At 71.3% G+C, this 115,343-nt stretch carries 94 protein-coding genes, 1 pseudogene and 1 riboswitch (1 of these 96 only partly in view); of the genes and pseudogenes, 56 read left to right on the top strand and 39 right to left on the bottom strand.

Annotated elements, in window-relative coordinates:
• Positions 1-419: 419 nt before the first annotated feature.
• Together C6Y14_RS30175 and C6Y14_RS30170 are read left to right on the top strand one after the other, a co-directional pair.
• Positions 420-2,471: a phosphocholine-specific phospholipase C gene (locus C6Y14_RS30175; protein ID WP_107020017.1), complete on the top strand. Its 2,052-nt coding sequence runs from the start codon at positions 420-422 to the stop codon at positions 2,469-2,471.
• Positions 2,472-2,522: 51 nt separating this feature from the next.
• Positions 2,523-3,332 carry a phospholipid scramblase-related protein gene (locus tag C6Y14_RS30170; protein ID WP_107020016.1) on the top strand — a complete coding sequence of 270 codons (810 nt, stop codon included), beginning with the start codon at positions 2,523-2,525 and terminating at the stop codon, positions 3,330-3,332.
• 110 nt (positions 3,333-3,442) lie between these two features.
• Here the strand turns inward: C6Y14_RS30170 and C6Y14_RS30165 are convergent, their stop codons facing one another.
• Positions 3,443-4,387 carry a DMT family transporter gene (locus C6Y14_RS30165; RefSeq protein WP_107020015.1) on the bottom strand — a complete coding sequence of 315 codons (945 nt, stop codon included), beginning with the start codon at positions 4,385-4,387 and terminating at the stop codon, positions 3,443-3,445.
• The gene (locus tag C6Y14_RS30160) at positions 4,384-5,232 is read right to left on the bottom strand and encodes a phosphatase PAP2 family protein (protein WP_107020014.1); all 849 of its coding nucleotides are present in this window, start codon (positions 5,230-5,232) and stop codon (positions 4,384-4,386) included. The genes C6Y14_RS30165 and C6Y14_RS30160 overlap by 4 nt, the downstream gene beginning before the upstream one ends.
• Before the next feature lie 193 nt (positions 5,233-5,425).
• On the opposite strand from C6Y14_RS30160, the gene C6Y14_RS30155 reads away from it, so the two are divergent.
• Positions 5,426-6,049 carry a TetR/AcrR family transcriptional regulator gene (locus tag C6Y14_RS30155; protein WP_107020013.1) on the top strand — a complete coding sequence of 208 codons (624 nt, stop codon included), beginning with the start codon at positions 5,426-5,428 and terminating at the stop codon, positions 6,047-6,049.
• A 185-nt stretch (positions 6,050-6,234) separates the two neighbouring features.
• On the opposite strand, the gene C6Y14_RS30150 is transcribed toward C6Y14_RS30155, so the two are convergent.
• Genes C6Y14_RS30150 through C6Y14_RS30140 form a run of 3 tightly spaced genes read right to left on the bottom strand, consistent with a single transcriptional unit; the run spans position 6,235 to position 9,814 of the window.
• Positions 6,235-7,197, bottom strand: a complete 963-nt coding sequence (locus tag C6Y14_RS30150; protein WP_107020012.1) for a DUF2510 domain-containing protein — start codon at positions 7,195-7,197, stop codon at positions 6,235-6,237.
• Positions 7,198-7,251: 54 nt separating this feature from the next.
• A complete protein-coding gene (locus tag C6Y14_RS30145; protein ID WP_107020011.1) occupies positions 7,252-8,445 on the bottom strand; it encodes an anhydro-N-acetylmuramic acid kinase in 1,194 nt (397 codons plus the stop codon).
• A 4-nt stretch (positions 8,446-8,449) separates the two neighbouring features.
• On the bottom strand, positions 8,450-9,814 hold the full coding sequence (locus C6Y14_RS30140; RefSeq protein WP_107020010.1) for an MFS transporter: 1,365 nt from the start codon (positions 9,812-9,814) through the stop codon (positions 8,450-8,452).
• 253 nt (positions 9,815-10,067) lie between these two features.
• Between C6Y14_RS30140 and C6Y14_RS30135 the strand changes: the two genes are divergently transcribed.
• A complete protein-coding gene (locus C6Y14_RS30135; protein ID WP_107020009.1) occupies positions 10,068-12,734 on the top strand; it encodes an ATP-binding protein in 2,667 nt (888 codons plus the stop codon).
• Between the two features lie 283 nt (positions 12,735-13,017).
• Here the strand turns inward: C6Y14_RS30135 and pcaDC are convergent, their stop codons facing one another.
• The 7 genes from pcaDC to C6Y14_RS30100 form a co-directional block, all read right to left on the bottom strand.
• Positions 13,018-14,121, bottom strand: a complete 1,104-nt coding sequence (gene pcaDC / locus C6Y14_RS30130; protein ID WP_107020115.1) for a bifunctional 3-oxoadipate enol-lactonase/4-carboxymuconolactone decarboxylase PcaDC — start codon at positions 14,119-14,121, stop codon at positions 13,018-13,020.
• Between the two features lie 44 nt (positions 14,122-14,165).
• On the bottom strand, positions 14,166-15,470 hold the full coding sequence (gene pcaB, locus C6Y14_RS30125; RefSeq protein ID WP_225891363.1) for a 3-carboxy-cis,cis-muconate cycloisomerase: 1,305 nt from the start codon (positions 15,468-15,470) through the stop codon (positions 14,166-14,168).
• A 68-nt stretch (positions 15,471-15,538) separates the two neighbouring features.
• Entirely contained in the window at positions 15,539-16,120 is a 582-nt protein-coding gene (pcaG, locus tag C6Y14_RS30120) for a protocatechuate 3,4-dioxygenase subunit alpha (protein ID WP_107020007.1), read from the bottom strand.
• 2 nt (positions 16,121-16,122) lie between these two features.
• On the bottom strand, positions 16,123-16,893 hold the full coding sequence (gene pcaH / locus C6Y14_RS30115; RefSeq protein WP_107020006.1) for a protocatechuate 3,4-dioxygenase subunit beta: 771 nt from the start codon (positions 16,891-16,893) through the stop codon (positions 16,123-16,125).
• Positions 16,894-16,906: 13 nt separating this feature from the next.
• Complete coding sequence (locus tag C6Y14_RS30110) at positions 16,907-18,109, bottom strand: thiolase family protein (RefSeq protein ID WP_107020005.1); 1,203 nt, start codon at positions 18,107-18,109, stop codon at positions 16,907-16,909.
• Positions 18,106-18,777, bottom strand: a complete 672-nt coding sequence (locus C6Y14_RS30105; RefSeq protein WP_107020004.1) for a CoA transferase subunit B — start codon at positions 18,775-18,777, stop codon at positions 18,106-18,108. The genes C6Y14_RS30110 and C6Y14_RS30105 overlap by 4 nt, the downstream gene beginning before the upstream one ends.
• Positions 18,777-19,613, bottom strand: a complete 837-nt coding sequence (locus C6Y14_RS30100; RefSeq protein ID WP_225891353.1) for a CoA transferase subunit A — start codon at positions 19,611-19,613, stop codon at positions 18,777-18,779. The genes C6Y14_RS30105 and C6Y14_RS30100 overlap by 1 nt, the downstream gene beginning before the upstream one ends.
• Positions 19,614-19,836: 223 nt before the next feature.
• Between C6Y14_RS30100 and C6Y14_RS30095 the strand changes: the two genes are divergently transcribed.
• Positions 19,837-20,313 (top strand): MarR family winged helix-turn-helix transcriptional regulator, encoded by a 477-nt coding sequence (locus tag C6Y14_RS30095; RefSeq protein ID WP_107020003.1) that lies wholly within the window; start codon positions 19,837-19,839, stop codon positions 20,311-20,313.
• 314 nt (positions 20,314-20,627) lie between these two features.
• Here the strand turns inward: C6Y14_RS30095 and C6Y14_RS30090 are convergent, their stop codons facing one another.
• Complete coding sequence (locus tag C6Y14_RS30090) at positions 20,628-21,593, bottom strand: DUF3048 domain-containing protein (RefSeq protein WP_107020002.1); 966 nt, start codon at positions 21,591-21,593, stop codon at positions 20,628-20,630.
• 291 nt (positions 21,594-21,884) lie between these two features.
• Positions 21,885-22,955, bottom strand: a complete 1,071-nt coding sequence (locus tag C6Y14_RS30085) for an ATP-dependent DNA ligase (RefSeq protein WP_107020001.1) — start codon at positions 22,953-22,955, stop codon at positions 21,885-21,887.
• A 93-nt stretch (positions 22,956-23,048) separates the two neighbouring features.
• Between C6Y14_RS30085 and ligD the strand changes: the two genes are divergently transcribed.
• On the top strand, positions 23,049-24,062 hold the full coding sequence (gene ligD, locus C6Y14_RS30080) for a non-homologous end-joining DNA ligase (RefSeq protein WP_107020000.1): 1,014 nt from the start codon (positions 23,049-23,051) through the stop codon (positions 24,060-24,062).
• A 53-nt stretch (positions 24,063-24,115) separates the two neighbouring features.
• On the opposite strand, the gene C6Y14_RS30075 is transcribed toward ligD, so the two are convergent.
• Together C6Y14_RS30075 and C6Y14_RS30070 are read right to left on the bottom strand one after the other, a co-directional pair.
• The gene (locus tag C6Y14_RS30075; RefSeq protein ID WP_225891362.1) at positions 24,116-26,284 is read right to left on the bottom strand and encodes an OmpL47-type beta-barrel domain-containing protein; all 2,169 of its coding nucleotides are present in this window, start codon (positions 26,282-26,284) and stop codon (positions 24,116-24,118) included.
• A gap of 68 nt (positions 26,285-26,352) precedes the next feature.
• Positions 26,353-28,782, bottom strand: a complete 2,430-nt coding sequence (locus C6Y14_RS30070; protein ID WP_107020114.1) for a ThuA domain-containing protein — start codon at positions 28,780-28,782, stop codon at positions 26,353-26,355.
• Between the two features lie 347 nt (positions 28,783-29,129).
• Here C6Y14_RS30070 and C6Y14_RS30065 point away from each other — a divergent pair, with 347 nt between their 5' ends.
• The gene (locus tag C6Y14_RS30065; protein WP_107020113.1) at positions 29,130-30,107 is read left to right on the top strand and encodes a multicopper oxidase domain-containing protein; all 978 of its coding nucleotides are present in this window, start codon (positions 29,130-29,132) and stop codon (positions 30,105-30,107) included.
• A 318-nt stretch (positions 30,108-30,425) separates the two neighbouring features.
• Here C6Y14_RS30065 and C6Y14_RS30060 read toward each other — a convergent pair whose 3' ends face one another.
• Entirely contained in the window at positions 30,426-31,457 is a 1,032-nt protein-coding gene (locus tag C6Y14_RS30060; protein ID WP_107019998.1) for a LacI family DNA-binding transcriptional regulator, read from the bottom strand.
• 540 nt (positions 31,458-31,997) lie between these two features.
• Positions 31,998-32,789, bottom strand: a complete 792-nt coding sequence (locus C6Y14_RS30050) for a VOC family protein (RefSeq protein WP_107019996.1) — start codon at positions 32,787-32,789, stop codon at positions 31,998-32,000.
• A 522-nt stretch (positions 32,790-33,311) separates the two neighbouring features.
• On the opposite strand from C6Y14_RS30050, the gene C6Y14_RS30045 reads away from it, so the two are divergent.
• Entirely contained in the window at positions 33,312-33,560 is a 249-nt protein-coding gene (locus C6Y14_RS30045) for a WhiB family transcriptional regulator (RefSeq protein WP_107019995.1), read from the top strand.
• Positions 33,561-33,637: 77 nt separating this feature from the next.
• Entirely contained in the window at positions 33,638-37,189 is a 3,552-nt protein-coding gene (locus tag C6Y14_RS30040; protein ID WP_107019994.1) for a hypothetical protein, read from the top strand.
• A gap of 108 nt (positions 37,190-37,297) precedes the next feature.
• On the opposite strand, the gene C6Y14_RS30035 is transcribed toward C6Y14_RS30040, so the two are convergent.
• The 3 genes and pseudogenes from C6Y14_RS30035 to C6Y14_RS30025 all read right to left on the bottom strand — a co-directional run bounded on the left by C6Y14_RS30035 (position 37,298) and on the right by C6Y14_RS30025 (position 41,230).
• Complete coding sequence (locus tag C6Y14_RS30035) at positions 37,298-38,278, bottom strand: acyl-ACP desaturase (protein ID WP_107019993.1); 981 nt, start codon at positions 38,276-38,278, stop codon at positions 37,298-37,300.
• Positions 38,279-38,492: 214 nt separating this feature from the next.
• Positions 38,493-39,269, bottom strand: coding sequence for a dimethylargininase (ddaH, locus tag C6Y14_RS30030; protein ID WP_107019992.1), 777 nt, complete (start codon positions 39,267-39,269; stop codon positions 38,493-38,495).
• A 328-nt stretch (positions 39,270-39,597) separates the two neighbouring features.
• Positions 39,598-41,230: pseudogene (locus tag C6Y14_RS30025) on the bottom strand (ABC-F family ATP-binding cassette domain-containing protein).
• Between the two features lie 334 nt (positions 41,231-41,564).
• Here C6Y14_RS30025 and C6Y14_RS30020 point away from each other — a divergent pair.
• Positions 41,565-42,233 (top strand): GOLPH3/VPS74 family protein, encoded by a 669-nt coding sequence (locus C6Y14_RS30020; protein ID WP_107019991.1) that lies wholly within the window; start codon positions 41,565-41,567, stop codon positions 42,231-42,233.
• 93 nt (positions 42,234-42,326) lie between these two features.
• Here the strand turns inward: C6Y14_RS30020 and C6Y14_RS30015 are convergent, their stop codons facing one another.
• Positions 42,327-42,743, bottom strand: coding sequence for a spore wall synthesis regulator SsgD (locus C6Y14_RS30015; RefSeq protein WP_107019990.1), 417 nt, complete (start codon positions 42,741-42,743; stop codon positions 42,327-42,329).
• Between the two features lie 222 nt (positions 42,744-42,965).
• Between C6Y14_RS30015 and C6Y14_RS30010 the strand changes: the two genes are divergently transcribed.
• The 3 genes from C6Y14_RS30010 to mmpA all read left to right on the top strand — a co-directional run bounded on the left by C6Y14_RS30010 (position 42,966) and on the right by mmpA (position 45,109).
• Positions 42,966-44,126 carry a WD40/YVTN/BNR-like repeat-containing protein gene (locus tag C6Y14_RS30010; protein ID WP_107019989.1) on the top strand — a complete coding sequence of 387 codons (1,161 nt, stop codon included), beginning with the start codon at positions 42,966-42,968 and terminating at the stop codon, positions 44,124-44,126.
• Between the two features lie 40 nt (positions 44,127-44,166).
• Positions 44,167-44,862: an endonuclease V gene (locus tag C6Y14_RS30005; RefSeq protein ID WP_107019988.1), complete on the top strand. Its 696-nt coding sequence runs from the start codon at positions 44,167-44,169 to the stop codon at positions 44,860-44,862.
• Positions 44,863-44,962: 100 nt separating this feature from the next.
• Positions 44,963-45,109: a morphogenic membrane protein MmpA gene (gene mmpA / locus C6Y14_RS44655; RefSeq protein WP_199854919.1), complete on the top strand. Its 147-nt coding sequence runs from the start codon at positions 44,963-44,965 to the stop codon at positions 45,107-45,109.
• A 127-nt stretch (positions 45,110-45,236) separates the two neighbouring features.
• On the opposite strand, the gene C6Y14_RS29995 is transcribed toward mmpA, so the two are convergent.
• The gene (locus C6Y14_RS29995; protein ID WP_107019986.1) at positions 45,237-46,427 is read right to left on the bottom strand and encodes a saccharopine dehydrogenase family protein; all 1,191 of its coding nucleotides are present in this window, start codon (positions 46,425-46,427) and stop codon (positions 45,237-45,239) included.
• Positions 46,428-46,633: 206 nt separating this feature from the next.
• Between C6Y14_RS29995 and C6Y14_RS29990 the strand changes: the two genes are divergently transcribed.
• From C6Y14_RS29990 to C6Y14_RS29965, 6 genes are all read left to right on the top strand, one after another.
• On the top strand, positions 46,634-47,869 hold the full coding sequence (locus tag C6Y14_RS29990; RefSeq protein ID WP_107019985.1) for a CaiB/BaiF CoA transferase family protein: 1,236 nt from the start codon (positions 46,634-46,636) through the stop codon (positions 47,867-47,869).
• On the top strand, positions 47,866-49,008 hold the full coding sequence (locus tag C6Y14_RS29985; RefSeq protein WP_107019984.1) for an acyl-CoA dehydrogenase family protein: 1,143 nt from the start codon (positions 47,866-47,868) through the stop codon (positions 49,006-49,008). Before C6Y14_RS29990 ends, C6Y14_RS29985 begins: the two co-directional genes overlap by 4 nt.
• Positions 49,009-49,048: 40 nt before the next feature.
• Positions 49,049-50,263: an acetyl-CoA C-acetyltransferase gene (locus C6Y14_RS29980; protein ID WP_107019983.1), complete on the top strand. Its 1,215-nt coding sequence runs from the start codon at positions 49,049-49,051 to the stop codon at positions 50,261-50,263.
• Positions 50,264-50,382: 119 nt separating this feature from the next.
• Entirely contained in the window at positions 50,383-52,587 is a 2,205-nt protein-coding gene (locus tag C6Y14_RS29975; RefSeq protein WP_107019982.1) for a 3-hydroxyacyl-CoA dehydrogenase NAD-binding domain-containing protein, read from the top strand.
• A gap of 414 nt (positions 52,588-53,001) precedes the next feature.
• Complete coding sequence (locus C6Y14_RS29970; protein WP_107019981.1) at positions 53,002-54,627, top strand: thiamine pyrophosphate-binding protein; 1,626 nt, start codon at positions 53,002-53,004, stop codon at positions 54,625-54,627.
• 99 nt (positions 54,628-54,726) lie between these two features.
• A complete protein-coding gene (locus C6Y14_RS29965; RefSeq protein ID WP_107019980.1) occupies positions 54,727-55,461 on the top strand; it encodes an IclR family transcriptional regulator in 735 nt (244 codons plus the stop codon).
• Positions 55,462-55,487: 26 nt separating this feature from the next.
• Here C6Y14_RS29965 and C6Y14_RS29960 read toward each other — a convergent pair whose 3' ends face one another.
• From C6Y14_RS29960 to C6Y14_RS29950, 3 genes are read right to left on the bottom strand one after another with little or no spacing between them, the layout of a single operon-like run.
• A complete protein-coding gene (locus C6Y14_RS29960; RefSeq protein WP_107019979.1) occupies positions 55,488-56,990 on the bottom strand; it encodes a sugar ABC transporter ATP-binding protein in 1,503 nt (500 codons plus the stop codon).
• Position 56,991: 1 nt separating this feature from the next.
• On the bottom strand, positions 56,992-58,062 hold the full coding sequence (locus C6Y14_RS29955; RefSeq protein ID WP_107020112.1) for a sugar ABC transporter substrate-binding protein: 1,071 nt from the start codon (positions 58,060-58,062) through the stop codon (positions 56,992-56,994).
• 23 nt (positions 58,063-58,085) lie between these two features.
• Positions 58,086-59,159 (bottom strand): ABC transporter permease, encoded by a 1,074-nt coding sequence (locus C6Y14_RS29950; protein ID WP_107019978.1) that lies wholly within the window; start codon positions 59,157-59,159, stop codon positions 58,086-58,088.
• A 167-nt stretch (positions 59,160-59,326) separates the two neighbouring features.
• Here C6Y14_RS29950 and C6Y14_RS29945 point away from each other — a divergent pair, with 167 nt between their 5' ends.
• The gene (locus tag C6Y14_RS29945) at positions 59,327-60,052 is read left to right on the top strand and encodes an SDR family NAD(P)-dependent oxidoreductase (protein WP_107019977.1); all 726 of its coding nucleotides are present in this window, start codon (positions 59,327-59,329) and stop codon (positions 60,050-60,052) included.
• 4 nt (positions 60,053-60,056) lie between these two features.
• On the opposite strand, the gene C6Y14_RS29940 is transcribed toward C6Y14_RS29945, so the two are convergent.
• The gene (locus C6Y14_RS29940; protein WP_107019976.1) at positions 60,057-60,761 is read right to left on the bottom strand and encodes a MerR family transcriptional regulator; all 705 of its coding nucleotides are present in this window, start codon (positions 60,759-60,761) and stop codon (positions 60,057-60,059) included.
• A gap of 202 nt (positions 60,762-60,963) precedes the next feature.
• Between C6Y14_RS29940 and C6Y14_RS29935 the strand changes: the two genes are divergently transcribed.
• Positions 60,964-61,308 (top strand): hypothetical protein, encoded by a 345-nt coding sequence (locus C6Y14_RS29935; protein WP_107019975.1) that lies wholly within the window; start codon positions 60,964-60,966, stop codon positions 61,306-61,308.
• 230 nt (positions 61,309-61,538) lie between these two features.
• On the opposite strand, the gene C6Y14_RS29930 is transcribed toward C6Y14_RS29935, so the two are convergent.
• A complete protein-coding gene (locus C6Y14_RS29930; RefSeq protein ID WP_199854905.1) occupies positions 61,539-63,044 on the bottom strand; it encodes a M1 family metallopeptidase in 1,506 nt (501 codons plus the stop codon).
• A gap of 228 nt (positions 63,045-63,272) precedes the next feature.
• On the opposite strand from C6Y14_RS29930, the gene C6Y14_RS29925 reads away from it, so the two are divergent.
• The 3 genes from C6Y14_RS29925 (at position 63,273) to C6Y14_RS29915 (ending at position 68,372) form a co-directional block, all read left to right on the top strand.
• On the top strand, positions 63,273-65,237 hold the full coding sequence (locus C6Y14_RS29925; RefSeq protein ID WP_225891352.1) for a Xaa-Pro dipeptidyl-peptidase: 1,965 nt from the start codon (positions 63,273-63,275) through the stop codon (positions 65,235-65,237).
• Positions 65,234-66,550, top strand: coding sequence for a M14 family metallopeptidase (locus C6Y14_RS29920; RefSeq protein WP_107019973.1), 1,317 nt, complete (start codon positions 65,234-65,236; stop codon positions 66,548-66,550). Before C6Y14_RS29925 ends, C6Y14_RS29920 begins: the two co-directional genes overlap by 4 nt.
• Before the next feature lie 88 nt (positions 66,551-66,638).
• Entirely contained in the window at positions 66,639-68,372 is a 1,734-nt protein-coding gene (locus tag C6Y14_RS29915) for a BCCT family transporter (RefSeq protein WP_107019972.1), read from the top strand.
• Positions 68,373-68,455: 83 nt separating this feature from the next.
• On the opposite strand, the gene C6Y14_RS29910 is transcribed toward C6Y14_RS29915, so the two are convergent.
• Entirely contained in the window at positions 68,456-69,424 is a 969-nt protein-coding gene (locus C6Y14_RS29910; protein WP_107019971.1) for an FAD-dependent oxidoreductase, read from the bottom strand.
• Between the two features lie 66 nt (positions 69,425-69,490).
• Between C6Y14_RS29910 and C6Y14_RS29905 the strand changes: the two genes are divergently transcribed.
• Together C6Y14_RS29905 and C6Y14_RS29900 are read left to right on the top strand one after the other, a co-directional pair.
• Complete coding sequence (locus C6Y14_RS29905) at positions 69,491-70,516, top strand: oxidoreductase (protein ID WP_107019970.1); 1,026 nt, start codon at positions 69,491-69,493, stop codon at positions 70,514-70,516.
• A gap of 146 nt (positions 70,517-70,662) precedes the next feature.
• Positions 70,663-72,303, top strand: coding sequence for an ABC-F family ATP-binding cassette domain-containing protein (locus tag C6Y14_RS29900; RefSeq protein ID WP_107019969.1), 1,641 nt, complete (start codon positions 70,663-70,665; stop codon positions 72,301-72,303).
• 218 nt (positions 72,304-72,521) lie between these two features.
• On the opposite strand, the gene C6Y14_RS29895 is transcribed toward C6Y14_RS29900, so the two are convergent.
• The 3 genes from C6Y14_RS29895 to C6Y14_RS29890 all read right to left on the bottom strand — a co-directional run bounded on the left by C6Y14_RS29895 (position 72,522) and on the right by C6Y14_RS29890 (position 76,229).
• Complete coding sequence (locus C6Y14_RS29895) at positions 72,522-74,927, bottom strand: Tex family protein (RefSeq protein WP_107019968.1); 2,406 nt, start codon at positions 74,925-74,927, stop codon at positions 72,522-72,524.
• Between the two features lie 173 nt (positions 74,928-75,100).
• The gene (locus C6Y14_RS45585; protein WP_263973106.1) at positions 75,101-75,244 is read right to left on the bottom strand and encodes an LPFR motif small protein; all 144 of its coding nucleotides are present in this window, start codon (positions 75,242-75,244) and stop codon (positions 75,101-75,103) included.
• Positions 75,245-75,362: 118 nt separating this feature from the next.
• Complete coding sequence (locus tag C6Y14_RS29890) at positions 75,363-76,229, bottom strand: SCO6745 family protein (RefSeq protein ID WP_107019967.1); 867 nt, start codon at positions 76,227-76,229, stop codon at positions 75,363-75,365.
• 167 nt (positions 76,230-76,396) lie between these two features.
• Here C6Y14_RS29890 and C6Y14_RS29885 point away from each other — a divergent pair, with 167 nt between their 5' ends.
• Both C6Y14_RS29885 and C6Y14_RS29875 read left to right on the top strand, forming a co-directional pair.
• On the top strand, positions 76,397-77,365 hold the full coding sequence (locus C6Y14_RS29885; protein ID WP_107019966.1) for a GlxA family transcriptional regulator: 969 nt from the start codon (positions 76,397-76,399) through the stop codon (positions 77,363-77,365).
• Positions 77,366-77,651: 286 nt separating this feature from the next.
• Positions 77,652-78,287, top strand: a complete 636-nt coding sequence (locus C6Y14_RS29875) for a DJ-1/PfpI family protein (protein WP_107019965.1) — start codon at positions 77,652-77,654, stop codon at positions 78,285-78,287.
• Here the strand turns inward: C6Y14_RS29875 and C6Y14_RS29870 are convergent.
• Entirely contained in the window at positions 78,274-79,059 is a 786-nt protein-coding gene (locus C6Y14_RS29870) for an enoyl-CoA hydratase/isomerase family protein (RefSeq protein ID WP_107019964.1), read from the bottom strand. The two genes, C6Y14_RS29875 and C6Y14_RS29870, sit on opposite strands and share 14 nt — an antisense overlap.
• A gap of 244 nt (positions 79,060-79,303) precedes the next feature.
• Between C6Y14_RS29870 and C6Y14_RS29865 the strand changes: the two genes are divergently transcribed.
• Positions 79,304-79,813 carry an ATP-binding protein gene (locus C6Y14_RS29865; protein WP_107020110.1) on the top strand — a complete coding sequence of 170 codons (510 nt, stop codon included), beginning with the start codon at positions 79,304-79,306 and terminating at the stop codon, positions 79,811-79,813.
• Positions 79,814-79,816: 3 nt separating this feature from the next.
• Here C6Y14_RS29865 and idi read toward each other — a convergent pair whose 3' ends face one another.
• Positions 79,817-80,410 carry an isopentenyl-diphosphate Delta-isomerase gene (idi, locus tag C6Y14_RS29860; RefSeq protein ID WP_107019963.1) on the bottom strand — a complete coding sequence of 198 codons (594 nt, stop codon included), beginning with the start codon at positions 80,408-80,410 and terminating at the stop codon, positions 79,817-79,819.
• A gap of 366 nt (positions 80,411-80,776) precedes the next feature.
• Entirely contained in the window at positions 80,777-81,754 is a 978-nt protein-coding gene (gene galE / locus C6Y14_RS29855) for a UDP-glucose 4-epimerase GalE (RefSeq protein WP_107019962.1), read from the bottom strand.
• Positions 81,755-82,062: 308 nt separating this feature from the next.
• Between galE and C6Y14_RS29850 the strand changes: the two genes are divergently transcribed.
• From C6Y14_RS29850 to C6Y14_RS29760, 20 genes are all read left to right on the top strand, one after another.
• Entirely contained in the window at positions 82,063-83,859 is a 1,797-nt protein-coding gene (locus tag C6Y14_RS29850; protein WP_107020109.1) for a DUF5941 domain-containing protein, read from the top strand.
• Positions 83,856-84,608, top strand: a complete 753-nt coding sequence (locus C6Y14_RS29845; RefSeq protein ID WP_107019961.1) for a phosphocholine cytidylyltransferase family protein — start codon at positions 83,856-83,858, stop codon at positions 84,606-84,608. Before C6Y14_RS29850 ends, C6Y14_RS29845 begins: the two co-directional genes overlap by 4 nt.
• Complete coding sequence (locus C6Y14_RS29840; RefSeq protein WP_107019960.1) at positions 84,596-85,657, top strand: iron-containing alcohol dehydrogenase family protein; 1,062 nt, start codon at positions 84,596-84,598, stop codon at positions 85,655-85,657. Before C6Y14_RS29845 ends, C6Y14_RS29840 begins: the two co-directional genes overlap by 13 nt.
• Positions 85,635-86,414, top strand: coding sequence for a CDP-alcohol phosphatidyltransferase family protein (locus C6Y14_RS29835; RefSeq protein WP_107019959.1), 780 nt, complete (start codon positions 85,635-85,637; stop codon positions 86,412-86,414). Before C6Y14_RS29840 ends, C6Y14_RS29835 begins: the two co-directional genes overlap by 23 nt.
• A gap of 35 nt (positions 86,415-86,449) precedes the next feature.
• Positions 86,450-87,304, top strand: coding sequence for a glycosyltransferase family 2 protein (locus tag C6Y14_RS29830; protein ID WP_107020108.1), 855 nt, complete (start codon positions 86,450-86,452; stop codon positions 87,302-87,304).
• Positions 87,305-87,400: 96 nt separating this feature from the next.
• Positions 87,401-88,336 carry an ABC transporter permease gene (locus tag C6Y14_RS29825; RefSeq protein ID WP_107019958.1) on the top strand — a complete coding sequence of 312 codons (936 nt, stop codon included), beginning with the start codon at positions 87,401-87,403 and terminating at the stop codon, positions 88,334-88,336.
• Positions 88,329-89,111, top strand: a complete 783-nt coding sequence (locus C6Y14_RS29820) for an ABC transporter ATP-binding protein (protein WP_107019957.1) — start codon at positions 88,329-88,331, stop codon at positions 89,109-89,111. The genes C6Y14_RS29825 and C6Y14_RS29820 overlap by 8 nt, the downstream gene beginning before the upstream one ends.
• Positions 89,112-89,496: 385 nt before the next feature.
• Complete coding sequence (hpnC, locus tag C6Y14_RS29815; protein ID WP_107019956.1) at positions 89,497-90,399, top strand: squalene synthase HpnC; 903 nt, start codon at positions 89,497-89,499, stop codon at positions 90,397-90,399.
• Positions 90,396-91,346 (top strand): presqualene diphosphate synthase HpnD, encoded by a 951-nt coding sequence (hpnD, locus tag C6Y14_RS29810; RefSeq protein WP_199854904.1) that lies wholly within the window; start codon positions 90,396-90,398, stop codon positions 91,344-91,346. The genes hpnC and hpnD overlap by 4 nt, the downstream gene beginning before the upstream one ends.
• Positions 91,346-91,486, top strand: coding sequence for a DUF6380 family protein (locus C6Y14_RS45930; RefSeq protein ID WP_225891351.1), 141 nt, complete (start codon positions 91,346-91,348; stop codon positions 91,484-91,486). The genes hpnD and C6Y14_RS45930 overlap by 1 nt, the downstream gene beginning before the upstream one ends.
• Entirely contained in the window at positions 91,483-92,907 is a 1,425-nt protein-coding gene (gene hpnE / locus C6Y14_RS29805; RefSeq protein ID WP_107019955.1) for a hydroxysqualene dehydroxylase HpnE, read from the top strand. The genes C6Y14_RS45930 and hpnE overlap by 4 nt, the downstream gene beginning before the upstream one ends.
• Positions 92,904-94,058, top strand: a complete 1,155-nt coding sequence (locus C6Y14_RS29800) for a polyprenyl synthetase family protein (protein WP_107019954.1) — start codon at positions 92,904-92,906, stop codon at positions 94,056-94,058. Before hpnE ends, C6Y14_RS29800 begins: the two co-directional genes overlap by 4 nt.
• A 110-nt stretch (positions 94,059-94,168) precedes the next feature.
• Positions 94,169-96,199 (top strand): squalene--hopene cyclase, encoded by a 2,031-nt coding sequence (gene shc / locus C6Y14_RS29795; protein WP_107019953.1) that lies wholly within the window; start codon positions 94,169-94,171, stop codon positions 96,197-96,199.
• Positions 96,199-96,843 carry a phosphorylase family protein gene (locus tag C6Y14_RS29790; RefSeq protein WP_107019952.1) on the top strand — a complete coding sequence of 215 codons (645 nt, stop codon included), beginning with the start codon at positions 96,199-96,201 and terminating at the stop codon, positions 96,841-96,843. Before shc ends, C6Y14_RS29790 begins: the two co-directional genes overlap by 1 nt.
• A gap of 5 nt (positions 96,844-96,848) precedes the next feature.
• Positions 96,849-97,871 carry an adenosyl-hopene transferase HpnH gene (hpnH, locus tag C6Y14_RS29785; RefSeq protein WP_107019951.1) on the top strand — a complete coding sequence of 341 codons (1,023 nt, stop codon included), beginning with the start codon at positions 96,849-96,851 and terminating at the stop codon, positions 97,869-97,871.
• Positions 97,872-97,875: 4 nt separating this feature from the next.
• The gene (ispG, locus tag C6Y14_RS29780) at positions 97,876-99,057 is read left to right on the top strand and encodes a flavodoxin-dependent (E)-4-hydroxy-3-methylbut-2-enyl-diphosphate synthase (protein WP_107020106.1); all 1,182 of its coding nucleotides are present in this window, start codon (positions 97,876-97,878) and stop codon (positions 99,055-99,057) included.
• A 29-nt stretch (positions 99,058-99,086) separates the two neighbouring features.
• Positions 99,087-101,291 carry a 1-deoxy-D-xylulose-5-phosphate synthase gene (dxs, locus tag C6Y14_RS29775; RefSeq protein WP_225891350.1) on the top strand — a complete coding sequence of 735 codons (2,205 nt, stop codon included), beginning with the start codon at positions 99,087-99,089 and terminating at the stop codon, positions 101,289-101,291.
• Positions 101,288-102,685 carry an aspartate aminotransferase family protein gene (locus C6Y14_RS29770; RefSeq protein ID WP_107019950.1) on the top strand — a complete coding sequence of 466 codons (1,398 nt, stop codon included), beginning with the start codon at positions 101,288-101,290 and terminating at the stop codon, positions 102,683-102,685. Before dxs ends, C6Y14_RS29770 begins: the two co-directional genes overlap by 4 nt.
• Positions 102,686-102,925: 240 nt before the next feature.
• Positions 102,926-103,537 (top strand): helix-turn-helix domain-containing protein, encoded by a 612-nt coding sequence (locus C6Y14_RS29765; protein ID WP_107019949.1) that lies wholly within the window; start codon positions 102,926-102,928, stop codon positions 103,535-103,537.
• On the top strand, positions 103,537-103,662 hold the full coding sequence (locus C6Y14_RS29760) for a DUF6126 family protein (protein WP_107019948.1): 126 nt from the start codon (positions 103,537-103,539) through the stop codon (positions 103,660-103,662). Before C6Y14_RS29765 ends, C6Y14_RS29760 begins: the two co-directional genes overlap by 1 nt.
• A 21-nt stretch (positions 103,663-103,683) precedes the next feature.
• On the opposite strand, the gene C6Y14_RS29755 is transcribed toward C6Y14_RS29760, so the two are convergent.
• Entirely contained in the window at positions 103,684-104,481 is a 798-nt protein-coding gene (locus C6Y14_RS29755; protein WP_107019947.1) for a tyrosine-protein phosphatase, read from the bottom strand.
• 168 nt (positions 104,482-104,649) lie between these two features.
• On the opposite strand from C6Y14_RS29755, the gene C6Y14_RS29750 reads away from it, so the two are divergent.
• On the top strand, positions 104,650-106,788 hold the full coding sequence (locus tag C6Y14_RS29750) for an alpha-galactosidase (protein WP_107019946.1): 2,139 nt from the start codon (positions 104,650-104,652) through the stop codon (positions 106,786-106,788).
• 284 nt (positions 106,789-107,072) lie between these two features.
• A riboswitch (cyclic di-AMP (ydaO/yuaA leader) is annotated at positions 107,073-107,248 on the top strand.
• Between the two features lie 2 nt (positions 107,249-107,250).
• The gene (locus tag C6Y14_RS29745; protein ID WP_107019945.1) at positions 107,251-108,195 is read left to right on the top strand and encodes a M23 family metallopeptidase; all 945 of its coding nucleotides are present in this window, start codon (positions 107,251-107,253) and stop codon (positions 108,193-108,195) included.
• 163 nt (positions 108,196-108,358) lie between these two features.
• Here the strand turns inward: C6Y14_RS29745 and C6Y14_RS29740 are convergent, their stop codons facing one another.
• Positions 108,359-108,937 carry a TetR/AcrR family transcriptional regulator gene (locus C6Y14_RS29740; protein WP_107019944.1) on the bottom strand — a complete coding sequence of 193 codons (579 nt, stop codon included), beginning with the start codon at positions 108,935-108,937 and terminating at the stop codon, positions 108,359-108,361.
• A gap of 310 nt (positions 108,938-109,247) precedes the next feature.
• Here C6Y14_RS29740 and C6Y14_RS29735 point away from each other — a divergent pair, with 310 nt between their 5' ends.
• The 4 genes from C6Y14_RS29735 (at position 109,248) to C6Y14_RS29720 (ending at position 112,773) form a co-directional block, all read left to right on the top strand.
• The gene (locus tag C6Y14_RS29735) at positions 109,248-110,141 is read left to right on the top strand and encodes an SDR family oxidoreductase (protein ID WP_107019943.1); all 894 of its coding nucleotides are present in this window, start codon (positions 109,248-109,250) and stop codon (positions 110,139-110,141) included.
• A gap of 136 nt (positions 110,142-110,277) precedes the next feature.
• Complete coding sequence (locus C6Y14_RS29730; protein ID WP_107019942.1) at positions 110,278-110,943, top strand: O-methyltransferase; 666 nt, start codon at positions 110,278-110,280, stop codon at positions 110,941-110,943.
• Positions 110,944-111,121: 178 nt separating this feature from the next.
• Complete coding sequence (locus C6Y14_RS29725) at positions 111,122-111,841, top strand: DUF6250 domain-containing protein (protein WP_199854915.1); 720 nt, start codon at positions 111,122-111,124, stop codon at positions 111,839-111,841.
• A gap of 146 nt (positions 111,842-111,987) precedes the next feature.
• Positions 111,988-112,773: an SGNH/GDSL hydrolase family protein gene (locus C6Y14_RS29720; RefSeq protein ID WP_107019941.1), complete on the top strand. Its 786-nt coding sequence runs from the start codon at positions 111,988-111,990 to the stop codon at positions 112,771-112,773.
• A 44-nt stretch (positions 112,774-112,817) separates the two neighbouring features.
• Here the strand turns inward: C6Y14_RS29720 and C6Y14_RS29715 are convergent, their stop codons facing one another.
• On the bottom strand, positions 112,818-113,468 hold the full coding sequence (locus C6Y14_RS29715) for a TetR/AcrR family transcriptional regulator (protein WP_199854903.1): 651 nt from the start codon (positions 113,466-113,468) through the stop codon (positions 112,818-112,820).
• Between the two features lie 94 nt (positions 113,469-113,562).
• A complete protein-coding gene (locus C6Y14_RS29710) occupies positions 113,563-114,726 on the bottom strand; it encodes a glutamate dehydrogenase (protein ID WP_107020104.1) in 1,164 nt (387 codons plus the stop codon).
• 341 nt (positions 114,727-115,067) lie between these two features.
• On the opposite strand from C6Y14_RS29710, the gene C6Y14_RS29705 reads away from it, so the two are divergent.
• Positions 115,068-115,343: the start of an MBL fold metallo-hydrolase gene (locus C6Y14_RS29705; protein ID WP_225891349.1), read on the top strand. It continues 1,062 nt past the right edge of the window; 276 of the gene's 1,338 nt are visible here — the first part of the coding sequence; the start codon lies at positions 115,068-115,070; its stop codon lies beyond the right edge, outside the window.

The following is a 115,343-nucleotide window of genomic DNA, read 5'->3' as shown; positions in this document are numbered from 1 at the left end:
CCTTCGAAGAGATCTGCGCCGCACCTCTTGTCAGTTCGGCACCGTGGTCACATATTGATGAGCAACAGCGAAAGTTTGTCAATGCTGACTCATAAATAATCCGACGGCACGCCCCACCCGGTCACCACCCGACACCGGAGGTCGATCCCGTGCGCACCTTCGCGCGGCGATGCGGCAGCAATGTCATGGCCGCTCTCTGTTCCACCGCTCTGGCCCCAGGGCGTGTCCCGTCCCGCCGGTGCCGGCCGAAGCCGCGCTCTTCGGCCGGCACCTCACGTACTGCCGTCTTTCACACGGACGCCACGCGCCCCTTCCCTGACGTTTGTTGCTCTTGGAACACTCCGATAGCGCAGGTTCCGGCATGCGCAGTCCGTCCGTCAGCCGCACCCGTACACGTCAGGACGAGAGGTCACCCAGTCATGACCGAAGTGAATCGGCGCCGTTTCCTGCAGCTCGCGGGCGGTACCGCGGCGTTCACCGCGCTGTCGGAGAGCATCGCCAAGGCCGCCTCGATCCCCGCGGGCTACCACCGCGGCACCATCGAGGATGTCGAGCACGTCGTCGTCCTCATGCAGGAGAACCGTTCCTTCGATCACTACTTCGGTGCGCTCAGGGGTGTCCGCGGTTTCGGCGACCCGCACCCGGTCGCCCTCGACAACGGCAAGTCGGTCTGGCACCAGTCCGACGGCACGAAGGACCTCCTGCCCTTCCACCCGGAGGCCGACGACCTCGGCATGCAGTTCCTGGAGGGCCTGCCGCACAGCTGGCCCGACGGACACGCCGCCTACAACGGGGGCAAGTACGACAAGTGGGTCCCCGCGAAGGGCGCCACGACCATGGCGTACCTGACCCGTGAGGACATCCCGTTCCACTACGCGCTCGCCGACACCTTCACGGTCTGCGACGCGTACCACTGCTCGTTCATCGGCTCCACCGACCCGAACCGCTACTACATGTGGACGGGCTTCACCGGCAACGACGGCAAGGGCGGCGGCCCGGTCCTCGGCAACGACGAGCTGGGCTACGACTGGACGACCTACCCCGAGCGCCTGGAGGAGGCCGGAATCTCCTGGAAGGTCTACCAGGACATCGGCAACGGCCTGGACGCGGCCGGCTCCTGGGGGTGGATCTCGGACGCCTACCGCGGCAACTACGGCGACAACTCGCTCCTCTACTTCAACAAGTACCGCAACGCCAAGGCCGGCGACCCGCTCTTCGACAAGGCCCGCACCGGCACCGACGCCCGCAAGGGCGAGGGCTACTTCGACCGGCTGCGCGCCGACGTCGTGGGCGGCAAGCTGCCGCAGGTCTCCTGGATCGCGGCCCCCGAGGCGTTCTCCGAGCACTCCAACTGGCCCTCCAACTACGGCGCCTGGTACATCTCCCAGGTCCTGGAGGCGCTCACGGCCGACCCGGAGGTGTGGGCGAAGACGGCCCTGTTCATCACGTACGACGAGAACGACGGCTTCTTCGACCACCTCGTGCCGCCGCTGCCGCCGCGCTCCGCCGACCAGGGCAAGTCCACCGTCGACGTCGGCCCGGACCTCTTCCCGGGCAGCTCGAAGTACGTCGCGGGACCCTACGGTCTCGGCCCGCGCGTGCCCATGCTCGTCGTCTCGCCGTGGAGCAAGGGCGGTTACGTCTGCTCCGAGACCCTCGACCACACCTCGATCGTCCGCTTCCTGGAGCGGCGCTTCGGGGTCGAGGAGCCCAACATCTCGCCGTGGCGCCGGGCCATCTGCGGCGACCTGACCGCCGCGTTCGACTTCTCCCGCAAGGACAGCGAGCCGGCCCGCCTCCCGGACACCGACGCGTACGAGCCGCAGGACAAGGACCGGCATCCGGACTACAAGCCGACCCCGCCCGCCGACCCGAAGCTGCCCCGGCAGGAGCGCGGTCTGCGGCCCGCCCGCCCGCTGCGGTACGCGCCCTGGATCGACGGCTCGGCGGACGTGCGGGCCGGGAAGTTCACGCTGACCTTCGCCTCGGGCAAGAAGGCCGGCGCCTCCTTCCACGTGACCTCCGGCAGCCGCACCGACGGGCCCTGGACGTACACCACCGAGGCGGGCAAGAGCGTCTCGGACACCTGGAACTCCGCGTACTCGAACGGCTCGTACGACCTGACCGTGCACGGCCCGAACGGCTTCCTGCGTGTCTTCAAGGGGCCCGGCAAGGCCGCCGGACCCGAGGTCACCGCCCGCCACGACGGCGACGACATCGAGCTGACCCTCACCAACAAGGGCGCCCGCACGGTGACCCTGAAGCTCACCGACGGCTACGGCGGCAGGCCCAGGTCGTTCAAGGTGCGGCCCGGCGCCACCGTGAAGCACACCGTGGACCTGCGGGAGAGCAGGCGCTGGTACGACCTGACCGTCGTCTCCGACGCGGACGCCTCGTTCCTGCGCCGGTTCGCCGGACACGTCGAGAACGGCCGGGTGGGCGTCAGCGATCCGGCGATCGCGACGGCCTAGGAAGCGCACCGCAATGGTCATGTACCTGCGGGGTCGGGATAGTGTGCCCCGGTGACCACGCATTCGAACACAGTTGCAGGCTGGTATCCCGATCCGCAGGGTGCGCCCCGGACCCTGCGGTACTGGGACGGAACCCAGTGGACCGAGCACACCAACCAGGACCAGCAGCAGGTGCCGCCGCAGCCGGCGGGCGCCGCCGACCCGCGCGTGCAGCAGCAGGTGCAGCAGCGGGCCGGCGTCGCGCCGAACTCGGCCGGCGGCGGAACCCTCTTCACCGAGCCGGTCCTGGTGGTGAACCAGAAGGCCAAGCTGATCGAGCTGACCAACGAGTACAAGGTCATGGACCAGCAGGGCAACCAGCTCGGCTCGGTCGTCCAGGTCGGGCAGAGCGCGCTGAAGAAGATCCTGCGCTTCGTCGCCAGCATCGACCAGTTCATGACGCACAAGCTGGAGATCCGTGACGCGTACGGTCAGCCGCAGCTGCTGTTGACCCGGCCGCGCAAGTTCCTGAAGTCCCGGGTCCTCGTCGCGCGTCCGGACGGTTCGCCGGTCGGCGAGATCGCCCAGCAGAACATGTTCGGGAAGATCAACTTCGCGATCAAGGTCGACGGGCAGCAGGTCGGCGCGATCAAGGCGGAGAACTGGCGTGCGTGGAACTTCGCGATCGTCGACCACGCCGACACGGAGGTCGCCCGGATCACCAAGACCTGGGAGGGCCTCGCGAAGACGATGTTCACCACTGCGGACAACTACGTCCTGCAGATCCACTTCCAGCTGCCCGAGCCGCTGCTGAGCCTCGTGATCGCGACGGCGCTGACGGTCGACACGGCGCTCAAGCAGGACTCACGCGGGTTCGGATGACCGCCGGTCCATCCCGGTTACGGTCCACCCGTTTGACAGAAGGCCGGCAGGCGGACGAAGGGCGGTCGCGGACATTCGCGGCCGCCCTTCCCGTGTGCGCCGAGACGCTGTCACAGCGTGGTGAGATGCCGGCGCGCCTTCTGCCGCGGCCGGAGCGAGGGCTCGTACGCGGCGGAGTCGGGTTCCAGTGCGAGGACGGCCGCCACCGGATGCTCCTCCACCGCCGCAGGCACAGGCACCGGCGTGGAACGCGACAGTGTCACCACGCCCCAGGCCGCGACCGCGCCCCCGGCCCCCGCGAGGAGCAGCCCCGCCACCCCGCCCTGCAGCTGCTCACCGAGCAGCGTCAGGCCGATCACCACCGCGGCGATCGGATTGGCCAGTGTCACCACGGCCAGCGGCGCGCCGAGTCCGCCCTTGTAGGCGGTCTGCGACAGCAGCAGGCCGCCCGCGGCGAAGGCCGCGACCAGCAGGGCCACCACGATCACCTGCCCGCTGAGCAGCGGACCCGTGCGGTCCGTCGCGGCGACCGTGACGGTCTGGGTGAGCGCCGAGGCGACGCCCGAGGCGAAGCCGGACGCGGACGCGTGCCGGAGTCCGGGACGGGCGCCGGGCCGGGCCAGGACGCCGATGAGGGTGGCGGTGGCACCCGTCACGGCCAGCGCCTGCGGGAGGCTCAGCACGTCGTCGGGCGCGGGCCCGGACGCCGTCACGAGCACCGCCGAGAGCCCGATCAGCGTCAGCGCCGTACCGCGCCACTCGACCGACGTGACGCGTCGGCCCGCCAGCCGCGCGCCCAGCGGCACCGCGGCGACGAGCGTGAGCGCGCCCAGTGGCTGGACGAGGGTGAGGGTTCCGTACTTCAGGGCGGCCACGTGCAGCAGCGCGGCCCCGGCGTTGAGTCCGACCGACCACCACCAGGCACCGCGGCCCAGCAGTCGCAGTACTCCCGAGTCCGTGGTCCGGGAGGCCAGCCGCTCCTGTGCCACCGCGGCGCCCGCGTAGGCGACGGCGGAGAACAGCGACAGGACGACGGCGAGCAGGGTCGCGCTCATCGCCGCGCCCCCACGAGCGCGGGCGCATCCGGTACGCCCTGTACGCCGCCGGGGGCGTCCTGCCCACCGGACGCGTGCGGTACGGGGCGGCCGGCGCCCCCTGTGTCCTCGGCGGCCGGTGCCTTGCGGGGCGGGCGGACGACGGCGAGGACGATGCCGAGAAGGGCTGCCGCGACGACGGCGTCCAGCCAGTAGTGGTTCGCCGTTCCGACGATCACCAGCAGGGTCAGCAGCGGGTGCAGCAGCCACAGCCACCGCCACCGTGAGCGGGTCGCGGCGATCAGGCCGATCGCGATCATCAGGGCCCAGCCGAAGTGCAGCGACGGCATCGCCGCGAACTGGTTCGAGAGGGAGTCGGTGGCGGGGGAGGCGCCGTACACCGTGGGTCCGTACACCTGGCCGGTGTCCACGAGGCCCGTCGCGGCGAGCATCCGCGGGGGGGCGAGCGGGAATGTGAGATGCACCACCAGGGCCGCGGCGGTGACCGCGGCGAGGACCCGCCGGGCCCACACGTAGTGCCCCGGACGCCGTAGGTAGAGCCAGATGAGGAAGGCCGCCGTGGCGGGGAAGTGCACGGTCGCGTAATAGGTGTTGACGACGTGGACGAGGGTGTCGCCGTGCAGCACGGCGGTCTGCACGGAGCCCTCGCCGGGCAGGTGCAGGAACCGTTCGAGGTCCCATACGCGGTGGGCGTTGTCGAAGGCCTCGGCGGTGTGGCCGGTGGCCAGCTGCCGGCCGAGTTTGTAGACGAGGAAGAGTCCCGCGACGAGCAGGACCTCACGGACGAGGGGTGGCCGCGGTATCGCGGCGGATCCCTTCTGTGCAGGCTCGGTTGGGAGTTCCATCCCCCGGCCCCTTTGCTTGACGGTCTCAACGATGCTGATGCGTGGTGAGCCCAGGAGGGGATCCACTCGACACAGGGGTGGGTCCTGTCCAAGGCTCATCGATACGCCAGTGTACCGATACGAAGTCGTTCCGGTACACTGGCGTATCGATAGGCTGCCGGGACGGGCCCGGGGACGAGCGAGGAGACGAGCCATGACGTCGCAGGCAGCGGAGGGACCGGAGACGGTCGCCGCCTCGCGCCGCTCCAAGATCACGCCGGAGCGTGAGCAGGAGTTCTTCGACGCCGTGCTCGACCAGGTCCGCGAGTGCGGCTACGACGCGCTGACCATGGAGGGGGTGGCCGCCAGCACCCGGTGCAGCAAGTCCACGCTCTACCGCCAGTGGAAGACCAAGCCGCAGTTCGTGGCCGCCGCGCTGCGCGCCAACCACTGCCCCAAGTTCATCGGGATCGACACCGGGTCCCTCGCCGGTGACCTGCGCGCCGTCGCCCGTACGGCGGGCGAGCGGTCCGACGAGGACACCCGGCTCATGCAGGCGCTCGGCCAGTCCGTGATGCAGGACGAGGAACTGAAGCGCGCGCTGCGCGACGCCCTCGTGGAACCCGAACTCGACGCGCTGCGGGCGATGATCGGGCGCGCGGTCGAGCGGGGCGAGATCACCGCCGACCATCCGGTGCTGGAGTTCGTTCCCGCGCAGTTGCTCGGTGTGCTCCGGGTCAGGCCCATCCTCGAAGGGCGGCCCGCGGACGCGGAGTATCTGCTGCGCTATGTGGAAGTGGCCCTGCTGCCCGCACTGGGACTGGCCGACCCCCCTTAGAACTCAGGCCGCCGTCCAAGGGATGACTGGACGGTGACCTGATCGCGCCGCACCGTGGGGACGGGGGCGGCGCGCACCCCCCGGCCGGGTGGGGTTCCTCTTGAGCGGAGAGGCGCTCCACCCGGCCGACCGGTATCCGCGCCGGGTGTGTCCGGCTCACGTCCTGGTCGTCCCCGGGTTACGTCCTAGACGTCCTGGCCGTTGCCGCCGCCGCCCGCGGACTCCTTGATGCCCTTGGTGATGTCGTCGATCACGGACTGCTTGGGCGCGTCGGCGCCGACGTCGATGCCGAAGCGCACGACGACGAGCTGCTTGGCGTTGGCGGGCGCAGGGAAGACCAGCGACTCGACGTAGCCGTCGGCGCCCTTGCTCGTGACGACCTTCCAGCGGACCGCGTAGCCCTTCTGCCCCGCCACGGTGACGGCCTTCGAGGAGAGCTCCTCGTGCGAGGTGATCCTGCCGTAGCTCTTGCCGCCGTAGGACTCCTCGGCGTTCTTGGAGATGTCCTCCTTGGCCGCGGCCTCCACGGTGGTGGCCTTGAGTTCCAGGGCGAGCGCGGGGGCCGAGTAGGCGCCGCCGCGTGTGCAGGTCGCCGTGGCGTCGCCCGGGCACTTGTAGGAGTCCTTGGACGTCACCTGGGCGCCCACCTGGATGGTCGAGCCGCTCCAGTCGTCGGGCACGGGGAGGCTGATGCCGTTGACCGGGTCGGCGGCGAAGCCGTCCTCGGACTGCTGCGGCTGCGGGACCCCGCTCTCGCCGCCGTCCTGGCCGCCGGGACCGCCCTGGCCACCGCCGTCCTGGCCCTGCGGACCGCCCGGCAGCGACGGCGTCGGCTGGGCGCTGCTCTGCTCGGGGCTGTCGGAGTCGTTGTCCGCGGTGAGCGCGTACACACCGCCGCCGATGCCCGCGAGCACCGCTATGGCGGCGGCCACGGCTATCGCCGTACGCACTCCGCGCCGGGGCCCGCCCGGCTTCGCGCCCCCGTACGGGGTGCCCGGCGGGTACGCCGGAGGACCCCATGCGGCGGCCGACTCCGCGGGGCGGGTCTGGTCCGTCCATGTACTGCCGTCCCACCAGCGTTGCGTGGCGGGACCGTCACTTGTCTGCCCGGGGTCGGGATACCAGCCGGGGGGAGTCGCCTGCGTCATGTGCCCACCGTATGAGGTGTGGGTGAAAGCCGTATGAGAGGACCCCGTTTCAGGTCACTTCAGCACCAGGCGCACCGGCTGTTCCGCGCCTGCGCGGATCTGGGGGAAGCCGTTCCGTCCCGGTGTGAGTGAGCCGAGTACACCGGCGTGCCGGGCGCCGGTGCTCCTCGGATCGGTGCCCGGGAGCCCGTGCACCGTCAAAAACCCGAGCACGGCGAAGGCGTACGCCTCCTTGGCCGCCGCGGGCAGCCCGAGATCGTCGGAGAGGCGGAGCGGCGTCCCCGCCAGTTCCTCCTCCAACATCGACATGAGCACGGGATTGCGGGTCCCGCCGCCGGAGACGATCACTTCGGTGGCCCGGGAAGGCCCGGCGGTGCCCAGCGAACGGACGGCGTCCGCCACCGTGCGGGCGGTGAGCCGGGTGAGGGTCGCGATCACGTCCTCGTCGGTCAAGGTCAAGGTCACGTCCTCGTCGGGCGACGCGGCGTAGTCCGCGAGCACCGCGAGCAGGTAGCCCTCGTGGAACAGTTCCTTGCCGGTCGTCTTCGGCGCCGGCCGCGCGTAGTACGGCTCGTCGAGCAGGCGCCGCAGCAGTGGCTCGTGCACGGTGCCGCGCCCGGCCATCACCCCGTCGGCGTCGAAGGCCCGGCCGGTGAAACGGCGTACGGCCGCGTCGGTCAGCGCGCCCGCGGGGCCCGTGTCGAACGCGGTGCCGTCGGGCGCGGTGAGGTTGGCGATGCCGCCGAGGTTCAGCGCTACCGGCACGCCTGGCCTGCCGCGCAGCCACAGGAGGTCGACCAGGCTGACCAGGGGCGCGCCCTGACCGCCCGCGGCGATGTCACGTGGCCGGAAGTCGGCGACCACGGGCAGCCCGGTCGCCTCCGCGATCCAGGCGGGCTGCCCGATCTGAAGCGTGCCCCGGACCTGCCCCTCGTCGGTCCAGTGGAAGACGGTCTGGCCGTGCGAGGCGATCAACTCGGCCCGCCCGGCGCACAGTTCGCGCCGGGCGCGGACCGCCGCGGCGGCGAAGGCCTGCCCGACGAGGGTGTCCAGCCGGCACACCTCGGCGAGGGTGGTGGCCGCCGGGGGCAGCGCCGCCGCGAGAGCCTCGCGCAGACCGGGCCCGTACGCCTCGGACACCGTCCCCAGCGGCTTCAGCACCAGGTCCGGCCCGTCGAGGTGCAGGTCGGCAGCCGCCGCGTCGATGGCGTCGTACGACGTGCCGGACATCAGACCGATCACCCGCACCTTCTCAACTCCCCCCTTCCGCCCGCCTCTTCTGTTCCTGTACGCGCTCGGTCCCGGCGTCCGTCCGCGTCTCACGGAGTGTCAGGAGGGCCAGTGCGCTCACCGCGCAGGTGGCCGCCGCGTAGTACGCCGGGATGTCCACACTGCCCGTCCGCTCGATCGTCTCCGTGATGATGAGCCCCGCGCACCCGGAGAACACGGCATTGGACAGGGCGTAGGCGAGTCCCAGACCGGTGTACCGCACGCTCGTCGGGAACATCTCCGAGAGCATCGCGGGTCCCGGCCCCGCCATCAGACCCACGATCGCCCCCGCGACGAACACGGCGGCGCCTCTCAGCGCGGTCGAAGTGCCGTCGTCCTGAAGGAGGTTGAGCAGGGGCACCGCCAGCACGGTGACCAGCAGCGCGCCCGTGAGCATCACCGGACGCCGGCCGATCCGGTCGCTCAGCAGGCCCGCTGGGATGATCGTGGCCGCGAAACCGAGGTTGGCGAGGACCGTGGCCACCAGCGCCTGCTGGAAGGTGGCGTTCAGAGAGCTCTGCAGATAGGAGGGGAGCACGACGAGGAAGGTGTAACCGGCGGCGGCCCAGCCCATGACACGCCCGGCACCCAGCGCGATCGCCTTCGCCACCTCACGCGCCGGGGGTGCCGGAAGAGCTTCTCGTGCCTGGCGGGCCTGGCCTGCCCGGAGGGCTTGGAAAGAGGGTGTCTCGTCGAGACGCAGGCGCAGCCACAGCGCCCCGAGCCCCATCGGCAGCGTCAGCAGGAACGGCAGCCGCCAGCCCCAGGAGTTCAGCTGCGCCCCGGTGAGCAGGGTCGCGAGGAGCGCCGCGGCCCCCGCCCCGCCCAGCAGTCCCAGCGCCACCGTGAACGACTGCCACGAGCCGTACAGTCCCCGTCTGCCCGGTGGCGCGAACTCCGTCATCACCGACACCGCCCCGCCGAACTCCCCGCCCGCGGACAGTCCTTGCACCACCCGCAGGAGGGTGAGCAGCCAGGGGGCGAGGGCGCCCACCGTGGCGTACGTGGGCAGCACGCCGATCAGGGTCGTGGCGGCCGTCATGAGGACGATGACCAGGATCAGCACGGGCCGGCGGCCGACGCGGTCGCCGAGGCGGCCGAACAGCGCGGCGCCGACGGGCCGGAAGAAGAACGCGAGCGCGAACGACGCGTACGTCCTGACCAGTGCCTCGGCCTCGGAGCCGCCCTCCGGGGTGAAGAAGCGGGCCGCGACGACCGTCGCGAAATAGCCGTAGACACCGAACTCGTACCACTCGATGAAGTTGCCGACCGATCCCGCGACCAGCGCTCTCCGGGAACGCTCCGGCCGGTCGGTCCGCAGGCCGGAGCCGTACGCCGGGGCATCCATACCGTTCCTCCCGCACCGGGTCGTGCCGACGTCGCTGAAAGTCGGTTTCAGTTCGCGGTTGCTGACAGTCAATAACTTTCACCCGTGCCGGCCGGCGGGCAAGTCGGCGGCGAGCCGGCGGGCAGGCCGGCCGGCACCCGCCCTCGGCCGTCACCATGACGACAACAGGTGTCCCGACCAGGCTCCATCGCGCCTTCCGGAGGACTAGGCTCGAAGTCTGTACGTCGTTGGGCCGACCTGGGGAGGTAGCGGGATGACGGAGGTACGGCCGGGTGCGGCCGCCTCGGCACCGCTCTGGGAGCGCGACGCGGAACTCGCCGCGGTCACGGAGGCCGTCGACGCCCTGTGCGCCGGCTCCGCCGCCGGCAGCCTGCTGGTGTTCACGGGCGAGGCGGGCATCGGCAAGACAGCACTGCTCGCCCAGGTCCGCACCCTCGCGGAGAGCCGCTGCACGGTCTGGTCGGCCCGCGGCGGCGAGACCATCACGTCCGTCCCCTTCAACGTCGTCCGGCAGCTGCTCCAGCCCGCCCTCGTGGCACTCATGCCCGACGAGGCACGTGAATACTTCGGCGACTGGTACGACATCGCCGGACCCGCACTGGGCATAGCCGAACCGGGCGCACGCCAGGCGGACCCGCAGGGCGTGTGCGACGGACTCGTCGCCGCCGTACGCAGACTCGCCCGGCGCGAATGGCCCCTCGTGCTGCTCGTCGACGACGCCCACTGGGCCGACCAGGAAACCCTGCACTGGCTGGCGGCCTTCGCCGAGCGCCTCGACGACCTGCCCGTCCTCGTCGTGGTGGCCCGCCGCCCCGGCGACGCCACCGGCGAGAGCGCCCGCCACCTCGACACGCTCGGCGCACTGTCCCGCCCGATGCCCAGCCTGCGCGCGCTGACCCCGGAAGCCACCGCCGGACTCACCCGCGCCACGCTCGGCGCGCACGCCGACGCCCCCTTCTGCCGCGAGGTCTGGGCGGTCACCGGCGGCAACCCCTACGAGAGCGTCGAACTGCTCGCCAAGGTCCAGGACAGCGAACTGGAACCAGTGGAGGACTCGGCCGCCGAACTGCGCGCGCTGAACCGCGCGGCCCGCGGACGCGGACTCGTCGACCGGCTGGAGGGGCTCGGCGTCGACGCCACGAAGTTCGCCTGGGCCGCCGCCATCCTCGGTACGCAGATCTCCGTGGACCTCGCGGCGGAACTGGCCGGAATGCAGCGGGAGGACGCCGAACGCTGCGCCGTGCGGCTGAGCGTCGCCCGCATCCTCACCGAGGCCGACCGGACATCCGGCCGAGCGGAGGAGGGCGAGCTGGAGTTCGTCCACCCGCTCATCGCCACCGCCGTCTACCGCTCGATCCCGGACGCGCTGCGCACCGCGATGCACGGAGTGGCCGCCGCAGTCGTCACCGCGTCCGGCCTCGGCGCCGCCGCGGCCTCCCGCCACCTCCTGGAGGTGCATCCGGACGACGACCCCGAACTCGTCGAGCAGATGCGCGAGGCGGCCGGCGAACACCTCGCCGTCGGCGCCCCGGACGCGGCCCGCCGGTGCCTGGAGCGCGCCCTGCTGGAACCGCCGCTCCCGGAGGTCCACGCGCGCGTGCTGTACGAACTGGGCTGCGCCACACTCCTGACCTCGCCCGCGACCACCATCAGCTATCTGCGCCAGGCGCTCACCGTGCACGGCCTGGAGGCGGAACTGCGGGTCGACGCGGTCTGCCGGCTGTCCTCGGCGCTCGTCCACAACGACCAGCTGGAGGAGGCCGTCGCGGTCGTCGACGCGGAGGCCGACCGGCTCGAACCAGGCCCCGCGCGAATGCGGCTGCAGGCCGTGCACTACATGTGGGAGGGCATCCACGCCGGGGAGGAGGACGCGCCCGGCCGCTCCCGCCGACTGGCCCAGCTGGCCGAACCGCTCACCGGCCGCGACAACTCCGAGCGCGCCGTGCTCATCCTGCGCGCCTTCGACGCCATGACCCGCGGAGAGAACGCGGAGGAGGTCGCCGAGCTCTGCGACCGCTCGCTCGTCAACGGCCGCCTCGCGCCCGGCCTCGGCTGGACCGACACCGAGTGGAGCTTCGAGCTCCTCATGATGCTCGGCATCTCCTACACGTACGCGGACCGGCTCGACCGCGCCGAGAGCCTCTTCACCGAGGCCAAGCGGTCGTACGAGTCCGCCGGCTGGAGCGGTGGCCATCTGGCCCTCTCGCACGCCTTCGGCGGATACGTGCTCCGCAGGCGGGGACGCCTCAAGGAAGCGGACGAGTCACTGCGTGAGGCGCTGCGGCTCGCGGACCGGGTCGGTCGCGGACTGCCCATGCACTGGTCCGCGGCGTGCATGCTCATCGACACGCTGCTCGCCCGCGGGCATGTCGGCGAGGCCGAGGAGATCGCCGAGCGGTACTCCTTCGAGCCGCCGCACCCGTCCACGATCGTCCTGCCGGACACCCACTCGATACGGGGCCGGCTGCTCATCGCCACCGGTCGCGTCGAGGAGGGCGTGAACGAGCTGGAGACCGCGGAGAAGATGTCCGAGGCGCGCGGCGGTCACAACACGGTGATGGCGCCCTGGGCGGGCGACCTCGCCCGGACCCTCGCCGTCCAGGACCCGCGGCGCGCCGCGGAGGTGGCAGCGGACGCCCGCGTCCAGGCCGAGCGCTTCGGCACCGACACGGCCATCGGCGAGGCCCTGCGCTGCGCCGCCGCGCTGGAGACCGGCCAGCGCTCCGTCGCGCTCCACGCGCAGGCGGTCACGTACCTGGAGGCGTCGCCCTGCGCCTACGAACACGCCGCGGCCCGCCTCGAATACGGCATCGCATCCCGCTCCCGCCCAGAAATCACCAGAGCCCTGACCCTGGCGACATCCTGCGGAGCAGACGGCCTGGTGACCCGAGCCCGCGACGCACTGGGCGAAGCCCCGTAAGGGGCGCGGGGAACGGCGCGCTCAGCCACGACGCGCCTGCAGCGGGCATACGGGCTGCCGGGGCAGGACCGGTCCGGCTTTTGGCTGCGGCCGAGTGGGGGCGGGCCGCGCAGTTCCCCGCGCCCCTGACGGGGCCCCTTGAGGGGCGCGGGGAACGGCGCGCTCAGCCGCCACGGACCCGCAGTGGATATACGGGGTGTCGGGGCAGGACCCGTCGGGTTTTTGGCTGCGGCCGAGTGGGGGCGGGCCGCGCAGTTCCCCGCGCCCCTGACGGGGCTGTCGGTCACCCCTCCTCGGAGAGGACCCCCTGGGCCACAGCGAACGCCGAGTTCGCCGCAGGCACCCCGCAGTACACCGCCGTCTGCAACAGCACCGCCCCGATCTCCTCCGGAGTGAGCCCGTTGCGGCGGGCCGCCCGCACATGCATCGCCAACTCGTCGTAGTGCCCGTGCGCGACGAGCGCGGTCATGGTGATCAGGCTGCGCTCCCGCCGCGACAGCGTCTCGTCCGTCCACACCTCACCCCACGCGTACCGCGAGATGAAGTCCTGGAACCGCGCCGTGAACGCGGACTGCCGCGCCTGCGCCCGGTCCACATGCTCGTCACCGAGCACCTGCCGCCGCACCGCCATCCCCCGCCCCGCGTCACCCCCGAAGTGCGCGCGCAACGCGGTGAGCACGGCCTCCGGACGCTCCGCGGGCGCGAGATGGGACGCACCCGGAACCTCCACGAGCCCGGCCCCCGGCACCGCGTCCGCGATCTCCCGCAGATGCGCGGGCGGTGTCGCCGGATCCTCGCGCCCGGCGACGAGCAGCGTGGGCGCGCCGATCCGGGACAACCGCTCACGGATGTCGAACGCCGCCAGCGCGTCACAGCACGCCGCGTACCCGTCCGGGTCGGCCCTGCGATGGTCCTCGACCAGCTCGGGGACGGTGAACCCGGGTGTGAACCAGCGCGCGTCGGCGCCCGCCGCCAGCCCCGCCAGTCCTTCGGCCCGTACGAGCGCCGCCCGTTCCTCCCACGGCTTCGCACCGTTGAAGTGTGCCGAGGAGCAGATCACGGCGAGTTTCTCCACCCGCTCCGGGTGGTGCACCGCGAGATGCAGTCCCACCGCACCGCCGAGCGAGACCCCGGCGTACGAGAACCGGTCGATGCCCAGCGAGTCCGCGAGCGCCAGCACCAGCGCGGCGAGGTCGCCGACGGTCGCCCCCGGACCGATCAGCGACGCGGCCGAGCCGCCGTGCCCCGGCAGATCCCAGCGCACCACCCGGTGCGTGACGGAGAGTTCGGGCGCGACCTTGTCCCACAGGGCCAACGACGTGCCGAGGGAGGGACCGAGAAGCAGTGGGGGAGCGGAGGCGGCGCCCTCGACGCGATGGTTCAGCACGATGCCCTCCGGCGACGGCGGGGCGGCTTGGTCGGTCCGGGTCGTCAACGTCGCTCCAAGGCACGGTCGGTGAGGGCTCCCGCGGAACCCGTGTACTGGGTGGGATCGGTGAGCGCCACCAGGTCGAAGTCCTTCAACTCGGGTTCCTCCGAGAGGATTTCAACGAGGGGCCGACCCTCGGCCGTGGCCCGCCCGGCCACCCGCGTGAGCACTTCCTTCGCACGGGCCCGCCCGAGCACCGGCGCGAGCTCGGCCGACAGCCGCTCGGAGACGATCAGACCGTGCGTGAGGTCCAGGTGGGCCCGCATCGCGTCCGCGTGGACCCGCAGCCCCTCGGCCAGCTCCGCCGCGTCCCGCGCCGCCCCGCCCACCAGGCGGAGCAGATCACGCAGCGGTTCCCACTCGGCGTGCCAGGCACCGGCGGGCCGTTCGTCCTCGGCCGCCATGGCCCCGTAAAGCGTCGCCGCGAGCTGCGGTGCCCGGCGGGCCGCCGCCGCGATGAGCGTGGCACGCACCGGGTTCGCCTTGTGCGGCATGGCGGACGACCCGCCGCCCGTGCCCTCGCTCAGCTCACGGATCTCCGTACGGGAGAGCGTCAGGACGTCCGTGGCGGTCTTGCCGAGTGCGCCCGCGGTGAAGGCCAGGGCGCCGGCCAGATCCGCGACCGGTGTCCTCAGGGTGTGCCAGGGCAACACCGGCACGGCTAGGCCGAGTTCACGGGCGTACGCCTCCACGAGCGCTCCCGTGTCCGAGGCGCCGTACCCGCCGAAGGCCGCCAACGTGCCTGCCGCGCCGCCGAGTTGTGCCGGAAGCCCGTCCCGCACGAGCCGGACGCGGTCCCGGGCGTCCAGCACCTGCGACCGCCAGCCCGCCGCCTTCAGTCCGAAGGTGGTGGGGACGGCGTGCTGGGTGAGCGTGCGCCCCGGCATGACCGTGTCCCGGTGGTCGCGCGCGAGACGGGCCAGCGCACGCTCCGTACGGGCGAGGTCGGCGAGGACCAGGTCCAGGGTCCGTGCCGCGACCAGTATCGCGGCGGTGTCCATGATGTCCTGGCTGGTCGCGCCCCGGTGGACGTAAGGGGAGTGCTTGTCGCCGACCGCCGTGCCCAGGTCGGCGACCAGTGGGATCACCGGGTTGCCCCCGGCCCGCGCGCGCAGGGCGAGCGCGTGGACGTCGAAACGCGCCGCGTCGGCGGCGGCGGTGACGGCGTCGGCCGCGGCGGCAGGGGCGAGACCGAGCGAGGCCTGAGCCCGCGTGAGCGCCGCCTCCGCGTCGAGCAGCGCCCGGAGGAAGGCGGTGTCACCTGTCGCGACCTCGGCGGCCGACCCCACCCGCCCGGGTGCGAGCAGCCCCGCGTCGAGGCAGCCGGCATCGGCGGGTTCGGCAGGCTGCTCCGGTTCGTCGGGTTCGACCGCTGTCACTGAAACTCCAGGAAGACCGTTTCGCCTTCGCCCTGAAGACGGATGTCGAAACGGTACGTCCCCATCGCCCCCTTCGTCCCGTTCGCCCCCTCGGTCGCGATCAGCGTGGCGCGCCGCTCGGCCGGCAGCGAGTCGAGCAGCGGGTCCGCGCCGTCGGCGAGGTAGGCGCGAGTGAAGAGGTGGTGTGTCAGCCCGCGCGCGAACACGCACACGCTGATGTACGGCAGTCCGGAGTTGCCCGGCGGCAGCGTGTGGAGTGCGTAGTGTCCGTCGGCGTCCGTGGGCACCCGCCCGTACCCCGTGAAGTCGACGCCGTTGCGGCCGAGGAAACCGCCGGTCGACGGATCGCGGCGCATGGACCCGGGCGCGCCCGTCAGTGAGCCGTCGGGTGCGGCCTGCCAGAAGTCGAGCAGCGCGTCGGGGACCGGCCTGCCCGCGCCGTCGTACACGTACCCGTGCAGGCTGATCGCGTCCGGGTGGCCCTGGGGGGCGATCCGGGCGCCGTCGGGGAAGGGGAGCGCGTGCCCGTAGAACGGGCCGATGGTGTGGGACGGGGTGGGGAGCAGTCGTTCGGCCATGCTCAACGGCCTTCCTCGATCCAGGTGGCGGACGGGCCGTCGAGGACGATGTCCCAGGCGTAGCCCATCGAGAACTCGGGCTTCGACAGGTCGTGGTCGTAGGTGGCCACCAGCCGCTCGCGGGCCGCCGTGTCCGTCACCGACCGGAGTATCGGGTCGTACCGGAACAGCGGGTCGCTCGGGAAGTACATCTGGGTCACGAGCCGCTGGGTGAACGCCGTCCCGAAGACGGAGAAATGGATGTGCGCGGGCCGCCACGCGTTGGTGTGGTTGCCCCAGGGGTAGGGGCCCGGCTTGATCGTGGTGAACGAGTACCGGCCCTGATCGTCCGTCAGGGTCCGTCCCACACCGGTGAAGTGGGGGTCGAGCGGCGCCGGGTGCTGCTCACGCAGATGGGCGTACCGGCCGGCGGCGTTGGCCTGCCATATCTCGACGAGCTGGCCGCGCACGGGGCGGCCGTCGCGGTCGAGCAGCCGTCCCGAGACGGTCATCCGCTCGCCTATGGGCTCGCCCCGGTGATGGATCGTCAGGTCACTGTCGTGCTCGGTGATGTCGGTGACGCCGAACACCGGCCCCGACAGCTCGACGGTCTCCGGGTCGCCCCCGCTCACGGCGACCAGCGGCTGTTGCGGGTGGCGCAACAGGGAGCTGCGGTACGGGGCGTAGTCGCGCCGCGGATGGTGAAGGACCGGCGCGCCACCGGCGACCGCCTTGTCGTACGCGTCCTGCTGGTCCTTGATCTCTGTGTCGATGTCCGACTGGGTGAGAGCCATGAGAGGTGGGTTCCTAACGCTCCAGTACGAGGGCGAGGCCCTGGCCGACGCCGATGCAGAGGGTGGCGACGCCGACTCCCGAGCCCCTGCGGGCCAGTTGGTGGGCGACGGTCCCGGCGAGCCGGGCACCGGAGGCGCCGAGGGGGTGGCCCAGGGCGATGGCCCCGCCCTGCGGGTTGAGGACGGCCGGGTCGAACTCGGGCCACTCGGCGACACAGCCGAGGACCTGCGCGGCGAACGCCTCGTTGAGTTCGAGAGTTGACAGGTCGTCAAATGTCTTGCCCGCCTTGGCGAGCGCGCGGTTGACGGCCTCGACGGGAGCGAGCCCGAAGTAGTCGGGGTCGAGCGCCGAGACGCCGGACGAGGACACCCGGGCGAGGGGTTCGCGACCGGTGGCGGCGAGACCTTCCTCGTCGACGAGCAGCAGGGCCGCCGCGCCGTCGTTGAGCGGTGAGGCGTTGCCGGCGGTGACCGTACCGCCGTCGGGGCGGAACGACGGCTTGAGCCTGCCCATCGCGGCGAGGGAGGCGTCGGCGCGTACGCATTCGTCGGCGGCGAAGGACAGCGGGTCGCCCTTGCGCTGCGGAAGGGAAACCGGCGCGATCTCGCCGTCGAACAGGCCCGCGGACTGGGCGGCGGCAGCCTTGTTGTGGCTGGCGCGGGCGAACTCGTCCTGCTGCTCACGGCTGATCTTGTGCTTGTCCGCGATGAGTTCGGCGGACTCACCGAGCGGGATGGTCCACTGCGGGTCCATCTTCGGGTTCACCATGCGCCAGCCGAGGGTCGTGGAGTACAGCTCGGTGTGCCCGGCGGGAAAGGGCCGGTCGCTCTTCGGCAGGACATAGGGGGCGCGGGTCATCGACTCGACACCGCCGGCGAGGGCGATCGAGGCGTCGCCGAGCGCGATCGCGCGGGCGGCCTGGATGACGGCCTCAAGCCCTGACGCGCACAGCCGGTTGACGCTCACGCCCGGCACGGAGGTGGGCAGACCCGCGAGCAGAGAGGCCATCCGGGCGACGTTACGGTTCTCCTCACCGGCGCCGTTCGCGTTGCCGAAGTACACGTCGTCGATCCGGGCCGGGTCCAGGTCCGGCGTACGGGCGAGGAGTTCACGCAGGGCATGGGCGGCCAGGTCGTCCGGGCGGACGGCGGCGAGGCTTCCGTTGTACTTGCCGAACGGGGTACGGACGGCGTCGACGATGTAGACGTCCTTCACGGCTGCTTCTCCTCGGTGAGCTCCTCGACGAGCTCGTCGGCGATACGAACCTTGGCGGCAGTCTTCGCCACGACCTCATCGACCGTGACACCGGGCGCCGTCCCGACGAGTACCAGGCCCTCGGCCGTGACGTCCAGGACACCCAGGTCCGTGATCACGCGATTGACGCAGGCTTTACCGGTCAGCGGCAGCGTGCACGTGTCGAGGACCTTCGGGGAGCCGTCCTTGGCGGTGTGGGTCATCACCACGATCACCGTACGGGCGCCGTGCACCAGGTCCATGGCCCCGCCGATCCCGGTGATCATCTTGCCGGGTACGGCCCAGTTCGCCAGGTCGCCGCCCGCGGAGACCTGCATCGCGCCGAGGACCGCGACATCGATGTGCCCGCCGCGGATCATCCCGAACGACAGCGACGAGTCGAAGTAGGAGGCGCCGGGCAGGACCGTGACGGTCTCCTTGCCCGCGTTGATCAGGTCCGGGTCGACCTGCTCCTCGGTCGGGTACGGGCCGGTGCCCAGGATGCCGTTCTCCGACTCCAGGATCACCTCCACGTCCGGCGGGAGGTAGTTGGGGATCAGCGTCGGCAGCCCGATGCCGAGATTCACGTACTGGCCGTCCGCGAGTTCGCGCGCGGCCCGCGCGGCCATCTGTTCACGCGTCCAGGCCATCAGCCGTTCACCGTCCCTCGTGCGGGAGAGGTCTCTCGTGCCGGAGACGTCCCTCGTGCGGGAGAGGTCTCTCGTGCCGCGGGCGCGGAGACCGTCCGCTGTTCGATCTTCTTGTCCGCCGCCTGCGCCGGGGTGAGCGCGACGACCCGCTGCACGAAGATGCCCGGCAGATGCACCGCGTCCGGATCGATCTCGCCGGGCTCCACCAGCTCCTCCACCTCGGCGATCGTCACCCGTCCGGCCATCGCGGCGAGGGGGTTGAAGTTGCGGGAGGACTTGTTGAAGACGAGGTTCCCGTGCCGGTCGCCCTTGGCGGCCCGCACCAGCGCGAAGTCGGTACGGATGCCGCGCTCCAGCACGTACGGGGTGCCGTCGAAGTCCCGTACCTCCTTCGGCGGGGAGGCCAGCGCGACACCGCCCTCGCCGTCGTAGCGCCAGGGCAGACCGCCGTCGGCGACCTGCGTGCCCACACCGGCCGGTGTGTAGAACGCGGGAATCCCGGCGCCACCGGCCCGCAGCCGCTCGGCCAGGGTGCCCTGCGGGATCATCTCGACCTCCAGCTCGCCGCCCAGGTACTGCCGCGCGAACTCCTTGTTCGCCCCGATGTACGAGCCGGTGACGCGGGCGATGCGGCCCGCCGCGAGGAGGACCGCCAGGCCCGACTCCATCGCCCCGCAGTTGTTGGACACCACGCCCAGGCCGGTGACACCGCGCTCGTACAGCGCCTGGATCGTCACGTTCGGCACACCGCTGAGGCCGAAACCGCCGACGGCGAGTGTCGCGCCGTCCGGTACGTCGGCCACAGCCCCGGCGGCTGTGGAGACCACCTTGTCCATCTGCGAAGCCCCATCTCTCCCGAGCATCCCGCGGCCCCGATTAGTCAGGGCACTGAGTATTTCTACGAGGTTTCGAACACGCTGCCATCGCGGCCGTCAACCGTCAAGACCCCCAATGAAGAGGGAGCTGAGAGGGTGCTCGCGGAAAAGAGACAGCGGAGTGCCGGCCCGCTATTGTTCAGTGCACCAACGAATGCTGATTCTCGTGCTTCAAGGAGCGCTCATGGCCGCGGTGGATCTCTCCACCCACCCCGGGCACCTGGCCCGGCGGCTGCAGCAGGCGCACTACCTGCTGTGGAACACGATGGTCTCCGAGGAGATCACCTCGCCCCAGTTCGCGGTCCTGAACGCGCTCGTCGCCGAGCCGGGACTCGACCAGCGCACGGTGGGGGAGCGGGTGGGGCTTGACCGGTCCACCATCGCCGAGGTCATCAGCCGGCTCGGGCGGCGCGGTCTGCTGGACAAGGTCCGTGATCCGCAGGACGGGAGGCGGTCGCTGCTGCGTCTCACGGACGACGGGGGGCGGGTGCATCGCAAGCTGACCGTGCGGACGGCTCGGATGAACCAGGTCTTCCTCGCTCCCCTCTCGGGAGACGAGCAGGCGCTCTTCTTCTCGCTGATCCAGCGGGTCTCCGACGCGGCGGAGGGCTTGCGCAATCCGGTGGCCCCGGGGGAGCCGGCCGTCAGCCGGGCGCCGTGACGGGGTGCGGGTGGGGCCGTGGCCGGCGTAAAAGACTGCGCAGTTCCCCGCGCCCCTAAAAGCAGGCCGGTCGTCGTCTGTGCGTCCGGTGGGGGTCACCCGCGCCGTTCCCCGCGCCCCTGACGGGCGCCCCGTCAGGGGCGCGGGGAACGGCGCAGTCTTTTGTCTTTAGGGGCGCGGGGAACTGCGCGACAAGCCCCCACCGGACCCGCACCCGACGACCGGCCTGTTCTTGGGGGCGCGGGGAACTGCGCGGCCCGCCCCCACCGGGCCGCAGGTGGAGGTGATACGCCAGGCAGCCGCCGAGTGGGGGGTCACGCTCGGGCGAACACCACCCATACCTGCCCCTCGGCGAAGTTCATCGGCGCGCCGGACGGCGTCGTGAACTCCGTCCCACCCGTCGCGAGCGGCCGCTTCCACGCCACATCGAACGCCTTGCCGTCACGCAACACCTTCGCCGTGCCGGACCCGACCGTCTCCGTGTAAGGCGTGATGTTCCCGAGGTAGTCGTGATACCTGGACTTACGGATGTTCACGTACTGCACGACGACCGTCGAGGCGGAAACCCGCTTCCCACCGGTCGTCACCGTAGGCGTCCCGTCCATCGACACCAGCCAGCGCCGCTGGTCCCGGGACCAGTCGAACGTGAAGCGGGCCTCCGGGAAGCGGACCGTACGCGTGCTCTCGGCCGTACCGCCCGCGGGCGCGGCACCGTACCGGAAGCCCGTCGTCAGCGCGTCCGCCCCCGGCGTGGCCGTCAGCAGCCGCTGGGGCCGCAGATAGAGGTTGTGCGGCTGGGGCTTGTCCGTGCCCCGGTAGTACGCGTTGGTCTTGTCCTCCGGCAGCGCGGTCTGCAACGGCGCACTGTCGATCAGCGGCAGCAGCTTCTTCTGCGCCCCGGAGAAGGCGAGCGTCGGCTTGTGGAATTGCCGCAGCAGCTCCAGGTCCGATTCTCGGGCACTGCGTACCGGCCCGATGGCCTTCGGCAGGCGGGTCGCGTACACCGCCATCAACCGGCTGAGACCGCCCTCGACCTGCTCGGCGTACACGACGTCAGCGGCGTCCAGGCCGGTCTGCGGGCGGGCGCCGGGCACGTTGTCGATCTTCACGACGAGCGGGGAGGCGGCCCGGGGCGCCGGACTCGCCGGGGCGCTGGTGCCCGCCGTGCCGTCGGTGCGGGGCGGCATGTCTCCGCGCTGCTTGTCGTCGAGCGGCTCACCGCGCGTGCAGGCCGTCGCAGCGGCACCCACCAGCAGGGTGGCCAGCAGTGTCGTCGTCATGGCCGAGCGCCTCGAACGCCCCGTCCGCCCCGTTCGCCCCGTTCGTCTCCTGCGTACCGTGGCCACCGTGCCCCGTTTCGTCGTTTGTCGGGTTATAGGTTCAATGAGTACGTACCCAATGAGCCAAGATCGAAGGCGCGCGCTGGTCCGAGCGGGTCACGGGCGGGGGTGCGAGGGTGCGGCGGTCCGGCCGGCAGTGCCGCGGAGCGAGGCGACGGCCGTACGCGGGAGACGTACCCAACAAGGCTGTCGCGCAAGGGTGTTGGGTGGCGGAAATGCGTCCGGGGCCGTTCAGCCTCGCGGTCCCAGAATGTCCGCGAGGTCGTAGCCGACCGGCTCCTCCAGCTGGGCGTACGTACAGCTCTCCGGCGTACGGTCCGGGCGCCAGCGGCGGAAGCGCGCCATGTGCCGGAAGCGCGCGCCGTTCTCCATGTGCTCGTACGCCACCTCGCACACCAGTTCCGGCCGTAGCGGAATCCAGGACAGGTCCTTCTTGCCCGTCCAGCGGCTGGGCGCGCCCGGCAGCCGCGCAGACTCGTGCGCCGACTCCTCGGCCCAGGCCGCCCACGGATGTCCGGCGGGCGACTCCATGAGCAGCGGGGCCAGCTCCGCGATCAACTCCTCGCGCCGCTTCATCGTGAAGGCCGCGCACACGCCCACGTGCTGCAATGTGCCCTCGGCGTCGTACAGGCCGAGCAGCAGCGAGCCGACGACGGGCCCGCTCTTGTGGAGCCGGTAGCCCGCCACCACCACTTCCGCCGTGCGCTCGTGCTTGATCTTGAACATCAGGCGTTCGTCCTGCCCGTAGCGCAGGGCCAGCGGCTTGGCGACCACTCCGTCGAGCCCGGCCCCCTCGTACCGCTCGAACCACATCCGCGCCACTTCGATGTCCGTGGTCGCCGGCGCCAGGTGCACGGGGGCCGTGCTGTCGGACAGTGCCCCCTCCAGCAGGGCCCGCCGGTCGGAGAGCGGGACGTCCAGCAGTGACTCGTCGGCCAGCGCGAGCAGGTCGAACGCCACGAACGACGCCGGCTGGCGCTCCGAGAGGGTCTTCACCCGGGAGGCCGCCGGATGGATGCGCTCGGAGAGGGCGTCGAAGTCGAGCCGTCCGCCCCGCGCGACCACGATCTCGCCGTCCACCACGCACCGCTCCGGCAGCCGCTCCCGCAACGCCTCCACCAGCTCGGGAAAGTACCTGACCAGCGACTTCGTATTGCGGCTGCCGATCTCGATCTCGTCGCCGTCACGGAAGACGATCGCCCGGAACCCGTCCCACTTCGCCTCGTAGTGCATACCCGGCGGAATCCGCGCCGCGGACTTGGCGAGCATGGGCTTCACGGGCGGCATCACCGGCAGATCCATACACCGATTCTGCGGGGATATATCAAGAATCGCCCGGTGTGCCCCTTGAGCGCGGATATGCGAGGTGTACGCGGTACGCCTACCGTGGCTCGCATGGCGGATGCGGTGGAGCTGGAGGCGGCGGGCAGGACGGTACGGCTGTCCAGCCCGGACAGGGTCTTCTTCCCGGAGCGCGGCTTCACGAAGCTGGACCTCGCCCGGTACTACCTCGCGGTCGGCCCCGGCATCCTGCGCGCGTTGCGGAACCGGCCCACGACCCTGGAGCGCTACCCCGAGGGGGTCGGCGGCGAGTCCTTCTTCCAGAAACGGGCGCCCAAGAACATGCCCGACTGGATCCCCACCGCGCACATCGCCTTCCCCAGCGGCCGCAGCGCCGACGAGATGTGCCCCACCGAGGTCGCCGCCGTCCTGTGGGCCGCCCAGTTCGGCACGCTGACCTTCCACCCCTGGCCCGTACGCCGGGACGACGTCGACCGGCCGGACGAGCTGCGCATCGACCTGGACCCGCAGCCGGGCACCGACTACGCCGACGCGGTACGCGCCGCCCATGAGCTGCGCGAGGTGCTGCACGAGTACGGGGATCTGCGCGGCTTCCCCAAGACCTCCGGCGGCCGGGGGCTGCACGTCTTCGTGCCGATCGAGCCGCGCTGGACGTTCACCCAGGTCCGCCGGGCCGCGATCGCCGTCGGACGTGAGCTGGAGCGCCGGATGCCGGATCAGGTGACCACGGCCTGGTGGAAGGAGGAGCGGGGCGAGAAGATCTTCGTCGACTACAACCAGACGGCCCGCGACCGCACGATCGCCTCCGCCTATTCGGTACGCCCCCGGCCGCACGCGCCGGTGTCGGCGCCCCTGACCTGGGACGAGGTCGGCGAGGCCGTGCCCCGGGACTTCGATCTCGCGACCATGCCCGCGCGCTTCGCCGAACTCGGCGATGTGCACGCGGACATGGACGAGCACGCCTACTCCCTCGAAGCCCTGCTCGAACTCGCCACCCGTGACGAACACGATCACGGGCTGGGCGATCTGCCGTACCCGCCCGAGTACCCGAAGATGCCGGGCGAGCCGAAGCGGGTACAGCCGAGCAGGGCCAAGAAGGAGAGCTGACCTGCAGCTGTGAGGCTGGTTGAGCTGGTTGAGCTGGTTGGGCTAGTTGGGCGTCACAGCTCCTTGATCCTGACGTCCCGGTACGACACCACGTCCGTCGTGCCGTGCACCTGGAGTCCGATGTAGCCGGAGGAGAACCGCCGCCCGTCCGTGCCCGGGTCGTCCGAGCGCGGCGGGGTGAAGTCCTGACCGCCGGTGTTGTCGAACTCGTTGATCAGCACGCCGTTGCGGTAGATCGAGTAGTGCTGGTCCACCACGCGGATCTCGTAGTCGTTCCAGGTGCCCTTCTGGGTGACACCGGCACCGGCCAGGCCCACCCGGTCGAAGCCGTAGACCGAACCGGTCTTGTACATGTCGCCGGTGGGGCTGTCGAACTCCTGGATCTCGTGCCCGTACTTGATGGCGACCCACTCCGGCCGGGACTCCTCCGGGTGGTTGTGGACCTGCGGGAACCGCACGAACACACCGGAGTTGGCGTTGCCCGTGCCCGGCGCGTCGTCACGCCACTGGAGCTTCAGCGAGAAGTCCCCGTACTTGCGCTCGGGGAACCACAGCATGCCCAGGCCGTCCCTCGTCCTGCCCGAGGTGATGGTGCCGTCGCCGTTGAGGCCGAACGAACCGCCGCCCACGTGCTGCCACTTGCCGAAGGTGTCCTGCGTACCGTCCATGATCGTGCGGTAGCCCTCGGTCTGGCCGGGGTCGCCGATGCCCGACTCGTCGGCCGCCGCGTCGATCAGGTCGTACTCGCGCTGGACGATCACGCCGTCCTTGAGGAGGGTCTTGAGGACCGCCGTCACGTGCTTGAGGAACAGCGCGTGGGACGTCCACTCCTTCTCGTCCTCGATCAACTCGTTGATGCGGCACCGGCTGTTGGTGATCCGGTTCGGCACACCCGAGTCGACCGTACCGACGATGACGGTCAACCGCTCGTCGTATTCAGCGCAGTTGGGCGCCGGTACGCCGCCGCCGGGGGCGATCGTGAAGCTCACCGTACGGGCGTCCGAGGTGTTGCCGGCCTTGTCGCTGGCCCGGTAGACCACCGAGTGCGCGCCCACGCGGTCGACCACCACGGGAGCGGTGTACGCGAGGTAGGGGCCGCCGTCGAGCGAGTACTCGATCCTGTCGACCCCGGAACCGCCGTGCGCGTCGGTCGCGGTCACCGTCACCTTGGCGCTGTTGATGTACGCGCCGGAGGAGTTCTTCGTGCCCTCGACGTTCACACCGGTCACCGGGGGAGTGGTGTCCTCCACCGGCGGCGCGACGACGGTGAACGACACCGACTTCTCGGCGGCCGCGTTGCCCGCCTTGTCCGTCGCCCGGAACCGCACCTTGTGCGCGCCGACCTCGTGGACCATCACCGGAGCGGTGTAGGGCTGCCAGGCACCGGCGTCACCGAGCGCGTACTCGATGGTGTTGACGCCGGAACCGGTGTCGGAGGCCGTCACCGTGACGGTCGCCATGGAGACGTACTCGCCCTGCGCGTTCTTCTCACCGGTCACCGTCGCCGAGGTGTCCGGCGCGGTCGTGTCGTCCGTCGGCGGGGCCACCACCGTGAACTGCTCCGCCTTCTCCGCGGAGGTGTTCCCGGCCTTGTCGATGGCCCGGTGGCGGACCTTCTGGGCGCCGACCTGGTCGACCACCACGGGTGTGGTGTACGGCAGCCAGGCACCCGCGTCACCGAGGGCGTACTCGATGCGCTCGACGCCCGAACCGCCCGCGTCCGTCGCGCTGAGCGCCACGGTCGCCGAACCGACGTACGCGCCGTCCGCGTTCTTCGTGCCCGTGACCTCGGCGGCGGTCTCCGGCGCGGTGGTGTCCTCGCCGGTGCCCTCCGTGACCACCAGGATGCCCTGCATCTGGCCGTGGCCGGGGATCGTGCAGAAGTAGCGGTAGCGGCCGGGTGAGAGCGTCACCTCGGCGGTGTGCTTGCCGCCCTGGTCGTCGTTCGGGTTGGCCAGGATGTTCAGCGGGACGTCGTTCTGGTACTCCGGGTCCGACACGTCGAACGTCAACGTGTGCGGCATGCCCATGGTGTTGCCGGTCGCCTCGCTGTTCTCGAAGACGATCGTCGTCGGGCCCGCGACCGCCGTCGTGGGCGCGGACGCGTACTTGGTGATGTCGTCACCGGCCGTCCAGGTGAGCGTCTGCGCCGCGGCAGCCGCCTTGGACGGGGTGTTGTCGGTCTGGCCGGAGGCCGAGGTGGAGGCGAGCCCCAGCACCATCAGCAGCGACGCCAGCAGCGCCGTCCACAACCGTCCAGTTCTTCGCCTGCCGATGTTTCCCACGCGCGTCACTGCGCCTCCCTGGCGAGCTGAGAGGCGGCGGGAGTGGGGCCGCCGCCCTTGTACGTCACCTGCCACAGCGCGGACTTGGAGTCCGAGGTGAAGAAGCCACGGCCGTAGTCGAGGACGTACAGCGTGCCGTCCGGGCCGAACTTCCAGTCCATGAGGTTCTTGATGCCGTCGTTGCCGATCGGGATGATCTTCTTCAGGGACTCGGCGTGCACCGGGATGCCGCCCTGTCCGGCCGTCTTCGGGTCGAGCAGCACGGCGTGGCGCGGCTGGTCGGCGTCGTAGAAGTCGCCCACGAACCACTTGCCGTCCCAGTACGCCGGCCACTTGGCGGCGCTCGCCGAGTTCGCGTCGTAGCGGTAGACGGGCCCGTCCATGGCCGCCTGGCCGCCGCCCTTGAGCCAGGGCAGCAGGAACTTCTGCTCAGCGGTCTTGTACGACGGGATGCCGTTGGCGTCCCGCGGGTAGTCCGGGCCGCCGCCCTGGGGCGAGTACCAGATGGTGTTCGACGTGACCGGCGGCAGGTTCACGAGACCGTCGTTGTTCGGCGACTCGTTCTTCGGCGCGTTGCAGTCGTACCAGCCGAGCGGCTTCGTCGGATCGGGCAGATTGCGGTCCCGGTAGGGCTGCTTGTTGCCCATGCAGTACGGCCAGCCGTGGTTGCCCGGCTTGGTGATCGCGGCGAACGTGTCGTACTTCGCCGGACCCCAGGTCGTCGACGGCGACCCGGCGTCCGGGCCGACCCAGCCCGCGTACAGCGTGTCGGTCTTCTTGTCGATCGAGATGCGCGCCGGGTTGCGGACGCCCATCACATAGATCTCGCCGCGCGTCTTGCCGCCGCCCTCGGCGGTCTCCTTGCCCGTGAAGAGGTTCCCCTCGGGCAGGGTGTACGTGCCGTCCTGCTCCGGGTGGATGCGCAGGATCTTGCCGTTGAGGTTGTTGGTGTTGCCCGCCGTGCGGCGCGCGTCGGCGAAGGAGACGCCCTTGTAGTTGGGCTGCGGGTTGTTGCCCGAGTAGCCGTCGCTGAAGCCACTGGAGTTGTTGTCACCCGTGGCGATGTACAGGTTGCTCTTGGAGTCCCAGGCCAGACCGCCGCCCGAGTGGCAGCAGCTGTGGATCTGCACCGGCCACTTCAGCAGGACCTTCTCGCTGTTCAGATCCAGCCTGCTGGTCGCCGAGTTGTAGGTGAAGCGGGACACGTACCGCTCGGCCATCCGCTTGTCGCGGTCGATGCGGGAATGCGGCGTGTAGTGCAGGTACACCCAGCCGTTGTCCTCGAACCGGGGGTCCAGCTCGATGCCGAGCAGACCCTCCTCGACCTTGATCAGTTCGTCGCCGCCGCCCTTGTTGCCGAAGACGTTGAGCGTCCCGGCCAGCGTGACCTTCTTGGTCTTCGGGTCGTAGACGTGGATCTCGCCCTTGCCCTTGCCGACGTCCGGGTTGTTCCAGTCCGTGACGACCGGCTGCGAGGAGTCGGCGCCGCCGCGGCCGATGTAGAACACCCGGCCGTCGGGCGCCGTCACCAGGCCGTGCGGCTCGCCGATCTGGTCGTTCTGGCCCGGCTGGTTGGGCTGGGTCAGCCGCTCCGCCTTGTAGTTGGCGTTGATCGTGGCCTTGCAGTCGGCCTGCGAGATACGGGTCGTCCAGGCGAGCGCCCCGCGCAGATGGGACCGGAACTCAGTCTCGTCGTACGACGATTCGGTCCCACCCATACCGGTGTAGAAGGACCGGCCGCCGTCGTAGTCACGGCACCAGGACACGGGGTGGTCGGCGCCGTTGGCACTCGTGCCCGGCGTGTACGTCGACTCGCGGACCCGGGCCACGGTGTGCACGTCACCGGACGGGTTCTTGGTCCAGTTCAGCCACTGGTCGGGACGCTTCCACTGCAGCGGCAGATCCTTGGTGGCCGGATGCTGCCGGTCGCCGACCTCGACGGTGGCCCGCTGTACGTTCGTCGGGCTGTTCGCCGCAGGACGGGCACCGACGAGTCCGGTGAACCAGTCCGAGTACGGCTCGGCGCGGGCCGCGTCATGGATGCCGAGGAAGCCGCCGCCGGCCTCCATGTACGACTCCAGACCGGCCTCCTGCTCCGGATCGAGGATGTCACCGCCGCCGGTCAGGAAGACGACGGCGTTGTAGAGGCCGAGTTCCGTCTCGTCGGTGAAGACGGAGGCGTCGTCCGTGGCCGTCACCTTGAAGCGCCCGGCCGCCGGGCCGCTCTGGCCGATGTCCTCGATCGCCTCGATACCGGCGTTGACGACGGGCGACTCGTCGCCGCCGGCCGCGGACCCGTGGTAGATCAGCACGCGTACATCGGAGCCGCCCGGCGGCGACTTGATCGACATCGTTGTCAGGGGCGGCTCGGGTGCGGGGCGCGCGCTCGCGGCCGGCCCCGAGAGGACACCGGCGGCGACGACTCCGGCAGCCAGCGCGGCTGCCCAGCCTCTCCGTCTTGCTCTGCCCAACGTCCGTACGGTCAGTGGCGTTTGATGCGGTGTGGGCCGCATGTGGTCACCCCATCCTCCTCGGTCACAGCAACAGCGCCATGGAAGCTAGACCTTTTCTCGGAACTCGCCAATAGGTACGACCGGTATCCAACAAACTTTGTCCTGAGTGTGGATAAACGAAGGCGATGCCACTACCGTCTCACCAGTTCGTCTCTGTCACTCGGTTCCGTCAGACCCATCAACCCGGTTGATCGCGCTGCAGATTGGGAGAGTTCGGCATGAGCACCATGGACGACATGGACACCACGGGTGCGGGCACCGGTGACGCGATGGACAGGCGTGGTTTCAGCCGTCGGATGATGATGGGCGGGGCCGCCGTCGCCACGGTCGCGACATCGTTGTCGCTCGTCGCCGCGAAGGACGCGACGTCCGCGGACAGCGCGGCGAGCGCGAGCAGCGCGCTGCGTACCGCCCCCGCGGGCGGCGAGGTCAGACGCTTCAAGCTGTACATCGAGAAGCTCGCCGACGGGCAGCTGGGCTACGGGTTCGAGAAGGGCGCGGCCACGATCCCCGGGCCGCTGATCGAACTCAACGAGGGCGACACCGCGTACATCGAGGTCGAGAACACGCTGGACGTGGCGGCGAGTCTGCACGTCCACGGCGTGGACTACGAGGTGTCCAGCGACGGCACGAAGCTGAGCAAGTCGCATGTCGAACCGGGGGACACCCGTACGTACACCTGGCGCACGCACGCCCCCGGCCGCCGCAAGGACGGCACCTGGCGGGCGGGCAGCGCGGGCTACTGGCACTACCACGACCATGTCGTCGGCACCGAACACGGCACGACGGGCATCCGCAAGGGCCTCTACGGCCCGGTGATCGTCCGCAGGCAGGGCGACATCCTCCCGGACAAGACCCACACCATCGTCTTCAACGACATGACGATCAACAACAGGCCGGGGCACGACAGCCCCAACTTCGAGGCCACGGTGGGGGACCGGATCGAGTTCGTCTCGATCACGCACGGCGAGTACTACCACACGTTCCACGTGCACGGTCACCGCTGGGCGGACAACCGCACGGGCCTGCTGACCGGCCCGGACGACCCCAGCCGCGTGGTCGACAACCTGATCGTGGGCCCCGCGGACTCGTTCGGCTTCCAGGTCATCGCGGGGGAGGGCGTCGGCGCGGGCGCGTGGATGTACCACTGCCACGTCCAGAGCCACTCCGACATGGGAATGGCAGGCCTGTTCCTGGTCAAGAAGACGGACGGCACGATCCCGGGCTACGAGCCCCACGAACACTGAAGCGGCGGGGCGCGCAGCGCCCCGCGCCCTGAGGGGCGCGGGGAACGGCGCGGCCAGTCACGACGTGCCCGCACGTGACGTCCGACCTGTCCTTCTGGGGGCGCGGGGAACTGCGCGACAAGCCACGACGCACCTGCAATGGGCATACGGGGTGTCGGGGCAGGGCCCGTCGGGTTTTCGGCTGCGGCCGAGAGGGGGCGGGCCGCGCAGTTCCCCGCGCCCCTGACGGGGCTCGGTCGGCTCTGAGGGGCGCGGGGAACTGCGCGACCGGCCACGACGGATCCGCACCCGCGCACGCCCCCCCCCCCCGCGGAGCGGCTACGCGGAGACTCGGCGTACCAGAGTCGTCGGCAGCACCACGCTCGACGGCACGTCCGCGACGGCGGACCCACTCCGGTCCAGCCCCCGCAACAACAACCGCGCCATCAACCGCCCCATCTCCTCGATGTCCTGCCGGACAGTCGTGAGCGGCGGATCGGCCTGCTCGGTGAACGGCAGCATGTCGTCGAACCCGATCACGGCGACATCCTCGGGCACCCGCCGCCCCCGCTCACGCAGCGCCCGCATCGCACCGACCGCCATGAGATCGTTCGCCGCGAACACCGCGTCCACATCGGGGCGCCGGTCGAGAAGTTCCCGCATGGCGCGCTCACCGCCACCCGGGGTGAAGTCGCTCTCCACGATCAGCCGCGGATCGGCGTCCACCATGACGTCACGGAACCCGTCGAGCCGGTCGACCGCCGACGTCTGGTCGAGGGCGCCGGTGATGTGCGCGACGCGCGTGCGGCCGAGCCCGACGAGATGCCGGACGGCCTCACGGGCGCCGCCCCGGTTGTCGCAGTCGACGTACACCACGCCGTGTGATCCGTCGCTCCAGCCGGGACGGCCGCCGTACACGGTCGGCACCCCGTGGATCAGGCTGGGCAGCGGGTCGTCGAGGTGCAGCGAGAAGACGAGGGCGCCGTCGACATGGCCGCCGGCGAGGTAACGCGCCACGCGGGCGTGGTCGTCGCGGCCCTCCGTGAGCAGCAGGACCAGTTGCGAGTCGTGGGCCGTCAGCTCCTTGCTGATGCCTCGGAGCTGGAGCGCGAAGAAGGGGTCCGCGAAGACGCGGGTCTCCGGTTCGGCGATGACCACGGCGACGGCGTCGTGACGTCGGGTCACGAGGCTGCGGGCGGCCTGGTTGGGGACGTAACCGAGTTCGTCGACGGCGCGCCTGACCCGTTCCACGAGGGGTTCGCGGACGCCTTCGCCGCCGTTGACGACCCGGGACACGGTGGCTCGGGAGACTCCCGCCCGGGCGGCCACTGCCTCCAGTGTGGGGCGTGGCTGTGTCGACTGGTCGGTCACCTCGGGGCTCCTCAGGGCGGCGGTTGCCGATCAGGATAGCCGGGGTTCGCTTCATTGCTGAGAGCGCTCCCTTTTGGCCGAGGTGGCCTTCTGGTGCGGGTGCGTCGTGGGTGATTGCGCGGTTCCCCGCGCCCCCGAAAGCCGCCCTGTCGTCGGGTGCGGGCCCGTCGTGGCTGGTCGCGCAGTTCCCCGTGCCCCTAAAAGCGGGCCCGTCGTGGCGCTGGCCTGGACTGCCAGGCCAAGCCCCGTAAGGGGCGCGGGGAACTGCGCGACCAGCCCCCACGTGCCGGCGGTCGGGAGCGGGACGGGGCCTGCCCTGACACTCGCTATGCGGGTGCGGGTGCGGGTGCGGGTGCGTCGTGGCGTCGGCTTTGGCTTCGGCTGCTGACCTGAGCCCCGTAAGGGGCGCGGGGAACTGCGCGGCCCGCCCCCACGTGCCGGCGGTCGGGAGCGGGACGGGGCCTGCCCCGACACCCCGAATGCGGCACGTCGGGTGGGGTCGAGCGGGATCGGGAGCAGCCGGGGTCGGTCGGGCGGACGTCACCCCATGCTCGGCTCGCTCCTGATCACCGCGAAGCGCGCCCCGTACGGGTCGGCGAGCTTGGCGATCCGGCCGACACCCTCCACGGACGTGGCGGGCATACGAACCGTGCCACCCAGCTGCCGGGCCTTCGCGACCACGTCGTCCGCGTCCGTGACCTCGAAATAGGGCAGCCAGTACGCCCCCGCCTCCTGCTCCGTCGGGTCGTCGGCCAGCGGGACGACACCGCCGAACATGCCGTCCTCGCCGCCCTCCGCAGGGTTGATGCAGGTGTAGACGCCGCCGGGGAACGGCATGGCGGAGGTCTCCATGCCCAGTACGGAGTGGTAGAACGCGGCCGCGGCGGCGATGTCCGGTGTGTACAGCTCGACCCAGCACAGGGAGCCCGGCTCACCGGCCACGTCGAGGCCGCGGAGTGCGGCGGGCTGCCAGATGCCGAAGGGGACGCCCGCCCGATCGGCGAGGATGGCCATGCGGCCCTTGTCCATGATGTCGTCGGGCGGCACCAGCACGCCGCCTCCGGCCTGCTCGACCGCCTTGGCCGTCGCGTCGGCGTCCGGGCTCCGGAAATAGACGGTCCATGACGGCGGGCCCTGTTCGGGGGTGGTCTGCATACCGCCCGCCGCGGTCTTCCCGGCCGTCCGGAAGAAGCCGTACCCGCCGGACTCGGGTCCTGCCGACTGGAAGTCCCAGCCGAAGACGCCTCGATAGAAGGAAGTGGCGCCGTCGATGTCGGGGGTGCCGAGATCGATCCAGTTCGGAGCGCCCGTGACGAAACGGGTGGTGAGCATATTGCCCTCCTTCGCGAGGTCCCGTTGCCTGCACTGCCGAGTCTTGCACCGCCCACTGACAACCGCTGCCGGAGCGGGGCGCTGCCGCGGTCCGGGGCCTGGTGGGGGCGGGCCCGCACCCGCGCCTGGGCCCGTCGTTCACCTACGGCCCGGTGGGGGCTGGCCGCGCAGTTCCCGCGCCCCTGACGGGGCACGACCCAGGAGCGCGGGCGACCCCGACATTCCAGCTGGCATCAGCCGACGACCGCCCCGCGAGCCGACTGCGTTTCGCTAGCGCGGCGCGGCGCGGGACGCCAGGCCCCTTTGTGTCGCGGGCGCAGTGGCCGTAGCGGGCGGAGTGAATCCGTTGGGGATGTCGCCGCGCGCCGCTGTGTCTCTGTCCTCTGCTGGGAGCATCATCGGGTTCGTTGTGTCGCCGGGCCTTGTGCGCCGCGTCGGGTTCTGCGGGTGTGGTGGTGTCGCGCGGGTGGGCGTTGAGCCCGTGTTGATCGAACGTTTTTCGAGGCGCGACACGATCCCGGCATGCACAACGACACCATTGCCGCCGCGCCCGACCTCTCCTGGCAGGAACAGGCACTGTGCGCCCAGACCGGTTCCGACTTCTTCTTTCCCGAGCCGGGCAGCTCGGTGCGTGAGGCGAAGCAGATCTGCGGAATGTGCGACATGCGCTCCGCGTGCCTCGAATACGCACTCAACCACGACGAACGCTTCGGCGTCTGGGGCGGCCTCTCCGAGAAGGAACGCCTCAGCCTCCGACGCGCCCAGCACTAGCGAAACACCGGCCCGGTAGCAGCGGCGCATCGGAATTTCCGAGCGCGTTGCGGCTTTCGGCGGGCACAATCCACCGCATGGTCCACACCCCGCGGCAGCAGGCCGAGAGTCTGCTGAACGCCCTCGATCCGCTGCCGTATCCCCTGCGTATGCGCGAACTTGCCGCAAGGGTGAGGGAGTTGGAGGAGGCTCGGCCGCTGCTGGGCGAGCTGGAGGCGTGCGGGTCCTACGGGCGGGGGCTCGCCGTCGTCGCGGCGGCCGTCAGCCGGGACGCCGGGTGGGTCGGCGCCCGCCTCGCCGACCCGGACTCCTTCGTGCGCGGACACGCGCTGCGGGTGGCCGACAGCCTCCATGTGCCCGACTCCGCCTACGAGTCGGCCCTGTCCGACGCGCCCGAGGCGATACGCCGGGACCTGCTGCGGGCCGTGGTCTCGGGGCGGCGCACCGCGCTGGCGGACCGGCTCGTCGACCCGTTGCGCGACGCATGGGGCGACGCGGAGGCGGCACGTCTGCTGCCCGGCTGCTCACCCGGTACGGTCGCCCGGCTCCTGCCGTCGCTCTTCCCCGCCGTGCGGGGCTGGACCGCGCTCGGCAGACGGCATCCGGAAGTCCTGCTGGACGCGGTGGAGGGCGAGTTGGCCGCACTGCCTCCGTCACTGCGCGACACCTGGTGGCGGCGGTACGCGCAGTCCGTGACGGCCACCGTGCCCTTCCGGCCGCTCCGTGCGCTGGAGCTGGTCGAACGCTTCGCATCCGCCGGGCTCCCGTATCAACTCCACGACCGGTTGGCCGCGTTCGCCGCCGTCGCTCCGGAGCGGGTGCTCCGTCTGCTCCTCGCGGGCGACAGCCTTCCGGTCGAAGCCGTGCGCAGTCGTCCGCTGCTGCGCAGGCTGGCGCGGTCGGAGAGCCGGCGGAATGGTGAACTCGTCGCGCTCGGGTCGGTGTTGGCCGACCACGGTGACCTTGCCGCCTTCCTCGCGGCACTCCCGCCCGCTCGCCGGTACGCCTTCTACACCGATGTGCTGGCCGGCCGGGGCCCGGCAGGCAGAGGCGCTCTCGTCGACGCCGTGATCCTCGATGCGCTGCCGCGCAGTCGTGTCGCGGAGGAGGCACGTCGGATGGCCGCCGCGGCCCGCGGGAGCGGCGCGGCCTGGCACACCGTGCTGCTCGCCGAGTCCTACCTGCCGGTCGACCAGGTGCGCGAGCGGCTCGTCGAGGCGACCCGCCGTCCCGCCGCCGAAGACCGCGCCCTGGCCTGGCCGTTGCTCATCGACAACGCGGCCCGCTCCGGCGACCCCGCCGTCGTCGTCCGCGTACTGGAGGAGTCCGCGCGGCTCCGCAACGAGCAGAACCCGGTACGGCAGCCGGCTCTGTGGACGCTGTCCCGGATCCCGCCCGCCCTGTTGACCGAGGAGGCCGGGCCGCATCTCGACAGGATCGTCGCCGACGCCGTCGACGCCCAGGACTCCTCGCCGGGCAGCCGCCGCAACCTCAGCCGGCTCGCCGTCTCCGTGCTCCGCGAGCACGCGGCGGGCGGCTCACGGGAGTTGGTCAATTGGGCCCTGCGCACCCTCGTACGGATCTCCGGCAACACCGGCGGCGCCGACCTCGGCCGGCTCGACGCGACGCTGCGCCGGGGGCAGGAGCATCAGGTGTACGAGGCGCTGCGCCCGTGGATCGAGGCAGGGGCGGAGAAGGCCGACTACGGCCTCGCCTTCGCGCTCGCCCGGGCCGTGGGGCGGCGCGCCGCCGGGATGACCGATCTGCAGGAACTCCTTTGGCAGGCCATCCGGTTCGGGAACGACACGACCGTCCGCGCCGCCGTCGAGCTGTGGCTGGAACCGCCCGCCACCCGGGACGAAAGAGCCGCGCGCGTCCTCGCCCTCGACCCCTCGGCGGGGACACTGCGGCCCGTCCTGGCTGTGCTCACCCGCCGCCGTACCGACCTCCTCGACGTACTCCTGGCGGACACCCCGCCGTACGGCCGCTTCCTCACCAGGGGCAGCGCGTGGACCGTACCCGTGGGACCTGACGTACGACGCTGGCTGCCGCGGCAACAGGACGTCCTGATGCGGAAGTTGGCGGAGTCCGCCGCCGACGCGGGGCTGCTCGCCCATGCCAGGGCCGCCGCCGTGGAACAGGCGGCACGCGTACCGGGGCGGGGCGCCGAAGTGGCCCGCCGCTGGACCGGTTCGCGGAACACCGTGCTCGCGGAGGCCGCGCTCGGCGCGCTCGCCCACACCGACCGGCCCGGTGACACACTTCCCGAACTGCTCGCGCACGCCGGCGACGACCGGGCACGTGTCGCCGTGTACGCGGCCACCCGGGCGTCCCGGCACGTGGCGCCGTCCCTGCTGGTGGACCGACTGCGTGACCTCCTGACCGCGCCGGACACCAAGGTGACCAGCCGCAAGGAGGCCGCCCGCCTCGCCGCGGCCCGGCTCCCGGCCCCGGTGGCCGCACGCCTCCTCACCGAGGCGTACCGGCGGCCGGGCACCCACCTCGACGTCCGTGCCGCGTGTGTCGCCTTCGCGGGCTCGCTGCTCGCCCAGGAGCCCGTGTGGACGCTGCTGCACGACGCCGCCGTGGCGGAACCCGTTCTCCGGGCGGGCGTGCTGCGCGTCGCACCCCTCGACCTGCCGGAACGGCATCGCGAGCGGTACGCCCGGCTCGTCCGCGACGTGTCCACGACCGACGACCCGCCGACCGCCGTCCTCGCCTACGGCGCCCTGGCCCGCTGGGCGCCCTGGTGCCCCGACGCGCCCACCGTCCTGGCCACCGCCACGGCGGACCTGACGAACCGCACGAGTTGGCGGGCCGCCGCCCAGGGCCTGGTGATCGCGGCGACCGGTTCGGACGGGGGAGCCGCGGGAGTACGGGATGCCCTGCGGGCGCTGGCGGAGGCGGGGATGGAGGCGGGGATCGAGGCGGAGGTGGCAGGCCGGGCGAGGAACCCGGACCACGCGTACGAGTCCGGCGGCGCCGGAAGCGAAACCCTTGCCGATGCCGATGCCGATGCCGATGCCGATGCCGATGCCGATGCCGGGACCGGGACCATGGCCGGAACCGCGACCACGACCGGCGCCGGTGTTGGTCCCGATGCCGATGCCGAGCCCCTTCGGGACCGGCCCGCCCGGCAGCGCGTGGACCATCTCGTCGTGTGCCTGGAGCAGCGGGCCGAAGCCCACGCCGGGCCCGTCCGCGCGGCGGCCCTCGGCGCCGCCGAACTGCTGGCGCGTTACGACGGATTCGTGCCGCAGGCCGCCGCGATCACGGTGGCCCATCTCGACCTGGACGCCGAGGCGGAGCACGTGGACGCGGCCCTGTTCCGGCTGGCCGCGCTGACGCAGGGCCGGCCGGCGCTCGCGGCCGCGACCGCCGCCGAACTCGCCGAACGGCTGGACCACGGCACGCAGGAGGGCGACGACGAGATCCTGCTCGGCGCCGCCCGGCGGCTCACCGCGCACGGCGGTCACAGCGAGGGACTGCTCGCCACCGCCCTCACGGTCGCCCTCGGCACCCGCACGGACTGGCGGCAGCCGTGGCGAGAGCGGCTCAGAGCACTGCGCCGCCACCCGGTGGCCGACGTCCGCGACGCGGCACTGGCCCGGACGACGGCGTACGAGTGAGAGATGCCCCGGTTCCGGCACACGCGCCGGGACAGGGGCATCGAGTCAGGCGCCGGGTCACCCGCCGCGGAGCGGATCACACGGCCGCGGAGCGAGTCGCGGCGCGGATCACACCGCGGCGGCGCGGGCCGCCATACGGGCCTTGCGGGCCGCGAGCTTCTCGTCGAACTTGGATGCCTCGGCGTCCAGGCCGCCCATGTACAGGCCGAGCTCCTCCTGCGCCTTCAGGCCCTCGGGGCCCAGGCCGTCGATCTGCAGGACCTTGAGGTGGCGCAGTACCGGCATCAGGACGTCGTCGTGGTGGATGCGCATGTTGTAGACCTCGCCGATGGCCATCTGCGCTGCGGCGCGCTCGAAGCCGGGCATGCCGTGTCCGGGCATCCGGAACTGGACGATGACGTCCCGCACGGCCTGCATGGTCAGGTCAGGAGCCAGCTCGAACGCGGCCTTGAGGAGGTTGCGGTAGAAGACCATGTGCAGGTTCTCGTCGGTCGCGATGCGCGCCAGCATGCGGTCGCAGACGGGGTCGCCCGACTGGTGTCCGGTGTTGCGGTGCGAGACGCGGGTCGCCAGCTCCTGGAAGGCGACGTACGCGACGGAGTGCAGCATCGAGTGCCGGTTGTCCGACTCGAAGCCCTCACTCATGTGCTGCATACGGAACGCTTCGAGCTGGTCGGGGTCCACGGCGCGCGACGCGAGGAGGTAGTCGCGCATCACGATGCCGTGGCGGCCCTCCTCGGCGGTCCAGCGGTGCACCCAGGTGCCCCAGGCGCCGTCGCGGCCGAAGAGGGAGGCGATCTCGTGGTGGTAGCTCGGCAGGTTGTCCTCGGTCAGGAGGTTCACGACGAGCGCGATACGGCCGAGCTCGGTGACCTTGGACTGCTCCTTGCCCCAGGCCTCGCCGTCCTCGAAGATGCCGGGGAAGTTGCGGGCGTCGGACCAGGGCACGTACTCGTGCGGCATCCAGTCCTTCGCGACCTTCAGGTGCCGGTTGAGTTCGGTCTCCACCACTTCTTCCAGCGCGAACAGCAGCCGGGCGTCGGTCCAGTCGGAGGACGGGCTGCCGAGATGGGGAGAAGTGATCGTCACGGGGGCTCCAGGGGGACGTATGTGCTGAGCGGTGAAACCAACCTACGGCATCGTAGGCTACGTATCCGTAGGTTACGGTGCCGTAGGTTAAGCGTGCTGTAAAGAGCCCTGATCAGCAACGATCTCCGGAAAGATCGATTCTGCGGGCATACGGAGGGCACCCGTCCGGCGGATGCGCAGGTCCCGGGGCCGTACGCGAGGGTTACCCCCGGTCTCAGACGTACAGCTCCCGCAGCCGGACCGAGAGGCACGTCACACAGCCTTCGAGCTTCTCGAACTCGCCGATGTCGACGAGGACGGGTTCGAGACCGAGCCCGGCGAACAGGTCGGCCGTCTTCGGCGCGCTCGCCGCCATCAGCAGCTTCCCGCCGCCCAGCAGGACGACGTGCGAGCCGGCCTCCTCCGGTACCGCCAGGAAGCGCGGGAACAGCGACGGGGTGTCCACCAGCGGCTCGTACCCGACGATCGTGCCGTCCGGCAGCGCGGTGACGGCCGATTTCAGGTGCAGCACCTTGCTGACCGGTACGGCGACGACCCGGGCGCCGAGCGGCTCGAAGGTGGCCCGCAACTGCTGGATGCCGGCTCCGTTGGTACGTCCGCCCTGACCGACGTAGATCGTGTCGCCGACCTTCAGGACGTCGCCGCCGTCGAGCGTGCCCGGCTCCCACACCCAGTTCACCGAGCAGCCGAGCCGGGCCACCGCTTCTTCGACGCCGGCGGTCTCGCCGCGCCGGGACTCCGCGCCCGGACGGCCGATCAGCGCCACGTTGCGGAAGACGACCACCGCGTCCTCGACGAACACGGAGTCCGGGCAGTCGTCTGCGGGCTCGGCCTCGACGGTCTCCCAGCCGTGCGTACGCAGTGCGCCCGCGTACGCCTCCCACTGGTCGAGCGCCAGGGCGAGGTCGACCGGCGTGCGCTCCAGGTGCGTGAGGAGACCTTCGGCCAGGCGGGGGCTGGGACGGCGGATGAGAGCCTTCTGGCTGGGCACGTGCGGTCTCCGTCTCGGCAGGCTGTTGTCCCGCACATCATGCAGCCCCCCACCCACGCCACAACACCCCCCGCCCCGCCCCGTAAGGGGCGCGGGGAACGGCGCGACCAGCCCCCACGCACCCGCACGCAACAAACAACCGGCGGTGCCCCCCCCCGGGAGGGAGGGCCACCGCACTGGTCGTGAGCACCGTGCGGCCCCGGTGGGGGCGGGCCGCGCAGTTCCCCGCGCCCCTAACGGGGCTGCGCCCTTCTCCGGGTGGGGGACGGCGCCGGTCGTTCCGGGCGTGCGGCGACGTGGGGGCGGGCCGCGCAGTTCCCCGCGCCCCTCAGGCGCGGGGCTGCGCCACCGCCTCAGGCGACGTCTCCGTCAGCGATCCGTCCAGCAACAGCCACCGCGTGATCCCGATCGACTCCAGGAACGGCACATCGTGGCTGGCCACGACCAGCGCACCCTCGTACGACTCCAGCGCGGTGGTGAGCTGCCGCACGCTCGCCATGTCGAGGTTGTTCGTCGGCTCGTCGAGCATCAGCAGTTGCGGCGCGGGCTCGGCGAGCATCAGCGCGGGCCAGGGCCGCCCGGAACCGCTCGCCGCCGGAGAGGGTCGCCGCCCGCTGATCGGCCCGCGCGCCGCGGAACAGGAAGCGGGCCAGCCGCGCCCGGACCCGGTTGTTGGTGGCGCCCGGCGAGAACCGCGCCACGTTCTCGGCGACCGTCAACTCGTCGTCGAGGACGTCGAGCCGCTGTGGCAGGAACCGTAGCGGCACATGGGTCAGCGCCTCCCCGGAGACAGGCGCCAGCTCCCCGGCGATCGTCCGCAGCAGGGTCGTCTTGCCGGCCCCGTTGCGCCCGATCAGCGCGACCCGCTCGGGCCCGCGCAGATCGAAGGAGCCCGCACTCGCCCCGTACGCGAGCTCCAGGTCCAGGAGCGTGAGGACGTCACGCCCCGGCGGCACGGCCGTGTACGGCAGGTCGACGCGGATCTCGTCGTCGTCCCGCACGGCCTCCACGGCGTCGTCGAGCCGCTCCTTGGCCTCGGCGAGTTTCTCCTCGTGCATGATGCGGTGCTTGCCCGCGGACTCCTGGGCCGCGCGCTTACGTGCCCCCATCACGATCTTCGGCTCACGCTTCTGTTCGAACATCTTCTGCCCGTACCGCTTGCGACGGGCCAGTTTGACCTGTGCGTCGGCCAGTTCGCGCTTCTGTTTCTTCAGATCGGACTCGGCGACGCGCACCATCCGCTCCGCCGCCTCCTGTTCGGTGGCGAGCGCCTCCTCGTACGCCGAGTAGTTGCCGCCGTACCAGGCGACCTCGCCGGAGCGCAGATCGGCGATCTGGTCGACCAGGTCGAGGAGTTCGCGGTCGTGGCTGACCACGACCATGACCCCGGAGTAGGCCTCGACGGCCGCGTACAGCCGCCGGCGCGCGTACAGGTCGAGGTTGTTGGTGGGCTCGTCGAGGAGGAGCACGTCGGGCCGGCGCAGCAGCAGCGCGGCCAGCCGCAGCAGGACCGACTCGCCGCCCGAGACCTCGCCGATGGTGCGGTCGAGCCCGATGTGGCCGAGGCCGAGTTCGCCGAGCGTCGCCACGGCGCGCTCCTCGACGTCCCAGTCGTCGCCCACGACCTCGAAGTGTTCCTCGGACACGTCGCCCGACTCGATGGCGTGCAGCGCGGCGCGCTTGGCCGCGATGTCCAGCACCTCGTCGACCCGCAGAGCGGTGTCGAGGGTGACGTTCTGGGGAAGGCGGCCGACCTCGCCCGCGACACGGACGGTGCCCTCGGCAGGAACGAGTTCTCCCGAGATCAGTTTCAGGAGCGTGGACTTACCCGATCCGTTGACCCCGACGAGCCCGGTCCTGCCGGGGCCGAAGGCCACCTGGAGGTCCTCGAAGACGGGAGTGCCGTCGGGCCAGGCGAAGGAGAGGGAGGTGCAGGTGATGGAAGTGGGGGTACTGGACATGCAGGCCTCGCAGTGCTGGATGCGGTCAGGGCGACACGTATCGAGACACCGGGAGGCGGCGACGGCCGGAAGGACGGAATCCTCCGGGGGGATCGCGGAACACGGGAAAAGCCCTGTTCCGCGGGACGGCTCGGAGCCGAGGTCGCACGCTGCGCACACACGGACACGTGTGTGACGCGGTGTCTCAAGACCTCAGACGAGCAACGTCCTTCTCCGTTCGGCGACAACAGGACCGCTTTACACCGTAGGAGGGGACCCAGCGGCTGTCAACGAATTAAAACGCCCCCGACCCCGCCCTCCGTTCCTCCGCCCCCGACCGTCCGAAGGAGACCCCGTGCCCATCGGTCCGCTCTCGCTGCCAGCCCGTCTCTGTCTGCTGGCCTGGGACACCTCGAAGCTCAAGGTCACCAGCGCTTCCCAGCTCCCGCACCTGGTGCGGGCCGGCGCTCTCACCGAGCTGGCGCAGCGAGGGCTGCTGGCCGATGCGGAAGGCGTGGCCACGCCCACGACTCCGGACGGCAGGACCGGGGACGCGGCCCTCGACGGGCTCCTGGAACTCGTCGAGGAGTCCCGGCCGCACAAGTGGAAGACCTGGGTCAGCCTGCGGGCGCGCATCACGCTGGACGCCGTGCAGGCGCAGCTCGCGGCGGACGGTTATCTGCGGGCCGAGAAGACCCGGGTGCTCGGCGTCTTCCCGTCCGTGGAGTACGAGATCGGCCGCGTCGCCGTCGTGGAGGGTCTGCGGGCGGAGGCCCGGCAGGTTCTGGTGGGACCGCTGCCCGTCCATGAGGTGTCCGAGCGGGACGCGGCGCTCGTCGCCCTCGCCGCCGCGGCCGAGCTGCGCACGCTGGTGTCGGGCAGGGAGCGGCGACAGTACGAGGAGCGCATCACGGCGCTGACGGAGCGCAGCGGAACGGCGACCCCGGTCCTGCGGCACGCGGTCCAGGAGGTGCGGTCGGCGGTGTCCGTGGCGATGGCGACACCTGGGGTGCCGGGGAACTGAGGGCGTAGGGGGGCAGGAATCGCTCGGCGGGGAACGCTCGGTGACGAGCGCTCGGTGAAAAACACTGGATGAAGAACGCTCGGTGAAGAGCGCTCAGAACGAGTCGCGCAGCAGTTCGGCGAGGTCGTGGTCCAGGTCCTGGTGCAGGTGCTCAAGACCGACCGGAACCAGCTCCGTCGAACTCGCCAGGAAGTGCCGCAGCTCGCCGGCGCGCACGTGGATCACGGCGGTGCCCTCCGGAGCGTGGAACTCCAGGACGATGCGGTCGTATCCGTACGGCCGCACGCGTACGTCGCCGTGGCCGACCTCCTCCTCCAGACCCGAGGCGAGCAGCTCGCGGGCGAAGGTCCAGCACACCTCCACGCCTTCGAGCGTGGACGGGGCCGGGAAGGACATGCGGACCGCGAAGGGATCGTGGGGGTCGTAGCTGAGCGTCGCGGGAATGCTCGGCATCCGCGGCGCGGCGGCGACGAGGCGGGCCTCTACGGGCTGCTCGATAACGGTGGACAACGCCTTGCTCCCTTGTGACGTGCGGACGAACTGCGGACGGATGAGCCGGGCACTTGTAAGGACGTCGGAACCGGCCAATCCGTGCCTGCGAAAACGCATGAAGTCCTAGTGACCTCCGTCACCGCCTTCAATCACGGGAGTGATCGTTGATTTCCTGAGTGACCGCTGATGCCTCCCGGGGCATCTGGACGTGATCGGGGGAGTGGGCTAGCTTCGCCCGCCATGAGGGGCTTGGGCAAGACGCGACGCACGAGTAACAAGGGATTCACAGGGCGCCTGTTGGCCGTGGGGGTGTGCGGAGCGGCGTTCGCGACCGCGCTCACGGGGTCGGCGCAGGCGGACGGAACCGCCGATCAGGGGTCGAGTGGCGCAAAACCGACGCCCCGGGAGTCGTACCGGGAGACGCATCGACCGCCGCACTGGGAGCTGAAGGACAGCGGCACGGACGCGCGGTTCCGCGGCCTGGCCGCCGTCAGCCGGAACACCGCCTGGCTGGCGGGTTCCAAGGGCACCGTGCTGCGGACCACCGACGGCGGTACGAGCTGGCGGGACGTATCGCCGCCCGGCGCCGCCGAGTTGGAGTTCCGTGACGTCGAGGCCTTCGACAGCAGGCGGGCCGTGGTCCTGGCCATCGGGGAGGGCGAGGCGTCCCGGATCCTGCGTACCGAGGACGGTGGCGCGACCTGGACCGAGTCCTTCCGCAACACCGACGCCAAGGCCTTCTACGACTGCGTGACCTTCTTCGACGCGCGCCACGGCCTGGCGATGAGCGACCCCGTGGACGGCAAGTTCCGCATCCTGTCGACCGGTGACGGCGGCCGCTCCTGGAAGGTGCTGCCCTCCGACGGCATGCCGGCCGCCCAGGAGGGCGAGGCGGGCTTCGCCGCCAGTGGGCAGTGCCTGGTCGGTTCGGGACCGCGGGACGTCTGGCTCGCCACGGGCGGGGCGGCACGCGCGCGCGTACTGCACTCCTCCGACCGCGGCCGGACCTGGACGGCCACCGACACCCCCGTCCCGGCGGGCGACCCGGCCCGCGGAGTCTTCGCCCTCGCCTTCCGCGACCGGACGCACGGCATCGCGGTCGGCGGCGACTACCGCGCCGACCAGGCCTCACCGAAGGCCGCGGCGGTCAGCGGGAACGGGGGCCGCACCTGGACGACGGCCGGCACACCGCCGCCGGCCTACCGCTCGGGCGTCACCTGGCTCCCGCACAGCCGCACCTCCGCCCTCGCGGTCGGCCCCACCGGCACCGACCTCACCACGAACGGCGGCCGCACCTGGCGCACGCTGGACACCGGCTCGTACGACACCGTGGACTGCACCCCGGACCGGGCCTGCTGGGCCTCCGGGGAGAAGGGCAGGGTGGCCCGCCTGCAACGCTGACGTTCCGGTGTCCGAGGCCTGCCCTAGGCTCGACGGCACCATGACGACGACCACCGTACGTATCCCCGCGGGCTGGCCCGCCACCGAAGAGCGGGCCCGGACCGTGCAGGACGAGTTGCGGGGGCAGGTGGTCCTCGACGAACCCGGCCCGCCGCCCGGCACCGGCCGGGTGACGGGCGTCGACGTGGCCTACGACGACGAGCGCGATGTCGTCGTGGCCGCGGCCGTCGTGCTCGACGCGGCCACCCTGGACGTGGTCGCGGAGTCCACGGCCGTCGGCCGGGTGCCCTTCCCGTACGTCCCCGGACTGCTCGCCTTCCGGGAGGTCCCGGCGGTCATGGCCGCCCTCGAAGCGCTGCCGTGCGCGCCGGGCCTCGTGGTCTGCGACGGTTACGGGCTCGCCCATCCACGCCGTTTCGGCCTGGCGAGCCACCTCGGCGTCCTCACCGGCCTCCCGACGGTCGGGGTCGCCAAGAACCCGTTCACGTTCACGCACGAGGAGCCGGGCGCCCCGCGCGGTTCGTCGTCCCCTCTCCTCGCGGGCGAGGAGGAGGTCGGCCGGGCGCTGCGCACCCAGGCGGGCATCAAGCCGGTGTTCGTCTCGGTCGGCCACCGGGTCACGCTGGAGAACGCCTGCGCCCACACCCTCCACCTGGCGCCGCGCTTCCGCCTCCCGGAGACGACCCGCACCGCGGACGCCCTGTGCCGCCGCGCCCTGAAGGCGACGACGACATGAGAACGCCCTCCGGGCAGGGTTCCTGAGTACGTGTCCTGAGTACGCCTTCTGAGTACGCGTACGGATGTCGCGGCCCGCCATGATCGACAGGCTTGGCCGCATGACGACACACCGCGCTCCCGAGCCCGCCGCAGGCCCCACCCAGCCCGCCGAGCGTGCCGTGATGGCAGGCCTGGCCCTGGCGGTCGTGGCAGGCGTGGCCTGGACAGCCGCAATGATCTACACGATCCTGGACTGGCCGTTCTGACCACGCCGCGGACTCCTGCGGCGGCCCGGGCCGCGTGCCTTCAGGGGCGCGGGGAACTGCGCCCCCAGCCCCACTCAACCCGCACCAGCCCCCGGGCAGCACCCCTACGCCTCTCGCCGGCGCAGCGTCACCGAGTGGCCGCGACCCGAAAAGTGATCCCCGCCCCCCGAAGCCGCTCGATCAACGAATCCCCCATGGCGACGGCAGTCGTCACCTGCCCCGACGTGCGGGGCAGCGCGTCGGACGCGAGACACAACGCGGACTCGCCCAGCATCTTCGCGGTGTCCCCGTAGCCGGGATCCCCGCCGGCCACCTCGGTGAAGACCCGCTTCCCACCGCCCTCGCCGACGAACCGCACCGAGAACCAGCTGGCAGCCCGCTTCTCCTCGTCCGGGCCCTCGCCCGGCTTGAACCGGCCCGACAGCCAGCGCCGCACGGGCGGCACCTGCGCCGCCATGAAGAGCGCCCCGGCCCCGGCCACCCCGCCCACGGCCGACGGCAGCGTCTCGACGGCCGCGTAGTGGCGGTAGCGGAAGTCGGGCCCGTACCGTTCCAGTGCCCGCGCGGACCGCTGCACGATCTGCGCGTCGATGGTGGGCAGCGGCAGTGCCCACGCGCCGAGTTCCTTCGCGTAGCGCGGGGCGCTCGGGGGCACGTACGCCCGGCGTCCGACCAGGCGCGGCTCGTGCCGTCTGCGGTCGCGCGCGGCGGCGAGCATATGCCGTCCGCGGGCGAACTGGTTGAGGGCGGACGCGAAGGTTCCGCCCGAGAACATCGCCTCGACCCGCACGAAGCCGTCCACGGTCAGCGGCACCCCTTCGGGCAGTTGCCGCACGGTGAACCAGGCGCCCAGATCGTGAGGGATGGAGTCGAATCCGGCGGCGTGCACCAGCCGGGCGCCGGTCTCACGCGCGCGTGCGTCGTGCCGTACGTACATGAGGTCCACGAACTCGGGCTCTCCGCAGAGATCCAGATAGTCGGTGCCGGCGTCCGCACAGGCGGCGACCAGGTCCTCGCCGTACTCCACGTAGGGGCCGACGGTCGTGGCCACCACGCGCGCGTGCTCGGCGAGTTCCCTCAGGGAGACCGGATCGGTGACGTCGGCCCGCAGTACGGGCAGCTCCGCGCACGCCGGGTCGATCGCCGCGAGGCGGTCCCGCAGCCGTTCCAGTTTCGCGGTGCCGCGGGCCGCGATCGCCCAGCGCAGCCCCTCGGGGGCATGTGCGGCGAGGTACTCCGCGGTCAGTCCTCCGACGAATCCCGTGGCTCCGAAGAGCACGATGTCGTACGCGCGCCCGGTCCTGTCCTGCCTGCTCATGGCACCTCTCAGCCGTTCAGCCCGCGCCGTTGTCGGTGGCCGAGGCTAGCGTGCGACTGGAGCGAACGGAGCAGGGCCCCGTCGCGGGAACCGGCCAGGGCTTCCAGAATTGACTGAGCGCTTGCTCGCCGGGGGCTTGTGCGAAGTGGAACGCGTTCTTAACATCACTGATGTTACATCAGTTGTGTCACAGTGCTGGGGGCTTGATGGCGGCGGCAGCAGGGGCGGAAACGGCGGAGAGCGCGGGAACGGGAACGGCGGGGCACGGACCGCTGGCCGGGGTGCGCGTGGTCGAGCTGGCGGGCATCGGGCCCGGCCCGTTCGCCGCCATGCTGCTGGCCGATCTGGGCGCGGACGTCGTCCGCGTGGACCGGCCGGGCGGCGGATCCCTGGCGATCGACCCCGCCCACGACGTCACCAACCGCAACAAGCGCTCGGTGATCGTCGACCTCAAGGCGGCCGACGGCGCCGAGCGGGTCCTCACCCTGGTCGAGCGCGCCGACATCCTCGTCGAGGGCTTCCGGCCGGGTGTCGCCGAGCGCCTCGGCATCGGCCCCGAGGCCTGCCACGCCCGCAATCCGGGACTCGTCTACGGACGGATGACCGGCTGGGGCCAGGACGGGCCGCTCGCCCCGCGCGCCGGGCACGACATCGCGTACATCGCGCTGACCGGCACCCTCGGCATGATCGGTGCTCCCGACGAGCCGCCGGCCGTCCCCGCCAACCTCCTCGGGGACTACGCGGGCGGCTCCCTGTACCTCGTCGTAGGCGTCCTGGCCGCCCTCCATCACGCGCGCGCCACCGGCGCGGGCCAGGTCGTGGACGCGGCGATCGTGGACGGCACGGCCCACCTGTCCTCGATGATCCACGGCATGCTGGCCGCCGGCGGCTGGCAGGACCGGCGCGGCGCCAACCTCCTCGACGGCGGCTGCCCGTACTACGGCACGTACGAGACGGCCGACGGTCGTCACATGGCGGTCGGCGCGCTGGAGGCGCAGTTCTACGAGGAGTTCACCGAACTGCTCGGCCTCGGGGACCACGCCTCCGCGCGCAAGGACCTGGCCCGCTGGGGCGAGCTGCGCGAGGCGGTCGCGGCCCGGTTCAGGACCCGTACGCGCGACGAGTGGGCGGCCGTGTTCGAAGGCTCCGACGCGTGTGTGGCGCCCGTGCTGTCCCTGCGCGAGGCACCGCACCACCCGCATCTCGCGGCCCGCGGCACCTTCACCGACCACGGCGGCATCACCCAGCCCGCCCCCGCACCCCGCTTCTCCGCCACCCCCACCGCCGTCCGCGGCGGGCCCGCCCTGCCGGGCACCGGCACCGCCGACGTGGCCCGCGACTGGGACGTACCGGGCCTCCTGGAAGGCATTCCCGAACCGACCGCACTGAAGGGCACCCCGCAGCCGACGGGCGCTCCCGAACCGAAGGGCACCCCCGAATGAAGCGGCAGATCTTCACGCCCGAGCACGAGGCGTTCCGCGAGACCGTCCGCACCTTCCTCGCCAAGGAGGTGCTGCCGCACTACGAGCAGTGGGAGAAGGACGGCATCGTCTCGCGCGAGGCCTGGCTCGCGGCCGGCCGGCAGGGACTGCTGGGTCTCGCCGTCCCCGAGGAGTACGGGGGCGGTGGCGACGCCGACTTCCGCCACAGCGCGGCGCTCGCCGAGGAGTTCACCCGCGCGGGAGCCGCCGGGCTGGCCCTCGGGCTGCACAACGACATCATCGGGCCCTATCTGACCGGCCTCGGTACGAAGGAGCAGAAGCGGCGCTGGCTGCCCGGGTTCTGCGACGGCTCCCTGATCACCGCCATCGCGATGACCGAGCCCGGCGCCGGCTCCGACCTCCAGGGCATCAGGACGCACGCCGAGGACCGGGGCGACCACTGGCTGCTCAACGGTTCCAAGACGTTCATCTCGAACGGCATCCTGGCCGACCTCGTGATCGTCGTCGCGAAGACCACTCCGGAGGGAGGCGCCAAGGGCCTCTCCCTGCTCGTCGTCGAGCGCGGCACCGAGGGCTTCGAGCGGGGCCGCAACCTCGACAAGATCGGCCAGAAGGCCCAGGACACCGCGGAGCTGTTCTTCCACGACGTACGCGTCCCGAAGGAGAACCTGCTCGGCGAGCTGAACGGCGCCTTCGTGCACCTGATGACGAACCTCGCGCAGGAGCGCATGGGGATCGCCGTCGCCGGGATCGCCGCCGCCGAACACCTGCTGGAGATCACCACCGAGTACGTCAAGGAGCGCGAGGCCTTCGGACGGCCCCTGGCGCGGCTCCAGCACATCCGCTTCGAGATAGCCGAGATGGCCACCGAGTGCGCCGTCACCCGCACCTTCATCGACCGCTGCATAGTCGACCACACGGCGGGCGAACTCGACGCCGTGCACGCCTCGATGGCCAAGTGGTGGGCCACCGAACTGCAGAAACGCGTCGCCGACCGCTGCCTCCAACTGCACGGCGGCTACGGCTACATGACCGAGTACCGCGTCGCCAAGGCCTTCACCGACGGCCGCATCCAGACCATCTACGGCGGGACGACCGAGATCATGAAGGAGATCATCGGCCGTTCCCTGCTCGGCTGACCCGCCCGGCGCCCCCGGGCTCCTCCTGAAAGGCTCACGAGTGACCACCGAAGCGTACGTGTACGACGCGATCCGCACCCCGCGCGGCCGCGGCAAGGCGAACGGCGCCCTGCACGGCACCAAGCCCGTCGACCTGGTCGTCGGACTCATCCACGAGATCCAGGCCCGCTTCCCCGGCCTCGACCCGGCAGCCATCGACGACATCGTGCTCGGGGTCGTCGGACCGGTCGGCGACCAGGGGTCCGACATCGCCCGTATCGCGGCCATCGCCGCCGGACTGCCGGACACCGTGGCCGGTGTCCAGGAGAACCGCTTCTGTGCGTCCGGTCTTGAGGCCGTCAACCTGGCCGCGATGAAGGTCCGTTCGGGCTGGGAGGACCTCGTCCTCGCGGGCGGCGTCGAGTCGATGTCCCGGGTGCCGATGGCGTCCGACGGCGGCGCCTGGTTCGCCGACCCCATGACCAACCTCGCCACCGACTTCGTACCCCAGGGCATCGGCGCCGACCTCATCGCCACCATCGAGGGCTTCTCCCGCCGCGATGTCGACGAGTACGCGGCACTGTCCCAGGAGCGGGCCGCAGAGGCCGCGAAGGACGGCCGTTTCGGTCGCTCGGTCGTCCCCGTCAAGGACCGCAACGGACTCGTCGTCCTCGACCACGACGAGCACCCGCGCCCCGGCACCACCGCCGACTCCCTGGGCAAGCTGAAGCCCTCGTTCGCGGACATCGGCGACCTGGGCGGCTTCGACGCCGTGGCGCTGCAGAAGTACCACTGGGTGGAGAAGATCGACCACGTCCACCACGCCGGCAACTCCTCCGGGATCGTGGACGGCGCCTCGCTCGTCGCCGTCGGCTCCAAGGAGGTCGGCGAGCGGTACGGGATCACCCCGCGCGCGCGGATCGTCTCCGCGGCCGTCTCCGGTTCCGAGCCGACCATCATGCTGACCGGGCCCGCGCCCGCCACCCGCAAGGCACTCGCCAAGGCCGGGCTGACCATCGACGACATCGACCTCGTCGAGATCAACGAGGCCTTCGCTGCGGTCGTCCTGCGGTTCGCCCGCGACATGGGCCTGTCCCTGGACAAGGTCAACGTCAACGGCGGCGCGATCGCGCTGGGCCACCCCCTCGGCGCGACCGGCGCGATGATCCTCGGCACGCTCGTCGACGAACTGGAGCGCCAGGACAAGCGGTTCGGCCTCGCCACGCTCTGCGTGGGCGGCGGCATGGGCATCGCGACGATCGTCGAGCGCCTGTAGGCACGCGAGCCCGTCCTTCCCTCGCCGGACGCGGGCCGGTTCGGCGCACCGCCGGACCACCCCTTCGGGCTTCTCGCCGTCGCGGCGGACAAGACTTTGACATCTACGGAGACCTCCAGATGACCGAGAGCACCACCATCCGCTGGGAACAGGACGACACCGGTGTCGTCACCCTGGTCCTCGACGATCCCAGCCAGTCCGCGAACACCATGAACCAGGCGTTCCGCGCGTCGCTCACCGCGATCGCCGACCGCCTGGAAGCCGAGGTGCGGGCCGACCCCGCGGCCGTCCGCGGCATCGTCTTCACCTCCGCCAAGAAGACCTTCTTCGCGGGCGGCGACCTGCGCGACCTCATCCAGGTCACGCCCGAGACCGCCCAGCAGCTCCTCGACGGCGGCCTCGCCATCAAGCGCGACCTGCGCCGCATCGAAACCCTCGGCAAGCCCGTCGTCGCCGCCATGAACGGCGCGGCCCTGGGCGGCGGCTTCGAGATCGCGCTGGCCTGCCACCACCGCGTCGCCCTCGACGCGCCCGGCTCCAAGATCGGCTGCCCCGAGGTCACCCTCGGCCTGCTGCCCGGAGGCGGCGGCGTCGTCAGGACCGTACGCCTCCTCGGTATCGCCGACGCCCTCCTCAAGGTGCTCCTCCAGGGCACCCAGTACAGCCCGCAGCGCGCCCTGGAGAACGGCCTCGTCCACGAAGTGGCGGCCACCCCGGAGGACATGCTGGCCAAGGCCCGCGCCTTCATCGACGCCAACCCCGAGTCGAGCCAGCCCTGGGACAAGCCCGGCTACCGCATCCCGGGCGGCACCCCCGCCAGCCCGAAGTTCGCCGCGAACCTGCCCGCCTTCCCCGCCAACCTGCGCAAGCAGACGGGCGGCGCGCCCTACCCGGCGCCGCGCAACATCCTCGCGGCGGCCGTCGAGGGCTCCCAGGTCGACTTCGAGACCGCGCAGGTCATCGAAGCGCGCTACTTCGTGGAACTGGCCGCGGGCCAGACCGCCAAGAACATGATCCAGGCCTTCTTCTTCGACCTCCAGGCCGTCAACTCCGGCGCCAACCGCCCCCAGGGCGTCGAGCCCCGCCAGGTCCGTAAGGTCGCCGTCCTCGGCGCCGGGATGATGGGCGCCGGCATCGCGTACTCGTGCGCCCGCGCCGGCATCGACGTCGTCCTCAAGGACGTCTCCGCCGAGGCCGCCGCCAAGGGCAAGAACTACTCCGAGAAGCTCTGCGCCAAGGCCGTCTCCCGCGGCCGTACGAGCCAGGAGAAGGCCGACGCGCTGCTCGCCCGCATCACGCCCACCGCGGACCCCCAGGACGTGGCGGGCTGCGACGCCGTCATCGAGGCCGTCTTCGAGGACCCGGCGCTCAAGCACAAGGTGTTCCAGGAGATCCAGCACATCGTCGAACCGGACGCACTGCTGTGCTCCAACACCTCGACCCTGCCGATCACCGCGCTCGCCGAAGGCGTCGAGCGGCAGGGCGACTTCGTCGGACTGCACTTCTTCTCACCCGTCGACAAGATGCCCCTCGTCGAGATCATCAAGGGCGGGCGGACCGGCGACGAGGCCCTGGCCCGCGCCTTCGACCTCGTACGGCAGATCAGGAAGACCCCGATCGTCGTCAACGACTCGCGCGGGTTCTTCACCTCCCGGGTCATCGGGCACTTCATCAACGAGGGCGTGGCGATGGTCGGCGAGGGCATCGAGCCCGCCTCCGTCGAACAGGCCGCCGCCCAGGCCGGCTACCCGGCCAAGGTGCTCTCCCTGATGGACGAGCTGACGCTCACCCTGCCCCGCAGGATCCGCACCGAGTCGAAGCGGGCCGTCGAGGAGGCGGGCGGCACGTGGGTCACGCACCCCGCCGACGTCGTCATCGACCGCATGGTCGACGAGTTCGGCCGCACCGGCCGCAGCGGCGGCGCGGGCTTCTACGAGTACGGGGCGGACGGCAAGCGCGCGGCGCTGTGGCCGGGGCTACGGGAGCACTTCACCCGGCCGGGCGCGGAGATCCCCTTCCAGGACATGCAGGAGCGCATGCTGTTCTCCGAGGCGCTGGACACCGTCCGCCTCCTGGAGGAGGGCGTCCTGACCTCGGTCGCCGACGCCAACATCGGGTCCATCTTCGGGATCGGCTTCCCCGGCTGGACGGGCGGTGTACTGCAGTACATCAACGGTTACGAGGGCCGGGACGGGTCCGGCACGGGGTTGAGCGCGTTCGTGGCCCGCGCGCGGGAGCTGGCCGAGCGCTACGGGGAGCGGTTCGCGCCGCCGGCGCTGCTGGTGTCGAAGGCGTCGAAGGGTGAGCGGTTCAGCGACCGCTGACGGGGCCCTTGGTGGGGCGCGTTGTCGTCTGCGGGCCGGTGGGGGCGGGCCGCGCAGTTCCCCGCGCCCCTGAAAAGCGGGGCTGCGCCCCCGCTTTTCGCCCTGAAGCGGCGCGGGGAACTGCGCGTCCGGCCACGACGGCGCGGCAGAAGCCGGGACACCTGCTTTCGCCCTGAAGCGGCGCGGGGAACTGCGCGACCGGCCACGACGGCGCGGCAGAAGCCAGGACCCGTGCTTCTGCCCTGAAGGGGCGCGGGGAACTGCGCGATCAGCCCCCACCGGCCCGCAGATGAACATGAGCGACCCGCGCCCCACCGGCAGGTGTACCGCTGAGTGGTACGCCGCCCTTGCCCCCGAAGGGACGGGTGCCCCACGCTGACCGGCGACCGGTCCCGTCCCCACGAGGAGCCAACGATGGGCTGCCGCCCCGCCCCCGCCCTGCTGAACATCCTGCGCGGCGAGGGCGTGGACCGCGTCTTCGGCAACCCCGGCACCACCGAACTGCCTTTCCTGGCAGCCCTCGTGGACACCGAACAGGCACCCGAGTACATCCTCGGTGTCCACGAGGGCGCGGTCGTCTCCATGGCGGACGGATACGCCCGCGCCACCGGCAGGACCGCCTTCGTCAGCCTGCACATCGCGGCCGGCCTCGCCAACGGACTCGTCGGCCTGCTGAACGCCCGCCGCTCACGCACCCCGCTCGTGGTGATGGCAGGCCAGCAGGACCGCCGCCACCTCCAGCAGGACCCCATGCTCAGCGCGGACCTCGTCGCGCTCGCCGCACCGGCCGTGAAAGCCGCGTACGACATCCAGCACGCCCGCGACCTGCCGCTCGCGCTGCGCCGCGCCTTCGCGCTCGCCGCCAGACCGCCCGCCGGGCCCGTGCTCGTCTCCGTGCCCATGGACCTGCTCGCGGAGGACACCGAGGTCGAGGTCCCCGCCCGTACGCCGGCACCCAGACCCGCGCCGGCCGGCGGACTCGACCGGGCCGCCGTCCTGCTCGGCGGCGGCGCGCGGCCCGTGATCGTCGCGGGCGACGGTGTGGGCCGCGAGGACGCGACGGCCGCCCTCGTGCGCACTGCCGAAGCCTGCGGGGCACCCGTGCACCACCAGCCGATGGCCGACTTCCTGAACTTCCCGACCACCCACCCCCTGTACGCGGGGATGCTGCCGCCGCGCCACGACGCGATCCGGGCCGCGCTGGACCCGTACGACACCCTGTTCATCGTGGGGGCGCACGCCTTCACTCCGCACCACTACACCCCGGGTCCCGCGCTGCCGCCCGGCATCACCGTCATCCAGCTCGACTCCGACCCGGACGAGATCGGCCGTAACTTCCCCGCCGACCACGGCCTCGTGGGCGCACTCGGGCCCTCCCTGGACCGGCTCGCCGAACTGCTGCCCGAGCGCGTTCCCGCACACACCGCGAAGAGCCGAATGCTGCGCGTCGGCGACCGGCACACGGCCGAACGCGGCCGTACGGAAGCCGCCGCGCGCGCCGCGTACTCCCCGGCGCCCCTGGCCCCCTGGGCCGCCGCCCACGCCGTGGCACGCGGACTGCCGCCCGGCACGGCCGTCGTCGAAGAGGCCATCACGGTGGGCCTGCTGCTCCGCAGACTCGTCCACCTCGACCGGCCCGGCAGCTATACGCACACCGTCGGCGGCGGTCTCGGCTGGGGGATCGGCGCCGCGGTGGGCCGGGCCCTGGCCGAACCGGGCCGGCCCGTGGTCGCCGTCCTCGGCGACGGCTGCACCCTCTTCGGCCTCCAGGGCCTGTGGAGCGCGGCACGGTACGCGGCCCCCGTGCTGTTCGTGGTGATGGGCAACGGCGCCTACCGGACCCTCCAGGACACCTACGAGGCGCGAGGCGGCACCGGGACCTGCCCCGGCACCGAGCTGGGGCGGCTCGACTTCACCCAGGCGGCCCGGTTCTTCGGGGTCGACGCCGTGCGGGCGGGCAGCGCGGACCAGCTGCGCGAACTCGTAGCGGGAGCAGGTGAACTGACACGGCCGATGCTCGTCGACGTGCCCCTGCGCTAGGGCGACCGGGCTAGTACGTCAGGGCGACCGGGCGAGTCGTCGGCGACTCACAGGGACCCGCACCTTGTCACCCGCCTGCCGGGGCCCGACCATCGGTCCATGACGGATGGTCAGGTGCCGAAGTCGGTGCTCGCGCGCGGTGCGGCGCTGCTGCGCGCCTGCGGTGAGTCGGAGGGCTCGCAGAGCCTGGCCGAGCTGTCGCTGTGCACGGGTCTGCCCAAACCGACCGTGCACAGGCTGCTGGCCGAACTGGTCACGCTGGGGCTCATGGAACGGGCCCCGGACGGCCGCTACCGCATCGGGCTCACGCTCTTCGTCCTCGGCCAGTCGGCGCCCTCCGCGCGCGAACTGCGGGACGTGGCGCTGCCGTTCCTCGGCGACCTGTACGAGGCGACGGGCGAGAACGTGCACCTCGCCGTCCCCGACGGACCCGACACACTCTTCCTGGAAAAACTCACCGGCCGCCGCGCCACGCCGATCGTCTCGCGCACCGGCGGCCGGCTGCCCGCCCACTGCACCGCCACGGGGAAGGTCTTCCTGGCCCACGACCCCCGGCCGCCCGGCCCCTTGCTGGCACGCCTCACCCCCCGTTCCCTGGTCCTGCCGGGCCAGCTCGCCCGCGACCTGGCACGCACCCGTGCCCGCGGCTTCGGCGTCAATCTGGAGGAGGCCGAGGTCGGCGTCTCGGCCGTGGCGGCCCCGGTCTACGCCCGGGACCGCCGCCCCGTCGCCGCCCTGTCCGTGACCGGCGGCACCCGCCGCCTCGACGTGGACCGCGTCGGCGCCCGGGTGTGCGCGGCGGCCCGCGCCCTGACACGGGAACTGTCCGCGTGACGGCCGGACCGGCCGGCCATGGGGGTTCAACTCCGATGAGCCTCACCTCCGTTGCTCCGCACGTCCGCCCCCGACTGCATCGCCGCCGCCAGCTCGTGCTCCGTGAGCCGCCCGCCGCTGACCTCCGCGGTGATCCGCCCCCGTACGAAGACCAGGACGCGGTCGCAGACCTCCGTCAGTTCGGCCAGGTCGGTCGACGCGACCAGGACGGCCGCACCGCCTGCCGCCAACTCGCCGACGATCGCGTGCATTTCGGCCCGCACCCCCACGTCGACCCCGCGTGTCGGGTCGTCGAGAACGACGATACGAGGGTCCGTGGCCAGCCATTTGGCGAAGACGACCTTCTGCTGGTTGCCGCCCGACAGCCGGGCCACCACATCGTGCGGGCCGCCCCGAAGACGTAATCGTGCGGTCAAGTCGGCTGTCCGGCGTACGAGTTCGGCGCGGGACGGCATGACACCGCCCCGGCCGAGCGCCAGCCAGCTCACCGACGTGGTGTTCTCCCACACCGTGCGGTCGGTCATCAGCCCGAACCGTTTCCGGTCGCTGGGCACGAACGCCACCCCCGCGCGGATCGCGTCGCGCAGGGAACGCGGGAGCCCCCGGTCACCGACGCCGACCCGGCCCGCCGAGACGGCCGTACGCCCGCACACCACCGCCAGCGCGTCGAGATGGCCCGCCCCTTGCAACCCGGCCACGCCCACCACCTCGCCCGCGCGCACGGTGAACGTCACGTCCGTCAGCCGGCCCGGGACGCACACCTCGGAGAGCACGACCGGCGGCGGCCCGTCGGCAGGGGCTCGCTCACGGCGCACCGGAAGCGGTGGCGCGGCGCCCAGCATCGCCTTCACCAGGTCCGGTACGCCGATCTCCTCGCCCCGTACTCCGGCCAGGGTGACCCGGCCGTCCCGCAGGACCGTCACGCGGTGGGCGAAGCGCATCACCTCCTCCAGGAAGTGGGTGACGTACAGGATCGCGATGCCCCGCTCGGTGAGGGTGCGTAGGACCTGTTCGAGGCGGTCCACGGCGGCGGCCGGCAGCGCGGAGGTGGGCTCGTCGAGGACCAGGACGCGCGGCCGGCGCAGTAGTGCCCGCGCGATCTCCGTCAACTGCTGATCGGCGAGCGGTAGTTCGCCGAGAAGGGTGCCCGGGTCGACGTCGAGTCCCAGGTCGGCGAGGACCGGCCGGGCGGCGCGGTCCATCGCTCCCCGGTCGAGCAGTCCGAAGCGGCGCGGCGGGCGGTGGGGAAAGAGGTTCTCGCGGACCGTGAGATCGGGAAAGAGGCTCAACTCCTGTGAGACGACGGCGATTCCGCCCTCCCGCGCGCGGTCGGCGAGCCGCACCGATCCCTCGTCCGGTGCCAGGGTCCCCGACAGGATCCGTACGAGGGTCGACTTGCCCGCGCCGTTCTCCCCGACCAGCGCGTGCACCTCGCCGCCGCGCAGCCGGATGTCCGCCCTGTCCAGGGCCTTCACCCCGCCGTACGACTTGACGAGTGACCGCGCGTCCAGCATGTCCTCGCGGCTCATCTCAGCGCGCGTCCTTCAGCGGCTTGAGCTGTGCGTCCTGGTCGCCGAGCAGTTTGTCGATCACAGGCTTGTACCAGTCGTACGCGGCCTCCGGGGACTTCTGCCGTGCGGTGACCTCGGCGATGTTGGAGGAGTCCACGACACCGCCGGGGGACAGGAACCAGCCGTCGGGCAGCTTCCCGTCGTTCTCGCGCACGGACTCGATCAGGATCGCCGTGGAGAGGTAGCCCTTGAGGAAGTGCTGCGGGTCGATGGTGACGAAGTTCGAGCCGTCCTCGACCGCGTCGAGGGTCTTGGGGTCGACGTCGAAGCCGGCCGTCAGCCACCTCCCGCCCTTCTCCTTCTTGATCTTCGCGAGGTTGTAGCTGTCGGCGTCCCCGACCCCGAGGAAGGCGAGCGCCTTGGGGTGCGCGGCGACCTGCGAGGCCCACGAACTGTGGTTCTGACCGGGATCGCTGTACGTCTGGAAGGGGCCGAGCACCTTCACGCCCGGCGCCTCCTTCTTGAACGTGTCGGCGATGCCCTCGGCCCGGTTGTCGAGCACCGGCGTACCCGGATTGGGCACCCCGACGACGATCTCGCCCTTCGGGTCGTCGCCGAGCCGCTTCAGCGCCTCCTGGGCCATCAGCTCGCCGAGCGCGTAGTTGTCGTTGCCCACGTAGAAGGTGACCTTGCTGCCGTCGGTGGGGGAGGTGTCCAGGGCGACGATCGGGATGCCCTGGTCGACGGCGCGGGCGGCGGGCCGGGTGAAGATCGGCGGGTCCAGGTTCTCCAGGACGATGCCGTCCTTCGCGACGGCGGTGAGGTTCTGGAAGAGCTGGACCTCGGCCGGACCGTCCGTGTTGGGCGGTCCGACGGCCTTGAAGTTCATGTCCCCCGCGTGGTCGGCGGCGCTCTCCGCGCCGAGCACCATCTCGTGCGCGAAGTTGAGGCTGATGTTGGCCACCGCGATGCCCATGTCGAGCTTCCCGCCGCCCCCGCCTCCGGAGTCGTCGTCGTTGCCGCATCCGGTGGCGCAGAGGAGCACCAGCGCGCCGAGGGCGCCGGACAGGGTACGGAATCGGGCGTGCATCAGGGCCTCCAGGTGCGGTGACGTCACTGTCTGCGGCTTGCTCGGCGGCGTCCTCTGCGGCGCAGGGCGCTGTCCGCCGCGACCGCGACGAGGATCACCGCGCCGGTCGCGAACGACGTCCAGTTGATGGGTACTTCGAAGAACACGAGGCCGGACGCGACGACGGCCAGGATCAGTGCGCCGGCCACCGCCCCGACGACCGAGCCGCGACCGCCCGCCAGCGGCGTGCCGCCGATGATGCACGCGGCGATGGCCTGCAGCTCGTACCCCTGCCCGAGTGTCGGGTCCCCGGCGCCGTAGTACGCGAGCGCCAGCACCGACGCGCAGGCCGTGGTGAGCCCGGACAGCGCGAGGGCCTGAACACGCGTACGCACGACGGGGATTCCGCTGAACGTGGCCGCCTCGGGATTGGACCCGATGGCCCGCACCCGGGACCCGAAACGGGTACGGGCCAGCACCACGGTCAGGACGGCCGTCACCGCGAGCAGCACCCACAGCGCGAACGGCACACCGCCCAGATCGCCGCCCGCGAGCGTGAAGAACGAGTCGTCCAGCGGCAGATCGGTGATCTGCTTGCCGTCGGCGAGCGCGAGCCCGATGCCCCGGAACAGCATCAGGGTGCCGAGCGTGACGATGAACGAGGGCAGTGCCAGCAGGGTGGTGACCAGCGCGTTGAAGACGCCCAGCGCGGTCCCGGTCAGCAGCATCACCGGGACGGCCAGCCACGGGTCCACGCCTTCCCGCACCAGCAGGGCGCCGACGACCAGGCACATCGCGTAACTGCCGCCGACGGACAGGTCGACCTCACGCATGGCCAGCGCGAAGACCATGCCGCACGCCATCAGCGAGATGTAGACGGAGTTGTGCGCGGTGGTGAGCAGGTTGTCGCTGTCGAGGAAGTCGGGGTACGGGATGCCGATGCCGGCGATCAGCAGGGCGAGGACGAGCAGGACACCGAGTTCGTCGGGGAGCCACCGGGTCGGGAGCCGCGCCGCCCACGTTCCGGCCGGCGGCAGCCCGAAGCGCCTCGTACCTCCGCCCTGTTCGCGGGCGCGGGCGCGCTCGGCGTCCTCCACGGCACGGTCGGTCTCGGTCATCGGGCACGGCTCCGGAACGCTGACGGCTGGGTCCGCAGCGTCGGCCCACCGGGCGCGAGCGGCAACACAGCCGTTCCGGCGAATGGAACAGGCCCGGCCGCCGGGGCCGTTCCGGAGACCGGAAACGCACCCTTGCCGCCCGCCTGACGGGTCATCACACTCACCGCATGGAGACGCGTACCGCCCTGGTGACCGGCGCGGCACAGGGCCTCGGGCAGGAGTTCGCCGTCGCACTCGCGGGACGCGGCTACCGGGTCGCGGGGCTGGACCTGGTCCCGCAGCGGGAGACGGCCGACCGCATTCTGGACTATGTGGAGCTGGTCGCCGACGTCACGGACGAGACGCAGATCGGCGCGGCCCTGGAGCAGGTGCTGGAACAGTTCGGCACGCTGCACGTCCTGGTCAACAACGCGGGTGTCTACCCCGCGTCGGACTTCGAGGACATCACGCCCGAGGAGTGGCGGCGGGTGATGCGCGTCAACCTGGAGGCGCCGTTCCTGATGACCCGCGCGGTACTGCCCCACCTGAAGGCGGCGGGGTGGGGGCGCATCGTCAACATCGCCTCGGCCGCCGTGCTCACCGCGCCGCCCACGATGGTGGCGTACACCGCCTCCAAGGCCGGGCTGATCGGCTTCACCCGTGCGCTCGCGTCGGCGCTGGGTCCGTACGACATCACCGTCAACGCGATCGCGCCGAGCATGGTCCGTACGGAGACCGCCGAGCGGACGGTCGGCGCGGACGGCGGGTTCGAGCACGTCCGCGCGCAACAGGCCGTGCCCAGGACCCAGGAGCCGCCCGACCTCGTCTCGACACTCCTGTACGTGGTCGACGAGGGCAGCGGCTTCCTGACCGGCCAGACCCTCAACGTGGCAGGCGGATCAGCCTATTTGTGACGCCTCAGGAATTCCTGAGCCATTCCCGGACCTCCTCGTTCAGCGACCGCTGAAAGGTCGTCAGCAGAGCCTGCACCACCAGCGGTTGCATGTGCGCCGACAGATCCCGCACGGCCTCGACGGACGCGTGCTCGGACACCTCGTCCCGGAACAGCACGGAGAGCTCGTGGGCGGCGGCGCGCGTGTGCTTCACCATGACATTGCGCGCGGCGAGGATCGACTCGTGCGCCATCGGTACGTCGAGCAGCTGGACTCCGAGCCGCAGCAGCCCGAGATCCACCCGGTAGGTGTCCGGGCCCGCCACCTCTCTGAGCACCCCCATCGCGGCGAGCCGGTCCAGCTCCTCCCGACCGAGCGACCGTCCCGCCCGCCGCTCCAGCTCCGCCCGGCTCATCTCCTCCGCCGCGTCGGGCGCCCAGGAGGCCACCACGGCCCGGTGGATGGCCAGGTCCTGGGCGCTGAGCCCGTCCGGCAACTGCTGCAGATAGCGCTCGATCCCGGCCAGCGTCATCCCCTGCTGCTGCAGCTCCTCGATGAGCGCGAGCCGCGCGAGATGCTCCTGGCTGTACTGCCCCACGCGGCGAGGCCCGATCACGGGCGGCGGCAACAGCCCCTTGGTGCTGTAGAAACGCACCGTCCGCACCGTCACACCCGCCCGCGCGGCCAGCTCGTCGACGGTGAGCGTCGGCTCCCCGGTATCCGTCGCCATGCCTGCTCCTTCACGTACAACGCCCACCACCGGACGCGGTGAAACAGTATTGCTGTCTCACCTGACTTGTGAAAGAGACCTACTCCGACACCACCGCCCGGCCGGGCAGCGGCGTCGACCCGGGTCGGGGTTCGCCAAACGGTGAGTTCCGGTCAATAGTGGCGCAGATGTACGTTGCTGCGTACGCATGATCGGGTAAGTCATGGCCATGGTCCCCGTGGCGTTGCCGCTGTTCGTCGTCGCCGTCCTGTTCTACCGCCGGGTGCTGCCCCGCATACGACAAGCGGGCGACGCGGGCGCCGAGATACGCGACGAGGCAGGTGACGAGTCCGTGGCCGACTCGCAGGCCGCTCCCGAGGAGGACGCCGAGGCGCTCGCGGCCGCCCGTGCCGAGGGTCACCGCGCGCGCGACGCCATCCTGGCCGAGGGCCGGTCCCGCAGGGCCGCCCACTGCGCTGCCGCCGAGACCCAGCTCCGCATAGCAGTCTCAGAACTGGCCTCGAACCTGGCAGCGGACGGCCCGTCCAAGGAAAGGAGAGCCCCGTAAGGGGCGCGGGGAACGGCGCGCTCAACCACGGTCATGCCCGCACGGCCCCACGGGCACAAGCACCCACCCTCCCGGGGCTTGTCCCGCAAGGAGAGCCGGGCCCCGTAAGGGGCGCGGGGAACTGCGCGGCCAGCCACACACAACCCGCACGGCCCCACCGGGCACAGCCCCCCGCCCCCTGGCCCTCTGGCCTCTCGGCCCCTTGGCGGAGCCACATCCAGCATGACCACTCAGTGATCGTGCACAGAATTGGTCGCGGCGATCTTCTTCCACGACTTCGGCCGCACGGGAGCCGAAGCCGAAGCCCCGCGTGCCTCCGGCGCGATGGAAGCGGCCCGCGCAGCGGGCACCCCCGGCTTGGACGCCTGGTACAGCCACGTGTCGAACAGCCCCGCGAGCGGCTGCCCCGACACCGACTCGGCGTACCGCACGAAGTCACCGACGGTCGCGTTGCCGTACGCGTACCGCTGCGGCCAGCCCTTCAGAACGGCGAAGAACGCCTCGTCCCCGACCTCGTTGCGCAGTGCCTGCAGGGCCAGCGCTCCGCGGTCGTACACGGCGAGATGGAACTGGTTCTCCGGCCCCGGGTCCCCGGGCCTGACGGTCCAGAACGGATCCTCCGCGGGCCGTGACGCGTACACGTAGTCCGCGATCTCCTGCGCCGTGCCCTCGCCCTCGTGCTCCGACCACAGCCACTGCGCGTACCGCGCGAAGCCCTCGTTGATCCAGATGTCCTTCCATCCGGCGACCGACACGGAGTCGCCGTACCACTGGTGGGCCAGCTCATGGACGACCACGGACACGTTCGTCCCGCTCGCGAACTGCCGCGGGCTGTAGAACGGCCGGGTCTGCGTCTCCAGCGCGTACCCGGTGTTCGTGTTGGGGACGTATCCGCCCAAAGCGTTGAACGGGAAGGGGCCGAAGTACTCGGCCAGCCAGTCCGCGACCTCCCCGGTCCGCTCGATGCTCGCCCGCGCGGCCCCGTAGTTGTCGCCGAGGTCCTTGCTGTACGCGTTGACGATCGGGATGCCGCTCTCGGACGTCCCGGTGGTGACGTCGAACTTCCCGACGGCCAGCGTCGCGAGGTACGTGGCCTGCGGCTTGTTGGACCGCCAGCTGTAGCGCGTCCAGCCCGCCCGCGAACTCGTCGACTGCAGCGTGCCGTTGGAGATGGCCTGGGACCCGTCCGGCACGGCGACCGACACGTCGTACGTGGCCTTGTCCAGCGGATGGTCGTTGCTGGGGAACCACCACCAGGCCGCCTCGGGCTCGTTCGCCCCGACCCCGCCGTCCGGCGTGCGGTGCCAGCTGGTGAACCCGTACGCCGTCTTCGTGGACGGCACCCCGCTGTAGCGCACCACGACCGTGACGGCCGTACCGGCGGGCAGCGGGCTCTTCGGCGTGACCTCCAGCTCGTGCTCGCCCGAGGTCGTGAACGACGCCTTGGCGCCGTTGACCCGCACCTCGCTCACATCGAGCAGAAAGTCCAGATTCAGGCGCGAGAGATCCTGGGTGGTCCTCGCCAGCAGGGTCGCCGTGCCCTCAAGACGGTCCGTCGCCGGCTGGTACGTGAGCCGGAGGTCGTAGTGCGAGACGTCGTATCCGCCGTTGCCGTACGCCGGGTAGTAGGGGTCACCGATGCCCGGCGCCCCGGGCGACCAGCTCGCGGCGGACGCCGGGATCGCCAGCAGCAGGGAGGCCACGAGCGCGCCCGGGGCGATGAGTCTGCGATGCACGTCAACTCCAAGTCGTGGGGGCAGGAAGTCTGTCCGGAGCCTATTCACACGCTGTGGGCCCACCCCTGTCCATGGCCGCTCCCGTCACACGATCGCCATTCGGCCGCCACATGTGCCGCCAACACACGAGATCCAGCCCGACGCACCTTTCAGGCCACACTCAATGAGCGGGCCGACACCCCAATCGGCCCCCTTTTGCGCAGGAGTTGTCCGGAGTACCTTCCGCGCATGCGGACACCTGCGCGCTACATGCGCCTCATCACCTGGAGATCGCTCGCGACGGCGGCCACCGCCGCCCTGATGGCCACGCTCCTCACTCCGGCCGTCGCCCACAGCGCTCCGCGGGAGAGCACCCCCGTCTACTCGTACGACAACGCCGTCCGTGAGTCCGTCTGGGTGGACACCGGACTCGACGGCGACAGCGACGGGCGGACCGACCGGGTCGCCGTCGACATCGTCCGCCCGAGCGAGCCCGCCCAGCAGGGCCGCAAGGTACCCGTGATCATGGACGCCAGCCCGTACTACTCCTGCTGCGGCCGGGGCAACGAGAGCCAGCGCAAGACGTACGACGCGGACGGCAATGTCGTCCAGATGCCGCTGTACTACGACAACTACTTCGTGCCCCGCGGCTACGCCTTCGTCGCCGTCGACCTCGCAGGCACCAACCGCTCCGACGGCTGCGTGGACGTCGGAGGCCGCTCCGACGTCCAGTCCGCGAAGGCCGTCGTCGACTGGCTGAACGGCCGCGGCACGGGCTACACCTCCCGCACGGGGGACACGAAGGCCAAGGCCGGCTGGACCAACGGCAGAACCGGCATGATCGGCAAGAGCTACGACGGCACCATCGCCAACGGAGTCGCCGCCACCGGAGTCGAGGGCCTGGAGACGATCGTCCCGATCGCCGCCATCTCCTCCTGGTACGACTACTACTTCGCCAAGGGCGCCCCCCTCTACGACTCCGGCCCCGAATGGCTGTCCGACTACGTCGAGAGCCCCGACGCCCGCGCCAGGTGCGCCGCGGTCCAGCAGAAGATCGTGGACGGGGCCCCGCGCACCGGCGACTGGACGACGTTCTGGACCGAGCGCGACTACGTGAAGGACGTCCGCAAGGTGGACGCCAGCGTGTTCGTCATCCACGGCATGCAGGACCTCAACGTCCGCCCGAAGCACTTCGGCCAGTGGTGGGACGGCCTCGCGAAGAACGGCGTCGACCGCAAGATCTGGCTGTCCCAGACCGGCCACGTCGACCCCTTCGACTTCCGCCGCGCCGCCTGGGCCGACACCCTGCACCGCTGGTTCGACCACGAACTCCTCGGCTACGACAACGGCGTCGACGACGAGCCGATGGCCGACATGGAACGTGCCCCCGACCAGTGGGCCACTTCCACCGTCTGGCCGCCGCGGAGCACCGACACCGTGAAGCTGCGCCCGGCCAAGGGCGAGCAGGCGGGCGTCGGCACCCTCGGACTGCGTACCGGAAAGGGCACCGAGACCTTCACCGAAGACCCGGGCCAGGACGAGACCGACTGGGCCGCCGAGATCGACCGGTCCACGTCCGCCAAGGCCGGCTTCACCAGCCGGCCGCTCACCCGTGACGTCCGTCTCTCCGGCTCCTCCAAGGTGACCGTCACCGCCACGCCGACCACGACGAGCGCCCATCTGTCCGCGGTCCTCGTCGACCTCGGCCCCGACACGATCCGTGACTACGCCGCCGCGGGCGAGGGCATCACGACGCTCACCGAGCGCACCTGCTGGGGGCCGAGCACCACGGGCGACAGCTCCTGCTTCAGGGAGACCGCGGCCAGGACGACCGACGTCGAGTACACGGTGTTCAGCCGCGGCTGGGCCGACCTCGGCAACCACTCCTCCGCCACGCAGGGCGAGCCGCTCACCCCGGGCAAGGCGTACACCATCACCCTCGACCTGCACGCGAGCGACCACGTCGTCCCCAAGGGCCACCGGCTCGCGCTGATCGTCGCCGGCACCGACCAGGGCCTCATCGACCCGCCGTCGACCACCCCGACGCTCACGCTCGACCTGTCCCGTACGTCGGCCGCCGTACCGCTCGTCGGAGGGAGCGCCGCCTTCGCCCGCGCCACCTCGGGATCCTCGTACATCACGCCCGACGCGATCCTCGACGGAGTCGGCGAGCCCCGCGCCACCCACCGCGTCCCCGAAGGCGGTGCGGGATGACACGGCAGCGACCGACAACACCCCGCCGGGCCGCTGCCCTCGCCCTGACGGCGGCGGCGCTCACCGCACCCCTGCTTGCCGCACCGCTGCTCACGGCGCCCGCCCACGCGGCCGAAGGCCCACCCCGCACCGGATTCGAGCGGACCGCCGGAGCACGCTGGACCACCCAGCCCGAGGAGCAGACCTTCCTCACGGCCGTCGACCGGGCGAGCGAGCGGGTCTCGCTCAGCCGGATCGGCACCACGAAACAGAACCGGCCCGTCCAGCTCGTACGCGTCGGAAACCCGCACGCCGCCACCACCGTGCTGCTCGTCTGCAGCCAGCACGGTGACGAACCGTCGGGCCGCGAGGCCTGCCTCACCACCGTCCGCGATCTCGCGTACGCGAAGGACGCGAGCACCCGCCGATTCCTCGACCGCACCAGCCTGCTCGTCGTGCCCACCGCCAACCCGGACGGCCGGGCCGCCGACACCCGCGGCAACAGCGACGGCGTCGACATCAACCGCGACCACCTCGCGCTGCAGACGGCCGAGGCACGCGCGATGGCCGCCGTCGTCCGCGACCGGCGGCCCGACGTGGTCTACGACCTGCACGAATACGGAGCGACGCCCTCCTACTACGACAAGGACCTCTTCGACCTCTGGCCACGCAACCCCAACACCGACCCGGCCGTCCACGACGAGGCACAGACCCTCTCGCAGACGTACGTACGACCCGCCGCGCAGGCCGCCGGCTACTCGACCGGGACGTACGGCATCTGGACCGACCCGGTGACCGGCGACCCGATCCGGCAGGTGGCCGGTGACGGGCAGGAGCGGATCCTGCGGAACATGTCCGGCGTCAAACACGGCGCCGGACTGCTCATCGAGAGCCGCGTCGACCCCCTCACGGACGCCGAGCAGGCCGACGAGGCACTCAACAACCGCCGCCGCGTCCACTCCCAACTGGCAGCGCTGACAGGCCTGTTCGACTTCACCGATGAACGGCGCGGCCGGCTCGGGGCAGCCACGTCGGCGGCCCGGCTGGCCGGCTACCGAGACACCGGACCGGTCTACACGGGAGGCGCCGACAACGACCCGGCCGAACCGTCCGAGACCATCGCGGACCCGCCCTGCGCCTACCGGCTGACGGCGGACCAGTACGCGGACGTCAAGGACGAGCTGGCCCTGCACGGCGTCACGGCGCGACCGGACTCCGACGGCGCCGGAGCCCGCGTACCCCTGCGGCAGTCCCTGCGCGCCCTCGTCCCGTTGCTGCTCGACGAGCGTGCGCCGTACCACCTGACGGTTGCGGAACCCGACACCCGCTGCTGAGGCGGTTGGGATCGGCGGCACCTGTGGTAGGTCGTAGGCACAACGATCAGGAATGTGTGCCGAACGCTTTCCGGGGAAGGTGCCGCCGATGACCGAAGATCTGAAGGACAGGGGAGGCCGGGACGATTCGTCGGGCGTCCCCGGCGGCCCGGACGCCCCGGTGGGCCGGGAATCCCGCCCCCGCACGGACTGGGTGGTGTTCGGCGTCACGGCCGCGCTCACCGTGGCGTTCGTGATCTGGGGAGCGGTGGCCACCGACTCCCTGGAGAGCGCCTCCACCACCATGCTCAACGGCCTGATCCACAACGGCGGCTGGGCATTCATGCTCGCAGCCTCCTGTTTCGTGGTCTTCGCGCTGTGGCTCGCCGTCAGCCGCTACGGAAGAATCCACCTCGGTGCGGAGGGCGAGGAGCCCGAGTTCCGCACCGTGTCCTGGGTGGCGATGATGTTCAGCGCCGGTATGGGCATCGGCCTGATGTTCTACGGCGTGAGCGAGCCGCTCTCGCACTACACCACACCCCCGCCGGGCACCACGCCCGCCGACTCCGCGGAACGCATGGAGACGGCGATGGCCACCACCCTCTTCCACTGGACCCTGCACCCGTGGGCGATCTACGCGGTGGTCGGCCTCGCCATCGCCTACAGCACCTACCGCAAACGCCGGCGCCAGACCATCAGCGCCGTCTTCACCCCGCTCATCGGCGAGAAGCACGCGAACGGCTCGGCCGGCCGGGCGATCGACATCCTCGCCATCATCGCCACCGTCTTCGGATCGGCGGCCTCGCTGGGCCTCGGCGCCCTCCAGATCGGCTCCGGCTTCACCGAGCTGGACTGGCTGGACAAGGTGAGCAACGGACTGCTCGTCTCGATCATCGCCGTACTGACCGTGGCGTTCGTCGCCTCGGCCGTCTCCGGTGTGGAGAAGGGCATCCAGTGGCTGTCCAACATCAACATGGTGCTGGCCCTGGTGCTCGCGGTGTTCGTGTTCATCGCGGGCCCCACGATCATCGTGCTCGACCTGCTGCCCACCTCGATCTTCTCCTACCTCGGTGACCTGCCCCAGCTCGCCGGCCGCACCGAGGCCAGCGGCGGCAAGGGCGTCGCCGACTGGCTCGGCAGCTGGACCGTCTTCTACTGGGCGTGGTGGATCTCCTGGACGCCCTTCGTCGGCATGTTCATCGCCCGTATCAGCCGTGGCCGCACCATCCGTCAGTTCGTCGGCGGCGTCATCCTCGTGCCCAGCACGGTCAGCCTGGTCTGGTTCGCGATCTTCGGCGGTACGGCGATGAAGCTGAAGGAGGGCGGCGCGCTCGCCGGCGTGAGCACGCCCGAGGGCCAGCTCTTCGGCGTCCTGCAGGAATTCCCCATCGCGACGGTCACGAGTCTGCTCGTGATGATCCTCGTCGGCATCTTCTTCGTCTCGGGCGCCGACGCCGCGTCCATCGTCATGGGCACGCTCTCCCAGAAGGGCGCCCTCGAACCCGGCCGGTTCGTCGTGGTCTTCTGGGGTGTGGTGACCGGGGCGGTGGCCGCGATCATGCTGCTCGTCGGCAGTGGTGACGGGGACGCGCTGACCGGGCTCCAGAACCTCACGATCCTGGCCGCCGCGCCCTTCGTGCTCGTCATGATCGGCATGTGCATCGCCCTCATGCGGGATCTGCGGCGGGATCCGGTCATCGTCCGCAACGAGATGGGGTCCGAGGCGGTGGAACTGGCCGTGATCGAGGGCCACAAGAAGTACGACGGCGACTTCGAGATCCGGGTCGGGCCGGGCGCCGGCACGGAAACGGACGGCGACCCACTGGGCCACGACCACACGTAGTCGGGTGCCTGCGCCGTTCCCCGCGCCCCTGAATACCCAGGGGCGCGGGGAACTGCGCGACCTCAGCCACAGCCGACCCGCGCCTACGACACAAGCCCCAGTACAACCTCCGCGCATCCCCAAGCCACCGTCACTCCCGCCCCACCATGCCCATAGTTGTGCACCAGCACCCCACCCCCATCCGCGCCGCCGCCCAAGGCATCCCGTTCGAGCCGCACAGCGGACCGCACAGGCCGCACCCCCACCCGATGCCCCAACACCCGCGCCCCCGCCACCTCCGGCCGAAGCACCGCACACCGCGCGACAATGCCCGCGGCCACCGCCGGATCGGGCTCCAGGGACCACTCCCCGTCCTCCGTGGTCCCGCCGAGCACCAACCGCCCCGGCTGCGGAAAGAGATACGTGGTCGTCCCGGCCACCGCGTCCGTGGAGACGAGCCACGTCCGGATCCCCGGGTTCTCCACGATCACCAACTGGCCCCGTACGGGCCGCACCGCCGTGTCCCCGAGCAGCTCCCGAGCTCCGAGCCCCGTGCAGTTGACGACGACCCCCGCCTGCGCCCGCGCCTCGGCAAGGTCCGTCACCACGCGTGACTCGACCACCCCGCCCGCCCGCAGGAACCGCGCACCCAGCCACGCCAGATGCACCGGCATGTCGATCAGCGGCAGCCGCGCCCACAGTCCCGTGCCCGCGTACTCCTCCGCCGTGGACGCCCGCAGCCCCGGCAGCCGGGCCGCCGCCCACCGCCCCTGCTCGTCAAGCCGCGCCTCGCCCATGACACCTTCGACCAGGCGTACGCCCGTCTCGTCGGGCCGCGCCGCCAACTCCTCGTACACGGACAGTGATCGCAGGGCCCACGCCCGCGCGAGATCCCGCGGCTCGATGGCGTACGGCCACCACAGCGCGCCCGCAACCGCCGAGGTGGTCCGCTCGGCGGGCTCCCGCGTCCAGATCCGTACGCGTCTGCCGCTCTCGGCAAGAACAAGGGCCGTCGTGAGTCCTATGACCCCGCTGCCGACCACGATCACGTCACCGCTTCGATCTTCCGCCACGCGGGGACGTTAGCGGAATATGTCATGCCGTGCTCAGAGTTGGCCCGGTCCGGGAATACTCACAGCATGTCTGCCGAGTACGCGACCTTCGGCCTGGCACCGGCGATGCGTGCCGGTGGAGTCCTGGCCAACGGTGACTACCAAGCGCACCGGGACTTCGTCGACTTCATCGTCGACGGACGCCCGCTGCTGTACCAGCTGTCCGACCTCGACGCCGTGTCCCCCCTCGCCTCCGACGTACCACCCGCGATCTTCATGGCCCAGGTGCAGAGCCTGCTGCTGGAAGCCGACCCTCCGCTGGCGGGCGGCCGGTACGTCATCTACGGCTGCCCGGAGTGCGAGGACCTCGCCTGCGGTGCCGTGACCGCCGTGATCGACCGCCACGGCGACGATTTCGTCTGGCGCGACTTCGCCTGGCAGACCGACGAACACCCGGACCTGGAACGGAACGGCTATCGCGGCATCGGCCCCTTCCGTTTCCACGGCGACGCATACCGCGCCGCTCTGGGCTCCCTGCTCGCCGGGGCGGTGGCGGGAGGCGCGCCCCGCCGGGTCCTGCTCATCGGCGCCCGGGCCGCGGTCCTGGGCAAGCTCGCCGCCGCCCTGCGCATCATCGGCATCGGCGCGGACATCACCCGGGACGCCGCCGGCGTACCCCCCGACGAACTGCGCACCTACGGCGCCGTCGCCTTCGGCCGGGCCGTCACAGAACAGGAACGCGCCGACGTCCGGCACTCCTTCGAACAGGCCGGCGTCGACGTCGCGTACGTCGAGGGGCTGGCCCCGATCGTTCCGCTCCTGGTCGCCCAGATAGAGAACGCCCTGGACCGCAGCCCCCGGGAACAGCGCCGGCTGACCCGGCTGGTCGCAGTCGAAGGTGAGGCGGGCATCGAGGTCACCTCCCCCTGCCGGGTCCAGCTGACCGCGTACCGGCTGGACCGCCTCTACCGCACCCATATGCACGAGGTGTTCGACGGCGTCCTCGAAGCGGGCCGCCACCGGCTTCCGCTGGACACGAAGGCGACCAGAGGGGAGTCCTTCATCGTGGCGCGGACGTCCGGGAGCGTACTGGTGGAGGCGATGGCCCGCTGACGGCCCGGCGCGGGCGCCCGCGCGCGTGACGAGGCCGGACGCGGGCGTACGGGAAACCCTGGCACCGGCGTACGCGAAGCCTGGCACCGGCGTGCGCGAAACCCTGGCGCGGGCGCACGGGCCCGGCGATTAGGATCGGCCTCCTGATGACTGCCACTCTCGTCGCCAAGAACCTCGCCGCCGGCCACGGCGACCGCACCCTCTTCGCCGAACTCGACCTCGTCGTCGCGCCCGGCGACGTGATCGGTCTCGTCGGTGCCAACGGCGCGGGCAAGTCCACCCTGCTCCGGATGCTCGCCGGTCTCGACAAGCCCGACGAGGGCGAGCTGCGGCTCTCCCCGCCCGCCGCGGCCGTCGGCCATCTGCCGCAGGAGCCGGAGCGCAGGCCCGGCGAGTCCGTACGGGAGTTCCTGGCGCGCCGCACCGGCGTGGCCGAGGCCCAGCGGGTCATGGACGAGGCCACGCAGGCACTCGTCGACGGGGCGCCGGGCGCGGACGACGCGTACGCGGACAGCCTGGAGCGGTGGCTCGCGCTGGGCGGCGCCGACCTGGACGAGCGGGCCGAGGAGGTCGCCGACTCGCTCGGCCTCGCCGTCGGCCTCGACCAGCCGATGACCTCGCTCTCCGGCGGCCAGGCGGCCCGCGCCGGACTCGCCTCGCTGCTCCTGTCCCGCTACGACGTGTTCCTGCTCGACGAGCCGACCAACGACCTCGACCTGGACGGTCTTGAGCGCCTCGAACGTTTCGTCTCCGGGCTGCGCGCGGGCACGGTCGTCGTCAGCCACGACCGCGAGTTCCTCACCCGCACGGTCACCAAGGTCCTCGAACTCGACCTGGCCCAGCAGCAGATCACCCTGTACGGCGGTGGCTACGAGGCCTATCTGGAAGAGCGGGACGTGGCCCGCCGGCACGCCCGCGAGGGCTTCGAGGAGTACGCCGACAAACGGTCCGCGCTGGAGGGCCGCGCCCAGATGCAGCGCTCCTGGATGGACAAGGGCGTCAAGAACGCCCGGCGCAAGGCGAACAACGACAACGACAAGATCGGCCGCAAGTTCCGCAGCGAGGCCAGCGAGAAGCAGGCCGCGAAGGCCCGGCAGACCCAGCGGATGATCGAGCGGCTCGACGTGGTGGAGGAGCCGCGCAAGGAGTGGGAGCTGCGGATGGAGATCGCGGCGGCCCCGCGGTCCGGCTCCGTGGTCGCCACCCTGCGCGACGCCGAGGTCCGGCGGGGCGACTTCACCTTCGGCCCGGCCACGCTCCAGATCGACTGGGCGGACCGGGTGGCCGTCACCGGTGTGAACGGCGCGGGCAAGTCCACACTGCTCGGCGCCCTGCTCGGCCGCGTACCCCTGGACTCCGGTCACGCCACGCTCGGCTCGGGCGTGATCGTCGGCGAGGTCGACCAGGCCCGCAAGCTCTTCCACGGCACGGAGGCGCTGCTCGACGCGTTCTGCGCGGCCGTCCCCGACACCGAGCCGGCCGAGGTCCGTACGCTCCTCGCCAAGTTCGGCCTCAAGGCGGAACACGTCCTGCGCCCGGCCGCCAGCCTGTCCCCGGGCGAACGCACCCGATCGGCGCTGGCCCTGCTCCAGGGCCGGGGCGTGAACCTCCTGGTCCTCGACGAGCCGACCAACCACCTCGACCTCCCGGCGATCGAGCAACTGGAATCGGCCCTCGACTCCTACGAGGGCACGCTGCTCCTGGTGACGCACGACCGCCGCATGCTGGACGCGGTCCGCACGACCCGCCGTCTGGAGGTGGCCGCGGGCAAGGTGGTGGAACGCTAGACGCTCCGCTGTCTCCGCTGGAACTTCGGTGCGTTGTCTGCGGGCGCGTCGTGGCTGGTCGCGCAGTTCCCCGCGCCCCTGAAGGGCGCCCCTTCAGGAGCGCGTCCACGCGCCATGGGTCCGCGTCTGGGCAGCGCCCCGAAGGGGCGCGGGGAACTGCGCGGCCAGCCCCCACCGGACCCGCACGTCACAACGGCGCGGGCCCGGCGGCCCAGAACTCAGCCCCGCCCGTTCCGACCCTTCGGGTCGGCAAGCCCCGCCCGCCGCAAGGCGTCAGCCATCGCACTGTTCCCGGGAGTCGGCGCGGGCGCGGAACCTTGACGCGACCCCCCGCCGCTCCCGGCACCCCCGCCACGCCCCCGCTGCTGGGGCGGCCGCCCACCGCGCTGGGAGCCCCGCTGAGGGCGCCCACCGGTCTCCGCCCCCGCCGCCGGCAAGGCCTCGTCGTCCAACCGCAAGGTCAAAGAGATCCGCTTCCGCGGAATGTCGACCTCCAGCACCTTCACCTTCACGATGTCCCCGGACTTCACCACGTCCCGCGGATCCTTGACGAACGTCTTGGACATCGCGGAGACATGCACGAGCCCGTCCTGGTGCACACCGACATCCACGAACGCCCCGAACGCCGCCACGTTCGTGACGACCCCCTCAAGCACCATCCCCGGCTCCAGGTCGGCGATCTTCTCGACCCCGTCCTTGAAGGTCGCCGTCTTGAACGCGGGCCGCGGGTCGCGCCCCGGCTTCTCCAGCTCCCGCAGGATGTCCGTCACCGTCGGCAGACCGAACTTCTCGTCCACGAAGTCGTCCGGCCGCAGCGAGCGCAGCGCCCCCGTGTTGCCGATCAGCGAGCCGACCCCGCTGCCCGCCGTCTTCACCATCCGGCGGACCACGGGGTACGCCTCGGGGTGGACGCTCGACGCGTCGAGCGGGTCGTCGCCGCCGCGGATGCGCAGGAAGCCCGCGCACTGCTCGTACGCCTTGGGACCGAGCCTGGCCACCTTCTTCAGCGCGGTGCGTGAGGTGAACGGGCCGTTCGCGTCGCGGTGCGCCACGATGTTCTCGGCGAGCCCGGACGTGATGCCGGAGACCCGGGTGAGCAGGGGAGTGGACGCCGTGTTCACGTCCACGCCGACGCCGTTCACACAGTCCTCGACGACCGCGTCGAGGGAGCGCGAGAGCTTCACCTCGGACAGGTCGTGCTGGTACTGGCCGACACCGATCGACTTCGGGTCGATCTTCACCAGCTCGGCGAGCGGGTCCTGCAGACGCCGCGCGATGGAGACCGCGCCGCGCAGCGACACGTCCATGCCGGGCAGCTCCTGGGTGGCGAACGCCGACGCCGAGTACACGGACGCGCCCGCCTCGGACACCATCACCTTGGTGAGGTTCAGCTCCGGGTGCTTGGCGATCAGCTCACCGGCGAGCTTGTCCGTCTCGCGGGACGCCGTGCCGTTGCCGATGGCGACCAGCTCGACCGCGTGCTCCTTGGCGAGGCGGGCGAGCTTGGCGATGGCCTCGTCCCACCGGTTCGCCGGGACGTGCGGGTGGATGACGTCCGTGGCGACGGCCTTGCCGGTCGCGTCGACCACGGCCACCTTCACCCCCGTACGGAAGCCCGGGTCGAGCCCCAGCGTCGAGCGGGTGCCCGCGGGGGCGGCCAGCAGCAGGTCGCGCAGGTTCGTTGCGAAGACGTTGACCGCCTCGTCCTCGGCGGCCGTACGCAGCCGCAGCCGCAGGTCGATGCCGAGATGGACGAGCAGCCGGGTGCGCCAGGCCCAGCGGACCGTGTCCGTCAGCCACTTGTCACCGGGTCGGCCGCGCTCGGCGATCCCGAAGCGCTGCGCGACGATCCCCTCGTACGAGGACGGTCCTGGCTGCTCGGACGGCTCCTCGGGCTCCAGGACGAGGTCGAGGACATCCTCCTTCTCACCGCGCAGCATGGCGAGAACGCGGTGCGAGGGCAGCGCCTTGAAGGGCTCGCTGAAGTCGAAATAGTCGGCGAACTTGGCGCCCGCCTCCTCCTTGCCGTCCTTGACCTTTGCGGCCAGCCGGCCGCGCACCCACATGCGCTCGCGCAGCTCGCCGATCAGGTCGGCGTCCTCGGAGAAGCGCTCGGTGAGGATCGAGCGGGCGCCGTCCAGGGCGGCCTGCGGGTCGGCGACGCCCTTGTCGGCGTCGACGAAGGCCGTGGCCGCGGCGACGGGGTCGACGGACGGGTCCCCGAGGAGCCCCTCGGCGAGCGGCTCAAGCCCCGCCTCACGGGCGATCTGCGCCTTCGTGCGCCGCTTCGGCTTGAACGGCAGGTAGATGTCCTCCAGCCGCGCCTTGGTCTCCGCGCCCTGGATGCGGGCCGCCAGCTCGTCGGTGAGCTTGCCCTGCTCGCGCACCGAGTCGAGGATCGCCGAGCGCCGCTCCTCCAGCTCCCGGAGATAGCGCAGCCGCTCTTCGAGCGTGCGCAGCTGCTCGTCGTCGAGCATCTCGGTCGCTTCCTTGCGGTAGCGGGCGATGAAAGGCACCGTCGAGCCGCCGTCGAGCAAATCGACGGCCGCCTTGACCTGCCGCTCCCGCACGCCGAGTTCCTCGGCGATCCTGCCTTCGATGGACCCTACGAGGGGTGTCGTCACGATCCCGTACCGCCTTCTTGACTGAGGTTGCGCGGCAATTGTGGCAGGTGGCACCGACAACGGGGGATCAAGGCCGCACCGGACGTGCCGGGGGCGTCCGAGCCGCACGTGCCCGGACACGCCGGGAGCCGGACACGCTCTTGGCATGTCCGGCTCCGGAAGCGTTCTGCTCGTCAGGCCCTGCGGGTCCGTCCGCCGCGGCGCGCGGAGCTGGAAGCGCCGCCGAACAGTCGGGCAACCGCACGGAACGGAAGCGTCACCACGGTGGCGACGGCCCCGCCGATCTGCCGGAACACGTCTGCGATGGCACGGAACACGAGCTACCCCTTTCGTCTCCCGATCGGTACGGCCGGGAGACTCACGGGTACCTCGGATCCGGCAGCCGAACCCCGCGGACTTCGGGAAGCCTTTACGTGAGCGGGAGTTCAGCCCGGTTCAGCCCTTGCCGAACGCGCTCTCGGGGAAGGCGCCGGCGGCCAGCGCCTTCGTCGTCAGCCCCGTACCCAGCTCCGTGAGGCGCTCGACACCGGCGGCACCCAGATGCTCGTACGGAGCCGTGTCCAGGCGGTCCGTGCTCGCCTCGATCTCCTTGCGCAGGGCGACGCCGGCCTCGGTCAACTCGCCCTCGGCGGAGAGCAGTCCGCGCTCCCGGAGCCGCCCCTGGGCCGCGTGCCAGTCCTCACGGTGCCAGCCGCGGGAGGACAGGACCCACTTCGGTGCCATGCCCTTGCCGGTGGCGGTGTGGCTCACCAGCGCCTCGACAGGGTCGAGTTCCGCGCCGAGCAGCACCGCGAGGTGCCCGTCGCCCCGGTGCTCGCGCAGCAGCGTGGCCGCATGCCAGAGCGCGAGGTGCGGCTCCTCGGGCACCGGCAGGTCGGCGTGGGCGGCGTACAGGGGGCGCGCGGTCCTGGTGCACGCCTCCGTGGCGCGCAGGGCGAGCTGCGCCGCCTCGGCGACCTCCTTGGAGGCGATCACCTCGTCCCCGAGGAGCCGTCGCAGCAGGCGGTCCGCGACACGCAGGCGTGCCGCGAGCACCACCTCCGGAGAGGCGATACGCCACACCTCGGGCACGTGCCGCGCCACCAGCTCGTGACGGAAGTTGTAGAACGTCGCCGTGACGGTGCCCGGGCCCACCGCCCCCATGGCCGCGGCACGCGCCGCGAAGTAGGCGGCACTGCGGTCCGTCACCCCGACCGCGGCCAGCTCCGTACCCAGCTCGGGTGAGAAGTACTGGCACGAGTGCAGCGGGTTGAGGACGTTGTGGCATCGGCGTCCGGCACGCTCCGGCAGGGCTGTCGTCATGCCCGGCACGTTACCGACTGGTTGGTACGTAGGGAATGGCGGGGCGCCCATCCGGCCCTGCCCGCACCCGTACGGCAGGCGTACGGCCGCGGTACGGCCTTGGTGTGGCAGGAAAGGTGGGCTACTCGTCATTGCGGCCATCCGGCCTCCCGCGAAGAATCAGGCACATGGCGCACCGAACCGTCCTTCTCGTCCTCTTCGACGGCGTCCAGAGCCTGGACGTCACGGGCCCCGTGGAGGTCTTCGCGGGCGCGGACCTCCAGGCGGGAGCACCCGGGGAGACGTACCGCATCCACACCGCCTCCCTGGACGGCTGGCCGGTGCGCACCTCCAGCGGGCTGACCCTGGTCCCGGACCACGCGCTCGTCGACGCCCCCGCGCCGCACACCCTGCTCGTCCCGGGCGGGCGGGGCTCACGCGGCCCGGATCCGCGCGTGCTCGACTGGCTGCGCGAGCACGGCCCGCGCGCCGACCGGCTGGTCTCCGTCTGCACCGGGGCGATCCTGCTCGCCGAGGCGGGCCTCCTGGACGGCCACCGGGTCACGACCCACTGGGCGTACTGCGAGCGCCTCGCCCGCGACCACCCGGCCGTCGAGGTGGACCCCGACCCGATCTACGTACGCGACGGCAGGGTCGCCACCTCGGCCGGCGTCACCGCCGGGATCGACCTCGCCCTCGCGCTCGTCGAGGAGGACGTCGGCCGGGAAGCGGCGCTCGCCGTGGCCCGCCACCTCGTGGTCTTCCTCAGACGCCCGGGGAACCAGGCCCAGTTCAGCGCCCAGCTGTCCGCCCAGACGGCCCGGCGGGCGCCCCTGCGGGACGTCCAGCAGTGGATCAGTGAGCACCCCGGCGACGACCTGTGCGTGGAGAAGCTCGCGGCCCGCGCCAGGTTGTCGCCCCGCCACTTCGCCCGCGCCTTCCAGGCCGAGACGGGCACGACTCCCGGGCGCTACGTCGACTCGGTCCGCCTCGAACACGCCCGCCGCCTCCTGGAGGACACCACGGACGGAGTCGAGGAGATCGCCAGGACCAGCGGCTACGGCACCCCGGAGGCGATGCGCAGAGCCTTCGTCAAGACCCTGGGCACGGCTCCGGCGGAATACCGCCGCCGCTTCCACCCGACACCTGTCCGGTGAGCGGTGCCCCCACGGGCGCCCCCGCGGGGCACCCGTCCGGGGCGCGAGGAACTGCGCGACCAGCCCCCACCGGACCCGCACGCCACCCCCGAGCCTCAGCCTGCCTTTCAGGGGCGCGGGGAACTGCGCGACCAGCCCCCACCGGGCCCGCACGCCACCCCCGGGCCTCAGCCTGCCTTTCAGGGGCGCGGGGAACTGCGCGACCAGCCCCCACCGGGCCCGCACATCACCCGCTACCTCAGCCACCCCCCCCGCCAAGAAGACCCGCACATACGAAGGGCACCCCATGCAGATCGCCATCGTCATCTTCGACCGCTTCACGGCCCTGGACGCGGTAGGCCCCTACGAAACCCTCGGCCGCCTCCCCGACGCGGAAACCGTCTTCGTCGCCGAGCGCCGCGGCCCCGTCCGTACGGACACCGGCAACCTCGCCATCACGGCCGACAAGGCCCTCGCCGAGGTCCCGCACCCGGACATCGTGGTGGTCGCGGGAGGCCCCGGACAGACCCCGCAGATGGAGAACGAGACGCTCCTGGACTGGCTGCGCACGGCCGACACCACCAGCACCTGGACGACGTCCGTGTGCACGGGCTCACTGCTGCTGGCCGCGGCCGGACTGCTCCGGGGCCGCCGCGCGACCTCCCACTGGCTGGCCCTCGACCACCTGGAGCGCTTCGGCGCCGAGCCGACGGGGGAGCGGGTCGTGACCGACGGCAAGTACGTGACGGCCGCCGGCGTCTCGTCCGGCATCGACATGGGCCTCACCCTGCTCGGCAGGATCGCGGGCGACGAGCACGCGCAGGCCGTGCAGCTGGCGGTGGAGTACGACCCCCGGCCGCCCTACGACGCGGGCTCCCCGCAGAAGGCCCCCGCCCATCTGGTCGAACAGCTCCGCGCAGGCAGCCGCTTCATCCTCTCCTAGCGGCTGATCCCTTGATCCCTCCGGGCACGGACGTGGTCCAGGTGAACTCCGGAGGCCGGCGCTCCAGAAAGGCGGCGACCCCCTCGGCCGTGTCGTCCCCCTCGCGCGCCTGCCGCGCCCAGTACCCGTCCCGGTCGGTGCGGCCGTCGGCGAATTCCTTCGCCGCCGCCTGCGTCAGCTGCGAGCGGGACACGAGGATCCGGGCGAACTCCGCGACGCGCCTGTCCAGTTCGCCGTCGGGCAGCACCTCGTCCACCAGACCGGTACGCAGGGCCCGCCCCGCGTCGATCAACTCGCCGGAGAACAGCAGGTACTTGGCGGTCGCGGGCCCCACCAGGGACACCAACCGCCGTGTGGAGGAGGCCGGGTAGACGATCCCCAGCTTCGCCGGAGTGATCCCGAACGAGGCCCGCTCGTCCGTGAACCGCAGATCGCACGCCGCGGCGAGCTGACACCCGCCGCCCACGCAGTAGCCGCGTACGGCCGCGATCGTCGGCTTGGGGAAGGCGGCCAGCGCGTCCTCCGCGCGTACGGCGAGGCCCTGCGCCTCCCCGGCCGAAGCCCGCAGCGAGGAAATGTCGGCCCCCGCGCAGAACGTCCCGCCCTCGCCGGTGAGCACGAGCACGCGTACGGCCGGGTCGTCGGCCAGGGTGTCGAGCAGGGGCGGCAGCGCCCGCCACATGTCCGCCGTCATGGCGTTGCGCTTGGCGGGGTGGTGGACGACGACGGTGGCGACCCCGTCGGCGACGCTGTGCAACAGCTGCGGCTCCATGGCCGGATGCTACGTGGTCGGCCGCGTCGTGGCCGGTCTCGGGCCGCGCCAAACCCGTACAACCCGAAGAGTTCCGGATCCGGCACAGGATGGACAGGATCGGTCACGCGGCTGCCGGTGACACGCGTCGGCGATCAGAAGACGTCGATACTCGCTGACTTCTGTTCAGTTATCCGGTACGGACCAGCGCGTTCTCAACACTCGACGTGTGGTGACAATCGAGCGCAAGGGCGGCGACCTGACGATGGACGACCAGGGGCGGGGGCCCGGCCCACGTCCTGAAGGCGGAGGGGAGGCGCCCCCCGAGGAAAGACCGCCCGGCCCACTGCCGTACGAGGGAGTCTGGCGGTTCACCGCTCCCGCCGTCGACTCCTCCGTACCGCAGGCACGGCACGCCGTCCGCGACCTGCTCGCCCGCCAGGGCGTACCCGTCTCGGACGACATCGTCGAGGGGCTTCTCCTGATCGTCTCCGAGCTGGTGACCAACGCGGTGCGGCACGCGGCCCTGCTCTCCCCGATGCTCGGCGTGGAGGTCGCCGTCGGAGCCGAGTGGGTGCGGGTCTCCGTCGAGGACAACCATCCCTACCGTCCCACGGCCCTGGAGGCCGACCACGGCCAGACCGGTGGCCGCGGCCTCCTCCTCGTGCGCGAGATCACCCGCGAGGCGGGTGGGGTGTGCGACGTGGAGCACACGGCGACGGGGGGCAAGGTGATCTGGTCGGCGCTGCCCCTCACCGTCGCCCGGGCGGTCTGAGGGTCACCAGCCCGCTGAGTCGCCCGTCAGTTCCCTGATCGCCGGCCGGGCCGAGTCCAGCACGGTCATGAACCACGCCGAGAACGGGTCCTTCGCATGCCGCTCGGCCAGCTCGCCCGCGCTCACGAAGACCGTCGACCCGACCTCCTCTGGGTCGGGCCGCAGAGCCGACTGCACCATCCCGACGAACAAATGGTTGTACTCCTGCTCCACCAGTCCCGAGTCCGGGTCCGGGTGGTTGTAGCGGACCGTGCCCGCCTCGGCGAGGAGCGACGGGGAGACCCCGAGCTCCTCGAACGTCCGCCGCGCGGCCGCCGCGAAGGGCGCCTCGCCGGGGTAGGGGTGACCACAGCACGTGTTGGACCAGACACCGGGGGAGTGGTACTTGCCCAGCGCCCGCTGCTGCAGCAGCAGCCGCCCTCGCTCGTCGAAGAGGAAGACGGAGAACGCCCGGTGCAGCTGCCCGGGTGGCTGATGGGCCGTGAGCTTCTCCGCCGTGCCGATCGTGGTGCCGTCCTCGTCGACCAGTTCGAGCAAGATGGCTTCAGCGTTGCCGTTCGACGAACTGTGCGTCGCGGTGGCAGGAGTGATCGGCATACCCGTCCTTCGCATCGGTCTTCAAGCCCCAAGTCTGCCGTACCGAACCGGCACTCACGGCACCACGCGTGGTCCCGCACGTCCGGTTCCGCCGCGCGGCCGAGCCGGACATCGCGCCCGGCATCGGCCGGGCGCCCAAAGGGGCCGGACACCTCATCGTTCCCGCCACTACCGGCACAGAACCGTCCAGAACGGGAGTATTCGCCCTTTCACCCGCAAGGGGCGGCCGGGTCGAACGCCGTAGCGCCCGATCCGGTGCCCCGCGCCCGCCGACCGGCCCGCACCCGTGCGCGGCGCCTCCACCACCGGGCGTACGCCGGATCGTCATGCGTCATGCGTCATGCGTCATGCGTCATGCGACATACGTCATGCGTGATGCAGCTGCCAGCCCTGCCACGCCGACTCGACCATCTCGCGCACGCCCCGCCGCGCGGTCCAGCCCAACTCCGTGGCGGCCAGCGCGGCCGAGGCGACCGCGCGCGGCGCGTCACCCGGACGGCGCGGCTCGACGAGCACGGGACGGCCGTCGCCGGTGACCTCGCCGATGAGTGTCAGCAGTTCACGCACCGAGACACCCTCGCCGCGGCCGATGTTCACCGTCAGGTCGCCCGCACTGCCCGGGGTCTCCGAAGAGGCCAGTCGCCGGGCCGCCGCGAGATGTGCCTCGGCGAGATCGGCGACATGGATGTAGTCGCGTACACAGGTGCCGTCCGGCGTCGGATAGTCGTCGCCGAAGATCCGGGGGGCCTCGTCTCGGGTGAGCCGGTCGAAGACCATCGGCACCACGTTGAAGACCCCGGTGTCCGCCAGCTCGGGGGCGGCGGCGCCCGCCACGTTGAAGTAGCGCAGGCACACGGTGTCGATGCCGTGGGCGCGGCCGGCGGCCCGCACCAGCCACTCACCAGCGAGCTTCGTCTCGCCGTAGGGGCTCATCGGGGCACACGGGGTGTCCTCCGTGATGAGGTCCACGTCCGGGTTGCCGTACACGGCCGCGGAGGAGGAGAAGACGAACCGCCGCACACCCGCCCCGGCGACCGCGTCCAGGAGCGTGGCGAGCCCGCCGAGGTTCTCCTGGTAGTAGCGCGTGGGCTGGGCCACGGACTCACCGACCTGCTTGCGCGCGGCCAGGTGCACGACACCCGTCACCGCGTGCTCGGCGAGGACCCGCTTGAGCAACTCCCCGTCCAGCGACGAGCCCTGCACGAGCGGAATGCCCTCGGGCAGCCGGGCGGGAACCCCGGCCGAGAGGTCGTCGAGCGCGAGCACGCGCTCCCCGGCCTCGGTCATGGCACGCGCCACGTGCGCCCCGATGTATCCAGCCCCGCCTGTGATCAGCCATGTCATGGACGCCCACCCTATGCCGGTCCGCATGGTGGGAACGCACATGTGCTCCCCACACAGGGTGCGGCAGCCATGCCCTGAATTGCGTCGGAATAGGCCGTGGTTTGTGGGCCGGGGCCCGAATCCACGATGATGATCGCCGAGGACGTACCGATCAGAACGTGTTGATCGGACCGTGAACGGGCGGTGAACGGCCGCTTCCATTCATCCGATAGCCTCTGCCGACATGCCGCCCGGCCGTCCCAGGGCGCACCCCCACCACGCACCTGCCCGGCGTCGTGCACGCCGGAACCCAGAGGAGTGAGTTCGTCCTGTCGACCGCCATCCTCACCGGTCAGCCGGTCCCCGGATCGTCGCTCGAAGGCGATCTGCGGTCCCTCGGCTTCGACGTGCGGGCCGCCACCGACGCGGCCGACGCCGAGACGCTCCTCGCCGCCGTCCCCGCGGACCAGCGGGTGGCCGTCGTCGACGCCCGCTTCGTGGGCCACGTCCACGCGCTGCGGCTCGGCCTGACCGACCCCCGCTTCGACGCCGCCGCGATCCCCGGCGCCGTCACCGCCAAGCCCGGGGCGCGTCCGGCGCTGGCCCGCGCGCTGCGCATCGCCTCCTCGGACGCGTCGAACGGCTCCGTGGTGGTCGGCATCGTCGCCGACCGGGTCGCGGAGACCCTCGACACCGATCTGCACCGCCCCGAGCTGGGCGAACTCGTCGCCGAGGTCCCCAGGGACCCGCAGGCCCGCAACGAGGCCCGGCAGTCCGTCGCCTCCGTGGACGACGAGGCGATCCGGCTGCGTACCGCCGTCAAGTCCCGTGACGGCTTCTTCACCACGTACTGCATCAGCCCGTACTCCCGCTACCTCGCCCGCTGGTGCGCCCGCCGCGGGCTGACCCCGAACCAGGTCACCACGGCGTCGCTGATCACCGCGCTGATCGCGGCCGGCTGCGCGGCGACGGGCACCCGGGCCGGTTTCGTCGCCGCGGGACTGCTCCTCCTCTTCTCCTTCGTGCTCGACTGCACGGACGGCCAGCTCGCCCGGTACTCCCTGCAGTACTCCACGCTCGGTGCCTGGCTCGACGCGACCTTCGACCGCGCGAAGGAGTACGCCTACTACGCGGGTCTCGCCCTGGGCGCGGCCCGCGGCGGCGACGACGTATGGGCACTGGCCCTCGCCGCGATGGTCCTGCAGACCTGCCGGCACGTCGTCGACTTCTCCTTCAACGAGGCGAACGTCGACAGCACGGCGGCCAACACCAGCCCCACCGCGGCTCTTTCGGGCAAGCTCGACAGCGTCGGCTGGACGGTCTGGCTGCGCCGGATGATCGTCCTGCCCATCGGTGAACGCTGGGCGATGATCGCAGTACTCACCGCGCTCACGACGCCCCGTATCACCTTCTACGTGCTGCTGATCGGCTGCGCGTTCGCGGCGTGCTACACCACGGCGGGCCGGGTGCTGCGCTCCCTGACCCGCAAGGCACGGCGGACCGACCGGGCCGTGCAAGCACTCAGGGACCTCACGGACACCGGGCCGCTCGCCGAACTGTTCGCACGCGTCCTGCCGGGCGGTCCCCGTCTCCTGTCACGGCCCTTCATGGTGATCGGTGCCGTGCTCGTGGTGCTCGGGGCCTGGATCGAGGGACCCGGCTGGTCGACCGTGGTGTGTGCCGTCGTGTACGCCCTGGTGTCCGCGGAGGTCATCGCGCACCCCCTCACGGGCGCCCTCGACTGGCTGCTCCCCCCGCTCTTCCGGGCCGCGGAATACGGCACCGTCCTCCTACTGGCCGCCAAAGCCGACGTGAACGGCGCCCTTCCGGCGGCTTTCGGGCTGGTGGCGGCCGTCGCCTACCATCACTACGACACGGTGTACCGCATCCGCGGCAACGCCGGCGCGCCGCCGCACTGGCTGGTGCGGGCGATCGGCGGGCACGAAGGCAGGACGTTGCTGGTCACCGTCCTGGCCGCGCTGCTCGCCGCAGAAGATTTCAAGGTCGCGCTCACGGCACTCGCCGTGGCCGTGGCTCTGGTGGTGCTCTTCGAGAGCATCCGCTACTGGGTGACCGCCCACAGGCGCGGCGCACCCGCCGTACACGATGAAGGAGAACCCGCATGATCGGCCTCGTGCTGGCTGCCGGCGCCGGACGGCGTCTGCGCCCCTACACCGACACCCTGCCCAAGGCTCTGGTGCCGGTGGGACCCGAAGGCGACGAGGACAGCATCACGGTGCTCGACCTCACCCTCGGTAACTTCGCCGAGATCGGTCTGACCGAGGTCGCGATCATCGTCGGTTACCGCAAGGAAGCCGTCTACGAGCGCCGCGAGGCGCTGGAGCAGAAGTACGGCGTCAAGATCACGCTGATCGACAACGACAAGGCCGAGGAGTGGAACAACGCCTACTCCCTGTGGTGCGGCCGTGACGCGATCAAGCACTCGGTGATCCTCGCCAACGGGGACACCGTGCACCCGGTCTCCGTCGAGAAGACCCTGCTCGCCGCCCGCGGCGACGGCAAGAAGATCATCCTCGCCCTCGACACGGTGAAGTCCCTCGCCGACGAGGAGATGAAGGTCGTCGTCGGCCCCGAGGGCTCCATGACGAAGATCACCAAGCTGATGGACCCCGCCGAGGCGACCGGTGAGTACATCGGCGTGACCCTCATCGAGGGCGACGCCGCCGACGAGCTGGCCGACGCCCTCAAGACGGTCTTCGAGACGGACCCGCAGCAGTTCTACGAGCACGGCTACCAGGAGCTCGTGAACCGCGGCTTCCGGATCGACGTGGCCCCCATCGGCGACGTCAAGTGGGTCGAGATCGACAACCACGAGGACCTCGCCAAGGGACGCGTGATCGCGTGCCAGTACTGACGAGGCTCATCCCCTCGCCGGTCGTCGTCGACATCCGTCCGGGTGCCCTGGACGACCTCTCCGCGGTCCTCGCCGACCAGCGCATCTCGCACTCCGGCAAGCTGGCCGTCGCCATCAGCGGCGGCTCGGGCGCCAAGCTGCGCGAGCGGCTGACCCCGGCGATGCCGGGCGCCGACTGGTTCGAGGTCGGCGGCGGCACGCTGGACGAGGCGATCAAGCTCGGCGACGCCATGAAGAAGGGGCGCTACGACGCGGTCGTGGGCCTCGGCGGCGGCAAGATCATCGACTGTGCGAAGTTCGCCGCGGCCCGGATCGGCCTCCCGCTGGTCGCCGTCGCGACGAACCTCTCGCACGACGGTCTGTGCTCCCCGGTCGCGACCCTCGACAACGACGCGGGCCGCGGCTCGTACGGTGTGCCGAACCCGATCGCCGTGGTCATCGACCTCGACGTGATCCGGGAGGCCCCGGTCCGTTTCGTGCGCTCCGGTATCGGCGACGCCCTGTCCAACATCTCCGCGGTCGCGGACTGGGAGCTGGCCAACCGCGAGAAGGGCGAGCAGATCGACGGCCTCGCCGCCGCGATGGCCCGTCAGGCGGGCGAGGCCGTGCTGCGGCATCCGGGCGGCGTCGGCGACGACGGCTTCCTCCAGGTGCTCGCCGAGGGCCTGGTCCTCACCGGTATCTCCATGTCGGTCGCGGGCGACTCCCGTCCGGCGTCCGGCGCCTGCCACGAGATCAACCACGGCTTCGACCTGCTCTTCCCCAAGCGTGCCGCCAGCCACGGTGAGCAGTGCGGTCTGGGCGCGGCCTTCGCGATGCACCTGCGCGGTGCCCGCGAGGAGTCGGCGTACATGGCCGAGGTCCTGCGGCGCCACGGGCTGCCCGTGCTGCCTGAGGAGATCGGCTTCACCCCGGACGAGTTCGTCCAGGTCGTGGAGTTCGCTCCGTCGACCAGGCCGGGCCGCTACACGATCCTCGAACACCTCGACCTCTCCACCGACCAGATCAGGGACGCATACGCCGACTATGCAAAAGCCATCGGTAGCTGAGCTCCGCCCGGTCGTGCACCCCCCGGGTGTCAAGGACCGGCGGAGCGGCGAGCACTGGGGAGGCCGGCTCTACATGCGCGAGATCTCGCTGCGCATCGACCGGCACCTGGTGAACACCAAGGTCACGCCCAACCAGCTGACCTACGTGATGACCGTCTTCGGCGTGCTCGCCGCCCCGGCCCTGCTGGTGCCGGGCATCCCGGGCGCCCTGCTCGGCGTACTGATGGTCCAGCTGTACCTGCTGTTCGACTGCGTCGACGGCGAGATCGCCCGCTGGCGCAAGCAGTACTCGATGACCGGTGTGTACGTCGACCGTGTCGCCGCCTACCTGTGCGACGCCGCGGTCCTGGTCGGCTTCGGCCTGCGCGCGGCGGACCTGTGGGGCACCGGGCGGATCGACTGGCTGTGGGCGTTCCTCGGCACGCTCGCCGCCCTCGGCGCCGTGCTGATCAAGTCGGAGACCGACCTCGTCGGTGTCGCCCGCCACCAGACCGGCAAGGCGCCGGTCCAGGAGTCGGCGTCCGAGCCGCGGTCCTCCGGCATGGCGCTGGCCCGCCGGGCCGCGGGTGCGCTCAAGTTCCACCGGCTCGTCCTCGGTATCGAGGCCTCCCTGCTGATCCTGGTCCTCGCGGTCCTGGACACGGTCCGGGACGACCTGTTCTTCTCGCGGCTCGGTGTCGCGGTCCTGGCCGGCATCGCGATGCTGCAGACCGTGCTGCACCTGGTGTCCATCCTCGCTTCGAGCAGGCTGAAGTGAGTACGGCCACGAAGGTCGGCGCGGTGATCATCACCATGGGCAACCGCCCCGACGAACTCCGCGCCCTCCTCGACTCGGTCGCCAAGCAGGACGGCGGCCCGGTCGAGGTGGTCGTGGTCGGCAACGGCTCGCCCGTCCCGGACGTCACGGGCTCCATACCGGGTGTCCGCACGGTCGAACTGCCGGAGAACCTCGGCATCCCCGGCGGCCGCAACGTCGGCATCGAGGCGTTCGGCCCCGGCGGCACCGACGTGGACATCCTGCTCTTCCTGGACGACGACGGCCTCCTGGCCCGCCACGACACCGCCGAGCTGTGCCGGCAGGCCTTCGCGGCCGACCCGGAACTGGGCATCATCAGCTTCCGTATCGCCGACCCCGAGACCGGGATCACCCAGCGCCGCCACGTGCCGCGGCTGCGCGCCTCCGACCCGATGCGCGACTCCCGCGTCACCACCTTCCTCGGCGGCGCCAACGCCGTCCGTACGAAGGTGCTCGCCGAGGTCGGCGGGCTCCCCGAGGAGTTCTTCTACGCCCATGAGGAGACCGACCTCGCCTGGCGGGCCCTCGACGCGGGCTGGATGATCGACTACCGCTCGGACATGGTGCTCAACCACCCCACGACCGCACCCTCGCGGCACGCGGTCTACCACCGGATGGTCGCCCGCAACCGCGTCTGGCTCGCCCGCCGCAACCTGCCCGCGCCGCTGGTCCCCGTGTACCTCGGCGTGTGGATGCTGCTCACGCTCGCCCGTCGGCCCTCGCGCCCGGCCCTGAAGGCCTGGTTCGGCGGTTTCAAGGAGGGCTGGACCAGCCCGTGCGGCCCCCGGCGCCCCATGAAGTGGCGTACGGTATGGCGCCTGACCCGTCTGGGCCGACCACCCGTCATCTGACACGCTCGATATCTGAGAGCATTCGGGCCGTACCCCGGTCCCTGTCTTTGGCCTACGCCCTACCAGGCCGCGCACCTTGAGGACGAAAGTTTCCCTGTGAGTGAGACAACGCATGACGGCGGCGTCGCGGTGAGCGCCCCCCCGTCCCCCGATGAAGGGCTCTCCGCGGCGGACCTCGCCGCCAAGTACGGGCTGGCCGTCAGCGGCGCCCGCCCCGGACTCGTCGAGTACGTCCGTCAGCTCTGGGGACGGCGTCACTTCATCCTCGCCTTCTCGCAGGCGAAGCTCACCGCCCAGTACAGCCAGGCCAAGCTCGGCCAGCTGTGGCAGGTGGCCACACCGCTGCTGAACGCGGCCGTGTACTTCCTGATCTTCGGCCTGATCCTGAAGGCCGACCGCGGCATGGAGCGGGAGGTCTACATCCCGTTCCTGGTGACGGGCGTCTTCGTCTTCACCTTCACCCAGAGCTCGGTGATGGCGGGCGTGCGCGCGATCTCCGGGAACCTCGGACTCGTGAGGGCGCTGCACTTCCCGCGCGCCGCGCTGCCGATCTCGTTCTCGCTGCAGCAGCTCCAGCAGCTGCTCTTCTCGATGATCGTGCTGTTCGTCGTGGCCGTCGGCTTCGGCAGCTACCCCCGGCTGTCCTGGCTGCTGATCATCCCCGTACTGGTGCTGCAGTTCCTCTTCAACACCGGTCTCGCGATGATCATGGCCAGGATGGGCGCCAAGACCCCGGACCTCGCCCAGCTCATGCCGTTCGTGATGCGTACGTGGATGTACGCGTCCGGTGTCATGTTCTCGATCCCCCTGATGCTCGAAGAGCACCCCAAGTGGATCGCCGACGTCCTCCAGTACAACCCGGCCGCCATCTACATGGACCTGATGCGCTTCGCGCTGATCGACGGCTACGGTCCCGCGTCGAAGGTCCTGCCGCCGCACGTGTGGGCGGTCGCGGGCGGCTGGGCCGTCCTCGTCGCCGTCGGCGGTTTCGTGTACTTCTGGAAGGCTGAGGAGCGTTACGGCCGTGGCTGAGCAGAACGACAGGAACCCCCTGATCCCGACCGTCATCGCGGACGAGCTGCACATCGTCTACCGCGTCAACGGCGCCAAGACCGGCAAGGGCAGCGCCACCTCCGCCCTCAGCCGCATACTCCGGCGCGGCGAGGAGCGAGGCGTCCGCAAGGTGCACGCCGTGCGCGGTGTCTCCTTCAAGTCCTACCGCGGTGAGGCCATCGGACTCATCGGATCCAACGGCTCCGGCAAGTCGACCCTGCTGAGGGCCATCGCCGGACTGCTCCCCGCGGAGAAGGGCCACGTCTACACCGACGGCCAGCCCTCGCTCCTCGGCGTCAACGCGGCCCTGATGAACGACCTCACGGGCGAGCGGAACGTGATCCTCGGCGGACTGGCCATGGGCATGTCCCGTGAGCAGATCAGGGAGCGCTACCAGAGCATCGTCGACTTCTCGGGCATCAACGAGAAGGGCGACTTCATCACCCTGCCCATGCGCACCTACTCCTCCGGCATGGCCGCCCGGCTGCGCTTCTCCATCGCCGCCGCCAAGGACCACGACGTCCTCATGATCGACGAGGCCCTCGCGACCGGCGACCGCAAGTTCCAGAAGCGCTCCGAGGCCCGGATCCGGGAGCTCCGCAAGGAGGCCGGCACGGTCTTCCTCGTCAGCCACAACAACAAGTCCATCCGTGACACGTGCGACCGCGTCCTGTGGCTGGAGCGCGGCGAGCTGCGCCTGGACGGACCGACCGACGAGGTCCTCAAGGAGTACGAGAAGTTCACGGGCAAGTAGCCCGAGTCGTAGAAGAACCACGCAGGGCCCTGCCGGAACGGTTCGGCGGGGCCCTGCGTCTGCAAAGGAAACGCCAACTCCGGGCGCCCGTAGGAATCTTGACGTCAATCGGTGTGTTCTTGTGATGTGCAGGACACCCCGGCGGAGCACGACCGGTTGTACAACGTAAGCTGTACCGGTGCTGATTCGCGGCAAGTGGGGCGATACTGCGCGACACCAGGCATAGGGTCTGCCGCGCGGACGGCCGGGCGGCGTGTCCGAAATAGTCACCATTGGGTCAGCAGTGTAGAACGGGAGATGTGACGGCGATGGCTACGGAAACTCTCCAGCTCCGCTGCGCGTGTGCCGTCCGTGCGTGTGCCGTCCGCGGCCCGGGCGGCGGGCGATGACACCGGCCGCAACGGCACGCGCCGGTGACCCGGAGCGCAGCACCCTCGACAAGGCCGCGGACGAGAACTTCCCCGTGGCGCCGTTCTTCCTGCCCCGGGCCTGGCGGGCCGACCTCATGGCCGTCTACGGCTTCGCCCGGCTCGTCGACGACATCGGCGACGGAGACCTCGCCCCCGGCGGCGCGGACGCCCGCCTCCTCGGCGTGTCCCCCGAAGAGGCGAAGGACCGGCTCGTCCTGCTGGACGCCTTCGAGGCCGACCTGCGCAAGGTCTTCGACTCCACTCCGCGCCACCCGCTCCTGCGCCGCCTGCAGCCCACGGTCCGCCGCACCGGCCTGACCCCCGAGCCCTTCCTCGGCCTGATCGCGGCGAACCGCCAGGACCAGCTCGTCAAGCGGTACGAGACCTACGACGACCTCCTCGCCTACTGCGAGCTGTCCGCGAACCCGGTCGGCCGGCTCGTCCTGTCCGTCACCGGCACCTCGACCCCCGAGCGGGTCCGCCTCTCCGACGCCGTCTGCACCGCCCTGCAGATCGTCGAGCACCTCCAGGACGTCGCCGAGGACCTCGGCCGCGACCGCATCTACCTTCCCGCCGAGGACATGAAGCGCTTTCACGTCCAGGAGGCGGATCTCGCCACGCCCACGGCAGGCGCATCGGCGCGCGCACTGGTTGCATACGAAGCAGAACGCGCCCGGAACCTCCTGAATGAAGGCACCCCCCTCGTGGGTAGCGTCCACGGCAGGCTGAAGCTGCTGCTCGCGGGGTTCGTGGCAGGAGGAAGGGCGGCAATCCGGGCGATCGCCGCCGCCGAATACGACGTACTTCCCGGCCCGCCGAAGCCCGGCAAGATCCAGTTGCTGCGCGAGGTGGGAGTGACTCTGCGAGGAGAGGGGTGATCCGGACCGTGGAGTCGGAACCACACATGTCCGCACCGGTACTCGCCGCTTACGGCTACTGCGAGGCGGTCACCGGGCAGCAGGCCCGGAATTTCGCGTACGGCATCCGGCTGCTGCCGACGCCCAAGCGCCGGGCCATGTCGGCGCTGTACGCGTTCTCACGGCGCGTCGACGACATCGGCGACGGCACGCTCGCCCCCGAGGTCAAGGCGAAGCGACTGGAGGAGACCCGGGCGCTGCTCGGGCGGATCCGCGACGGCTCGGTCGACGAGGACGACACCGATCCGGTCGCCGTCGCCCTGCGGCACACGGCCGACCACTTCCCGGTGCCGCTCGACGGCCTCGACGAACTCATCGACGGCGTGCTCATGGACGTCCGCGGCGAGACGTACGAGACCTGGGACGACCTGAAGGTCTACTGCCGCTGCGTCGCAGGCGCCATCGGCCGGCTCTCGCTCGGCGTCTTCGGTACGGAACCGGGGGCGCGCGGCGCCGAGCGCGCGCCGGAGTACGCGGACACCCTCGGGCTCGCGCTGCAACTGACCAACATCCTGAGAGACGTTCGCGAGGACGCAGAGAACGGGCGTACGTATCTGCCCGCGGACGACCTCGCGAAGTTCGGCTGCTCGGCCGGGTTCGAGGGATCGCGACCGCCGGAGGGCTCCGACTTCGCGGGCCTCGTGCACTTCGAGGTGCGCCGGGCCCGCGCGCTCTTCGCCGAGGGCTACCGGCTGCTGCCCATGCTGGACCGCCGCAGCGGCGCCTGTGTCGCCGCGATGGCGGGCATCTACCGCCGCCTCCTGGACCGTATCGAGCGCGAGCCGGAGGCCGTCCTGCGCGGCCGGGTCTCGCTCCCCGGACGCGAGAAGGCGTACGTCGCCGTGCGCGGCCTCTCCGGCCTCGACGCCCGGCACGTCTCCCGCCGAACCGTCAGGAGGCGCGCTTGATGGACACTTCGCCCCAAGGTGACGCAAGTACCTGGAAACGGCGCGCAACCCTCCAGCCCGGGACTGCGTCCCTGACTGCATCGGCCGCCCGTGCCCCGCTCCACCGGCACGCCGAGGCCGCGGGGGAAGGTGCACGATGAACGACACCACGCAGGACGAGGGGCCCGATACGGGCTCCCCGGGACGCCCCACGACGGCTGTGGTGGTCGGCGGGGGGCTCGCGGGAACGACCGCGGCGCTCGCGCTGGCCGACGCCGGAGTCCGGGTGACGCTGCTCGAAGGCAGGCCCCGCCTGGGCGGGCTCGCCTTCTCGTTCCAGCGCGACGGACTCACCGTGGACAACGGCCAGCATGTGTATCTGCGCTGCTGCACGGCGTACCGCTGGTTCCTCGACCGCGTCGAAGGAGCGGCGCTCGCGCCGCTGCAGGACCGTCTCGACGTGCCCGTCCTCGACGCCGAGGCCCCGGCCGGACGACGGCTCGGCAGAATCGGCCGGACGGCGCTGCCCGTCCCGCTGCATCTGGCGCGCAGCCTCGCGACCTACCCGCATCTGTCGCTCGCCGAGCGCGCCAGGGTCGGCCGTGCCGCTCTGGCGCTCAAGGGACTCGACCCCGCCGACCCGGCGCTCGACGCGCAGAGCTTCGGTGGCTGGCTGACCGAGCACGGTCAGTCCGACCGGGCCATCGAGGCACTGTGGGACCTGGTGGGGGTCGCCACCCTCAACGCGGTGGCCGGCGACGCCTCGCTCGGGCTCGCCGCGATGGTGTTCAAGACCGGTCTGCTGTCCGACCCGGGCGCCGCCGACATCGGCTGGGCGCGCGTCCCGCTGGGTGAACTGCACGACCGTCTGGCCCGCAAGGCGCTCGACTCCGCGGGAGTCCGTACCGAGGTCCGTACACGAGTCACCTCCATCTCCTCACACGAGAACGGCCGTTGGAGCGTTCAGGTTCCCGGCGAGACGCTCGACGCCGACACGGTCGTGCTCGCCGTGCCGCAGCGCGAGGCCCACGATCTGCTGCCGGCGGGCGCGCTGGACGCCCCGGAGCGGCTGCTGGAGATCGGCACGGCCCCCATCCTCAACATCCACGTCGTGTACGACCGCAAGGTGCTGAGCACGCCGTTCTTCGCCGCGCTCGGCTCCCCGGTGCAGTGGGTCTTCGACCGCACCGAGGCGTCCGGGCTCAAGGAGGGCCAGTACCTCGCACTGTCCCAGTCGGCCGCGCAGGACGAGATCGACGCACCGGTCGCGGCACTGCGCGAGCGCTACCTGCCGGAACTGGAACGGCTGCTGCCGCACACCAGGGACGCCGGGGTCCGGGACTTCTTCGTGACCAGGGAGCGGACGGCGACGTTCGCCCCGACCCCAGGCGTCGGACGGCTGCGGCCCGGCGCCCGCACCAAGGCACCCGGCCTGTACCTGGCCGGCGCGTGGACCGCCACAGGGTGGCCCGCGACCATGGAGAGTGCGGTCCGCAGCGGAGTGAGCGCGGCCGACGCCGCCCTCGGCGCGCTGGGCCGGCCACGCGACCACCTCTTCGAGCTCTTCGAGGAGGCGGCGTGACGCTCGATCAGAGCGACGGGGCCACCGTCGCCCGCTCCGGCACCGGCCCCCGCACCCCCCGTATCGCAAATAGAGGAGAGACTGTGCCCACTGTGCCCCCGGCATCGAAGGCTGCCGACGCGGTGGACGTGACCGCGCTCCTGGAGCGCGGCCGGACCCTGGCCTCACCTGTACTGCGGGCGGCCATCGACCGCCTCGCACCGCCCATGGACACCGTCGCCGCCTACCACTTCGGCTGGATCGACGCCGAGGGCAACCCTGCCGAGGGCGACGGCGGCAAGGCCGTGCGCCCCGCTCTCGCCGTGCTGTCCGCCGAGGCCGCCGGAGCAGCCCCCGAGGTGGGCGTGCCGGGCGCGGTCGCCGTCGAGCTGGTGCACAACTTCTCCCTCCTGCACGACGACCTGATGGACGGCGACGAGCAGCGCCGCCACCGTGACACCGTCTGGAAGGTGCACGGCCCCGCCCAGGCGATCCTCGTCGGCGACGCCCTGTTCGCGCTGGCCAACGAACTGCTCCTGGAACTCGGCACGGTCGAGGCGGGCCGCGCCACCCGCCGGCTGACCACCGCCACCCGCGCGCTGATCGACGGCCAGGCCCAGGACATCTCCTACGAGCACCGCGACCGCGTCAGCGTCGAGGAGTGCCTGGAGATGGAGGGCAACAAGACCGGCGCCCTGCTCGCCTGCGCCTGCTCCATCGGCGCGGTCCTCGGCGGCGCCGACGACCGCACGGCGGACACGCTGGAGAAGTACGGCTACCACCTCGGCCTCGCCTTCCAGGCCGTCGACGACCTCCTCGGCATCTGGGGCGACCCGGTGGCCACCGGCAAGCAGACCTGGAGCGACCTGCGCCAGCGCAAGAAGTCCCTGCCCGTCGTGGCGGCGCTCGCGGCCGGCGGCCCGGCCTCGGAGCGGCTGGGCGAACTGCTCGCCGCGGACGCCAAGAGCAGTGACTTCGAGAACTTCTCCGAGGAGGAGTTCGCCGTGCGCGCCGCGCTCATCGAGGAGGCGGGCGGCCGCGAGTGGACCGCCCAGGAGGCGCGCCGACAGCACACCGTCGCCGTCGAGGCCCTCGACACGATCGACATGCCGGACCGCGTGCGGGCCCAGTTCGTGGAGCTCGCCGACTTCGTCGTCGTACGAAAGAGATGATCACTATCGGTCGAATAGCCCTCGCGTAGTCGCCGGCCGGTGCTGCGGAAGAACGAGCACCGGCCGACGGCGGACCCAGCAGAGACATGCCACTGCACGAAGGGGAAGCCATGACAGCGACGACCGACGGAAGCACCGGAGCCCTCCCGCCCCGCGCAGCCTCGGCCAGCGACATCCGGACAGAATCGACTCCCGCGGCGGCCGGGACAGCCGATATCCGAGAGACCGCCACGCACGCGATACAGCGTGCCACCGACTTCCTGCTCACCACGCAGGACGCCGAGGGCTGGTGGAAGGGCGACCTGGAGACCAACGTCACCATGGACGCCGAAGACCTGCTGCTCCGTCAGTTCCTGGGCATCGACGACGAGAAGACCACACAGGCCGCCGCGCTGTTCATCCGCGGCGAACAGCGCGAGGACGGCACCTGGGCCTCCTTCTACGGCGGACCCGGCGAACTCTCCACCACCGTCGAGGCGTACGTGGCCCTGCGGCTGGCCGGGGACCTGCCGGACGATCCGCACATGGCGCGGGCGTCCGCCTGGATCCGGGAGCGCGGCGGCATCGCGGCGGCGCGGGTCTTCACCCGGATCTGGCTGGCCCTGTTCGGCTGGTGGAAGTGGGACGACCTCCCCGAACTGCCCCCGGAGCTCATCTGGTTCCCGAAGTGGATGCCGCTCAACATCTACGACTTCGGCTGCTGGGCCCGGCAGACCATCGTGCCGCTCACCGTCGTTTCCGCGAAGCGCCCGGTCCGTCCGGCGCCCTTCACGCTGGACGAGCTGCACGTGGATCCCCGTAACCCCAACCCGGTCAAACCCTTCGCCCCGGTGGCGAGTTGGGACGGCGCGTTCCAGCGGCTCGACCGGGCCCTGCACGCCTACCGCAAGGTCGCCCCGCGCAGGCTGCGCCGGGCCGCGATGAACACCGCGGCCCGCTGGATCATCGAGCGCCAGGAGAACGACGGGTGCTGGGGCGGCATCCAGCCGCCCGCCGTCTACTCGGTCATCGCGCTGTACCTGCTCGGCTACGACCTCGAACACCCCGTGATGCGCGAGGGACTTGCCTCCCTGGACCGCTTCGCCGTGTGGCGCGAGGACGGCGCCCGGATGATCGAGGCCTGTCAGTCACCGGTGTGGGACACCTGCCTGGCGACCATCGCGCTCGCCGACGCGGGCGTGCCCGCCGACCACCCGCAGATGGTGCGGGCGGCGGACTGGATGCTCGGGGAGGAGATCGTCCGCCCCGGCGACTGGGCGGTCAAGAGGCCCGGACTGCCGCCCGGCGGCTGGGCGTTCGAGTTCCACAACGACAACTACCCCGACATCGACGACACCGCCGAAGTGGTCCTCGCGCTGCGCCGGGTCAGACACCACGACCCGGAGCGCGTGGAGAAGGCCATCGGGCGTGGGGTGCGCTGGAACCTCGGCATGCAGTCGAAGAACGGCGCGTGGGGCGCCTTCGACGTCGACAACACCAGTCCCTTCCCCAACCGGCTGCCGTTCTGCGACTTCGGCGAGGTCATCGACCCGCCGTCCGCCGACGTCACCGCGCACGTCGTGGAGATGCTCGCCGTCGAGGGCCTGGCCCACGACCCGCGCACCCGCCGGGGCATCGAGTGGCTGCTCGCCGAACAGGAGGCGAACGGCTCCTGGTTCGGCCGCTGGGGCGTCAACTACGTATACGGCACAGGGTCGGTGGTGCCCGCACTGGTCGCCGCCGGACTGCCCGGCTCGCATCCCGCGATCCGGCGGGCGGTGGCCTGGCTGGAGACCGTGCAGAACGACGACGGGGGCTGGGGCGAGGACCTGCGCTCCTACCACGACGTCGCCGAGTGGAGCGGCCGGGGCGAGTCGACCGCCTCCCAGACCGCGTGGGCGCTGCTGGCGCTGCTCGCGGCCGGGGAGCGGGAGTCCAAGGCCGTCGAGCGCGGCATCGCCTGGCTCGCACAGACCCAGCTGGCGGACGGCTCCTGGGACGAGCCGTACTTCACCGGCACCGGATTCCCGTGGGACTTCTCCATCAACTACCACCTCTACCGGCAGGTGTTCCCGCTCACCGCACTCGGCCGGTACGTCAACGGCGAACCGTTCGCCGACCTGCAGAGCGGCGCCCAGAGCGCCTTCGGCAGGGCGAGCTGATGAGCGCGACACCGGGCGCCGCCCCGCTGCTGATCGCCTGCGCGCTGGGCATCGAGCGGTTCGCCCTGCGCACGGGCGGCGACCGGGACGGCGCCGACGGACCGGTCACCGTGCTGCGTACGGGCATGGGTCCCGCGGCGGCCGAGCGGGCGGTCGGCAGGGTGCTGGCCGGTCCCGCGATGCGCGGGGCGGCCGTCCTGGCCACGGGCTTCTGCGCCGGGCTCGCCCCCGGAATGCATCCGGGGGACCTGATCGTCGCCGAGGAGACCCGGGACGTGCACGGCAGTACGCCGTGCGTGGGCACCGGCCTGCTCGTCGGGGAACTGCGGCGGGCGGTGCCCGGACGCGCCGTCCACACGGGACCGCTCGCCGGCTCCGATCACGTGGTCCGAGGCCCCGAACGGTCTGCTCTGTACGCGACCGGCGCGATCGCGGTCGACATGGAGTCGGCGGCGACGCTCCGCAGCGCGGTCCGCGCGGGCGAGCGCCCGGTTGCCGCCGTACGGGTGGTCGTGGACGCCCCGGAACATGAACTCGTCCGGATCGGCACGGTACGCGGTGGAATATCAGCCTTCCGTGTTCTTCGTGCCGTTCTTCCTGTTTTCTATGAATGGCACCGTTCTTCGCTGCTCCCCAGGAGGTGAGCCAGATGGCCATGCCGCTTCGCCAGACCATCAAGGTCGCGACGTATCTCATGGAACAGAAACTCCGCAAGCGGGACAAGTTTCCGCTGATCGTCGAACTGGAACCGCTGTACGCCTGCAATCTCGCGTGCGAGGGCTGCGGCAAGATCCAGCATCCGGCCGGAGTGCTCAAGCAGCGCATGCCGGTGGCGCAGGCCGTGGGGGCCGTGCTCGAATCGGGTGCGCCGATGGTGTCCATCGCTGGCGGCGAGCCCTTGATGCACCCTCATATCGACGAGATCGTGCGGCAGTTGGTGGCGAAGAAGAAGTACATCTTCCTGTGCACCAACGCCATGCTGCTGCGCAAGAAGATGGACAAGTTCACGCCGTCGCCGTACTTCGCGTTCGCCGTGCACATCGACGGGCTGCGGGAGCGGCACGACGAGTCCGTCGCCAAGGAGGGGGTGTTCGACGAGGCGGTCGCGGCCATCAAGGAGGCCAAGCGGCGCGGCTTCCGGGTGACCACCAACTCGACCTTCTTCAACACCGACACCCCGCAGACCATCATCGAGGTGCTGAACTACCTCAATGACGACCTGAAGGTGGACGAGATGATGATCTCGCCCGCCTACGCCTACGAGAAGGCCCCCGACCAGGAGCACTTCCTGGGCGTGGAACAGACCCGCGAACTGTTCAAGAAGGCGTTCGCGGGCGGCAACCGGCTCCGCTGGCGGCTCAACCACTCCCCGCTCTTCCTGGACTTCCTGGAGGGCAAGGTCGACTTCCCCTGCACGGCGTGGGCGATCCCCAACTACTCCCTCTTCGGCTGGCAGAAACCCTGCTACCTGATGAGCGACGGGTACGTCACGACGTACAAGGACCTCATCGAGAAGACCGACTGGGACGCCTACGGCCGCGGCAAGGACCCGCGGTGCGCCAACTGCATGGCGCACTGCGGTTACGAGCCGACGGCGGTCATGGCCACCATGGGCTCCCTCAAGGAGTCGCTGCGGGCCGCCCGCGAGACCGTCTCGGGAAACCGCGGGTGACGTGATGACCGCCATCTCCTTGGGCCTCCCCGAGGTGCCGGTCCGGCCGATCGCGGAACGCCGTGTCTCACGGCGGATCCAGGTCGGACCGGTGGCGGTCGGGGGCGGATCGCCCGTCTCGGTGCAGTCGATGACGACCACGCGTACGTCGGACATCGGCGCCACCCTGCAGCAGATCGCCGAACTCACCGCGTCCGGCTGCCAGATCGTCCGCGTCGCCTGCCCCACGCAGGACGACGCGGACGCGCTGGCCACCATCGCGCGCAAGTCGCAGATCCCGGTGATCGCGGACATCCACTTCCAGCCGAAGTACGTGTTCGCCGCGATCGAGGCGGGCTGCGCGGCGGTCCGGGTCAACCCCGGCAACATCAAGCAGTTCGACGACAAGGTGAAGGAGATCGCGCGGGCCGCCCACGACCACGGCACGCCGATCCGCATCGGGGTCAACGCCGGTTCGCTGGACCGGCGTCTGCTCCAGAAGTACGGCAAGGCCACACCCGAGGCGCTGGTCGAGTCGGCGCTGTGGGAGGCGTCCCTCTTCGAGGAGCACGGCTTCCGGGACATCAAGATCTCGGTCAAGCACAACGACCCGGTCGTGATGGTCAACGCCTACCGGCAGCTCGCGGCGCGGTGCGACTACCCGCTGCACCTCGGCGTGACCGAGGCGGGCCCCGCCTTCCAGGGGACCATCAAGTCCGCGGTCGCCTTCGGGGCGCTGCTCGGCGAGGGCATCGGAGACACCATCCGGGTGTCCCTGAGCGCCCCGCCCGCCGAGGAGTGCAAGGTCGGCATCCAGATCCTGGAGTCGCTGGGGCTGCGGCAGCGGCGTCTGGAGATCGTGTCCTGTCCGTCCTGCGGGCGGGCCCAGGTCGACGTCTACAAGCTCGCCGACGAGGTCACGGCCGGCCTGGAGGGCATGGAAGTGCCCCTGCGCGTCGCGGTCATGGGCTGCGTCGTCAACGGGCCGGGAGAAGCACGGGAGGCGGACCTGGGGGTCGCCTCCGGCAACGGCAAAGGACAGATCTTCGTCAGGGGCGAGGTCATCAGGACCGTCCCCGAGTCGAAGATCGTGGAGACCCTCATCGACGAGGCGATGAAGATCGCCGAGCAGATGGAGGCGGACGGCGTCGCATCGGGCGAGCCGGAGGTCACGGTGCCGGGGCAACCCGCCGGCACCGCGAGTTAGCTGCAGAACGGACCGAGAGGGGGCCGAGCGTGACGATTCTGGAGACCATCCGGGGACCACGCGACCTGAAGGCGCTGTCCGAGACCCAGATAGGCCAAGTGGCCGAGGAGATCCGGGAGTTCCTGGTGCACGCGGTCGCCAGGACCGGCGGACACCTGGGACCCAACCTGGGGGTGGTGGAACTGTCCATCGCGCTCCACCGGGTCTTCGAGTCACCGACCGACCGCATCCTGTGGGACACCGGCCACCAGAGCTATGTGCACAAGCTGCTGACCGGACGTCAGGACTTCTCCAAACTGCGCAGCAAGGGCGGCCTCTCCGGCTACCCCTCGCGCGAGGAGTCCGAGCACGACATCATCGAGAACAGCCACGCGTCCACCGCGCTCGGCTGGGCCGACGGGCTCGCCAAGGCCCGCCAGGTGCAGGGGGCGAAGGGGCACGTCGTCGCGGTCATCGGCGACGGCGCGCTCACCGGCGGCATGGCCTGGGAGGCGCTGAACAACATCGCCGCCGCCAAGGACCGCCCGCTCATCATCGTCGTCAACGACAACGAACGCTCGTACTCGCCGACCATCGGCGGCCTCGCCAACCACCTGGCGACCCTGCGCACCACCGACAGCTACGAGAAGGTGCTGGCCTGGGGCAAGGACGTCCTGCTGCGCACCCCCGTCGTCGGCGGCACGCTCTACGAGTCGCTGCACGGCGCGAAGAAGGGCTTCAAGGACGCGTTCGCCCCACAGGGCATGTTCGAGGACCTGGGCCTGAAGTACGTCGGGCCGATCGACGGGCACGACACGGGCGCGGTCGAGTCGGCGCTGCGGCGCGCGAAACGCTTCCACGGGCCCGTACTCATCCACTGCCTGACCGAGAAGGGACGCGGTTACGAGCCCGCGCTCGCGCACGAGGAGGACCGCTTCCACACGGTCGGCGTCATGGACCCGCTCACCTGCGAGCCCCTGGCCCCCTCCAACGGCCCGTCCTGGACCTCGGTGTTCGGCGACGAGATCGTGCGCATCGGCGAGGAACGCGAGGACGTCGTGGCGATCACGGCGGCCATGCTGCACCCCGTCGGGCTCGCGAAGTTCGCCGAGAAGTTCCCCGACCGGGTGTGGGACGTCGGCATCGCCGAGCAGCACGCCGCCGTGTCCGCGGCCGGCCTCGCGACCGGCGGGCTGCATCCGGTCGTCGCCGTGTACGCGACCTTCCTCAACCGGGCCTTCGACCAGCTCCTCATGGATGTCGCGCTGCACCGCTGCGGCGTGACCTTCGTGCTGGACCGGGCCGGGATCACCGGCGTCGACGGTGCCTCCCACAACGGCATGTGGGACCTGTCCATCCTCCAGGTCGTACCCGGACTCAGGATCGCCGCGCCGCGCGACGCCGACCAGCTCCGGGCCCAGCTGCGCGAGGCCGTCGCCGTGGACGACGCCCCCACGCTGATCCGCTTCCCCAAGGAGTCGGTGGGGCCCGAGGTCCCGGCGGTCGACCGGGTCGGCGGAGTGGACGTGCTGCACCGGGGCGAGCGGTCCGACGTGCTGCTCGTCGCCGTCGGCGTGATGGCACCGGTGTGCCTCCACGCGGCCGAACTTCTGGAGGCCCGGGGCATCGGCTGCACGGTGGTGGACCCGCGCTGGGTCAAACCCGTCGACCCCGCGCTGCCCGGCCTCGCCGCCGGGCACCGGCTGGTCGCGGTCGTGGAGGACAACAGCCGGGCCGCCGGAGTGGGCGCGGCGGTCGCGCTCGCCCTCGGGGACGCCGAAGTCGATGTGCCGGTACGGAGGTTCGGCATCCCCGAACAGTTCCTCGCGCACGCCAAGCGGGGCGAAGTGCTGGCGGACATCGGGCTGACCCCCGTCGAGATCGCGAGCCGGATCAGCGCGAGCCTGGCCGTACGGGAGGCCGACGGGCCGGCCGAGGCGGGCGGCGTGGCCGAGGCGGCCGGGAGGCGGGAGGCCGACCACCGGGACGCATCCCCGGGCAGCGGTCCCGCCGTCGGACGGTCCGGGCGGCGCGTCGGCACGGGCGCGGCGCCGACCTCCGACGGGCGGGCCGCGGCGAAACGCGCGCGGAGGGCACCGGGCGCCGGGCGGCGCGCCGCCGGGAAGCAGGGTGCCGGCGGGGAGGGCGAGGCCGACGGGAAGGGTGAGGCCGGCGGGAAGCGGGGGACCGGGAAACAGGGTGCCGTCGGCAAGCCGGCCGCACAGACGCGTGTGTCCAAGGAGAAGCCGGAATGACCACCAGCAAGTCCCAGGAGTTCGACCTCGGCAGCCTCATCGCCGGGCGCGGGGCGGAGCGCTACGAGCTGCACGCCAAGTACCTGAACCACCAGCTGCCGCGCATGCTGCGCACCATCGGCTTCGACAAGGTCTACGAACGGGCCGAGGGCGCCCACTTCTGGGACGCGGACGACAACGACTACCTGGACATGCTCGCCGGGTTCGGGGTGATGGGCCTCGGCCGCCATCACCCCGTCGTCCGCAAGGCACTGCACGACGTCCTCGACGCCCAGCTCGCCGACCTCACCCGCTTCGACTGCCAGCCCCTGCCAGGACTGCTCGCGGAGAAGCTGCTGACGCACAGCCCGCACCTGGACCGGGTGTTCTTCGGCAACAGCGGAACGGAGGCCGTCGAGACCGCGCTGAAGTTCGCCCGCTACGCCACCGGCAGGCCGCGCGTCCTGTACTGCGCACACGCCTTCCACGGTCTGACCACCGGGTCCCTGTCCGTCAACGGCGAGGACGGCTTCCGCGACGGCTTCGCCCCGCTGCTGCCCGACACGGCGGTCCCGCTCGGCGACCTCGACGCCCTGGAGGTGGAGCTGAAGAAGGGCGACGTCGCCGCGCTGATCGTCGAACCCATTCAGGGCAAGGGCGTGCACGAGTCGCCGCCCGGCTATCTGCGCGACGCCCAGGAGCTGCTGCACAAACACAAGGCGCTGCTCATCGCGGACGAGGTGCAGACCGGGCTCGGCCGGACCGGGGACTTCTACGCCTACCAGCACGAGGACGGGGTCGAGCCTGACCTGGTCTGTGTGGCGAAGGCGCTGTCGGGCGGTTACGTGCCCGTGAGCGCCACCCTCGGCAAGGACTGGATCTTCAAGAAGGTCTACTCGTCCATGGACCGGGTCCTCGTGCACTCCGCGAGCTTCGGATCCAACGCGCAGGCCATGGCGGCCGGGCTCGCCGTGCTGTCGGTCATGGAGAACGAGCAGATCGTGGCGAACGCCCGCGCCACGGGGGAGCGGCTGAAGTCCCGGCTCACGGCGCTCGTCGACCGGTACGAGCTGCTGAGCGACGTACGCGGACGGGGGCTGATGATCGGCATCGAGTTCGGGCGGCCCGCCTCGCTGAAGCTGCGCAGTCGCTGGGCGATGCTGCAGGCCGCGCGCAAGGGCTTGTTCGCGCAGATGGTGGTGGTGCCGCTGCTGCAGCGGCACCGGATCCTCACGCAGGTCTCCGGTGACCACCTGGAGGTGATCAAGCTGATTCCGCCGCTGGTGATCGGTGAGCGGGACGTGGACCGGTTCGTGGACGCGTTCACCGCCGTGATGGATGACGCGCACAGTGGGGGTGGGCTGATGTGGGACTTCGGCAGGACGTTGGTGAAACAGGCGGTAGCGAACCGGTAGGCGGCGCCGCGGGGCCTTACCGTGGCGGTGCCCCCGCGGGCCGGTGGGGGCCGTTCGCGCCGTTCCCCGCGCCCCTAAGGGCTCGGCTGCGCCCTCGCCCCCTCAGGGGCGCGGGGAACGGCGCAATCTTTTGTCTTTGAGGGGCGCGGGGAACTGCGCGGCCAGCCACAGCGCACCCGCACCTTTTGCCTCTCGGGCAAGTTATTTGCCTCTGAGGCAAGGCTGCGGCTCAATGGACACATGAACCCTGACAAGGGTACGCACCCCACCGTCGCCCCCCAGCTACGCGCCCTGCGCCGCCGCGCAACCCTCACCCTGGAGTCCGCGGCGGCGGCAGCCGGACTCTCCCCCGCGCATCTCTCCCGGTTGGAGACCGGCCAGCGCCAGCCCTCCCTGCCGATGCTGCTCGCCCTCGCCCGCATCTACGGCACCACCGTCTCCGACCTGCTCGGTGAGACGGTCACCGAGCGGGACGCCGTCATGCGCTCCGCCGACATGGAGCCCACGAAGGCCGGCGGCTGGACGTACTGGCAGGCCGGCGCCGCCGGACGCGGCATGCAGTCCCTGCGCGTGCACGTCCCCTACGGAGCGCAGGGCGACATCGTGCGGGTCCACCCCGGCGAGGAGTGGCTGTACGTCCTCCAGGGACGGCTGCGCCTGCGCCTCGGAGACACCGCACACGTCCTCGAACCCGGCGACAGCGCCCACTTCGACTCGCTGACCCCGCACCGGATCGCCGCCGCGGACCAGGACGGGGCCGAACTCCTCTTCGTACACACCCTGCTGCAGAGTCCGACGGCCGCCCTGTGTCTCGGACCGACGACGACCACGACGACCCCAGGAGAATCCTGATGAAGGACATCGAGGAGAAGTTCCCGCGCGCGCTGTGGGTTCGGCTCATCATCTATGTGGCGGTCGGGCACGTCTTCGCCGCCTTCATCTACCTGCTGTTCACGCTCGGGGCCCAGAACCAGTAGCGGACGAGGGCGGCGGCCCGGTCAGTCGAGGAACCGCTGCCGCAGCCGCTCCCGTATCTCGGGGGTCACACCGAGCGCCTGCTCCAGGTACGCGTCGACCCCGCCCCACGTCTCCTCGATCGTGTCGAACGCCGCCGCCAGGTACTCGGCGCGGGCGTCGAACAGCGGGCTGAGCAGCTCCATCACCTCGGGGGTGTACGCCGAGGAGGCGGAGCTGCTGCGGTGCACCTTGTAGCGGCGGTGCGCCGCGTTCGACTCCAGGTAGTCCGCCACGATGGCCTCGCGCTCCACGCCCACCGCGAGGAGCGTCACGGCGACGGAGAGACCGGCCCGGTCCTTGCCCGCCGCGCAGTGCATCAGGGCCGGGACGCTGTCCTCGGCCAGCGCGTGCAGCACCTGGCGGTGCTCGGCCGTGCGCTCCTTGATGATCGTGCGGTAGGACGCGATCATGCGGTTCGCCGCCCGGCCGTCCGAGAGCAGCTCGCGCAGCTCGTCCAGGTTCCCGTCGCGGACCATCTTCCAGAACTCGGCGCCGTCGGCGGGGTCCGTCAGCGGCAGGTTCACATTGCGCACTCCGGGCAGCTCGACGTCGGCGCCCTCCAGCCGCTGATCGGCCGCGTTGCGGAAGTCGAAGATCGTGTGCAGCCCCAGCGAGGCGAGGAACGCGGCGTCCGACGCCGTCGCGTGCGCGAGGTGGCCGCTGCGGAACAGCCGTCCGTACGCCACCCGCCGGCCGTCCACCGTCGGCAGGCCGCCCACATCGCGGAAGTTGCGTACGCCGGTCAGCTCGGGCTCGGTCGACGGGACCTGCTGCGTCACGGGGGCTCCTCCCCTCGGCCACCGACGCGGCTCGTCGGCGAGGTGCGTATCCGACGATACGACATCGGTTCGTGGGCCAATGAGTTGTCCACAGGCGTTGCCCGAAGGGCAGGTCGGCCCTGATGATGTTGAGGCTTGAGCGTGCCTGTTCGAATATGTGAGGGCTTGATGGTAGAGATCGGCGCAGACGGCCGTACGTGGCTTCTTTCGGGACCCACGAGCAGTTACGGCCTGCGGCTCGGTGACGAGGACGAGCTGCTTCATCTGCACTGGGGCCCGAGGATCGCGCTCCCCGACACCGAGGCGCTCGCCGCGGGCCCGGGTCCCGAGTACTGGGCGTTCGAGGCGACCCTCGACGGCCACGAGGAGTACCCGGTCGAGGGCGGCCCCCGCTTCGTACGGCCCGCGCTGTCGGTCCGCACGCCGGAGAGACGCGGCACCGAATGGCGCTTCGAGGGGTACGAGACCGCCGGCGGGGAGACCGAAGGCGGCGAGACCGCCGAGGGGGAGGCGGCCGAGGGAGCCGGCGGTGACGAGCTGCGGCTGCGGTTCTCCGACTCCGGGCTCGGCATCACCCTGCACTACCGGATGCGGGCCGGCACCGACGTTATCGAGCGCTGGGTGACCCTCGCCAACGAAGGACCCGCCCTGGAGGTGCTGCGCGCCGACTCCGCGACCTGGACGCTGCCGCAGCGCGACGGCTGGCGGCTGTCCCAGCTGCACGGACGGTGGGCCGCCGAGTCCCGTCTCGTGCGCTCCGGGCTGACGTACGGCGAGAAGATCATCGGCAGCCGGCGCGGGCACACCGGGCACCAGCACCTGCCCTGGGTCGCCCTGGACGCGGACGGCACGGCGACCGAGGAGCTGGGCGAGGTCTACGGCTGCGCCCTCGCCTGGTCGGGCACCTGGCGGATCGCGGTGGCCCAACTGCCCGACGCGCGCGTGCAGATCACCGGCGGGGCCGGGTACGACGACTCGGGCCTGCTGCGGCTGCAGCCGGGGGAGACCTTCGTCACTCCCGTCTTCGCGGGGCTGTGGAGCGACGGCGGCTTCGGCGGGGCGAGCCGCGCCTGGCACGCGTACCAGCGCGCGTACGTGATCCCGGACGCCGAGCAGGACCGGCCCGTGCTCTACAACTCCTGGGAGGCCACGGAGTTCGACATCTCCGAGGAGCAGCAGCGGGCGCTGGCCCGCCGGGCCGCCGAGGCCGGTGTCGAGCTGTTCGTGGTCGACGACGGCTGGTTCGGGGCGCGCACCAGCGACCGGGCCGGCCTCGGCGACTGGACGGTCAACCGGGACCGTTTCCCGGGCGGCCTGAAGCCGCTGGGCGACCACGTGCACGGGCTGGGGATGCAGTTCGGCATCTGGGTGGAGCCCGAGATGGTCAACCCGGACAGCGAGCTGTACCGCGCGCACCCGGACTGGGTGCAGTTCCAGCCGGGACGAAAGCGGACAGAACTGCGCAATCAGCTCGTCCTCAACCTCGCCCGCGAGGACGTCCAGGAATACCTGTGGGAACAGCTCGACGCGCTCCTCTCCAGCGCGCCGATCGACTACGTGAAGTGGGACTTCAACCGCGCCTTCACCGACGCGGGCTGGCCCGGCGAGGGCTACCCGCAACGGCTGTGGGTGGACCATGTGCACGCCCTGTACAAGCTGTTGGACCGGCTGCGGGCGGCCCATCCGGGCGTCGCCTTCGAGTCCTGCTCGGGCGGCGGCGGCCGGATCGACCTAGGGATCATGGCCCGTACGGACCAGGTGTGGACCTCCGACAACACGGACCCGCTCGACCGGCTCGCCATCCAGCACGGCTTCAGCCAGGTGCATCCCGCGCGGGCCATGGCCGCCTGGGTCACCGACAGTCCGAACGCGCAGCTCAACGGACGTGTCAGCTCGCTGCGCTTCCGGTTCGTGAGCGCGATGGCCGGGGTGCTCGGCGTCGGCGGTGACCTCACCCGCTGGACCGAGGAGGAGCTGGCCGAGGCGCGGACCTGGGTGGAGCTGTACAAGGAGATCAGGCCCGTCGTGCAGGGCGGTGAGCTTCACCGGCTGCGGGCGCCGGAGGGCGGACTGAGCGCCGTCCAGTACGTCCGTGACGGCGAGGTCGTCGTCCTCGCCTGGCTCCAGGCCCAGCACTACGGCGAGCCGTCCCTGCCGGTGCGGCTGCGGGGGCTCGACCCGTCGGCATCGTACGAATGCCTCGAAACGGGCGAAGTCCACCGAGGCGCGGTGCTGTTGCACCACGGGTTGCGGACCGGGCTGCGCGGCGACTTCGATGCGGCAGTTATCCGACTGCGTCGCATGTGACTGTTGTGTCCGTAATGGAGCCTTCGTTCCAACTCGCGCCGGAGTGAAGGCTCCTGGGGCGGCCCTGGGTGAGCAGCGTCATATCCGTGACGTTCCGCTGTCGCCATGCTCACGTAAGTCCGCTTTGTTTGCAGGGCTTTAACAAGCGGTGGATAGACCGCATTCACACAGGGTGACCGGTATTCCGGTCGAGGATCAAGAAAACGGGGCACACAGGAAACCCCCAAGCTTGTTTGCGCCTCTTCATGTCGCTTACGTTCACCTCCAATCCGGACGGACGCCCAATCCTGCCGCCGCCCGGAATCCGCACTCACCCGTACGTGGCAGGAGCGGGGGACCCACAGGTAAGACGCCTGTTCCGGTCTCCGGAACGGCTTGGGGTTAAGTCGTGCGAAAGCACGGCCGGGCATCTCCAGCTCGCACCCGACAGCTCACCTCGCAGGCGCCGGAGAGGAATTCGTCATGCCCGCGAAGGGTAAGCACCGCCGTCCCAAGTCCCCGCGTTTCTCCCGTTCCATAGCCGTGGCCGGAACCGGGGGCGCGGCTCTCGCCCTCCCGCTGCTCGGTGCCACCGGAGCGCAGGCCGCGACTCCGCAGACCGCCGCCGACTCCGTGGCGAGCGCCGCGAACGTCTCGAACATCGCGAGCGGGTCCGCCGCTGCCGCTCCGACCGCCGAGAAGCAGGCCGGCGCGAACACCGAGGCGAGGAAGACCACGACCAGGACCTACGCCGTGCGTTCGGGCGACTCCCTGTCGAAGATCGCCGACACGCAGGACGTCAGCGGCGGCTGGAAGAAGCTGTACTCGGACAACCGCACGTCCATCGGCGGCGACCCGTCCCTCATCCACCCGGGCCTGAAGCTCGCCCTCGGCGGCAAGGCGGCGACGTCCGGCTCCGGCTCCGACTCCACCGCCTCCAAGTCGTCCGCCAAGGCCGCCGAGAAGCCCGCGGCCAAGAAGACGACCACGGCGTCCAAGGCGGCGGACACCTCGACGGCCACCGGCTTCTCGCTGCCGGTCGCGGGGGCGTCCATCGGGACCTCGTACAAGATGTCGGGCAGCATGTGGTCCAGTGGCTACCACACCGGTGTCGACTTCGTGGTGCCCACCGGTACCGCGCTCAAGTCCGTCGGCGCGGGCACGGTCGTCTCCGCCGGATGGGGCGGCGCGTACGGCAACCAGGTCGTCATCCAGCTCGCCGACGGCCACTACGCCCAGTACGCCCACCTGTCCTCCCTCTCCGTCTCGGCCGGTCAGACCGTGACCGGCGGACAGCAGGTCGGCCTCTCGGGCGCCACGGGCAACGTGACCGGCCCGCACCTGCACTTCGAGATCCGCACCACCCCGGACTACGGCTCGGACGTGGACCCGCTGGCGTACCTGCGCGCCAAGGGCGTCTCCATCTGACGCCGCATGACGCCGCATGACGCCGTCTGACGCGGGCTGACGCCTGCGCGCGTCGACCGACGTAGATCTCCGAAGGCCGGACCCTGTGATCCCCGGGGTCCGGCCTTCGGCATGTCCTGGGCCCGGCGACGGGCGACGGGCGACGGCCAGGCGGAGGGGCGTCTCAGGTATCCGGATGGTTCAGGGCGCGCACGAACTGTTCCGTGAGCTGTTCGGTGTCGAGATCGTCCGCGCTGCGCCCGGTCAGGAGGTGGAAGAAGGGCGGGCCGATCAGGAGCGCCGTCGCCTGTTCGAGCGAGAGGGCGGTGTCGCTCGGCTCGCGCACCGCCTCCACCACCTCCGAGGCGCTCTCCCCGAGGATGTCGCGGGAGGCGAGCAGCGCGGCGACCTCCGCGTCGTGCTGGGCCTCCCCCATGAGGGCGCGGTAGGCCGCGCCCGCGTGGGAGCGGGCCAGGAAGGTCACGAGGGCGTCGAGATAGGCCTTGAGGTCCATGCGGGGATCGCCGCTCCGGGGCACGGACAGTTCCTCCCGGGCGTCGATGGCGCTGGCCTCGTAGAGCACCTCCGCCTTGTTCGACCACCAGCGGTACACGGTCTGCCGGCCCACGCCCGCCCGCTCGGCGATGCCCTTCATGGTCAGGGCCGCGTACCCCACCTCCACCAGAAGGTCGTCGACGGCGTGCAGCACGGCGGCCCGTGCGCTCTCACTGCGGGGCCGTCCGCGGCCACTTCCATCCACCATGCCGCAACTCTATACGAGGCATCGTGTCTCGTATGTGTTACCTTTACGGTGCACGGTGACTCGGAAGTGATGTCCGGCCCGGTGCCGCCCGTCCCGCGGTAACGCCGGTGCATCCACGCGCCCTGTCCTTGCGACCCGACCTTGTGACCCGACCCGACCCGACCTGACCTGACCTGACCTGGCGTCAGCGCTGTGCTCAGGCAGGTCCCGCCCACTCCCGCACCCGTCTCCACCCTTCACCTGTCTTTTCTTTTCCACCCCTTCCTGTGTCTTTTTCACTGCCCTTCTCAGGGCGAAGGAGGTCACGCGCATGCGTGCATTCGTCACCGGAGCGACCGGCTGGATCGGCTCCGCCGTCGTCGGCGAACTTGTCTCCGCGGGCCACCAGGTCATCGGCCTGGCCCGGTCCGACCGGGCCGAGCAGGCCCTCGCGGCCAAGGGTGTCGGCGTCGTCCGCGGCGACCTGGACGATCTCGGCTCGCTGCGGCGGGGCGCCGACCAGGCGGACGCGGTCATCCACCTGGCCAACAAGCACGACTGGGGCGACCCCGCCGAGTCCGACCGCTCCGAACGTGCCGCGATCCGGGCCCTCGGCGACGCCCTCGCCGGGACCGACCGCCCGTTCGTGGTGGCCGCGCCTCTCTCCGGCCTCGTGGAAGGGCGGCCCGCCATCGAGGACGACGTCTCTCCGGCCGTCGGCCCGGACTCCAACCGGGGCGGCAGCGAGAACCTCGCCCTGGAGTACGTGGCCCGAGGCGTGCGGACCGTGATCACGCGGTTCGCGCCCAGCGTCCACGGCCACGGCGACTGGGGGTTCGTCAACTTCCTCACCGCGGCCGCCCGCGAGAAGGGAGTCTCCGGTTACGTCGGCGACGGCTCCGCTGCCTGGTCGGCGGTGCACCACGACGACGCGGCCCGCCTCGTCCGCCTCGGCATGGAGCGGGCGCCCGCGGGGACGCGTCTGCACGCCGTCGCCGAGGAGGCCGTCACCACCAAGGCGATCGCCGAGGCGATCGGCCGCAGCCTCGGCCTCCCGGTCGCCTCCGTCGCGCCGCAGGACGCCGGCCCTCATTTCGGCTTCGTCGGCAGCTTCTTCGCCTCCACCATGACCGCGTCCAGCGACGCGAGCAGGCGCCTGCTGTCCTGGGAGCCCACGGGGCCGTCGCTGCTCGCGGACATCGACGCGGGCGCGTACACGGCCTGACGGTCACAGGCGCCGCGCGGCCCGAGAAGCGGGCCCGGTGAAGCGTCGGGGGCGGCACGCCCTTCACGCCTCCCTCGCCCGCCCCGCACCACCCCACCCGAACTGCACATCAGCATCGCCCGAAGGAGTCAGCGTCATGCCCACACCTCCGTACACCCTCGCGGAACCCGGTGTCTCCGCCGCCCTGACCCGTATGTTCGAAGCCGCTGCCCGTGACGACGAGACCGTGGCACGCCTGCGGAACGACCGGCCCCAGGACTGGGGTTCGCGGACGGCGCAGGAACTCGCCGACGCGGCGCAGGAGATCTACATGCCGGTCTCCGCCGACGGCGGCAAACTGCTCTACAACCTCGTCCGCGCCACCAGGCCGGCCAACGTCGTCGAGTTCGGCACCTCGTACGGCATCTCCACGCTGCACCTGGCCGCCGCCGTCCGCGACAACGGCACCGGCCGGGTCGTCACCACCGAGATGAGCCGGACCAAGGCGGCGTCGGCCCGCGAGACCTTCGCCGCCACCGGCCTCGACGACGTGATCACCGTGTTGGAGGGCGACGCCCTGCAGACGCTCGCCGGACTGGGACAGCCGGTCGGCTTCCTGTTCCTGGACGGGTGGAAGGATCTCTGCCTGCCCGTCCTGCGGCTCCTGGAGCCATACATCGCGCCCGGCACCCTTGTCGTCGCCGACGACGTGGATCTGCCCGACCTCGGCCCCTACCTCGACCACGTCCGTGACACCGCGAACGGCTACCACAGCGTCACGTTCCCCGTTGAGGACGGCCTCGAAATCAGCTGCCGTCTCTGACCCGGTGCGTACGACACGGGGTTGAAACACCGGCAGCATCGACACGGGGCGTCGGGGGCGGCACAGTGACCAGTGGTCTGCGCAAGCGCTTTCTGCCGCTGCCGTCGGATCACCCCGTTCCCGACCCCCCGAGCCCCGGAGGAACCCCGCCATGACCCGCATGACCCGCACGACTCGCCTGACGACCACACGCAGAGCGTTCGGAGCGCTGGCCGCGGGTGCCGGTCTCGCGGCGCTCGTGCCCGGACAGCAGGCGAGCGCCGCGGACCGCCACGGACGGGGCCGGCTCATCGCCCGCGACGACTTCCGCCACGGGCTCGGCCAGTGGGTCACCGAGCTGCAGGACGGCGGCAGCGTCACCGCCTCCCGGGGCGTCCTGGACATCGACGTGCCCAGCGGCGCGACGGTCTGGTTCCGGCGCGCGCTCCGGGGGCCGTACGTCATCGAGTACATCGCCACACCGGTCTCCGCGGGCGGTGCCAACGACCGCGTCTCCGACCTCAACAACTTCTGGAACGCCACGGACGCGCGGTCGCCCGACGACCTCTTCGCCACGCCCCGCGCCGGCGCGCTCGCCGAGTACGACCAGCTCAGGACGTACTACGTCGGTTACGGGGCCAACTCCAACACCACGACCAGGCTGCGCCGCTACGTCGGTGAGGCGGGCCTACGGCCGCTGATCCTCGACTACACCGAACCCCTGCTCACGGCCAACCGCCCGAACAGGGTCCGGATCGTCTCGGACGGGTCCACCGTCCGGTGGTGGAACAACGGACGGCTCGTCTTCGACCACACCGACCCGGAGCCGTACACCCGTGGGCACTTCGCCTTCCGGACCACCTGGAGCCACTTCGCGATTCAGGACTTCCAGGTCCGGGAGCTGCGGCAACGTCACTGAACGCGGCCCTTATTCCGGGATTGACCAACACTTGACGAGTGGCTTATCTCACCGGGCGTCAACCCCTGCCTACGGTCGCGTAGGTCACACCCCAAGGTGAATCATGGGCCGACGTGGCAGACGATTCGAAAGACGACAACAGATCAGTGATCGGGTCGTACGTGGCGGTGGGGGACAGCTTCACCGAGGGCGTCGGCGACCCTGGCCCGGACGGGGCGTTCGTCGGCTGGGCCGACCGGTTCGCGGTACTGCTCGCGGACCGGCGGCCCGAGGGCGACTTCGATTACACCAACCTCGCGGTTCGCGGGAAGCTGCTCGACCAGATCGTCGAGCACCAGTTGCGGCGGGCCAGGGAGCTCGCGCCGGACCTGGTCTCCTTCTGCGCGGGCGGCAACGACATCATCCGGCCGGGCACCGATCCCGACGAGGTCGCGGAGCGCTACGAGCGTGCCGTCGCCGACCTCACGTCGGCCGTCGGCACGGTCCTCGTGACCACCGGCTTCGACACCCGTGGCGTACCCGTGCTCCGGCACATGCGGGGCAAGATCGCCACGTACAACCTGCATCTGCGGGCCATCGCGGACCGGTACAACTGTCCGGTGCTCGACCTGTGGTCCCTCAAGACCATCCAGGACCGGCGGGCCTGGGACGGCGACCGGCTCCATCTCTCGCCCGAGGGTCACACCCGGGTCGCCCTGCGGGCCGGACAGGTCCTCGGCCTTGAGGTTCCCGCGGACCCGGACCAGCCCTGGCCCGTGCTGCCGCCGCGCGGCACGCTGGAGATGCGAAGGGACAACATCCACTGGGCGCGTGAGTACCTGGTGCCGTGGATCGGCCGGCGGCTGCGCGGGGAGTCCTCGGGCGACCGTGTGGAGGCGAAGGGAAGCCTGTCTCCGCACGACATCAAGTCGTGGATCGAGGCGGTGGCCTGAACCTTCGGGAGTGGAGATCCCTGAACGCCGGAGGGATGGTTGCCTCAGGCATCCGGGGTTCGGGGCCGGATGGTCTGGGGCTGGATGGTCTGGGGCTCGACGTGGTCGAGTCCCAGCTCCCGGGCCAGTGCCTCGTCCACCCACTGCTGGGTGCGGGCGCGGGAGACCGCGCCGGGGTACGCCGTCATCTGCACGGCCAGCCCGTCCAGCAGGGCGGTCAGGCGCAGCGCCGTGGCCGTCGGGTCCGGGCACCGGAACTCGCCGGCGGCCACTCCCTCGGCGATGACCTCGGTGAGCGCGGCCTTCCACTGCCGGTCCAGTTCGCGGGTGACGTCCCGCAGCGCGGGCTCGCGCAGGGCCACCGCCCAGCCCTCGATCCACAGCCGCCAGCCTTTCGCCTGTCCGGTCGGCGCGTACCAGCGCACGGCCGCCCTCAGCCGCCGCAGGGCCGTCGTGCGGCGGCCGAGCAGCTTGCGCAGATGGGCGAGGTCGTCCTGGGCGGCGTACGTGAACGCGGCGGCGACCAGTTTCTCCTTCGTGGAGAAGTGATAGAGCACCAGGGCGTTGCTCACGCCCAGCGCGTTCGCCACATCGGCGATCCGCACCGCGGACACACCGCGCTCCTCGATCTGCCCGATGGCGGCCCGCAGCAACTCCTGCCGCCGCTCCGCCACACCCAACCGCACTCTCGCCACCGGGCAACCCTATTGCGTGGCCGGGGCCGCTCGGGGCCGGAGGGGTGGTTACCGGCCGCACGGGGCCGGCGCCGGCCACGGTGCGGACGGGGTTTCAGCGGTACCAGCCGAAGCGGTTCGCGATCTCGGGGAGGCGGTCCGCGACGATGGCGTGTGCGGCAGCCCGCGGGGTCGAGCCATCGGTCTCCGCGCGGGCGAGCGTCTGGTCGATCAGGGCGCGCATCGAGCGGCGCGTGTACGCGAACGCCTCCTCCGCGTCGGCCCCGATGTCCCCGAACAGCGTCCACCACCACCAGGCGTTGGTACCGGAGTTGACCACGACGTCCGGCAGGACCGTGACCCCGCGCGCGGCGAGCAGCTTCTCCGCCTCGGGCAGGACGGGCATGTTGGCCGCCTCGACGATCCAACGGGCCGTGATCTGCTCCTGGTTGACGGTGTCGACGGTGTACGACACCGCGGCCGGAACCAGTACCTCGGCTCCCGCGGACAGCCAGGCGTCACCGGGCAGTTCACGGTCGGCGGGACGCAGGGCCGAGCGGTCGACCGTGCCGTACGTGTCCCGCGCGGCGAGCAGCGCCTCGATGTCCAGCCCCTCCGCGTTGGCGATCGTGCCCTTCACGTCGGCGACCGCCACGACACGCAGCCCCGCGCGCGTGAGGAACCGCGCCGTGGCCCCGCCCATGGTGCCGAGGCCCTGCACGGCGACCCGGGTACCCGCGTACGCCGTCCCGGCCCGGTCCAGCGCCGCCAGCACCGACTCGGCCACCCCGCAGCCGCCGACCAGCTCGTCCAGGCCGATGCCGTCCACCTCGACTGCGAACGCGTCCGCCAGCCGCCGGCGTGCCGCCTCCTCGTCGTCGAGCAGCGGGTACACCGCCTGGATCGACGACACGAGGCCCGCCTCCGTCGCCGCCCGGTCGACGAGATCCTGGGTGAGGCCGAGATCCTCCCCGGTGGTCCAGTGGTTCTCGATGTACGGGCGCATGGCACGCAGATAGCGCACGAGCAGGCCGTACGCCTCCGGGTCCTGGGGATCGCAGTCGATGCCTCCCTTGGCGCCGCCCAGCGGGACGTAACGGCCCTCCGGGTTGTAGTGCAGCGCCTCCTTCATGGTCATTCCCCGCGCCAGACCCGCGACCTCGGCCAGCGTGCACCCCGCCCGCATCCGCAGCCCGCCGCTGGAGACACCGCGTACCAGGCGGTCCACGACCAGGTGCCCCTGACGGCCCGTGACGTGGTCCGTCCAGGTGAGCGACATCAAGGGGGTGCTGTCCGGGTCGTTCACAGGGTCTCCTCGGGAACAGGGATCGGCTTCGGAACGTTTCACCGGCTGGAAGCCGGGCGCACACTGCGCCCGGCGCCGGTCCAGCACCCTCGTTACTGAATGATCGGTCAGTACCGAAAGCGCAGTATCGAAAGCGCTGGGCGCATATGTCAATCGTGTCTGTCGACGTGCTGAACGGATCTTCGGTGTGAGTGATGGGGTACGGGTTGGTCCTCGCCGTGCTCGGCACGGACACCGCTCTGTCACGCGCCCGACCCGGCGCTGTCAGAGGCGGCGACCATAATGGATATTCAGACCGACCCACTGGAGGTGCCGTGACCGGCTCCCGTTCCCTGAGTTCCGGGCTCCGTGCTCTGCGCCCCGCCGCGTTCGGCGTGGATCCGAGTGGTGAGCGCATGGAGCGCATCCGCAGATCTCCGAACTACGCGGACGGCGTGTTCCGCAACCCCGAGGGCGCCCCTCGCCCGGACGGCGCCATGCGCGAGTTCGCGAAGTCCTACTTCCGTAAGGAAGAGCGCGTCCTGCGGGCTCCGGCGGGCGTCGTGCCGGTGCATGCCACGACCCTCGCCGACCTCGCGGCGCCGCCTGCC

The organism is Streptomyces dioscori, from assembly GCF_003024195.1.
GTDB lineage: Bacteria > Actinomycetota > Actinomycetes > Streptomycetales > Streptomycetaceae > Streptomyces > Streptomyces dioscori.
This window is presented reverse-complemented; position numbering and strand designations above follow the sequence as displayed.

Coding starts and splice junctions, on each gene's coding strand:
- C6Y14_RS30095 (WP_107020003.1), top strand. CDS start 19,837: ATGGCCGCGGTGGATCTCTCCACCCACCCCGGGCACCTGGCCCGGCGG.
- idi (WP_107019963.1), bottom strand. CDS start 80,410: ATGCCGATCACTCCTGCCACCGCGACGCACAGTTCGTCGAACGGCAAC.
- galE (WP_107019962.1), bottom strand. CDS start 81,754: ATGACATGGCTGATCACAGGCGGGGCTGGATACATCGGGGCGCACGTG.
- C6Y14_RS29935 (WP_107019975.1), top strand. CDS start 60,964: ATGGCCATGGTCCCCGTGGCGTTGCCGCTGTTCGTCGTCGCCGTCCTG.
- C6Y14_RS29915 (WP_107019972.1), top strand. CDS start 66,639: ATGACCGAAGATCTGAAGGACAGGGGAGGCCGGGACGATTCGTCGGGC.
- C6Y14_RS30050 (WP_107019996.1), bottom strand. CDS start 32,789: ATGCTCACCACCCGTTTCGTCACGGGCGCTCCGAACTGGATCGATCTC.
- C6Y14_RS29790 (WP_107019952.1), top strand. CDS start 96,199: ATGAGCGCGACACCGGGCGCCGCCCCGCTGCTGATCGCCTGCGCGCTG.
- C6Y14_RS29955 (WP_107020112.1), bottom strand. CDS start 58,062: ATGCACGCCCGATTCCGTACCCTGTCCGGCGCCCTCGGCGCGCTGGTG.
- C6Y14_RS30090 (WP_107020002.1), bottom strand. CDS start 21,593: ATGACGACGACACTGCTGGCCACCCTGCTGGTGGGTGCCGCTGCGACG.
- pcaG (WP_107020007.1), bottom strand. CDS start 16,120: ATGGCCGAACGACTGCTCCCCACCCCGTCCCACACCATCGGCCCGTTC.
- C6Y14_RS29845 (WP_107019961.1), top strand. CDS start 83,856: ATGATCGGCCTCGTGCTGGCTGCCGGCGCCGGACGGCGTCTGCGCCCC.
- C6Y14_RS29735 (WP_107019943.1), top strand. CDS start 109,248: ATGCGTGCATTCGTCACCGGAGCGACCGGCTGGATCGGCTCCGCCGTC.
- C6Y14_RS30100 (WP_225891353.1), bottom strand. CDS start 19,613: ATGGACAAGGTGGTCTCCACAGCCGCCGGGGCTGTGGCCGACGTACCG.
- C6Y14_RS29835 (WP_107019959.1), top strand. CDS start 85,635: ATGCAAAAGCCATCGGTAGCTGAGCTCCGCCCGGTCGTGCACCCCCCG.
- C6Y14_RS30150 (WP_107020012.1), bottom strand. CDS start 7,197: ATGACGCAGGCGACTCCCCCCGGCTGGTATCCCGACCCCGGGCAGACA.
- mmpA (WP_199854919.1), top strand. CDS start 44,963: ATGACGACACACCGCGCTCCCGAGCCCGCCGCAGGCCCCACCCAGCCC.
- C6Y14_RS29750 (WP_107019946.1), top strand. CDS start 104,650: ATGGTAGAGATCGGCGCAGACGGCCGTACGTGGCTTCTTTCGGGACCC.
- pcaH (WP_107020006.1), bottom strand. CDS start 16,893: ATGGCTCTCACCCAGTCGGACATCGACACAGAGATCAAGGACCAGCAG.
- C6Y14_RS30085 (WP_107020001.1), bottom strand. CDS start 22,955: ATGGATCTGCCGGTGATGCCGCCCGTGAAGCCCATGCTCGCCAAGTCC.
- C6Y14_RS29965 (WP_107019980.1), top strand. CDS start 54,727: ATGACGGATGGTCAGGTGCCGAAGTCGGTGCTCGCGCGCGGTGCGGCG.
- C6Y14_RS29870 (WP_107019964.1), bottom strand. CDS start 79,059: ATGGAGCCGCAGCTGTTGCACAGCGTCGCCGACGGGGTCGCCACCGTC.
- C6Y14_RS29740 (WP_107019944.1), bottom strand. CDS start 108,937: ATGGTGGATGGAAGTGGCCGCGGACGGCCCCGCAGTGAGAGCGCACGG.
- C6Y14_RS29760 (WP_107019948.1), top strand. CDS start 103,537: ATGAAGGACATCGAGGAGAAGTTCCCGCGCGCGCTGTGGGTTCGGCTC.
- ispG (WP_107020106.1), top strand. CDS start 97,876: ATGACCGCCATCTCCTTGGGCCTCCCCGAGGTGCCGGTCCGGCCGATC.
- C6Y14_RS30165 (WP_107020015.1), bottom strand. CDS start 4,387: ATGAGCGCGACCCTGCTCGCCGTCGTCCTGTCGCTGTTCTCCGCCGTC.
- ligD (WP_107020000.1), top strand. CDS start 23,049: ATGGCGGATGCGGTGGAGCTGGAGGCGGCGGGCAGGACGGTACGGCTG.
- C6Y14_RS29745 (WP_107019945.1), top strand. CDS start 107,251: ATGCCCGCGAAGGGTAAGCACCGCCGTCCCAAGTCCCCGCGTTTCTCC.
- C6Y14_RS29975 (WP_107019982.1), top strand. CDS start 50,383: ATGACCGAGAGCACCACCATCCGCTGGGAACAGGACGACACCGGTGTC.
- shc (WP_107019953.1), top strand. CDS start 94,169: ATGACAGCGACGACCGACGGAAGCACCGGAGCCCTCCCGCCCCGCGCA.
- C6Y14_RS29905 (WP_107019970.1), top strand. CDS start 69,491: ATGTCTGCCGAGTACGCGACCTTCGGCCTGGCACCGGCGATGCGTGCC.
- C6Y14_RS30140 (WP_107020010.1), bottom strand. CDS start 9,814: ATGGATGCCCCGGCGTACGGCTCCGGCCTGCGGACCGACCGGCCGGAG.
- C6Y14_RS30155 (WP_107020013.1), top strand. CDS start 5,426: ATGACGTCGCAGGCAGCGGAGGGACCGGAGACGGTCGCCGCCTCGCGC.
- C6Y14_RS30075 (WP_225891362.1), bottom strand. CDS start 26,284: ATGGTGCTGGGGCTCGCCTCCACCTCGGCCTCCGGCCAGACCGACAAC.
- C6Y14_RS29900 (WP_107019969.1), top strand. CDS start 70,663: ATGACTGCCACTCTCGTCGCCAAGAACCTCGCCGCCGGCCACGGCGAC.
- C6Y14_RS29885 (WP_107019966.1), top strand. CDS start 76,397: ATGGCGCACCGAACCGTCCTTCTCGTCCTCTTCGACGGCGTCCAGAGC.
- C6Y14_RS29710 (WP_107020104.1), bottom strand. CDS start 114,726: ATGTCGCTCACCTGGACGGACCACGTCACGGGCCGTCAGGGGCACCTG.
- C6Y14_RS45930 (WP_225891351.1), top strand. CDS start 91,346: ATGGACACTTCGCCCCAAGGTGACGCAAGTACCTGGAAACGGCGCGCA.
- C6Y14_RS29990 (WP_107019985.1), top strand. CDS start 46,634: ATGGCGGCGGCAGCAGGGGCGGAAACGGCGGAGAGCGCGGGAACGGGA.
- C6Y14_RS29950 (WP_107019978.1), bottom strand. CDS start 59,159: ATGACCGAGACCGACCGTGCCGTGGAGGACGCCGAGCGCGCCCGCGCC.
- C6Y14_RS30160 (WP_107020014.1), bottom strand. CDS start 5,232: ATGGAACTCCCAACCGAGCCTGCACAGAAGGGATCCGCCGCGATACCG.
- C6Y14_RS30045 (WP_107019995.1), top strand. CDS start 33,312: ATGCACAACGACACCATTGCCGCCGCGCCCGACCTCTCCTGGCAGGAA.
- C6Y14_RS29940 (WP_107019976.1), bottom strand. CDS start 60,761: ATGGCGACGGATACCGGGGAGCCGACGCTCACCGTCGACGAGCTGGCC.
- hpnE (WP_107019955.1), top strand. CDS start 91,483: ATGAACGACACCACGCAGGACGAGGGGCCCGATACGGGCTCCCCGGGA.
- hpnH (WP_107019951.1), top strand. CDS start 96,849: ATGGCCATGCCGCTTCGCCAGACCATCAAGGTCGCGACGTATCTCATG.
- C6Y14_RS30065 (WP_107020113.1), top strand. CDS start 29,130: ATGGACAGGCGTGGTTTCAGCCGTCGGATGATGATGGGCGGGGCCGCC.
- C6Y14_RS29865 (WP_107020110.1), top strand. CDS start 79,304: ATGGACGACCAGGGGCGGGGGCCCGGCCCACGTCCTGAAGGCGGAGGG.
- C6Y14_RS30040 (WP_107019994.1), top strand. CDS start 33,638: ATGGTCCACACCCCGCGGCAGCAGGCCGAGAGTCTGCTGAACGCCCTC.
- C6Y14_RS29995 (WP_107019986.1), bottom strand. CDS start 46,427: ATGAGCAGGCAGGACAGGACCGGGCGCGCGTACGACATCGTGCTCTTC.
- C6Y14_RS29945 (WP_107019977.1), top strand. CDS start 59,327: ATGGAGACGCGTACCGCCCTGGTGACCGGCGCGGCACAGGGCCTCGGG.
- C6Y14_RS29765 (WP_107019949.1), top strand. CDS start 102,926: ATGAACCCTGACAAGGGTACGCACCCCACCGTCGCCCCCCAGCTACGC.
- C6Y14_RS29920 (WP_107019973.1), top strand. CDS start 65,234: ATGACACGGCAGCGACCGACAACACCCCGCCGGGCCGCTGCCCTCGCC.
- C6Y14_RS29830 (WP_107020108.1), top strand. CDS start 86,450: ATGGGCAACCGCCCCGACGAACTCCGCGCCCTCCTCGACTCGGTCGCC.
- C6Y14_RS30135 (WP_107020009.1), top strand. CDS start 10,068: ATGACGGAGGTACGGCCGGGTGCGGCCGCCTCGGCACCGCTCTGGGAG.
- C6Y14_RS29960 (WP_107019979.1), bottom strand. CDS start 56,990: ATGAGCCGCGAGGACATGCTGGACGCGCGGTCACTCGTCAAGTCGTAC.
- C6Y14_RS29925 (WP_225891352.1), top strand. CDS start 63,273: ATGCGGACACCTGCGCGCTACATGCGCCTCATCACCTGGAGATCGCTC.
- hpnC (WP_107019956.1), top strand. CDS start 89,497: ATGACACCGGCCGCAACGGCACGCGCCGGTGACCCGGAGCGCAGCACC.
- C6Y14_RS30010 (WP_107019989.1), top strand. CDS start 42,966: ATGAGGGGCTTGGGCAAGACGCGACGCACGAGTAACAAGGGATTCACA.
- C6Y14_RS29890 (WP_107019967.1), bottom strand. CDS start 76,229: ATGACGACAGCCCTGCCGGAGCGTGCCGGACGCCGATGCCACAACGTC.
- C6Y14_RS30105 (WP_107020004.1), bottom strand. CDS start 18,777: ATGGCCTGGACGCGTGAACAGATGGCCGCGCGGGCCGCGCGCGAACTC.
- C6Y14_RS30005 (WP_107019988.1), top strand. CDS start 44,167: ATGACGACGACCACCGTACGTATCCCCGCGGGCTGGCCCGCCACCGAA.
- C6Y14_RS29875 (WP_107019965.1), top strand. CDS start 77,652: ATGCAGATCGCCATCGTCATCTTCGACCGCTTCACGGCCCTGGACGCG.
- C6Y14_RS29985 (WP_107019984.1), top strand. CDS start 47,866: ATGAAGCGGCAGATCTTCACGCCCGAGCACGAGGCGTTCCGCGAGACC.
- C6Y14_RS30175 (WP_107020017.1), top strand. CDS start 420: ATGACCGAAGTGAATCGGCGCCGTTTCCTGCAGCTCGCGGGCGGTACC.
- C6Y14_RS29970 (WP_107019981.1), top strand. CDS start 53,002: ATGGGCTGCCGCCCCGCCCCCGCCCTGCTGAACATCCTGCGCGGCGAG.
- C6Y14_RS29770 (WP_107019950.1), top strand. CDS start 101,288: ATGACCACCAGCAAGTCCCAGGAGTTCGACCTCGGCAGCCTCATCGCC.
- C6Y14_RS29730 (WP_107019942.1), top strand. CDS start 110,278: ATGCCCACACCTCCGTACACCCTCGCGGAACCCGGTGTCTCCGCCGCC.